Here is a 114,593-nt window from a genome sequence, read left to right as displayed (position 1 = left end):
TGCCGGTACGGACGCGGAGCGCATCGTCGAGACGGCCCAGCGCCAGATCGACGCCGAGCGTCACCAGGCCGTCATCTCGCTGCGTACCGAGGTCGGCTCGCTCGCGACCGAGCTCGCGTCGCGCATCGTGGGCGAGTCGCTCGCCGACGACGCCCGTCAGCAGCGCGTGATCGACAGCTTCCTCGACGACCTCGAGTCGACGGTCAAGGCGGAGGGCTAAGCGCATGCGTGGAACGAGCCAGGCGTCGCGGGACGCGGTGCTCCAGCAGCTCGCCCCCGTGATGGCGGCGAACCGCAAGGACGGCATCGTCATCGCGGAGCAGCTGTTCGCGGCGGTGGACGCGCTCGACGGGTCGGGCTCGCTCCGGCGTGCGCTCACGGACCCCGCTCGCTCGTCCGAGTCGAAGGGCGAGCTGGTCCGCCAGCTGTTCGCCTCGTTCGACCCTCGCGTGGTGGACGCCCTCGCGGCGTTCGCCGGCGCGCGGTGGTCCGACGAGGACGACCTCGCCGACGCGATCGACGATGCGGGGGAGCGTGCGATCTTCGCGTACGCCCTCGAGGCGGGCACCCTCGACGACGTCGAGGAGCAGCTGTTCCGCGTCGAGCGGGCGGTCTCGGGCGACCGCGACCTGCTCACGGCGCTGGGCAACCGCTCCGCGACCAAGGAGGCGCGTCTCGCGCTGCTCGAGGGCGTGCTCGGCGGCAAGCTGCTGCCGACCACGGACGCCCTGCTGCGTCGTGTGGTGGGCGTGCCCCGTGGGCACCGCCTGCTCCCGGCGCTCGAGCGGCTCCTCGAGGACGCAGCCGAGCACCGCGAGAAGGTCCTCGCCCACGTCACGGCGGCGGTCGAGCTGAGCGCGGCACAGCGCACGCGGCTCGTGTCCCTGCTGACGCAGGCGTACGGCCGCGAGGTCACGATCAACGTCGCCGTGGACCCCGAGGTCCTGGGCGGCATCCGAGTTCAGGTCGGGCATGAGGTCGTGGACGGCACCGTCCTGTCCCGGCTCGACGAAGCACGACGACGACTTGTCGGTTAAGCCCGACGCACCACCGGCCGCCACGGCGGTACTGACAGGAGAGATGGCATGGCAGAGTTGACGATCAGCCCCGACGAGATCCGGGCTGCACTCGACAGCTACGTGAAGTCCTACGAGCCCAAGGGCGCCGTGGTTGACGAGGTGGGTCGCGTGACGCTTGCGGCCGACGGCATCGCGCAGGTCGAGGGACTCCCGGGCTGCATGGCCAACGAGCTGCTGCGCTTCGAGGACGGCACGCTCGGCCTCGCGCTGAACCTCGACGTCCGCGAGATCGGCGTCGTGGTGCTCGGCGAGTTCACCGGCATCGAGGAGGGCCAGACGGTGCAGCGCACCGGCGAGGTGCTCTCGGTCGCCGTCGGTGACGGCTACCTGGGCCGCGTGGTCGACCCGCTCGGCAACCCGATCGACGGCCTCGGCGACATCGAGACCGAGGCGCGTCGTGCGCTCGAGCTCCAGGCGCCCGGCGTCATGGCGCGCAAGTCGGTCCACGAGCCCCTCCAGACGGGCCTCAAGGCCATCGACGCGATGATCCCGATCGGCCGCGGCCAGCGCCAGCTGATCATCGGCGACCGCCAAACCGGCAAGACCGCGATCGCGATCGACACGATCATCAACCAGAAGGCCAACTGGGACAGCGGCGACCCGTCGAAGCAGGTCCGCTGCATCTACGTCGCCATCGGTCAGAAGGGCTCGACCATCGCCTCGGTGCGTGGCGCCCTCGAGGAGGCCGGCGCGCTCGAGTACACGACCATCGTCGCGGCCCCCGCGTCCGACCCGGCCGGCTTCAAGTACCTCGCGCCCTACACCGGCTCGGCCATCGGCCAGCACTGGATGTACGACGGCAAGCACGTCCTCATCATCTTCGACGACCTGTCGAAGCAGGCCGAGGCCTACCGCGCCGTGTCCCTGCTCCTGCGCCGCCCGCCGGGCCGCGAGGCGTACCCCGGCGACGTGTTCTACCTGCACAGCCGTCTGCTCGAGCGTTGCGCGAAGCTGTCGGACGAGATGGGCGCGGGCTCGATGACGGGTCTCCCGGTCATCGAGACCAAGGCCAACGACGTCTCGGCGTACATCCCGACCAACGTCATCTCGATCACCGACGGCCAGATCTTCCTCCAGTCGGACCTGTTCAACGCGAACCAGCGCCCCGCCGTCGACGTCGGTATCTCCGTGTCGCGCGTCGGTGGCTCCGCGCAGGTCAAGGCCATGAAGAAGGTCTCCGGAACGCTCAAGCTCGAGCTCGCGCAGTACCGCTCGCTCGAGGCGTTCGCGATGTTCGCGTCCGACCTCGACGCGGCCTCGCGCCAGCAGCTGACCCGCGGCGCCCGCCTCATGGAGCTGCTCAAGCAGCCCCAGTACTCGCCGTTCCCGGTCGAGGAGCAGGTCGTGTCCGTGTGGGCCGGCACCAAGGGCAAGCTCGACAAGATCGCCGTGGGCGACGTGCTGCGCTTCGAGCGCGAGCTGCTCGACCACCTGCGTCGCAACACCTCGATCCTGTCCGACATCGCGACCACCGGTCAGCTGTCCGACGACAACGAGGCGGCGCTCCACACGCACGTCGACGACTTCGTCTCGACCTTCCTCGAGGGTGAGAGTGTGGCGCTGACCACGGACTCGACCGTCGACGACGGTGAGGGCGTCTCCGTCGAGCAGGAGCGCATCGTCGCGGAGAAGAAGTAACCGATGGCCGGACAGCAGCGCGTCTATCGGCAGAAGATCAGGGCGACCAGCTCGCTCAAGAAGATCTTCCGCGCGATGGAGCTCATCGCGGCCTCGCGTATCGGGAAGGCCAGGCTCCGTGTGGAGCAGGCCACCCCGTACACGCGGGCCATCACGCGCGCGATCAGCGCGGTGGCGGCGCACTCGAGCGTCGACCACCCGCTGACGACCGTGCGGACGGACACCGGTCGCGTGGCCGTGCTGGTCATCAGCGCGGACCGCGGCATGGCGGGCGCGTACTCCGCGAACGTCATCCGTGAGGCCGAGCGCCTGCGCGGTCGCCTCCAGGCGGACGGCAAGGAGGTCGTGCAGTTCGCGGCCGGACGTCGCGCGGTGTCGTACTACTCGTTCCGCCGACGCGAGCTCGCGGGCCAGTGGACCGGGGCCTCGGACGCCCCGGACCGCGAGACCGCCCGCGAGATGGCCAAGGCGCTGTTCGAGCGTTTCCAGGCGTCCAAGGAGGACGGCGGCGTCGACGAGATCTACATCGTCGGCACCCGGTTCGTCTCGATGGTGACGCAGCAGGCGATGGTCCTGCGTCTCCTGCCCCTCGAGATCGTCGAGGGCGTGGAGGAGACGGAGGAGGGCGAGATCGAGCCGTTGTACGACTTCGAGCCGTCGCCCGAGCTGGTGCTCGACGCGCTGCTGCCGCGCTACATCGAGTCGCGCATCTTCGCGAGCCTGCTCCACTGCGCGGCCTCCGAGCTCGCGAGCCGCCAGCGTGCGATGAACACCGCCACCTCGAACGCCGAGGACATCATCCGCAACTACACCCGACTCGCCAACCAGGCGCGTCAGGCCGAGATCACCCAGGAAATCAGCGAGATCGTCTCGGGCGCCGATGCGCTCGCGGCCTCGTGACAAGAAGCGAGAGATCATGACCACCACCGCAGAGACCACCCCGGCCAACGCCGCGGACGCGCCCGTCGTCGGTCGCGTCTCGCGAGTCGTCGGCCCGGTCGTCGACATCGAGTTCCCGGCCGACGCGATCCCCGACATCTACAACGCGCTCACGGTCGACATCGACCTGTCCTCGCAGGGCGAGGACGAGGGCGTGCTCCACATGACCCTCGAGGTCGCGCAGCACCTGGGCGACAACCTGGTGCGCGCCATCGCGCTGAAGCCCACGGACGGCCTCGTCCGCGGCGCTCAGGTGCTCGACACGGGGAAGCCGATCTCGGTTCCCGTCGGCGACATCACCAAGGGCCACGTGTTCAACGTGACCGGCGAGGTGCTGAACGCCAAGGAGGGCGAGAAGATCGAGGTCACCGAGACGTGGCCCATCCACCGCAAGGCGCCCGCGTTCGACCAGCTCGAGTCGAAGACCCAGATGTTCGAGACCGGCATCAAGGTCATCGACCTCCTCACCCCGTACGTCCAGGGTGGAAAGATCGGCCTCTTCGGTGGTGCGGGCGTCGGCAAGACCGTCCTCATCCAGGAGATGATCTACCGCGTCGCCAACAACCACAACGGTGTGTCGGTGTTCGCCGGTGTCGGCGAGCGCACGCGTGAGGGCAACGACCTCATCGAGGAGATGACCGAGTCCGGCGTCATCAAGCAGACCGCCCTGGTCTTCGGCCAGATGGACGAGCCGCCGGGCACGCGTCTGCGCGTCGCCCTGTCGGCGCTGACCATGGCGGAGTACTTCCGCGACGTCCAGAAGCAGGACGTGCTGCTGTTCATCGACAACATCTTCCGCTTCACGCAGGCGGGCTCCGAGGTGTCGACGCTGCTCGGCCGCATGCCCTCCGCCGTGGGCTACCAGCCCAACCTCGCGGACGAGATGGGCCAGCTCCAGGAGCGCATCACCTCGACCCGTGGCCACTCGATCACCTCGCTGCAGGCGATCTACGTGCCCGCGGACGACTACACCGACCCGGCGCCGGCCACCACGTTCGCGCACCTCGACGCGACCACGGAGCTGTCGCGTGAGATCGCGTCGCGCGGTCTGTACCCGGCGGTGGACCCGCTGACGTCGACCTCGCGCATCCTCGACCCGCGCTACGTGGGCCGCGACCACTACGAGACCGCGAACGCCGTGAAGTCGATCCTCCAGCGCAACAAGGAGCTGCAGGACATCATCGCGATCCTCGGTGTGGACGAGCTCTCGGAGGAGGACAAGATCATCGTCGCGCGTGCGCGCAAGATCCAGCAGTTCCTCTCGCAGAACACCTACATGGCCACCCAGTTCACGGGTGTCGAGGGTTCGACCGTGCCGCTGTCCGAGACCGTCGAGGCCTTCTCTGGCCTGGTCAACGGCAAGTACGACCACATCTCGGAGCAGGCGTTCTTCAACATCGGTGGTCTCGAGGACCTCGACAAGAACTGGGCGCGCATCCAGAAGGAGATCGGCTGATCATGGCCGGTCCTCTCACCGTCGACGTCGTCGCCCCCGACCGGGTCCTCTGGTCGGGGACGGCGGAGCGGCTCGTCGCGCCCACCGTGGAGGGCGAGATCGGCCTCCTGACCGGGCACGAGCCGGTGCTGTCCGTCCTGCGGGCCGGCACCGTGCGCGTGCGCGGCGGGGCCGACGGCGACGCCGAGTTCCCGATCTCCTCGGGCTTCGTGTCCTTCGACCGTGACGTGGTCACGGTCGTGGTCGAGCCCGTGGCCCCCGCCGAGGCGAAGGCTCCGGCCGCTCACTGATGCGGGTGGTGATCGCGCGCTGCGCGGCCCGGTACACCGGGCGGCTCTCAGCGCATCTTCCGCTCGCGACCCGAGCCATCATGGTCAAGGCCGACGGCTCGGTCCTGCTCCATTCGGATGGCGGCTCCTACAAGCCGCTCAACTGGATGAGCCCGCCGTGCACTCTGCGGTCCTCCTCCGTCACGGAGGAGGCCGCGGAGCGCGGCGTCACCGAGGTCTGGGTGGTTCAGCACGACAAGACCGACGACCGCCTCGAGATCGAGCTCCACGAGGTCCTGTCCGACACCGAGCACGAGCTCGGGGTGGACCCGGGCCTCATCAAGGACGGCGTCGAGGCGCACCTCCAGGAGCTCCTCGCGGCCCAGATCACGCTGCTCGGCGACGGCCACACGCTGGTGCGCCGCGAGTACATGACCGCGATCGGCCCGGTCGACATCCTCGCGCGCGACTCCGCGGGCGCCTCCGTCGCGATCGAGATCAAGCGTCGCGGCGAGATCGACGGCGTCGAGCAGCTCACGCGCTACCTCGAGCTCATGAACCGCGACCCGCTCCTCGCGCCCGTGCAAGGCGTGTTCGCCGCGCAGGAGATCAAGCCCCAGGCCCGCGTGCTCGCGGAGGACCGCGGCATCCGCTGCATCCTCCTCGACTACGAGGCCATGAAGGGCGACGTGGACCTGAGCGACCGGCTCTTCTGAGCATGGAACCGATGCGTCTTGGCGGCGGCTCCGGTGACAGCCTGGCGCTCAGGATCGACCGCTATCAGTTCCCAGCGATCGAGCCCTCGGTCGAGGACGACTGGGACGCGAACTGGCTCATGATCACCGGCCGCGTGGGGTACGGCGACATGTCGTGGACATTCCGCGAGCCATGCCTCACCGCGGGGGAGGCGGTCGGGCTTGGGGCCTGGCTGCGCCGCGTCGCGAGCGCCGCGCAGGTCGGGCGGCTCGAGTTCACCGAGCCGCTGCTCGTGTTCTCGATCGTCGCTCAGGACGATGCCGGCGTCACCGTGCGCGTGGTGCTGGCGGCGGAGTCGGTGCCGGAGGCCGTGGCCGCTCCGTTCGAGGAGATCGCGCTGGACCTGTGGATGTCCCGTGCGGAGCTCTCTGCCGCGGCGGCCGCGTGGGAGGCTGGGGCCGCGGAGTTCCCGCCGCGGGGTTGACCCGCCGCGCGGCACGCCGGTGCCGCGTCCGCATCGTGCCCCGATCCGCGGCCTGCCGCGCTGAGTTCCGCGCGCGCCGTCCTCGGGTGCGAGCACACTTCCGGCGGGCGGCTGGGTCGAATCGTTTCGGCTAGGCTCGCGGGCATGACCTTCCCCCAGGACTTCCTCTTCGGCGCGGCCACGGCCGCCTACCAGATCGAGGGCGCGGCCACCGAGGGCGGTCGCGGACCGTCCATCTGGGACACGTTCTCGCACACGCCCGGCGCGGTGGTCGAGGGCGACACCGGTGACGTCGCGTGCGACCACTACCACCGGTGGGAGCGCGACATCGACATGATGGTCGACCTGGGCCTCCAGGCGTACCGCTTCTCCATCGCGTGGCCCCGTGTGCAGCCCACCGGCACGGGCGAGTTCAACCCCGAGGGCATCGCGTTCTACAAGGGCCTCGTGACGCGCCTGCGCGAGAAGGGCATCGTGCCCCTCGCCACGCTCTACCACTGGGACCTCCCGCAGCCTCTCGAGGACAAGGGCGGCTGGCTCAGCCGCGACACCGTCGACGCCTTCGTCGCCTACGCGACCCGCATGGCGGAGGAGCTGGGCGCCGACGTCGAGACGTGGGCCACCTTCAACGAGCCGTGGGTGAGCTCGTTCGTGGGCTACGGCTCCGGCGCGCACGCCCCCGGGCACGCGGACGATGTCGAGGGCCTTACCGCGGCGCACCACCTGCTGCTCTCGCATGCGCGCGCCTATCGTGCCATGAAGGCCGTGCGGCCCGCGCTGCGCATCGGCATCGTCAACAACTCGCACACGCCGCGCCCCTGGGATCCCTCGAACCCGCTCGACCTCGCGGCGAGCGCGCACATCGACGCGCTCGCCAACGGCATGTTCCACCAGCCGTTCGTCGACGGGACGTACCCGGCGATCCTGCGGCCCAACACGGCCCACCTCACCGACTGGTCGTTCGTGCACCCGGGCGACCTCGAGGAGATGCAGGGCGCCGTGGACTGGTTCGGCGTGAACTACTACGCCTCCCACGTGGTGCGCCACAACGCCCACAAGGCCAAGGCCGCGTCCGACGTCGCGACGCTCGCGGACGGTCACAAGGCCGGCGCGAACTCGCCCTGGCCGGGCGACGAGGAGATCGAGTTCATGACCTCGCCCGGGAAGATGACCGCGATGGGCTGGAACACCGACCCCGGCGCTCTCCACGCGCACCTCATGAAGATCCACCGGGAGACGGGGAAGCCGCTCTACGTCACCGAGAACGGCGGCGCGTGGGACGACGTCCTCGACGAGGACGGCCGCATCCGCGACACGGACCGCGTGAGCTACCTCCACGACCACATCGGGGCCGTGCGCACGGCGATCGAGGAGGGCGCCGACGTGCGGGGCTACATGGCGTGGAGCCTCATGGACAACTTCGAGTGGGCGCAGGGCTACGCCAAGCGCTTCGGCGTCGTCCGCGTGGACTACGCGACCCAGGAGCGCCGCTGGAAGGACGCGGCGTACTGGTACCGCGCGACGATCGCGCGACGCGAGCCGCTGCCGCTCGCGGAGCTCGACGCGGCGGTCGAGACGCCCGCGCGCACGTACTAGGACCCACGGGACGATGCGCCGGGCGGGGGAGCGGCGCATCGTCCGCCCGTAGACTGGACCGCATGCCTTCCGGTCGCCGCTCCTCCAAGCGCCCGTACGGTAGGCCCCACGAGGAGCTCGACGTCGATCGCGTGTGGGGCAACCGCGCGCGCATCGAGCGCGGCCCCCGGGGCGAGGACTTCTACGTCGCGATCCCGCGGCCCACCGACCGCACGTTCGTCTGCCCGGGCTGCCAGGGCGAGATCTCCGGCGAGGTGCAGCACGTGGTGGCCTGGCCGGTCGAGAGCATCATGGGCGCCGAGGCGGCCGCCGATGCGCGCCGGCACTGGCACACCGGATGCTGGCAGGGCTTCGGGCGCGCCCGCTGAGGCGCCGAGAGAGGACACGATGACCGAGGACACCGACAACCTGGTCGAGCTGCGCTCGATGACCGTGCTCCCCGCGGACCGCGAGGAGATCGTGCTGCGCACCGAGGACGGGCTCATGCTGGTGGGAGAGCTCGCGCTCCCTGCGCACGGCCCCGTCACGGGCACGCTCATCACGCTCCACCCCCTGCCTACGCACGGCGGATTCATGGACTCGCACGTGTACCGCAAGGCCGCGTGGCGGCTCCCCGCGCTCGCGGGGCTCGCGGTGCTGCGCTTCAACACGCGCGGGACGTCCTCGCCGCGGGGCACGAGCGAGGGCGAGTTCGGCGAGGGGATCACGGAAGCGGCCGATGTGCGCGCCGCCGTGGACTTCGCGGTGAGCCGCGGCCTCCCGAACCGGTGGCTCGTCGGCTGGAGCTTCGGCACGGAGCTCACGCTGATGCACGGCGCCGGCCTGGACGTCGAGGGGGCGATCCTGCTGTCCCCGCCCCTGCATCGTGCCACCGAGGACGACATGCGCCGCTGGGCCGCCACCGGCAAGCCGGTCACGGCGCTGGTCCCGGAGCATGACGACTTCCTTCAGCCCGACGAGGCGCGGGAGCGCTTCGCGCCGCTCACGCAGCTCGAGCTCGTGGCCGTGCCCGAGGCGAAGCACCTGTGGGTGGGGGAGCGGTATGTGAGGCTGGTCCACCAGGCGATCGTCGAGCGCGTGGTTCCCGACCGCGCGCCGCTGCCCGACACGGTGCCCGCGTCCATGGTGGAATGAGGTCAGGCCCGACCTCAAGGAGTCTCCCGTGAGCCTCGTACCCGACGGCACGCCCCTGGTCCTGCTCAACGCCTTCCCCGTCGACAGGTCCCAATGGGACCCGCTGCTGGAGGCGCTGCCCGAGCTCCCCGGCGACATCATCACGTTCGACGTGCCTGGCATCGGCGACATGCCGCTCCCGGACGAGGAGCCGTCGCTCGAGCTCATCGCCGATGCGGCGGTGCTCGCGATGCGCGAGGTCACGGGTCACGACACGGCGGTCTGGATCGGCTGCTCGATGGGCGGCTACATCGCCATGGCCGTCGCGGAGCGCCACGGCGGGGCCGTCGCGGGCATCGGCCTGCTCGGCACCAAGGCGGAGGCGGACACCGAGGAGGCCCGTGACGCCCGCCTCGCGCTCGCGGAGCAGGTCGACGGCGCGGCCGGCCACCCGGACCCGCGCGGCGCCGCCGAGGGCCTGGTGGGCACGCAGGGCGAGGCGCGCGAGGCGCTCGTGGAGAGGGTCGCGGCGAACATCGCGCGCCACGGCGGCGACGGCATCGCGTGGGGGCAACGGGCGATGGCCGCGCGCCCCGATCGTACCGAGGTGCTCGCGGCGCTCGACGTGCCCGCCTTCGTGGCGGTGGGGGAGCACGATGCGATCGCCGGGCAGCCCGCCGCGCGCGCCATGGCGGCCGCGCTGGGCGTCGAGCCGGTGGTGCTGGAGGGCGTCGGGCACCTGTGCGCCGTCGAGGCGCCGGAGCGCGTCGCGGCGCTCGTCGCGGACCTGATCGCGCGCGCCGAGACCGCATCCTGAGACGATCAGGCCCCCCGCGTTACCGATATGTGAAATTTGCGCCGAAGGTCTGGTGCGCTCCGTTGGCCCGTGTCACCATGCTGGTGCGGGGGCACCTCACCACGAGGGGGGCGTGAGGTGCCCCCTCCATTCATGTCCGGGAAAGCGGATCGTCCAGGCGCGACGCGGCGCCCGAGGGGGGCCTCAGCCCCAGGAGTCGCCGCCCGCGAGGCGCTTGTCGAGCGCCTCCTGCAGCGGCAGCGACTCGCCGTCGCGCGCGCCGCGGCCCAGCTCGAGCGGGGGATCGGCCGGCGCGAGCGTCGCCCCCCGGAGCCGTTCCATGAGCCCGCCCGGGGTCGACAGCACGTAGAAGCACCCGTCGGTCCCGACCCCGACCGACCGGTCGCGCTTGAGGTACCAGCCGGTCACGTGCGTGCGCACGCGGGAGCGGCCGTCGTAGGTGCGCGCCGTCAGCGTCTCCGGGGTGAGCCCCGCCGCCTCCGCCTCGCGGACGAACGCCGCGATGAGGCCCGCCGCGGCGCGCGACTCCGCCTCCCGGCGCCGCTCGAGGGCAGCCGCCATCTCGAGGCGGTCGTCGCGCGCGTCCACGTCAGGCCTCGGAGCGCTCGGCCTCGGCGTCGTGCTCGGCCTGGAGCCGGGTCGCGCGCGCGAGGTTGCCCACCGGGTCGGACGAGAGCAGCCCGCGGAGGTCGTCCAGGTAGGTGGTGATGGACTCGCGCTGACGGTTGAGCTCGTCGACCTCGCGCGCGGCCATGGTGCGCTCGCGCTCGGCGTCGCTCACCGCCTCCGAGATGATGGCCTCGGCGTGCTCGCGCGCCTCCGACACGATCTCGTCGGCGTTGTTGCGCGCGTTGGTGAGCAGCGTCTGCGAGTGGACCTCCGCCTCGCGGCGCACGGCCTCGGCGCGCTCGAGCGTCGCGCTGAGGCGGTCCTCCGCCTCAGCGGTGCGGCGCTTCGCGTCCTCGACCATCGCCGCGGTCTCGGCCGTGGCCTCCTCGTGGCGCTGCGTGAGCTCGCGCTCGGCCTGCTCGCGCTTGGTCGCGACGTCGAGCTCGAGGTCCTCGCGCGTGCGGCGCGCCTCCTCCTGCGCGGCCTCGGCCTCGGCCTGGGCCTCGTCGCGCAGACGGGCCGACTCGACGGTCGCGACCTGGACCAGGCGCTGCGCCTCGGCGGCGGCATTGGCGACGGCGTCCTTCGCCTCGCGCTCGGACGAGGCGCGCAGGTCGGACGCCTGCTGCTGGGCCTTCCCCAGCGCGGACTCGGCCTCGCGGGTGAGGCGCGTCGCATCGGCGTCGGCGGCGGAGCGCAGCTCGGCGAGCTCCGCGTTGACGGTCGCGCGCAGGTCCGCGGTCTCGGACTCGGCCGCCTGGCGCAGCTGGAGGGTCTCGGTGGCGGCGACGGCGCGCAGGGCCGCGGTCTCCTCGTCCGCGGCGCGGCGGGTGTCGGCGGCCTGACGGCGCGCGTCCTTGAGCTGGGCCTCGGCCTCGGCGCGGAGCTCCTCGACCTCGGTCGCGGCGCCCTGGCGGAGCTCGGCGAGCTCGGCGGCGACGGCGTCGCGCAGCTCCGCGACCTCCTCGTCCGCGGCCTCGCGCACCTTGGTCGCGTAGGCATCCGCGTCGCGGCGCTGCTGCGCGGCGTAGGCGTCGGCCTCGCGACGCTGCTGCGCGGCGTAGGCGTCCGCGGCGCGGTGCTGCTCGGCGGCGTACGCCTCGGCGCCCTGGCGCTCCTTGGTCGCGTACGCGTCGGCGGCGCGGCGGGTCTCGCCCGCGTACGCATCGGCCTCGCGGCGCAGGTCCGCGTCGTAGGCCTCGGTCTCCTGGCGCTGCGCCGCGACCCAGGTCTCGAGCGCGAGGCGCTCGGCCGCGAGCTCGTCGACCGTGGCCTGACGCAGGTCCACGTCCCAGGTCTCGGTCTCGTGGCGCAGGTCCGCGGCCCAGGCCTCGGTGGCCTGACGCAGGTCCATATCCCAGGCCTCGGTCTCCTTGCGCTGCGCCGCGACCTCGGCGGCGGCCTCCGCGCGCCATGCCGCGACCTCGGCGGCGGCCACGTCGCGCAGCGAGGCGACCTCGTCGCCGACCTCCTCGCGCAGGGCGGCGGCCCATGCGTCGGTGTCCTTGCGCAGCCCGGTCGCGTACACCTCGGCGTCGCGGCGCTCGGCGGCGGCCCACGCGTCGGTGTCCTTGCGCAGCGCGGTCGCGTACGCCTCCGCGTCGCGGCGCTCCGCGGTGGTGGCGGCCTCGGTCTCCTGACGCAGGTGCGCGACCCACGCCTCGGTCTCCTGACGCAGCTCGGCCGCGTACGCCTCCGAGCTGTCGCGCAGCTCGGTCGCCTCGGTCTGGGCGGCGGTGCGGGCCTCGGCGGCCTCGCGGGCCGCGACCGCGCGCAGCTCGGCGGTCTCCTGCTCGGCGAGGTGGCGGAGCTGGGCGACGTCCTCGGCGGCGGCGTGGCGCACCTCGGCGACGTAGGCGTCCGCCTCGCGGCGCTGGTGCCCGGTCTCGCGCTCGGCCAGCGCGCGCAGCTGCGCCGCCTCCTCGCTCGCCACGCGGCGCAGCTCGGTCGCGGCCGCCTCGGCGGCGTCGCGCGTCTCCTGCGCCTCCTCGGCGGCCTGCGCCAGCGCAGCCTGGGCGTCGTTGCGCATCGTGGACGCGTCGCTCTCCGCGGAGATGCGCGTGTCGGAGGCCTCCGCCTCCGCGACGGCACGGAGGTTCGCGGCCTCGCGCTCCGCCTCGGCGATCGAGTGGCCGGCGGCGGCCTCCGCCGCCTTGCGCGTGGCAGCGGCCTCGTCGCGCGCCTCGGCGACGATGCGCGTGGCGTCGGCCTTGAGACGCTCGGTCTCGACCCGGGTGGCCTCGGTGAGCTCGTCGACCTCCGTGTGCGCGGCGGCGAGGAAGGCCGCGGCGTCGTCGCGGAGACGGCTCGACTCCTGGTGCGCGTGCGCGAGCTTCTGCTCCGCCTCGGTCCGCGCGGCGTCGACCAGGTCGGCCGCCTCGCGCTGGCTGGTGACGCGCAGCTCGGTGGCCTCGCGCTCGACGGTGGCGCGGACGGTGTGAGCCTCGCGCTCGCCCGTCGCGCGCACCTCGGCGGCCTCGGCCTCCGCGGCCGAGCGGATCCGCTCCGCCTCGCGCTGGGCGCGCTCGACGGACTCGCCGGCCTGGCGCTCCGCGGCCTCGCGGACGCCCCCGGCGAGATGCTCCGCCTGCGTCTTGATCTCATCGGCCTCGCGACGGCTCTGCGCGAGGATCTCCGCGACCTCGTTGTCGGCGCGCGCCCGCAGCTGCTGGGCGGCGACGTTCGCACGGGCGACCGTGTCCTGCGCGTGCGTGTTGGCGCGGGCGATGACGTCGGAGGACTGCTCCTCGGCCGACCGCAGCAGCTGCTCGACGCGCGCGCCGAGCCCCTTGTACGTGGGCTGCTCGGACTCGCGCAGCGCCTTCTGGGCCTCATCGAGGGAGCCGCGGGCCTGCTGGGCCTCGCGTCGGGCCTGCTCCGCGGCGTTCGCCTGCTCGCGCGCGGCATCCTCGAGCCGCGCGATGTGGGCGGCGACAGCCTCCCGGTCGTAGCCGCGCATCGCAAGCGGGAACGGCAGGTTCTCTTCGGCCATGACTCTCCTCGATCGCGCGGAGGGGGCCGCGCAGGTCTCGCATTCGCCCCTCAGGGTAGTGCCCGTGCAGGGCCCGGAACAAAGTCGCTCCCGACAGCGTTGGCCGCAAGTCTCGTAGAGTGAACAGCGAGACGAACGGAGACACACGTGACTTTGCGCACCACCGCGCTGATCGCGGGCGCGCTCGGGCTGCTCCTCCTCATCGGCGGGCTGATCGCCGATGCGATGCGCCCGGCCGCCTTCGGCACCCCATCTGCCTCGCTCGACACCCCGGTCCTGCTGCTCGGGCCCGAGATGGTCGCGATGGCCCCCGGGGGGACCATCACCGTCGAGGGCACGGGCGAGATCACCGCCTACTCGGGCCGCGTCGAGGACGCCGAGGCGTGGGCCGCGTCCCGATCGTCGACGGTCCTCACGGGCGTGCCGACGTGGGAGGAGCTCGCGACCGAGCCCTTCGCGGAGGCGTCGCCCGAACCGTCCGCCTCCGCGACGGCGGACGCGTCCGCCTCCGCCACGGCCGAGCCGAGCGCGTCGCCGGAGGCGTCGGCGTCGGCGTCTGCTTCGGCGTCGCCCTCGGCCGAGCCGAGCGCCTCCGCGGCGCCGGTCGAGATCGCCGACATCTGGCGCGACTCGTGGACGGGCGAGGACGGCACGCTCGTGCTCGACACCGACACGCTGCCGGTGGGCCTCGAGATCGTGGTCGAGTCCAAGGACGGCGCGCCGCTGTCGTCGGTCTCGATGCGCATCGACCGCGTCGTCAACGACAGCTGGGTCAAGCCGCTCAAGCTGTGGGGCGGCTTCCTCGCGGTCGTGGGCCTCGTCGCGCTCGTGTTCCTGTTCATCGACCACCGTCACGCAGGGTCGAAGGTCGAGACCGCGGTCGCGAGCCGCAAGCCGGCGTCGCCGGCGGCTCCCGGCGGGCGCCGCGAGCGTCGCGAGGCGCTCACCGCCTCGGGAGGCATCCCGCTCGTGACGGCGGCGGAGGACCCGACCACCGGCGAGCACCCGCTCGTGGAAGGCATGGAGCACGATGCGCCCGCGGACGGGCATGACGATGAGGAGGACCGCGCATGAGGCGGCAGGCGGCGATCGCGGGAGCGGTCGCGATCGGGCTGGCGACCCTCGCGGGGTGCACCCCTGACGTCCCGCCCGCGGTGGCGGCCCCCGAAGCGCAGGAGACGTCCGCGATCACGCAGACCCAGATCGACCGCATCGTCCCCGAGACCTTCGAGGAGCTCGCGGCGGCCGACGAGAAGCGCAACGCGTCGCTGCTCGGCGATCGCGTCGGCGGCATGGTGCCCACCGTCCGCGCGGCGCAGTACGCGATGGTCAAGGCGGGGGACGAGGCCGCTCTCGAGGAGATCCCGTCGACGATGCAGGCGGTCTACGTGTCCGCCGAGGGCGAGTTCCCGCGCATGATGATCGGCGTGTCCGAGGCCCCCGAGGACAGCACGCCCGTGGTGCTCCTGTGGCTCCAGAAGGACATCGACTCCGAGTACGTGCTCCAGGACTGGGCGCACATGGTGCCGGGCGCGACGCTGCCCGCGATGCCCGGCACGGCGGTCGGCTCGAGCCAGCTCGCGCTCGACGATGCCTCGGTGACCCCGTCGCCCCAGCAGGTGGTCGAGGACTACGTCACGCTGCTGCGCGAGGGCGCCGGCAGCGAGCTTGCGGACGAGTTCGCCCCGGACACGTTCCGCGACCGCCTGTTCGCCGCGCGCAAGGTGCTCAACACCGCGGCGAAGAAGGGCGACGGCAAGTACGTCGACACCATCGAGACGCGCGAGGCCGACACCTACGCGATCGCGACGGCCGACGGCGGCGCGCTCGTGTTCGCGCCGCTCGTCGTGAGGTCCTCGCTGCGGGTCAAGGGCGGCGCGACCGTGTCGATCTCCGACTCGGACAAGGCGCTCGTCGGCGGCAAGCTCAAGGACCGTGTCACGCACAAGTACCGCGACATGCTCGTCATCCACATCCCGCCGGCCTCGGACACGGAGGCTCAGCCCGCCGTCGTCGCCGCAGACCACCATCTTATCAGCGTCGTGGCGAAGTAGCCCGACCGGAACGACCGAGGAGACTCATGACCGACATCCCCGGCGCCATGCGCGGCGCCGTCGACCTGGCAGCGCTCGCGGCGCGTTCGCGACGCGCCGACTCGGGGCTCGCGACGATCGACGAGGCAGCGTTCCAGGAGCTCGCGCAGCAGTCGCTCCAGCGCCCCGTGGTGATCGCCTTCGTCTCGTCGGCGTCACCGCAGAGCGAGGAGATCGCGCGCGAGATCGAGGCCGCCGCCGCGGCAGTAGGCGTCACCGCCGCCGCGTGCGACGTCGACGCGCAGCCGGCGATCGCGCAGGCCTTCCAGATCCGCGCCGTGCCGGCCGCGGTCGCGCTGGTCGGCGGCCGCCCCGCGCCTCTGTTCCAGGGCGCCGCGACGCGCGAGCAGATCGACGAGCTGCTGGGCCAGGTGGTCGCGGCCGCGCGCCAGATGGGGGCGGCCGAGGGGCTAGGCGAGCCGGCGGGCGCGCCTCAGGCCGAGCCGGAGCCGCCGCTGCCGCCTCTGCACCAGGAGGCGTACGACGCGATCGAGCGCGGCGACATGGACGCGGCCGAGGCGGCGTACGACAAGGCGCTGCGGGAGAACCCCAAGGATGCCGACGCGCGCGCGGGCCGGTCGCAGGTGCGCCTCATGGCGCGCTCGCGCCTCGCCGACCCCCAGGCGGTGCGGGCGGCTGCCGCCGCGGGCCCGGACGATGTCGACGCGCAGCTCGCGGTCGCCGATCTCGACGTGCTCGGGGGCATGCTCGACGACGCCTTCGGCCGCCTGGTCGACCTGGTGCGCGTCACGGCGGGCGACGACCGCGAGCGCGTGCGCGCGCGCCTGCTCGAACTGTTCGCCGTGGTCGACCCCGCCGATGCGCGCGTCCTGCGCGCCAGGCAGGCGCTCGCCTCGGCGCTCTACTGACCCGCCCTGCGGCTCCGCCACACGAGCGCGAGCTTCAGAGGCGCGGCCCGCGCGTGCGCGCCGCGACTCGCCGACGACTCGCCGGAGCCCGTGTGGCGGAGCCGTGGAACTGTGTGGCGGAGCCGCAGGTGACGGGGGTCAGCGTGACGGGCGCAGGATCACCGCGCCGAGCGGCGGCACACGGATCTCCGCGACCGCGGGGAAGCCGTGCATCTGGCGCTCGCGGGCCTCGACGTGGCCCAGGTTCCCCACCCCGGAGCCGCCATAGGCCTCGGCGTCGGTGTTGAACACCTCGTCCCAGCCGCCCGCGCGGGGCAGCGGCAGCGCGTAGGACTCGTGCGGGACGCCCGCGAAGTTGACGACCACCGCCACGGGGTTGCCCGCATCGTCCATGCGCAGGTAGGCCAGGGTGTTGCGGCGCGAGTCGTCGGCGTCGATCCACCGGAAGCCGCTCGCGTCCGAGTCGCGCTCGAACAGCTCGGGCAGGTCCTTGTAGAGGTGGTTCAGGTCCGCGACCATGCGGCGCACGCCCTCGTGCAGGTGGTCCTCGAGGTGCCACCAGTCGAGCGAGCGGCCCTCGGACCACTCGGCGTACTGGCCGAACTCGCACCCCATGAACAGCAGCTGCTTGCCGGGGTGCGTCCACTGGTAGGCGAGCAGCGCGCGCAGGCCCGCCATCCGCTGCCAGTGGTCCCCGGGGAAGCGGTCCACGAGCGAGCCCTTCCCGTGCACCACCTCGTCGTGCGAGAGCGGCAGCATGAAGTGCTCGGAGAAGGCGTACATGAGCGAGAACGTCACCGTGTGGTGGTGGTACGAGCGGTGCACGGGCTCCTCGCTCACGTACCGCAGCGTGTCGTTCATCCAGCCCATGTTCCACTTGAGCCCGAAGCCGAGGCCTCCCTGGCTGGTCGGCGCGGTGACGCCGGGCCACGCGGTCGACTCCTCGGCGATCATGACGATGCCCGGGGCCGTCCGGTACGCGGTCGCGTTGGCCTCCTGGAGGAACGCGATCGCGTCGAGGTTCTCGCGGCCGCCGTGGACGTTGGGGCGCCACTGGCCGGCCTCGCGCGAGTAGTCGAGGTAGAGCATCGAGGCGACGGCGTCGACGCGCAGGCCGTCGGCGTGGAACTCGTGCAGCCAGTAGACCGCGTTCGCGACCAGGAAGTTGCGCACCTCCGCGCGTCCGAAGTCGAAGATGAAGGTGCCCCAGTCGGGCTGCTCGCCGCGCAGCGGGTCCGGGTGCTCGTAGAGGGGCGTGCCGTCGAAGCGGCCGAGCGCCCACTCGTCCTTGGGGAAGTGGCCCGGCACCCAGTCGAGGATCACGCCGATCCCCGCCTGGTGGAGCGTGTCGATGAGGTGGCGGAGCTCGTCGGGAGAGCCGAAGCGCGCGGTCGGGGAGTAGTACCCGGAGACCTGGTACCCCCACGAGCCTCCGAACGGATGCTCCATGACCGGCATGAACTCGACGTGGGTGAAGCCCATCTCGCTGACGTACGCCGTGAGCTGCTCCGCGAGCTCGACGTAGCCGAGCCCCTGGCGCCAGGACCCGAGGTGGACCTCGTAGACGCTCATGGCCGAGCGGTGCGGCTGGGACGATGCGCGGTGCGCGAGCCAGTCCTGGTCGCCCCACGCGTACGTGGACTCCTCGACTACGGAGGCGGTCGCGGGCGGGTTCTCCGTGCGCCGCGCCATCGGGTCGGCCTTCTGACGCCAATGGCCGTTCTTGTCGAGGATCTCGAACTTGTACTTGGTGCCCGCGGCGACCCCGGGGATGAACAGCTCCCAGATGCCCGACGCGCCCAGCGTCCGCATGGCGTGCGTCGCGCCCTGCCAGCTGTTGAACTCGCCCACGACCCTGACTGCGCGAGCATTCGGCGCCCACACCGCGAAGTCGGTGCCCTCGACGTCGCCGAGCACGGACTCGAGCCTCCGGACGTTGGCGCCCAGCGCCTCCCACAGGCGCTCGTGCCGCCCCTCGCGGATGAGGTGGAGGTCGAGCTCCCCGAGCAGCGGAAGGAAGCGGTAGGGGTCGTCGCCGACCGACGTGGTGTCGCCGTACGTCGCGTGCACGCGGTAGTCGGGGACGCTCTCGCCGGGCACCAGCACCACCCAGATGCCGTGGTGCTCGTGCTCGGCCGGGAACCGCCCCGCGAGCGTCTCGATCTCGACGGCGTCGGCCAGCGGCCGCAGCACCCGGATCACCGCGCCGTCCGCGACCGGATGCGGTCCCAGGACGGCGTGAGGGTCGTGGTGCGTGCCGCGAGCGATGTCGGCGAGCACGGCAGGGTCCAGGCGTCGAGGCATCAGCACCGTCCAGTCGGGAGGCAGGGAAGGGTCACGGTCGCACCGCCGCCACATGGACGAGCGAGACCGCGGGGTCGAGCCGTACGTAGAAGTCGCGGCTCCACGTGTAGGTGGCGCCGCCGACCAGGTCGTCGACCACCAGCCGCGCGTCGTCCGCGAGGCCGAGCGCGGCCATGTCGAGGGTCACCACGCCGGACTGCACGTGATGGGGGTCGAAGCTCGCGACCACCACCACGGTGTCGGCCTTCCCCGTGGGGGACTCGGCCGCGGGGACGTGGCGCGAGAAGCACAGGATCTCGGGGTTGGTGGTCGGGTGCACGCGCAACCCGCGGAGGCGCCGCAGCGCGGGGTGCTTGCGGCGCGCGGCGTTGAGCTGGGTGAGGAGCGACGCGATCCCGTAGCGGTCGGCGTCGGACCAGTCGCGCGGCTTGAACTCGTACTTCTCGTTGTCGATCTGCTCCTCGACGCCGGGACGCGGGACGTTCTCGACGAACTCGTAGCCGGTGTAGATGCCGTAGGAGGGCGACCCCGTCGCGGCGAGGGCGGCGCGCATGCGCCACAGCGCCGGCCCGCCGTGCTGCATGTCCGGCGTCAGGATGTCGTGTGTGGTGGGCCAGAAGTTGGGGCGCATGTAGAACGACGACTCGCCCGAGACCTCCTCGAGGTACTCGCCCATCTCCTCGGCGCTCTGGCGCCACGTGAAGTAGGTGTAGCTCTGGTGGAAGCCGATCTTCGCGAGCGTGTGCATCATCGCGGGCCGGGTGAACGCCTCCGCGAGGAAGATGACGTCGGGGTGCTCCGCGGCGATCTCCCCGAGCAGGCGCTCCCAGAACGTGAGCGGCTTGGTGTGGGGGTTGTCGACGCGGAACAGGGTGACGCCCGCGTCGATCCACACCCCGAGCATGTCCTTGATCGCGTGGTAGATGCCCTCGGGATCGTTGTCGAAGTTGAGCGGGTAGATGTCCTGGTACTTCTTGGGCGGGTTCTCGGCATACGCGATGGTCCCGTCGAGGCGCTGCGTGAACCACTCCGGGTGCTCCTTGACCCACGGGTGGTCGGGCGAGCACTGGAGCGCGACATCGAGCGCGACCTCGAGCCCCACGCTCTTCGCGGCCTTCACGAAGGCGCGGAAGCCCCGCATCGTCCCCAGGTCCGGATGGACGGCGTCGTGGCCGCCCTCCTCGCCGCCGATCGCGTAGGGGCTGCCCGGGTCGCCCGGCTCGGCCTTGAGCGAGTTGTTGCGCCCCTTGCGGTGCGTGACGCCGATGGGGTGGATGGGCGTGAGGTAGACGACGTCGAAGCCCATGTCCGCGATCGCGGGGAGTCGCTTCGCCGCCGTGGTGAAGGTGCCCGAGTGCCACTGGCCCGTGCGCTTGTTGAGCCGCGCACCCTCAGAGCGCGGGAAGATCTCGTACCAGGCGGACACGAGCGCGCGCTCGCGCTGGACCACGAGCGGGTACTCGGGCGACGTGGACACGTCGTCGCGCAGCGGGGCGGCCGTCATGGCGGCGCGCATCTCGGGGGACGATGCGGGGGCCAGGCGGGTCTCGGGGTCGAGCGAGCCGTCCTGGAGCGACGCGATGGCCGTCTCGAGCAGCGCCTTGCGCGCGGGGGTGTGACGGACCTGGTGCAGCGCGCGGGAGAGCACCAGTACGCCCTCGTCGAGCATGAGCTGGACGTCCACGCCGGCGTGGATCTTCACCTCGGCAGCGTGGAGCCAGGTGGAGAACGGGTCGGACCATGCCTCGACGCGGAAGGTGTGAGGTCCCTCATGCTTGGGGACGAACGCGGCCCGGTAGCGGCTGTTGCCCCAGTCGTCGAGCGGCATCGGCAGGCGCTCGTGGCGGCCGTCGGGCTTGGTGACCACCACGGTGGCGCCCTCGGAGTCGTGCCCCTCGCGGAAGATCGTCGCGGTGATCGGCACGGCCTCGCCCACGACGGCGCGGGCGGGCCATCGTCCCTCCTCGAGCGAGGGCTGCACGCCGACGATGGGGATGCGACCGACAGACGTCTCAGGAGTGCGGGCCATGCCCCGAACCTACTCGTAAAGAGGCGTGAAGGGTACCGCGACGGGCGGGGCGGCGCCGGGTCCGCCCCGTGCGTGGCGGTGCGTCGGGGGACCGCGGGGGACCGCACGGACTTGCGCCCCCGCGAGAAGGATGTAGGGTGTGGCCCACGGTGAATGTAACCGCTTGCATCCAAGGGTGGTTGTGTGCGGTCACAGTTCGATAACGACGGATACCGAATGCATCACAGGCGGGTGTCCGGAGTTGCGCCGCAACCGCCTGTGGATATAGAACTGTGAACGGTCCCAGTCGGGGCGGCCAAGGTCGGCCGCCGAGGTATGAGGCTCCTCCGGGGGCCGCGAGGAGTGTCATGACGGCAGCAGCAAGCTGGCCCAGCGTCGAGGGTCTCGCCTATGGAGGCGACTACAACCCCGAGCAGTGGCCGCGCGAGACGTGGGACGAGGACGTGCGTCTCATGCGCGAGGCGGGCGTCAACCTCGTCTCCGTCGGCATCTTCTCGTGGGCGATGCTCGAGCCCAAGGAGGGCCTCTACGACTTCGCGTGGATGGACGAGCTGCTCGACCTGCTCCACGCCAACGGCATCGCGGCGGACCTCGGCACGCCGAGCGTCTCCCCGCCGGCATGGTTCTTCCACCAGTACCCGCAGGCGCGCGTGACGGACAAGAACGGCACCGTCATGGGCTTCGGCTCGCGCGGCATGGCCTCGCACGCCTCGCCCGAGTACCGCGAGGCGATCGCGCGCATGGCGGGCGAGCTCGCGAAGCGCTACGCCGACCACCCGGCGGTGGTCCTGTGGCACGTGCACAACGAGTACGGCGTGCCCGTGGGCGAGGACTTCGGCCCCCGCGCCGTGGAGTCCTGGCGCCGCTGGCTGCAGGAGCGCTACAGCACCCTCGAGGGTCTCAACGCCGCGTGGGGCACCGCCTTCTGGGGTCAGCGCTACGGCGACTGGGAGCACGTGGTGGCCCCGGCGGCCACCCCGACCATCGCGAACCCCGCCATGAAGCTCGACTGGGCCCGCTTCACCGACGACCAGCTCCGCGAGTGCTTCCGCATCGAGCGCGACGCGATCCGCGCGCACGCGACGCAGCCGGTCACCACCAACTTCATGGCGCACCAGTCGTGGAACACCGACCTGTGGAAGTGGGCGCAGGAGGTCGACGTGGTCTCGGACGACCACTACCTGTGGTCGCCGGACCCCGACGCGCACGTCGGCCTCGCGCTGTCCGCGGACCTCACGCGCTCGGTCGCGGGCGGCAAGCCGTGGATGCTCATGGAGCACTCGACGTCCGCCGTCAACTGGCAGGGCCGCAACATCGCGAAGCGTCCCGGCGAGATGCGGCGCAACGCGGTCACCCACCTGGGCCGCGGCGCCGACGCGATCATGTTCTTCCAGTGGCGCGCCTCCCGCTCCGGCGCGGAGAAGTTCCACTCGGCGATGCTTCCCCACGCGGGCGCCTCGTCGCGCGTGTTCCGGGAGGTCGTCGAGCTCGGCGGCCACCTCAAGGACGCCGCCGCGGTGCAGGGCGCCGAGGTCCAGGCCGACGTCGCGGTGCTCTACGACTGGGAGTCGCTGTGGGCGCAGGACCTCGAGTGGCGCCCGTCGGACGACGTCCAGTTCCGCGAGCGGATGCGGACGTTCTACGAGCGCCTCTGGCGCGACAACGTCACCGTCGACTTCGCGCACCCGTCTCACGACCTGTCGCGCTACAAGCTCGCGGTGGCGCCCGCGTCCTACCTGCTCACCGCATCGTCCGCCGCGAACCTCACGCGCTACGTCGAGGGCGGCGGGACGCTCCTGGTGAACTTCTTCTCGGCCATCGTCGATGAGAACGATGCGGTCCACGAGGGCGGCTTCGTCGCGCCGCTGCGCGACGCCCTGGGCCTCACGGTCGAGGAGTTCCTGCCGCTGCGCGAGGGCGACGCGGCGACCGTGCGATGGACGCGCGGCGCCGAGGTCGAGCTCCCCTCGGACGTGTGGCAGGACGACATCGCGCTCGCGGGCGCCGAGGTGGTCGCGGAGCACGCCTCCGGGCCCGGCGCGGGCAGGCCCGCGATCACACGCAACACCCACGGGCAGGGAACCGGCTGGTACGTCGGCACCCGCCTGTCCGTGGGCGCGCTGAGGACCGTGTTCGACGCGGTCTACGCCGATGCCGGCATCGAGACCTCGGGGCTGCCCGAGACGCTCGAGGTCGTCACGCGTCGCGGCGCAGCTGAGGACTTCGTCATCGCCGTCAACCACGGCGATGACGCAGCTCGTGTCCCGGTGGCAGGCATCGACCTGCTGACGGGAACCGAGACCGATGGCGAGCTCGAGGTTCCGGGCGGCGGCGTCGCCGTGGTCCGTGCCTCGCGCATGTCCGGAGGTGGGGCGGACTGACACCAGGGGAGAGGCCGGGCTGCGCCGGACTCGAACCAAGACCGCTCGAACCCAACTGAAGACCTGGTATCCCCGGCCGGGGGCACCGCATCGGAAGTAACCTGTCGCAGAGACGCGATCTCACCAGAGGCGCGCAATGTGGCTCCACTCTGGAAGGAAGTAAACATGCGTAAGACCATCGGAAAGGCCGCCGTCCTGGTGACGTCGGTCGCGCTGCTCGCGGCGTGCTCCACGTCGGGGGACGAGGAGGGCACCGACGAGTCGATGTCGCCCGAGCCCACCACCTCGGCGTCGGAGACCTCGGACGCCATCGACGCGACGGGCCAGACCCTCACCATCTGGACGGACGCGAACCGCAAGCCCGCGATCGAGGCCGCCGCGGCCACGTTCGAGGCGGAGACCGGCGCGACCGTCGAGCTCGTCGAGAAGAACTTCGAGGACATCCGTGCGGACTTCCTCGCCCAGGTCCCCACCGGCGAGGGCCCGGACATCACCATCGGCGCGCACGACTGGCTGGGCGCGCTCGTCACCGACGGCGTGGTCAACACCGTCGACCTCGGCGCGAACGCGTCGAGCTTCTCGCAGGTCGCGGTCGACGCGATGACCTACGACGGCCAGGTCTACGGCATGCCGTACTCGACCGAGGCCGTCGCGCTCATCCAGAACACCGACCTCGTCGGCACCGAGGCCCCGGCCACGTGGGACGACATGATCGCGGCGGGCGAGGAGTCCGGCGCGAAGTACCCGTTCTGCATCAACGTCAACGGCGAGACCGGCGACGGCTACACCATGTACCCGTTCCAGACCTCGTTCGGCGCCCCGGTGTTCGTCCAGGAGGGCGGCTCCTACACCAACGAGGTCGGCATGGGCGGCGACGCCGGCGAGGCCTTCGCGACCTGGCTGTCGGAGAACGGCGAGAAGGGTGCCGGCCACCTGTCGACCACCATCGACTACGCGATCAACAACGAGCTCTTCAACTCGGGCGACTGCGCGTACACCGTGGCGGGCCCGTGGGCGCTCGGCGACTTCGCCGACGTCAACTTCACCGTCAACGCGGTGCCGTCGGCCGGTGGCGAGACCGCCGCTCCGTTCGTGGGCGTCCAGGGCTTCTACGTGTCGTCGCAGTCGGCGAACGCGCTGCTCGCGAACCAGTTCCTCACCAACTACATCGCGACCCCGGAGGCCATGCAGGCGCTCTACGACGCCGACCCGCGCCTCCCCGCGTTCGAGGGCGTCGACACCGCGTCGGCTCCGTTCCCGGACGCGATCGCGGGCTTCCAGGCCTCGGCCGAGCAGGGCGTCCCGATGCCCTCGATCCCCGAGATGGGCTCGGTGTGGGACTTCTGGAACGCCGCTGAGGCGAAGATCATCAAGGGTGCCGACCCGGTCGACACCTGGAACAAGATGATCACGGACCTGACCGCGGCCCTCGCGGGCTAAGGGGTCCACCCACCTCGGTGGGGTGGGGCGCGCGGCGCCCCACCCCACCCCGGCGGATCCCCGCCGGAGCACCACCACCCAGACGGGAGCAGGAGAACTGATGTCGACGGAGACCACCGCGCCGGCGCCGAGCACGGGCAAGCGCGCGGACTCGCACTCACGGCGCTGGACAGGGCTGGGATGGGGCTTCGTCGCGAAGCTCCTGATCATGATGATCGTCAACGCCTTCGGCGTGAGCGCGATCATGTCGGCCTGGAACGCCCAGGCCTGGGTCATCCTCGGCGCCTCCATCGTCCTGCTCGTCGTGGCCGACTGGGTCTACTTCTCGCGGCGCATGCTGCCGCTCAAGTACATCTACCCCGGTCTCGTGTTCCTCCTGGTGTTCCAGGTCTTCACGATGATCTACACGGCGTATGTGGCGACCACCAACTACGGCGCGGGCCACAACGTCAGCAAGTCTCAGGCCATCGACGCCGCGCTGATCCAGGCCGAGCGCGAGGTCGAGGGCTCGCCCTCCTACCCGCTCGCCGTGGTGCGCGACGGCGACACCATCGGCTTCGCGATCAGCGAGGACGGCGTGGTCGAGGTCGGCACCGCCGAGGAGCCCCTCGCCGAGGTCGACGGCGCCATCGACGACTCGGGCCGTCCGACCGAGGTCGACGGCTGGGAGATCGTCAAGGTCAACGAGCTGCTGTCCGACCAGGCGCTCGCGCAGGAGGTCACCGACCTCCGCGTGCCCGTGTCCGACGAGGCCGACGACGGCTCGCTGCGCACGCGCGAGGGCTCGACGGCCAAGGTCTACCGCTCGTCGCTCGTGTGGGACGAGGACGCCGACACCCTCACCGACGTGGACTCCGGCGTGGTCTACACGCCGAACGACCGCGGCACGTTCGTGGGCGACGACGGCTCGACGCTCCCGGCCGGCTGGTACGTCAACGTCGGCTTCGAGAACTTCACCAAGGCCGTCACGGACCCCGAGTACTCCAAGCCGCTGCTCAAGGTCACGGCGTGGACGTTCGCGTTCGCGATCCTCACCGTCGCGAGCAGCTTCCTGCTCGGCCTGTTCTTCGCGCTCGTGTTCAACGACGACCGCATCCGCGGCAAGAAGACGCTGCGCACGCTGTTCATCCTCCCGTACGCCTTCCCGGCGTTCCTCACGGCGCTGCTGTGGCGAGGCATGCTCAACCCCGAGTTCGGCATCATCAACAAGTGGTTCTTCTTCGGGGCCGACATCAACTGGCTGGGCGACCCCTGGCTCGCGCGGTTCTCGATCCTCTTCGTCAACCTGTGGCTGAGCTACCCGTACTGGTTCCTCGTCTGCACGGGCGCCCTCCAGTCGCTGCCGTCGGAGACCACCGAGGCCGCGAAGATCGACGGCGCCGGCCGCTGGCGCCAGTTCCGGTCGATCACGTTCCCGCTGCTGATGGTCTCGACCGCGCCGCTCGCGATCGCGTCGTTCGCCTTCAACTTCAACAACTTCACGATCATCTACATGCTCACCAACGGCGGGCCGAGATTCGAGGATACGAGCGTGCCATTGGGCTCGACGGACATCCTCATCTCCGCGATCTACCAGATCTCCGGCGTCGCCGGCGGTCGCGCCGACTACGGCCTCGCGGCCGCGCTGTCGATCGTCGTGTTCGTCGTGGTGGGCCTCGTCTCCGCGCTCGCCTTCCGCCAGACCAAGAAGCTCGAGGAGTTCTGATGGCCACCACCGCTCCCACGACGGGCACGTCGCACCGGTTCCAGCACACGCGCCGCTCGCGCTGGTGGCTCGAGGTCGGGTGGAAGTACCCGCTCGCCGCGCTCATCATCTTCTACGCGGCGTTCCCGCTCGTCTTCGTGCTGTCCGCCTCGCTCGACGAGCGCGGCAGCCTCGCGGGCACGCAGCGGCTCTTCAGCTCGATCAGCTTCGAGAACTACCAGAACCTCAACGACACGCTGTTCTGGACCTGGGTGGGCAACACGCTGTTCATCGGGCTCTCCGCCGCGATCGGCGCGGTGCTCATGGGCGCGGCCGCCGCGTACGCGTTCTCGCGCTTCCGCTTCCAGGGTCGCCGCACGTCGCTGACGGGCCTCCTCATCCTCCAGATGTTCCCGCAGACCGTCGCGTTCGTCGCGGTGTTCCTGCTGCTCATCTCGCTGGGCGAGGTGATCCCCGCGCTCGGGATCAACTCCAAGATCGCGCTCATCTGCGTGTACCTGGGCACCGCGCTCGGCTCGAACACGTTCCTCATGTACGGCTTCTTCAACTCGATCCCGATGGAGATGGACGAGGCCGCGAAGATCGACGGCGCGAGCCACTCGCAGATCTTCTGGGGCATGATCATGCCGCTCGTGCGTCCCGTGCTCGCCGTGGTGGGCCTGCTGGCCTTCGTCTCGGCGTTCGGCGACTTCATCCTCGCCAGGATCATCCTGGTGTCCAACGAGAACTGGACGCTCGCGGTCGGCATGTACCAGTGGGTGTCCGACCAGCTGACCGCGCGCTGGGGCATCTTCTCCGCCGGCACCGTGATCGCGGCGCTGCCGGTCCTGGTGCTGTTCCTCGCGCTCCAGCGCTACATCGTGGGAGGCCTGACGGCCGGCTCCGTCAAGGGCTGACCGGCCTCCTTCCAGAGAGGAGCCCGGGGCGGGAGACCGCCCCGGGCTTCTCTGCGTCCCCCGAGCAGCGGCTCCGCCACACGGATCCGCGGTTCCGCCACACGCGGACCGGCGCGTCGTCGGCGTGTCGCCTCCAGGGGTCGGGGACCGGCGCGGTCAGCGGCCCGCCCGTGTGGCGGAGCCGTGGTGCGGGGAGGGTGGGCTGGGACCGGTAACGGAACGGTCACGATCCCGATCACCCCTGGTGCGGCACCTATGGTGACGATAACATTGGGACCGCTCACAGCGCCCCGGGGGGCGCCGCGACGCCGCGGCGCCCAGCATCGTGAGCACCCGGGCGAGGCTGCCCGGGCGGGTCGGCATCGTCCGGCCCCGATCATCGTCGATCACAGGGAAGGAAGCATGAGGCTCAATCTCAGGTTCACGGCCGCCGTCGCGGCGGTCGCGCTCGCAGGCACGGTGGCAGGCTCGTCCATGGCCACGGCCGCATCCGGCGACCCGGTCGAGGCAGGCATCCACGTCGCGAAGGTCGAGGGGCTCGCCGAGGGCTTCATCGACGGCGTCGACGTGTCCTCGCTCGTCGCGCTCGAGGACAGCGGCGTGACCTTCCACGACTTCGACGGCGACGAGGCGGACCTCTTCGACGTGCTCGCGGAGGCGGACATCGACTACGTGCGCGTGCGCGTGTGGAACGACCCGTACGACGCCACGGGCAACGGCTACGGCGGAGGCACGGTCGACGTCGAGCGGGCGACCGAGATCGGCCAGCGTGCCACCGCGGCCGGGATGCGAGTGCTCGTGGACTTCCACTACTCCGACTTCTGGGCCGACCCGTCGAAGCAGAAGGCGCCCAAGGCCTGGGCGGCCCTCAGCACCGCGGAGAAGGCGGACGAGGTCGAGGCGTTCACCGCCGAGACGCTCGAGGCGATGCGCGTCGCCGGCGTGGATGTCGGCATGGTCCAGGTGGGCAACGAGACGAACAACGCCGTCGCGGGCGTGACCGGCTGGGACGGCATGGCGCAGATCTTCTCCGCGGGGTCCGCCGCGGTGCGCGACGTGTTCCCCGATGCGCTGGTCGCGCTGCACTTCACCAACCCTGAGACCGCGGGCCGCTACGCGGGCTACGCCGCGGCGCTCGATGCGCGGGGCGTCGACTACGACGTGTTCGCCAGCTCGTACTACCCGTACTGGCACGGGACCGCGGCCAACCTCACGTCGGTGCTGTCCGACGTGGCGGACACGTACGGCAAGCAGGTCATGGTCGCCGAGACGTCCTGGGCCTACACGCTCGAGGACGGCGACGGCCACACGAACGTCATCAAGGCCGAGAGCGACCTCGCGGGCCTCTACCCCGCGAGCGTGCAGGGGCAGGCGACCGCGGTGCGCGACGTCATCGCGGCCGTGAGCGCGATCGGCGAGGCCGGCATCGGCGTCTTCTACTGGGAGCCCGCGTGGCTCCCCGTCGGCACGCCCGCCGAGCTCGAGTCGAACAAGGTCTTGTGGGAGCGCGACGGCTCGGGCTGGGCGTCGAGCTACGCGGGGGAGTACGACCCGGACGATGCGGGGGTCTGGTACGGCGGCTCCGCGTGGGACAACCAGGCGCTGTTCGACGCCGACGGCTACCCGCTCGAGTCGCTGCGGGTGTTCCAGTACGCCCGGACGGGCGCGTCCGCGCCGCTCGAGGTGGTGAGCGTGGAGAGCCCGACGGTGACCGTCCAGGACGGCGACGCCGTGGTGATGCCGGCGACGGTCGACGTCACGTACAACGACTCGTCGGTCGAGGCGCAGGCCGTCACGTGGGGCGACGCGGTGGATCTCATCTCCGGCCCCGGCACCTACACGGTGTCGGGCGTGACGTCGGGCGGCCTCGCGGCCACCGCGACCGTGGTGGTCAAGGCCGTCAACCTCATTGTCAACGGCGACTTCGAGAACGGCGACGCCTCGGTGGCGCCGTGGGTCTTCGAGGCCGACCCGTGGCCGTCCACGTTCTGGACCAAGAGCGAGGCCGCGAACGTCCATGGCTCGTGGGCCGTCAACCTCTACGACGGCTCCGCCTACGAGTTCGAGATGAAGCAGGACGTCACGGGCCTTGCGCCGGGCACCTACACGCTGAGCGCCCAGGCGCACGGCGCCCCCGAGCTGGATCTGATGCTGTACGGCTGGAACGACACGGACTCCGCCGACGCCTCCTTCGGGCTCACAGGGTGGGCCGCGTGGAAGACGCCCTCGGTGGACATCGAGGTCGACGCCGACGGCGTGCTGCACGTCGGCATCTGGGGCGCGGGCGAGGCCGGCGCGTGGGGCTGGATCGACGACGTCACGCTCGTGAAGAAGGAGACCTCGACGGTCGACACGTCCACGCTGCGCGCGCAGGTCGAGCAGGCCGAGGCGATCGACCGCGACTACTACACCGAGGACTCGCTCGCGGCGCTCGACGCCGTCCTCGAGCGTGCCCACGTGGTGCTCGCCTCGTCGCGACCCGCGCAGGACACCGTGGACGCGGTGAGCGCCCAGCTCTCCGCGGCCATGTCGGCGCTCGAGCTCACGGGCGACGCGCCGGCGCCGACGGTCACACCCGTCTCGGTGACCGTGACCGAGGGCGACGCGATCGTGCTCCCGGGCACCGTGTCGGTGGTGACGTTCGACGGCTTCACGTCGTCGGAGACCGTCACCTGGAACGACTCGCTCGCGTGGATCGACGGCGCGGGCGTCTACACGGTCACGGGCGTCACGGAGAACGGCTGGACCGCGACCGCGACCGTGACGGTCACGGCCCGCAACTGGATCGTCAACCCCGGCTTCGAGACGGGTGACGACACCGGGTGGACGTTCGCGGCCGACCCGTGGCCGTCGACCTTCTGGGTCTACGCCGACGCGTGGAGCGCGCGGGACTCGTACGCGGTCAACGCATACGACTCGACGGCGTTCGCGTTCTCCGTCACGCAGCAGGTGACGGGGCTGCCGGCAGGCGACTACGCGCTCAGCGCGGGCGCCCACGGCTCGGACGAGGGCGCCGCGGGCCTGTCGCTCGACCTCGTGGCGACGGATGCGACGGGCGCGCTGTCGACGCCGTTCGCGCTGACCGGCTGGGGAGCGTGGGACGACCCGACGCTCACGGTGACGGTCGACGCGACCGGCACGCTCACGGTGGGCGCCACCGGTGCGGGCGGCGCCGAGGACTACGTCTGGCTCGACGACTTCTCGCTCCTGCGGGTCGCGAGCGAGGACGTCGACACCTCGGCGCTCGCGGAGGCGATCGCCGAGGCCCGCGCGCTCGACCGTGCCCTCTACACCGCGGACTCGCTCGCGGTGCTCGACCTCGCGGTGGAGAAGGGCGAGATCGTGCTCGCGGCGGCGCTGCCGACCCAGGCACGCGTCGACGAGGCGACCGCGCTGGTCACCGACGCGATCGCGGCCCTGGTCGCGGTGGCGGAGGAGCCCACCGAGGAGCCCACGACCGAGCCCACCGAGGAGCCCACGACCGAGCCGACCCCCGGCTCGACCGAGGAGCCCGCGTCCGAGGAGGACGGCTCGGTGACGATCGCGCTGTCGGCATCGGAGGTGCGCGCGGGCGGCACCGTCACCGTGACCGTCGAGGGGCTCGGCGACGAGCACGGCGACAGGATCGAGATCGGCGTCGCGAGCACGTACCGCAAGCTGGCCGACGCCGCGGTGGTCGACGGCGCGGCGACGGCGACCGTCACGATCCCCTCCGACCTCGTCGCGGGCACGCACCACGTGCGCGTGCTCGACGCGGACGGGGCGCTGCTCGCCGAGGTCGAGATCGAGGTGCTCGCCGCGGAGGCGGTCGACGGTGTCCTCTCGAGCACCGGCGCCGAGCTGCTCCCGCTCGTGGGTGGCGCGTTGGCGCTCCTCGCGCTCGGCGGGGCGCTCGCGCTCGCCGGGAGGCGCGAGGTCGCCTGACCCGCGCCGCACGGGCCCGGCCCGGGGACCCCCGCCCCGGACCGGGCCCGTCGCGTGCGTCCAGGGGGTCGTTCACCTCAGGGGATGCGGATTCGTCCCTTCTGTGCCACTCTGAGAGCGGTCACAGGAACGCGGGGCCTCCCGCGCGGTCAAGGACGATCGAAGGGACTGACCATGCTGCGCACCTTCCGCACCGGAGCCACCGCGGTCGCCATCGCCGCGCTCGCGCTCCTCATCGCGGCGCCCGCCGGGGCGAAGCCGCGTCACACCGAGCCCGCGGGGCCCGTCGACGCGGGGATCTTCGTCGACAAGGTGGAGAACCTTCCCGACGGCTTCATGAAGGGCGTCGACGTGTCCTCGGTCATCGCGCTCGAGGACTCGGGGGTGGTGTTCCGCGACGCCAAGGGCAAGCCGCGCGACCTCTTCCGGGTCCTCGCGGACGCGGGGGTCACCGATGTGAGGATCCGCGTGTGGAACGACCCGTTCGACGCCGAGGGCAACGGCTACGGCGGCGGCACGGTCGATGCGGAGCGCGCCGTGGAGATCGGCAAGCGCGCCACCAAGGCGGGCCTGGGCGTGACGGTCGACTTCCACTACTCGGACTTCTGGGCGGACCCCGGCAAGCAGCACACGCCCAAGGCGTGGGAGGGCTACACGGTCGAGCAGACGGCCGCCGCGGTGGGGGAGTACACCGAGACGACGCTGACGGCGATGCGCAAGGCCAAGGTGGACGTCCGCATGGTCCAGGTGGGCAACGAGACGAACAACGCCGTCGCGGGCGTGAGCGGCTGGGACGGCATGGCGCAGGTCTTCTCGGCGGGCTCCGCCGCGGTGCGCGACGTGTTCCCCGATGCGCTGGTCGCGCTGCACTTCACCAACCCCGAGACCGCGGGCCGCTACGCGGGCTACGCAGCGGCGCTGGACGCGCGGGGAGTCGACTACGACGTGTTCGCCAGCTCGTACTACCCCTTCTGGCACGGCAGCCTCGACAACCTCACGTCGGTGCTGTCCGACGTCGCGGACACCTACGGCAAGCAGGTCGTGGTCGCCGAGACGTCGTGGGCGTACACGCTCGAGGACGGCGACGGCCACCCCAACGTCATCGACCTGCCCTCGGAGGCCACGGCCTACCCCGTGAGCGTGCAGGGGCAGGCGCGCGAGGTCGCCGACGTGATCCAGGCGGTCGCGGACGTGGGCGAGGCCGGCATCGGCGTCTTCTACTGGGAGCCCGCGTGGCTGCCGGTGGGCACCCCTGCGCAGCTGACCCGCAACAAGGTCCTGTGGGAGCGTCACGGCTCGGGCTGGGCGTCGAGCTACGCGGGGGAGTACGACCCGGACGATGCGGGGGTCTGGTACGGCGGCTCCGCGTGGGACAACCAGGCGCTGTTCGACTTCGAGGGCAACCCGCTCGAGTCCCTCAACGTGTTCCGGTACGTCGACACCGGCGCCGTGACGGACCTCGCGATGGAGGCGGTCGAGAACCCGGTGCTGACGTTCGAGGACGGCGACCCCATCGTCATGCCCGAGACCGTCGCGGTGAGCTTCAACGACGGCTCCACGGTGGACGAGGCGGTGACGTGGTCCGGCTCCGAGGCCTTCATCTCGGGCCCCGGGGAGTACAGCGTCTCGGGCACCACCGCGAGCGGGTACGCCTCCGTCGCCTCGGTGACGGTGCTGGCCGAGAACCTGGTGGTCGACGGCGACTTCGAGCAGGGCGACGACATCACGCCGTGGGTGTTCGAGGCCGACCCGTGGCCGTCGACGTTCTGGGTCAAGCACGAGGTCGACTCGCAGAACCTGCGGGGCGAGTGGGCGGTCAACGTGTACGACGCCGCCGCCTACGAGTTCGAGATGAAGCAGGCCATCGGCGGCCTGGAGCCGGGCACGTACCACCTGTCGGCCGCTGCGCACGGCGTCTCGGCGCTGAGCCTCAACCTGTACGCGTGGGCCGGCGACTCCCCGGGCGGGGACGCCGACTTCGCCCTCACCGGCTGGGCCGCGTGGGACGAGCCCGGCTTCGACGTCGAGGTCGGCCCCTCCGGGATCCTCAACATCGGCATCTGGGGCTCGGGCGAGGCCGGGGCCTGGGGCTGGATCGACGACGTCACGCTCGTGCGCGCCGTGGCCTCCGACGTCGACACCGCGGAGCTCGCCGCGCTCGTGGCCCGGGCGGACGCGCTCGACCGCGACGTCTACACGCCCGAGTCGCTCGCGCTGCTCGACTCCGCGCTCGAGGCCGGGCGCAACGTGCTCGCGTCCTCGCGGCCCGACCAGGCGGATGTCGACGAGGTCACGCTCGCGCTCGAGGCCGCGCTCGGCTCCCTCACGCTGCGTGACGACGCGACGCCTCCCGACCCCGTCGTGCGAGCCGTCACCGTCGACGCCGTGCTGGGCGAGCCCATCCCGCTGCCCGCGGAGGTCACGGTGGTGGCCTACGACGGCAGCACCTCGCTCGAGGCGGTCACCTGGTCCGACGCCGTCTCCTGGATCACGTCGCCCGGGCAGTACGAGCTGAGCGGCACCACGGAGGGCGGCTGGGCCGCCGTCGCGACCGTGACGGTCACGGACGGCCCCTTGCTCGCGAACGCGGGGTTCGAGGCGGTGGACGATGCGGGCGCCCCCGACATCGCCCCGTGGGCGTTCGCGGCCGATCCATGGCCCACCACGTTCTGGGTGGTCGCCGACGAATGGAGCGCGGTGGAGGCGCAGGCGGTGAACGTCTGGGACTCGATCCCGTGGGCGTTCTCGGTCTCGCAGGAGGTCGCGCTCCCCGCAGGCACCTATCGGCTCAGCGCGGGCGCGCATGGCGAGGACACGGGCGACGCGGACCTCGCGGTCGACCTGGTCGCGAGAGTCGACGGCGTCGCGCAGTCCGCTCCGTTCACGCTCAGCGGCTGGGGCGCGTGGGACTACCCGGAGCTCACGCTCGAGGTCGCGGACGGTGCCGCGGTGACGGTGGGCGCGGAGGGCACGGGCGGGGTCTCCGACTACGTGTGGCTCGACGACTTCTCGATCACCCCGGTGGCGGTCGCCGTCGACACCACGGGCCTCGCCGCGCTCGTGTCCGAGGCCGAGGGGCTCGACCGCGATGCCTACGACGCCGAGGCGCTCGCCCCGGTGGACCAGGCGCTCGAGGTGGCGCGCATCGTGCTCGCGGCGTCGCGGCCCACGCAGGAGCAGGCCGACGAGGCGACGGCGCTGCTCGAGACCGCGCTCGCCGCCCTGGGCGAGATCCCCGCGGCGTGCACCGTCACCTACCGCACGTCGGCGACCACCGACGGGTTCCGCGCGACGCTGCAGATCCGCAACGCCACGGACACGACGATCCGCGGCTGGTGGCTCGTGTGGGACTTCGCGGGCGACGAGCAGCTGACCTCCGCGGTGCCCGGCGACTACCTCCAGGCGGGAGCGCGCGTGGTGCTCGTCGACTCGAGCCGCACCAACGAGCTCCGGCCCGGTCGCACGGTGACCATCCGGCTGGCGGGGGAGACCGCGACGGGGGCGCTCCCCGTCGACGCGTTCACGCTCAACGGCAAGGAGTGCGCCGTCGGGTCGGGAGGAGCCTTCAGCCCGCGGGGTCGGTGAGGTAGAGCCGCAGCGACAACGCCTCCATGCTCTGCGTCGCGCCCGGCTCGACCAGCCCGTCCGTGCGCTCGTCGAGCGAGTCCCACGCGCTGTCCCACGCGAGGCGCCATGGCGCGCCCTGGTCCTCGGGGATGGTCACGTCGACCGCGTGCGCGTTGCCGTTGATCACCACGAGCGCATCGGCCTGGGCCTCGTCGGACAGCGACCGCATGAACTGGACCACGCGGGTCTCCGGGTCCTCCCACCACTCCTCGTCCTCGTGCGCGCCGTCGTGGCGGAACCACGCCGAGTCGGCACGGAACAGCGCGTCCGTGGGGTTGTGGTCGACACCGTCGTAGAAGCGACCCGGGCGCAGCACCTTGTGCTCGCGCCGCAGCCGCAGGAGCTCGGAGACCGAGGCGCGGAGATCGACCTGCCACTGCTCGTGCTCCCAGTCGAACCACGAGATCTCGTTGTCCTGGCAGTACGCGTTGTTGTTGCCGCCCTGAGAGCGGCCGAACTCGTCGCCGCCCAGGATCATGGGCGTGCCCGCGGAGATCAGCAGGGTGCCCATCATGTTCCGCACCGAGCGGCGGCGCGCGTGCAGGATGTCCGGGTCGTCCGTCGGCCCCTCGACGCCGTGGTTGAACGAGCGGTTGTTGTCGGTGCCGTCGCGGTTGTCCTCGCCGTTCGCCTCGTTGTGCTTGTGGTTGTACGAGGAGAGGTCGATCGCCGTGAAGCCGTCATGCGCGGTGATGAAGTTGACCGACGCGATCGGGCCGCGCATCCCGTAGGGCTCCGAGTGGCCGAAGAGGTCCGAGGACCCGGCGATCCGGGTCGCGAGCTCGGGGGCGGTGGGGTGGTGGCGCTGCCCGGACGATGCGGCGCCCCACTGGAGCCAGAAGGCGCGCGTGTAGTCGCGGAAGCGGTCGTTCCACTCGGACATCGGCTGCGGGAAGTTGCCCACCTGCCAGCCGCCCAGACCGACGTCCCAGGGCTCCGCGATGAGCTTGAGGCCGCCGAGCACGGGGTCCGTGATGAGCCCGACCAGGAACGGGTGGTCGCTCGAGAAGCCTTGCATCGTCCGCCCGAGCGTCGCCGCGAGGTCGAAGCGGAAGCCGTCCACGTGCATCTCGGTGGCCCAGTAGCGCAGCGAGTCGAGCGCCATCTTGGACACGAGCGGGTGGCCGAAGTCGAGCGTGTTGCCGGTGCCCGTGGTGTCGTCGTAGTGCTGCGGCGCATGGACCTGGCTGCGGTAGTAGACGCGGTTGTCGAGGCCCTTCCACGACAGCACGCGGTCCGAGCTCGACCCCTCGCACGTGTGGTTGTAGACCACGTCGAGGATCACCTCGAGCCCGCCCTGGTGCAGCAGGTCGACCATCCCGCAGAACTCGTCCTGCACGGCCTGCGCGCCCGCCGCGCGCGCCGCGTCGGTCGCGTAGCCCGCGTGGGGCGCGAAGAAGCCCAGCGTCGAGTAGCCCCAGTACGAGTCGAGCCCGCTGTGCTCGAGGTGCGGCTCGGGCGCGAACGCGTGCACGGGCAGCAGCTCGACGGCGGTGACGCCGAGCTCGTTGAGGTAGTCGATCGACGCAGGGTGGGCGAGGCCCGCGTAGGTGCCGCGCAGCTCCTCCGGGACGCCCGGCATGGTCTTGGTGAAGCCCTTGACGTGGGTCTCGTAGAGGACGGTCTCCGTCCACGGGACGCGCGGGTGGGGAGTCTGCCACGGGCCCGACGGCTTCTTGGTGACCACCGAGCGCGGCATGAGCGGCGCCGAGTCGGTCGCGTCGCGCGAGCTCAGCAGCGCCCGCGCGCCCGGATCCGTCATCGGCGCCATGCGGCCCTCGATCCCGCGGCCGTAGGGATCGAGCAGCAGCTTCGCGGGGTTGTAGCGGTGCCCCTGCTTGGGGTTCCACGGTCCCGTCGCGCGGAACCCGTAGCGCTGACCCGCCTCGATCCCCGGCACCAGGCCGTGCCAGATGCCGTTGCGCGGGCCGTGCAGGGCGATGCGGGTCTCGGTGCGGTCGTCGTCCGAGAACAGGCACAGGTGCATCGCGGTCGCGTGGGCCGCGTACACCGCGACGGTCGCGCCTCCCTCGACCAGGTGCACGCCCAGGCGATGCGGGTTCGGGGACGGCTCGACTGTCGGGGATGTCATGCTCATATTGTTATCCGACAACTGTGAACGTTCGCAGGACATTCCGTGCGGGGGCCGATCACGCCCCCCGCACGGAACCTCCTCAGCGCAGGCCCGCGCGGTACAGCGCGGCGTAGGCGTACTTCGCCGGCCAGCTGTTCCACCCGCTCGTCCGGTACTTCCCGTGAGCGGAGAACCCGGTGCCCGAGATCTTGCTGCAGACCAGGTCCGCCGGGTTGCACACGGAGATGGTCTTGTTCGACGTGAGGATGCTGGGGGCCTTCACCGCGGAGGTGTAGAGGCCGCCGGTGACGTACTGCGCGGTCTTGTACGGGGTGAGCGCGGAAGCGCCGCTCGTCATGTACTGGAACATGGTCTTGCCGTCGTTCTTGGGGTCGGCGATGAGCCAGACGGCCTTGATCCGGCTCGTCTGCGAGGTCGCTCCCGCCTTCTCCAGCTCGAGCACGGCCTGGTGGACCACCTGGGCGCCCTGGGAGTACCCCATGAGGACGATCTTCGACGAGGGGCACTTGGACACGACCGTCTTGATCCGGCTCTTGAGGTTGGTGACGCCCTGCTTCACGGAGTTGCCGTAGATGGTCGACTTGAAGCCGACCCAGTTCCACCCGCTCGTCGCCGACTCCGCGGCGTAGATGACCGAGAGGTAGCGGACCTTGGCGGTCGGTGCCTCGGTCTTGATCCGCGCGCGGAGGTAGTCCGCGGCGAGCTTGACCTCCTTGCCCATGCCCGCGCCCGGCGTCGCGTAGCCGTCGGGGTCCTGGCCCGAGCCGCGCGCGCCGATGACGACCACGTCCGCGGCGCACGAGTCGATCACCTCCGGGTTCTTCTCGTAGTACACCAGGTTGCCGTCCGTCGTCGCCCCTGCCGGTCCCGCGATCGCCAGCGTGATCGCGACCGCGACCGCAGCGGCGGCCGCCCCCATCCTCGTCCTTCTCATCCTGCGCCTCCCTCAGCGTGCGGCGGGCGCCGCATCGTGGTGGATCCGACGATCGGAGTGGGCAACATCGCAGGAAAGGCCCCACTTATGGGGACAGAGCCGCGTCCCGCTACGCTGTCCCGTATGCGCATCCTGGTGACGGTGAAGTTCGTCCCCGACCTGCAGTCGCAGCGCTCCTTCACGGAAGGAGCGGTGACTCGCACGGGGGACGACGGGACCATGAACGAGCTCGACGAGAACGCGGTCGAGGCCGCCCTCCAGCTCAAGGAGGCCGCGGGCGAGGGTGAGGTCTACGCCCTCACCGTCGGCGGGGACGATGCGGTCGCGGCGGTCCGCAAGGCGCTCCAGCTGGGCGTCGACCACGCGATCCACGTCTCGGACGCAGCGATCGCGGGCTCCGACGTGTTCGGGACCGCGAAGGTGATCGCCGCCGCTGTCCGCAAGGTCCACGACGAGGCGCCGCTCGACCTGGTGGTCACCGGCATGGCGGCGCTCGACGGCCTCACCTCGATGCTCCCGACCGCGCTCGCGGCCGAGCTCGACTGGTCCCAGCTCACGCTCGCCTCGGGCCTCACGGTCGAGGACGGCACCGCGACCATCGTCCGCCACCTGCCCGACGCGCATGAGACGGTGGCCGCGCCGCTGCCGGCCGTGGTCTCCGTCACCGACGAGGCGAACAAGCCGCGCTACCCCAACTTCAAGCTCATCATGGCCGCGCGCAGCAAGCCCGTGACCACGTGGACGCTCGCGGACCTCGGCATCTCCCCGGAGGCCGTCGGCCTGGGCGCCGCGCGCACCGTGGTGGTGGACGCCTCGCCGCGGCCCCCGCGTGAAAACCGCGTCAAGGTGACCGATACCGGCGACGCGGGGACGCAGCTCGCCGACTTCCTGATCGAGAGGGGCCTCGCATGAGCACGGTCGCCGTCCTGGTCGAGACCCGCGGGGGAGAGGCCACCCAGCCGACCCACGAGGCCATCACGCTTGCCCGCACGCTCGGCACCCCCGTCGCCGTCTGGCTCGGCGCCGCGCCCGACCCGGCCCAGAACGCGCGGCTCGGGATCCACGGCGCCGCGGAGGTGCGCGTGGTGCCCGCCGCGGACGATGCGCGCCAGCCCGCGCGTGCCGCGGCGGCGCTCGCGGCGGCCACGGCCGACGCCGACATCGTGCTGATGATCTCGACGTTCGTGAACAAGGAGATCGCGACGCGCCTCGCGCTGCTCACCGGGGCCGGCGTGGTGGTCGACGCCGCCGGGGTGGAGCTGGTCGACGGGCGCGTCGAGACGCTCCAGACGGTGTTCGCGGCGACCTGGAACGTGCGCACCCGTATCGCGGCGGAGAAGGCGATCGTGGCGATCCGGCCCAACACGACGCTCGCGTCGCCCGCCGAGGAGACCGGCGCGGCCACCACCGTCGTGGTCGACGCGGACCTTCCGGAGGTCTCCGAGACGATCGTGGCGATCGAGCCGGTGCCGGCGCCCGAGGGCGTCCCGCTCGCCGAGGCGCCCGTGGTGGTCTCCGGCGGTCGCGGCACCAACGGCGACTACACGCTCGTGCGCGAGCTGGCCGACGTGCTCGGCGGCGCCGTCGGCGCGTCCCGCGACGCGACCGACGAGGGCTGGATCTCGCACGAGCACATGGTGGGCCAGACCGGCACCACCGTGACGCCGGCGCTGTACGTCGCGTGCGGCATCTCGGGAGCGGTGCACCACCGCGGCGGCATGCAGGCCTCGGGCACCATCGTCGCGGTCAACATCGACCCGGACGCCCCGATCTTCGAGATCGCGGACTTCGGCGTGGTGGGCGACCTGGGCGACGTGCTCCCGCAGGCGATCGCGCGCATCCACGAGCACCGCGCAGGCTGAGGCCGGGCGCGGCGTCGAGCCGGCCGGCTACGTCACCGCGTTGAGCAGGTAGCCGGCCGCGACGATGCCTAGCGCCACCACGGCGACGAACATCGCCAAGGTGCGCCGGTCCATCACCTTGCGCAGCATGAGCAGCTCCGGCGCAGACAGCCCTGCGACGGCCATGATCATGGCGATCAGCGTGCCGATCGGCACGCCGGCCGCGGCGAGCGGCGCGACGAGCGGCACCGCGGTCGCCGTGGCGGAGTACAGCGGGATGCCGATGAGGACGGCGGCGGGGACGCCCCACCAGTGCCCGCCGATCTCCGCGACGACGTCGGTCGGGACCCAGCCATGGACCGCGGCGCCGAGCCCGATCGCGAGCAGCACGAACGGCCACAGCTTCCGCAGGGTGGTGCGGGTCTCGGTGACGCCCGCGCGGAGCCGGTCGTCGAACGACGGGCGCCGCTCCGCGGTCGCCAGCGGGAGCATCGTCCTGACGGGGGCCGTCTCCCGTCCGCGGGTCGCCCCGACCAGCACTCCGGCGCCGATGGCGATGGCGAGGCCGAGCACCAGGTAGGCGACGGCGATGCCGATCCCGAGCATCGAGGCGAGCAGCGCGAGGGCGATCTCGTTGACGAGCGGGCTCGCCACCAGGAAGGTCATCCCGACGCCGGCCGGGACGCCCGCCCGCGTGAGCCCCACGTACAGCGGGACGGACGAGCACGAGCAGAACGGCGTGACGGCGCCGAGGCCCGCCGCCACCGCGTGGCCGGCCCCGCGACGACGTCCCGCGAGCATCCGCTGCACCCGGGCGGGCGTGAGCCACGTGCCCAGGAAGCCGACCGCGAACACGATCAAGGCGATGAGCGCGAGGATCTTTCCCGACTCGTACAACGCGAAGTGCACGGCGGTGCCCAGCGCGCTGTCGAGGTCGACGCCGAGCGCCGTGAGCACGCGCGTCCACGCGGGGCCCGCGGCGGAGATGAGGAGGATCGCCCCGAGCGCGCCGGCCGCGACCGCCGCTCGGAGCCTGCGTGGGTCGGAGGGCTCGTCCTGTCCCGCGTCGTCGTCGCAGCAGGACGATGCGGGTGCCGGTGCGGTGGAACAGCAGGTGCCCGTCGGGGTCGAGGGGGAGGGCGTCGCGGCCAGGGCGGCGGGCGGCGCCGGCGGCGGGCAGCACGCCTGGTCGGGTGAAGGGCTCATGAGGGGCTCCCGAGGAAGGTGAGGGGGAGGGCGCGGGCCAGACGCTCCGCGGCGCCGGGCGCGACGCTGTAGTGCACCCAGCGCCCGCGCTTGTCCGACACGAGCAGCCCGGCCTCGCGCAGGGTCTTGAGGTGGTAGCTGAGGAGGTTCATCTTCACGGGGAAGGCCGACTGCAGATCGCACACGCACTGCTCCCCGTTCGCGGCGAGGTAGCGGACGATGCCGTGGCGCAGCGGGTCGGCGACCGCCCCGAGCACCGCGGCGGACTCGGCGGACAGCTCGGGTGCCGCCTCGCGCGTCGTCATTTCGAGATCTATTGCATCAACCACATTCGAAATATAAGCCCGCGCGAAGCGCGACGCAAGGGGTGGCGCCCACCTCCCCCTGACAGCCGCAACGGATCTCGCCGGGACGATGCGGCGTGTCGGTCCGATCCGGGCGCGACACGCCGCGGACCCGGGACCAGGTCCGTTGCGACTGTCAGGCGGGGGAGGGGTCAGCCGAGCAGCGGCGCGCGATCGCCCACGTAGCCGGGACGGCCGACGGCCTCGACCTCGGTGCCCTTCGCCGCGTAGCGCTGCGCGAAGATCAGCGTCGACGGCTGCCCGCGCTCATGGGCGAGGACCATGACGGCGGTCTCGTCCCCCTCCTTGCTGGTGAGGCGGCCGTCCCACACGATCGCGAGGCGTTCGGCGGTGCTCGACTGCGCCTTGGCGCGCGCGGCCTTGACCGCGGCCTGCGCGCCCACGCCGGTGAAGGTGGTGATGGTGCGGTCGCCGGTGCCGCTCTCCTGGACGAGCGCGACCGCGAGGCCCTCGGGCGTGGTGAGGGAGCGCATGCCATGCTCCATCACGGCGAACACGAGCGCGTGGAGGGCGTCGCCCCCGGGGATTCCGGCCATCGGTCAGTCCTTCCTGTCGATGCTGAGGGAGAGATCCTCCCACCGATCCACCTCGGCGCCGAGCCGCGCGAGCTTCGCCCGGGTCTGGGTCACCGCGTGCTGGCCGCAGATGAGGTGCAACGGCGGCTCGGGCTCGTCCGCGAGGCGCAGCATCGCCTCGGCGGCGGCTGCCGGCGAGCCGGGCTGGTTGCCGGGAAGCGCATGGATGCGGTCCCAGAACGGGCGCATCACGTCCTCGTAGTCGGGCAGGATCTCCTCGTTCTTGGCGCCGCTCGGGATCCAGAGGGTGCGGATCGGGCCCGGCTCGAGGAGCGTGACGCGGATGCCCAGGTGCGCCACCTCCGCGCTGAGCGCCTCCATGAACCCGGAGATCGCGAACTTCGACGCGCAGTAGTAGCCGAGCCCCGCGGAGCCGCGCACGCCCGCGATCGACGAGACGGTGAAGATGTGGCCCGATCGCTGCTCGCGCAGGTGGGGCAGCAGCGCGGTGGTGACCTTGGCTGCGCCCCAGAAGTTGGCGTCCATCACCTCATGCGCGTCCTCGGCGCCCGACTCCTCGATGGTCGAGAAGAACCCGATGCCGGCGTTGTTGACCAGCACGTCGACGCGGCCGAAGCGGGCGAGGGCCGCGTCCACGGCGGCGTCCACGGCCGCATCGTCCCTCACCTCGAGGGGGAGGGCGAGGACCGTCTCGGGGAAGCGTGCCACCAGGTCGTCGAGCGTCGCGGGGCGCCGCGCGGTGGCGACCACCCGATGTCCCGCCTCCGCGGCCCTCTCCGCGGTCGCGCGGCCGATGCCGGTCGAGCAGCCGGTGACGAACCAGACGGCCATGGGGGCTCCTTCGCTGTCGGGGGACTCCTGCCACGCTAGCGCGGAAAGGTCCCGGGCCGCGGCTGGCGCCGGCCCGACCGTCCACCGAGCGTTCACTGCGCGGAAATACAGGATTAACCGCCCGGACGCACGATGTGAGGAATCTCTCACTAGCGTGATGCGGGTGACCATCACACCACGTAGAGGCGCATATCGCGCCAGTTCCGCAACCGTCCTGGGCGCCCTCGGCGTCTCCGTGCTCGCCGCGATGCCGGCAGCCGCCGCCGCGCCGACCGATCTGTTCTTCTCCGAGTACGTCGAGGGGTCGAGCAACAACAAGGCGATCGAGATCTACAACGGCACGGGAGCCGACGTCGACCTCGCGGCCTACTCGGTCGAGCTGTACTCGAACGGGCGCGTCGAGGGCGACGGGCCGACCTCGAGCCAGGCGCTCAGCGGCACGCTCGCCGCGGGCGACGTGCTCGTCATCACGCACGCGAGCGCGGGCACGGCCCTGGCCGCCTACTCCGACATGACCTCCGGCGTCGTGAACTTCAACGGCGACGATGCGCTGGTGCTCAAGCACAGCGGCACCGTCATCGACTCGTTCGGGCAGGTCGGCGTCGACCCCGGCACCGAGTGGCCCGGCGGCGGCCTCGACGACACGCTCACGCGCAACGCCGACGTCTGCGCGGGCGACGCGAGCCACCTCGACGCGTTCGACGCGGCCCTCGAGTGGACGGCGTCCGCGACCGACACCTTCAGCGGCCTCGGCGCGCACACCGCATCGTGCTCCGACGAGCCGCCGGCGGACGTCGCGCCGACCGTCGCGAGCGTGACCCCGGCGGACGGCGCCGTGGGCGTCGCGACGGACGTCGCCCCCGTGGTGACGTTCTCCGAGGACGTGGTCCTCAACGACGCGTTCTCGCTCATCTGCGGTGAGGACGACCTCGAGCTCGACGTCACCGGCGAGGGGTCCGTCTACACGATCACCCCGCTCACCGCGATCGACGAGGCCGTCGAGTGCGAGCTCACGGTCGCCGCGGGCCGCGTCGAGGACGTGGACGGCGATGCCGACGTGATGGAGGCCGACTTCGTCAGCACCTTCGCGACCGTCGGCCTCATCACCCCGATCTCCGCGGTCGAGGGCACCACCGACACGAGCCCGCTCGTGGGCCGCACCGTCACGGTCGAGGGCGTCGTCGTGGGCGACTACGAGGGCGCGAGCCCGACGCTGCGCGGCTTCTACGTCCAGTCGCGCGACGACGAGCAGGACGAGGACCCGGAGACGTCCGAGGCGGTCTTCGTCTACAACGGGTCGAACGACTCGGTCGCCGTGGGTGACGAGGTCCAGGTGACCGGCGTGGTCGCCGAGTACCAGGGCCAGACGCAGCTGGGCTCCGCCTCCATCGAGGTGCTGGGCTCCGGCGCCAGCGTGACGCCCACGCCGGTGTCGCTCCCGTTCCCGGACGCGGACCACGCCGAGCGCTACGAGGGCATGCTCGTCGAGTTCGCGCAGGAGCTCACGGTCACCGAGACCTACCTGCTCGGTCGCTTCAACGAGGTCATGGTCGCCGGCGACGGCAAGCTCGACCAGCCCAGCGCCGTGGTCGAGCCCGGCCCCGACGCGATCGCCCTGCAGGAGGCGAACAACCTCAACCGGATCAAGGTCGACGACTTCACCAACGCGCAGAACCTCGACCCGATGGGTCTGGGCGGCGGGCTGCTCGACGCGGGGAACCCGCTGCGCAGCGGCAGCACGGTGACCGGGCTGTCCGGCGTGTTCACCTACACGTGGGGAGGGGCCTCGGCCTCGGGCAACACGTGGCGCGTGCGCCCCGTGGACGCCTCGGCGCCGACCCCGGACTTCGTGAACGCCAACCCGCGTCCCACCGAGGCTCCCGAGGTGGGCGGCGACGTCAAGGTCGCGGCCTTCAACGTGCTCAACTTCTTCCTCACCACGGACGAGGGCGACAACGTGTGCGGCCCGGTGGGCTACGAGCAGGACTGCCGCGGCGCCGACTCCGAGGAGGAGCTCGAGCGTCAGACCGCCAAGCTCGTCTCCGCGCTCGTCGCGCTCGATGCCGACGTGATCGGCATGGCCGAGCTGGAGAACACCACCGGGGTCGAGCCGCTCGCGGTGCTCGCCGAGGAGATGAACGAGGCGACCGGAACCGCATCGTGGTCCTACGTCGACACGGGGATCGTCGGCACCGACACCATCCGCGTCGGCTTCCTCTACGACTCCGCCACGGTGTCCGAGGTGGGCGACTTCGCCGTCCTCGACAACTCGGTGGACGAGAGCTTCGACGACGACAACAACCGTCCCTCGGTGGCGCAGACCTTCGAGGACACTGACGGCGACACCTTCACGGTGGTCGCCAACCACTGGAAGTCGAAGGGCTCGTGCCCCTCAACCGGCGAGAACGCCGACCAGGGCGACGGCGCGAGCTGCTGGAACGGTGCGCGCACCGCGGCGGCGACCGCGCTGGTGAACTGGCTCGACACCTACCCGACCGGTGTCGAGGACGACGACTACATCATCATGGGCGACCTCAACTCGTACGGTCAGGAGGACCCGATCCAGGTCCTGCGCGAGGCCGGCTACGTCGAGCTCGCCGACGACTACTCGTACGTCTACGACGGCCAGTGGGGCTCGCTCGACTACGCGTTCGCCTCGGCGACGATGGCCGAGCAGGTCTCGGACGCGGCGCACCTCCACATCAACTCGGACGAGCCGACCATCCTCGACTACAACACCGACTACCAGTCGGAGGAGCAGATCGAGAACCTGTACGCCCCGGACATGTACCGGACGTCGGACCACGACCCGGTGCTCATCGGCCTCGACCTCGGCACCACCCGTGTCCAGGTGCTCGGGACCAACGATTTCCACGGTCGCATCCTCCCGACGCTCAGCAGCGGACAGGCCGGCGCAGCGGTCATGGCCGGTGCCGTCGCGCAGCTCGAGTCGGAGTACGCCAACTCGGTGTTCACCGCCGCGGGCGACCTCATCGGCGCCTCGACCTTCGAGAGCTTCGTCGCGAAGGACAAGCCGACCATCGACGCCCTCAACGCGATGGGCCTCGACGTCTCGGCCGTGGGCAACCACGAGTTCGACCAGGGCTACGAGGACCTGATCAACCGCGTCATGGGCGACTACGACGAGGAGACCAACCCGTACGGCGGTGCGACCTGGGAGTACCTGGGCGCGAACGTCCGCAACGAGGACGGCTCCCCGGCGCTCGACGAGACCTGGATGGTCTCGTTCGACAACGGCACCGACGCGACCGAGGACGATGTGAAGCTCGGCTTCGTGGGCGTCGTCACCGAGGAGACCCCGTCGCTCGTGTCGCCCGCCGGCATCGAGGGACTGGAGTTCGAGGACGAGGCCGTCGCGGCCAACCGCGCCGCCGAGGTCCTCGAGTCCGAGGGCGCCGACGCGATCATCCTGCTGGTGCACGAGGGTGCGCCGACCACGGCCTACGCGGACGCGGTCGACACCGGCAACAACTTCGGCAAGATGATCTCCGAGCTCGACGACAGCATCGACGCCGTGGTCTCGGGTCACACGCACCTCGCGTACGCCCACGAGGTCCCGGTCCAGGGCTGGATCGACGAGGGCCGTGCCGTCACGGAGCGCCCGGTGGTCTCCGCCGGCCAGTACGGCATGTACCTCGACCAGCTCATCCTCACGTTCGACAACGCGACGGACGAGCTGGTGGGCATCGACATCGACACGATCAACCTGACCGAGAAGGTCGACGCCGCGTGCACCAGCTCCTGCGAGCTCGTGTTCCCGGCCGACCCGGACGTGCAGGCGATCGTCGACGCCGCCGCCGCGAACGCCGCGGTGCTCGGCGCCCAGTCGATCGGCGAGCTCACCGAGCCGCTCTACCGCGCACGCACCGCGACCAACGGTGAGGCGCGCGGCGGGGAGTCGACCCTGGGCAACGCGGTCGCGACGGTCCAGCTGTGGGCCACCGAGCCCAACGGGGCGCAGATCGCGTTCATGAACCCGGGCGGCCTGCGGGCCGACCTGCTGGGTGACGCCGCCGGCACGGGCGAGTACCCGACCAGCGTGTCCTACAAGCAGGCGAACACGGTGCAGCCGTTCGGCAACACGCTCGCGACGCTCACGCTCACGGGTGCGGGCATCAAGGCGGTGCTCGAGCAGCAGTGGCAGCCCGACGGCTCGTCGCGTCCGTTCCTCAAGCTGGGCATCTCGGACGGGTTCGAGTACACCTACGACCCGACGGCCGCTCGCGGCGAGCGCATCCTCCAGATGTGGCTCGACGGCGAGGCGATCGACCTCGAGGCGGAGTACACCGTCGCGGCCAACGCGTTCCTCGCGGCGGGCGGCGACAACTTCACCGCCTTCCGGGACGGCACCGGCCTCAAGGACAGCGCGCGCGTCGACTTCGACGCGATGGTGGACTACCTCGCGGAGCTCGGCAGCCTCGGCACCGAGTACGACCAGCACGCGGTCGGCGTCACCGCCGAGTCGCTGCAGGCGACGGCCGGCGAGGAGATCTCGTTCGACCTCAGCTCGCTGATGTTCACCGGTCCGTCAGACCTCCACGACGAGAACGTGGTGGTCAGCCTGGGCGGTGACGTCCTCGGCACCTTCCCGGTGACCAACGAGATCGTCACCAGCTCCTACGACGACAACGGCACCGCGTCCGTGACCGTCACCATCCCCGAGGGTCTCGAGGGCGAGCAGCTCCTCGAGGTCGAGGGCGATGTCACCGCCACCTCGTTCGCGATCGCGATCGACGTGGCGGCGCCGGAGCCGCTCGAGTTCACCTCGGCACCGCAGCCCACCATCACGGGCACGCCGAAGGCCGGCTCCACCCTGCGGGTCGCCGCGGGCACCTGGACGCCGACCCCGTCGACCCTGACGTACCAGTGGTACAGCAACGGCGTGGCGATCAAGGGCGCGACCGGGATCACCTACAAGGTGGCCACCAAGGATCGCGGCAAGCGGCTGACCGTCGCGGTGACCGCGTCGCTCGACGGCTACGTCACCACCACGGAGACCTCGGCCGCCGTCAAGGTGCTCAAGGTCTGGACCACCGCACCGAAGCCGACGATCCTCGGCTCGGCCACGGCGGGCTCGACCCTCCGCGTCAAGCGCGGCGTGTGGAACCCCGGGACGCCCACCTACGCGTACCAGTGGTACAGCAACGGCGTGGCGATCAAGGGTGCCACCGGGGCGACCTACAAGGTCACCACCCAGGACCGTGGCAAGCGCCTGACGGTCGCGGTGACCGCGTCCCGCCCCGACTACGAGTCGAAGACCATGGTCTCGGCGCCGGTCGTGGTCAAGAAGGTCTTCGCCCAGCCGGCCCGCCCGCTCATCAAGGGCACGGTGACGGTGGGGACGAAGGTGGTCGCTCCGAAGGCCTACTGGTCGCCCAAGCCGGGCACGCTCAAGTACCAGTGGATGCTCGACGGCAAGCCCATCAAGGGGGCCACCTCGGCCACCTACACCGTGCGCAAGGGTGACTACGGCCACCTCCTCAAGGTGAAGATCACCGCCGTCAAGACCGGCTACGAGACGGCCTCGGTGTTCTCGATCCCGCGCAGGGTGCGCTAGCGGCGCGGGGCAGCGGTGCGCGTCGCCGCTGCCCCGAGCACCGACCTCCGACACGACGGGGCCGGACCGGCGACGGTCCGGCCCCGTCGTCGTGCCTCGGGCATGGGGCCCGGTTCCTAGACTGGGCGGCGTGACCTACCTCGACCACGCGGCGACCACGTCCCTGCGTCCCGCCGCGCGCGAGGCCTGGCTCGCGGCGGCCGAGGAGACCGGCAACGCCTCCTCGCTGCACACCGCGGGCCGGCGCGCGAGGGCCGTGGTCGAGGACGCGCGCGAGCGGATCGCCGCGGCGCTCGGCGCGGACGCGCCCGAGGTCATCCTCACGTCAGGCGGCACGGAGGCGGACAACCTTGCGATCAAGGGCCTGCATTGGGGGCGCGTCGCGGAGGACCAGGCGCGGCGGCGGCTCGTGGTGTCCGGGGTGGAGCACCACGCGGTGCTCGACCCGGCGCGGTGGCTCGCCGACCGAGGCGACGCGACGCTGGTCGAGCTGCCGGTGGACCCCGCCGGACGCATCGAGACGGCGGCGCTCGCGGACGCGATCACGGCCGAGACGTCGCTCGTGAGCGTCATGTGGGCGAACAACGAGGTCGGCACGGTGCAGCCGCTCGCGGACGTGGTCGCGGCGGCCTCGGCGCTCGGCGTGCCGGTCCATACGGACGCCGTGCAGGCCGTGTCGCACCTCGACGTCCATCTCCACCGCAGCGGGGTGGCCGCGATGACCGTCTCGGCTCACAAGGTGGGCGGCCCGGTGGGCGTGGGCGCGCTGCTCGCGCGGCGCGGGCTGCCGCTCGTGCCGCTCGCGCACGGGGGCGGTCAGCAGCGCTCGGTCCGCTCGGGCACGCTCGATGCGCCCGGCGCGGCGGCCTTCGCGGCGGCGCTCGAGGACACGGTCGAGGAGCGCTCCGGCGAGCGCGCCCGGCTCGAGGCGCTCCGCACGCGGCTCCTCGAGCGGATCCGGGCGGCGGTGCCCGAGGCGACCGTCACGGGGCCGCGCGACCCCGCGCATCGTCTCCCCGGCATCGTCCACCTGGTGATCCCCGGCGCCCGCGCCGAGTCGGTGCTGTTCCTGCTCGACGCCGCAGGGATCGCCGCCAGCTCCGGCTCCGCGTGCACCGCGGGCGTGGTGCAGTCGAGCCATGTCGCGATGGCGATGGGGTGGTCGGCGGACGATGCGGCGTGCACGCTTCGCCTGAGCCTGGGCCGCACCTCCACCGCGGCGGACGTCGACGCCGTGGTGGCTGCTCTGCCCGATGCGATCGCGCGCGCGAAGGCGGCCGCGAGCCGCTGAGGCGGTCAGCAGGGAAGGGTTCATCGACACGAGCCGCGTCCGTCACCGGCCGTTCACCGTCCGGCCATCCGATGTTCGCGTCGCGACCCTAGGTTCCCTGGAAGCACCCATCGCGGCCCCGGTCGCCACCGTCCGAAAGAGGTTCGTATGACCGCCGAGATCCTGTCCGCCCTCGCCAACGCGCGCGACGTCGCCACGGCGGCGCCCGGCCTCCGCGCGGGCGTGCTGTACCGCTCGGACGCCCCGATGCCGGGTGACGATGCGCCGGCCGGGATCGAGGCCTGGCCGCCTGCCACGGTGGTCGACCTGCGCGACTCGCGCGAGTCCCGCGGCGATCACCCGTTCGCCTCGGTCGCCACGGTGCACGCGATGCCGGTGCTCGCGGACGCGGCGCTCGACGCCTCGCACGCCGGGATGACCCTCGGCGACCTCTACCAGGGCATGATCGCCGGCGATCCCGGGCGTGCCATCGCCGGCGTCGCGAGCGCCGTCGCGACGGAGCCGGGCCCCGTGCTGGTGCACTGCTCGGCGGGCAAGGACCGCACCGGGGTGTCCGTCGCGCTGGTCCTGAGCCTGGTGGGCGTCGAGCGCGCGAGCATCGTCGCGGACTACGTCAGCACGAGCGCCAACATGCAGGGCGTCATCGCGCGCATGGCGGTCATCTGGGGAGATCAGCGGCCCGCGATGCCCGAGGGCGAGGAGATGGCCGCGATCGCGCGCGAGATGCTCACCGCGCCGGCGCACGCCATCGAGTCCGTGCTCGACGCCTGGGAGGCGTACGGCGGCGCCGAGGAGTGGTTCCTCGCGAACGGAGGGTCCGTGGCGGACGTCGACGCGCTCAAGGAGCGCCTGCTCGGCTGAGCGCCGGACGCGAGCCACCGGATCCGACCGGATGGCTCGCGTCCGTACGTCAGTCCCGGGGCGTCCACTCCCGCGTCTCGACCCCTCCGCGCCACACCCGGTCGACCAGCTGGACCCCGGGCCGGTACGCCAGGTGCACGGGATCCGGCGCGGACAGCATCACCAGGTCCGCGCATGCGCCGACCGCGATCCGCCCGACGTCCTCGCGGCGCAGCGCCTGCGCGCCGCCGAGGGTCGCGGCGCGCACGGCCTCGCCCGGACTCATGCCCATCTCGCGCACCGCGAGCGCGATGCAGAACGGCATCGACGTCGTGTAGCTCGACCCCGGGTTGCAGTCCGAGGCGATCGCCCAGGTCGCTCCGGCGTCGCGCAGCCGCTCGATGCGGGGGTACGGCTGGCGCGTCGAGAACTCGGCCCCCGGCACGAACGTCGCGACGGTGTCGGAGGAGGCGAGGGCCTCCACGTCCTCGTCGGACAGGAACGTGCAGTGGTCGATGCTCGCGGCGCCCATCTCGACGCCCAGCGCGGCCGCGCCGGACATCGTCAGCTGGTTCGCGTGAAGGCGCAGACCCAGGCCCGCCTCCCGCCCCGCGGCGAGGATGCGCCGCGTCTCGTCGACCTCGAACGCGCCCTCCTCGCAGAACACGTCGATCCAGCGCGCCAGGGGAGCCGCCTCGGTCAGCATCGCGCCCGCGACCAGGTCGACGTACTCCGCGCGGCGGTCCGCCAGCTCGGGGGCGACCACGTGCGCACCCAGGAACGTGACCTCGTCGGTGAAGCGCGAGGCGACCTCGAGGAGGCGCCGCTCGGTCTCGACGTCGAGTCCGTAGCCGCTCTTGACCTCGGCGGTGGTGGTGCCGGAGCGCAGCGCCTCGGTGAGCAGCCGGTGCGTCCTCGCCGCGAGCTCCTCGGTGGGGGTGGCCCGCGTCGCCGCGACCGTCGAGCGGATCCCGCCCGCGGTGTACGCGGCACCCGACATGCGGGCGTCGAACTCGGCGGTCCGGTCGCCGCCGAACACGGCATGGGTGTGCGAGTCGACGAAGCCGGGGATCACCGCCGCGCCGGCGGCGTCCGTCGCCCGGTCCGCGGCGGGGGCCGATCCCGACGGACCCACCCACGCGATGCGGCCGGCGTCGATCACGACGGCCGCATCGCGAAGGAGCCCCAGGGTCCCCTCGCCCTCGTGCATCGTCGCGAGCGCGCCGATGCCGGTGATCACCTCACTCGCCATGCGATGCCTCCTCGAACGCCTGCCATGCGCGCTCGCGCAGGGCCGATGACTCCTGGTACCTGCCGCGCACGACGCTCGCGACCACGTCATCGGCCGCGGCGACGCCCAGCAGCTCGTGGGGGCGGGCGCCCGCGAGGCGCGCGGACCGGGGCGCGAGGGCGACCAGGTCGAGCTCGTCGCCCGGGCGGATCCCCGTGGACGTGCCCGGTCGCAGCGACGCGTGGCCCGCCGTGGTCGCGGCATCCCACAGCACCGGCAGCGGGAGCACCCCGCGACGGCCCGAGGCGAGGCGGGCGCCTCCCTCGAGGCGGCGGACCTCGTCGAACGGGTCGATCACCACGTTCTGGTCCGATCCCACCGTGAGCCGCGCGCCCGCGGCGTGGAGCTCGGTGGCGTGCCCGAGCCCGTCGCCCAGGTCGGCCTCGGTGGTGGGGCACACCGACACCGAGACCCGCGCCGCCCCCAGCCGCGCGATGTCGGCATCCGTGAGATGCGTCGCGTGCACCACGGTGGTGCGGGCGGCGAGCGCTCCGGTGAGGTCGAGCAGCACCGTGGGGGTCATGCCCGTCGCGGTGACGCAGTCGGCGTTCTCGGCCGGCTGCTCGGACAGGTGGACGTGGAGCGGCGCGTCCGCGGGCAGCCCGCCCACCACGAGCCCCAGGTCCTCCGGGGCGACGGCGCGGACCGAGTGGATCGCGGCGCCCATCGTCACCTCCGGGTGCGCGGTCGCCATCGCGCCGCGCAACGCGTTCCAGCGGTCGAGCCAGCGCTCGGCGGTGCCGTCGGAGAAGCGCAGCTGCGGGTCCTCGAGCGGCTTCCCGAACCCGGCCCGCAAATAGACGGTGTCGAGCAGGGTGAGCCTGATCCCAGCCTCGGCGGCGGCCTCCGCGAGCGCCATCTCCATGGCGTGCTCCGCATACGGCAGCCCGCCGGGGCGGTGGTGGAGGTAGTGGAACTCGCCTACCGCGGAGTAGCCCGCCGCGACCATCTCGGAGTACACGGCGGTCGCGACCGCGCGCATGCGGTCCGGGTCCATCGCCCCCGCGACGCGGTACATCGTCTCGCGCCACTGCCAGAAGTCGCCCCCGCCGGCGTGCGTGCGCCCGCGCAGCAGCCGGTGGAACGCGTGGCTGTGGGTGTTCGCGAGGCCGGGGATCACGAGCCCGAGCCGGTGGTCGGCCCGGGCGTCGGGGAGATCACGCTCGACCGTGAGCACGCGCCCCGCGTCGTCGAGGTCGACGACCGCGTGGTCGATCACCTCGTCCCGCGTGACGAGCCGCTTGCAGGCGATCCTCACGTGAGGGCCCGCAACGCCGCGGCAAGCGCGTCGACGCCCGCCCGGACGTCCTCGTCGGCCGCGCCCTCGAGCGGCGAGTGCGACACGCCGTCGGGGTTGCGCACGAACAGCATCGCGCTCGGCAGGTGCGCCGAGAGGATGCCGGCGTCGTGGCCCGCACCGGTGGGGATACGAGGCGCGTCGCCGAACCTCGGCTCGAGCGCGGCGGCGATGCGGTCGGTGAGGTCGCCGTCGAACGCGACCCGGGTCGAGAACGACTCCTCGGCGACGGTCACCTCGCAGCCCTCGGCGCGTCCCGCCGCCTCGATGTCGCCGACGATGCGTGCGACCAGGTCGCGCACATCGGCGTCGTGCTCGGCGCGCGCGTCGAGCCAGAGCCGCACCTCGGAGGCGATCGCGTTCGAGCCGCCGGGCACCACCTGGAGCTTGCCCACCGTGGCGCGCGAGCGCGTGACGGGGTCCGACCCGACCGCGCGGGCGCGAGCAGACTGGACGGCCGCGGCCGCGACGAGCATCGGGTCGTGGCGCGAGCCCAGCTCGGTCGCGCCGGCGTGGTCGCCGCGGCCCGTGAGCGTGACCCTCCACCGGCCGTGCGCGAGGATGCTGGTCGCGAGCCCGACCGGATGCCCGAGCGGCGCCAGCTGGCAGCCCTGCTCGACGTGGAGCTCGAGGTAGAGCGCCATCGAGGAGAGCCGCGCCGCGTCGTGGCCGATCGCCGCCGCGTCGTGCCCCGCCGCCGCCATGGCCTCGGGATAGGTGACGCCCGCGGTGTCGACGAGCGCGCGCACGCGGTCGGTGTCGATGTCGCCCGCGAGCAGCTGCGACCCGAGGCAGGGGACGCCGAAGCGAGCGCCCTCCTCCTCGGCGAAGTTCGCGACCACGATCGGTCGCGACGGGGTGTGCCCCTCGGCCATCAGCCGCGACACCGCGACGAGCGCCGAGACCACGCCGAGCGGCCCGTCGAGCGGCCCGCCGCCGGGGACCGAGTCGAGATGGGAGCCGGTGGCGACGGCCGGGCCGGTCGCCCCGTGCGGCGCCCACGTCGCCCACTGGTTGGCGTTCGCGTCGGTCTCGACCGTCAGCTCGAGCGACTCGGCCGTGCGCACGAACCACGCGCGCATCGCGCGGTCGGCGTCGTCGAGCAGATGCCTGGACCAGCCGCCGCGCACCGGGTCCGCCCCGATGGGGGCGAGCTCGGCCAGCGCGGCGACGGCGTCGAGGACCGGGGGTGCCTGCACGTCCGCCATCACGCGTCCAGCATCGGGACGCGGAGGCCGCGCTCGCGCGCGACGTCCTTGGCGTGCTCGTAACCGGCGTCGACGTGGCGCATCACGCCGGTGCCCGGGTCGTTGACCAGGACGCGCGCGATCTTCTCCGCCGCGAGGTCGGTGCCGTCGGCGACGGTCACCTGGCCGGCGTGGATCGAGCGGCCGATGCCGACGCCGCCGCCGTGGTGCAGCGACACCCACGTCGCGCCCGAGGCGGTGTTGAGCAGCGCGTTGAGCAGCGGCCAGTCCGCGATCGCGTCCGAGCCGTCCTTCATCGCCTCGGTCTCGCGGTACGGCGAGGCGACCGAGCCCGAGTCGAGGTGGTCGCGGCCGATGACGATCGGCGCGGACAGCTCGCCGGACGCGACCATCTCGTTGAACTTGAGGCCCGCGAGGTGGCGCTCCTGGTAGCCGAGCCAGCAGATGCGCGCCGGCAGGCCCTCGTAGTGGACCTTCTCGCCCGCGGCCTTGAGCCAGCGGTGGAGCGACTCGTGCTCGGGGAACAGCTCCATGAGCGCGCGGTCCGTCTTCGCGATGTCCTCGGGGTCGCCCGAGAGCGCGGCCCAGCGGAACGGCCCACGGCCCTCCTCGAACTGCGGGCGGATGTACGCGGGCACGAAGCCAGGGAAGGCGAAGGCGCGGTCGTAGCCGCCGAGCTGAGCCTCGGCGCGGATCGAGTTGCCGTAGTCGAACACATCGGCGCCGGCGTCCATGAAGCCGACCATCGCCTCGACATGCGCGGCCATGGCCGCGCGGGCGTCGCGCGTGAAGCCCTCCGGGTCGGCCTCGGCGCGCGCGTGCCACTCCTCGACCGTGTAGCCGATGGGCAGGTAGCTCAGCGGGTCGTGGGCCGAGGTCTGGTCCGTGACCAGGTCGATCGGGACCCCGCGGCGCAGCAGCTCGGGGAAGACCTCGGCGGCGTTGCCCACGACGCCGACGGACAGCGCGCGGCCCTCGTCCTTCGCGGCGACCGCCTGGGCCACCGCATCGTCCAGGTCGGAGGCGACCACGTCGAGGTAGCCGTGCGCGACGCGGCGCTCGAGGCGGCTCGCGTCGACGTCGACGATGAGGCATGCGCCCTCGTTGAGCGTCACGGCGAGCGGCTGCGCGCCGCCCATGCCGCCGGCGCCGCCGGTGAGCGTGAGCGTGCCCTGGAGCGAGGCGGTGCGCGGGTCGCGGCCCTCGCGCTCGGCGCGCTGGCGTGCCGCGGCGGCGAACGTCTCGTACGTGCCCTGGAGGATGCCCTGCGTGCCGATGTAGATCCACGAGCCCGCGGTCATCTGGCCATACATCATGAGGCCCTGCGCCTCGAGGCGGCGGAACTCGGGCCAGGTCGCCCAGTCGCCCACCAGGTTCGAGTTCGCGATGAGCACGCGCGGCGCCCACTCGTGCGTGCGGAACACGCCCACGGGCTTGCCGGACTGGACCAGCAGGGTCTCGTCGGACTCGAGGTCCTTGAGCGTCGCGACGATCGCGTCGTACGCCTCCCACGAGCGGGCGGCGCGGCCGGTGCCGCCGTAGACCACCAGGTCCTCGGGACGCTCGGCGACCTCGGGGTCGAGGTTGTTCATGAGCATGCGCATCGGCGCCTCGGTCTGCCAGGACTTCGCGGTGATCTCGCTGCCGCGCGCGGCGCGGACGGTGCGGGCGGGTGCGGGGGTCTCGGTCATGGGGAGCTCCTTAGGCGTGGTCGAGACGGCCGATGCGGTCCTCGACGGCGCGCAGCACGGTGCCCGTGCGGACGGCGTCGACGGCCTCGTCGATGTCGGGGGAGAGGAAGCGGTCGGCGCCCGGCTTGGCGGCGTCGACGAGGCACGCGGCGGCGGCGCCGGTCGCGTCGGAGGGTGCGAGGGGGGCGCGCAGGGCGAGGGCCCGCGAGGCGGTCATGAGCTCGATGCCGAGCACGCGCGACAGGCCGTCGACGGCGGTGCGGAGCTTGCGCGCCGCGTGCCAGCCCATCGACACGTGGTCCTCCTGCATCGCCGAGGAGGGGATCGAGTCGACCGTGGCGGGAGCGGCGAGGCGCTTCATCTCGCTCACCACACCGGCGGCGGTGTACTGGGCGATCATGAGGCCCGAGTCGACGCCGACCTCGTGCGCGAGGAACGGCGGGAGGCCGTGGCTGCGCGCGGGGTCGAGCATGCGGTCGATGCGACGCTCGGACATGGACGCGAGGTCCGCGACGGCGATCGCGAGGAAGTCCAGCGCGTACGCGACCGGGGCGCCGTGGAAGGAGCCGTTGGACTCCACGCGGCCGTCGATCGTGATGACGGGGTTGTCGACCGCGGCGGCGAGCTCGCGCTCGGCGACGATGCGGGCGTGGGCGAGCGTGTCGCGCACCGCGCCGGCCACCTGAGGCGCGCACCGCAGCGAGTACGCGTCCTGGACGCGCGTGCACTCGGGTGTCTGGTGGCTCGCGACGATGGGCGAGCCCGCGAGCACGCGGCGCATGTTCGCGGCCGCCGCGGCGATCCCCGGGTGCGGGCGCAGCGACTGGAGGTCCGCCGCGAAGGGCGAGTCCGAGCCGAGCAGCGCCTCGACGCTCATCGCCGCGGTGATGTCCGCGGTGCTGACGAGCGTGTCGAGGTCGGCGAGGGCGAGGGCCAGCTGGCCGAGCATGCCATCCGTGCCGTTGATGAGGGCGAGGCCCTCCTTCTCCTCGAGGTGCAGCGGCGCGATGTCCGCCGCGGCGAGCGCGTGGCGCGCGTTCATCGGGGTCCCGGCGGCGTCGCGGACGGGACCCTCGCCGATCGCGGCGAGCGCGACGTGGCTCAGCGGTGCGAGATCACCGCTGCAGCCGAGCGAGCCGTACTCGTGCACGATGGGCGTGATCCCCGCGTTGAGCATCGCGGCGTAGGTCTCCGCCACGAGCGGGCGCGCGCCCGTGCGACCCGTGAGGAGCGTCGACAGGCGCAGGAGCGTGAGCGCCCGAACCACCTCGCGCTCGACCTCGGGACCCGAGCCGGCGGCGTGCGAGCGCACCAGGCTCAGCTGGAGCTGGGCGCGGCGGTCGCGATCGATGAACGTGGTGGCGAGCGCCCCGAAGCCGGTCGAGACGCCGTAGTGCGGCTCGGGGTCCGCCGCAAGCGCCTCGACCACGGCGCGGGACTCGGCCATGGCGGCGAGCGCGTCGGGGGCGATCTCGATGCGCGCATCGTGCCGCGCGACGGCGACCACGTCCGAGAGGGAGACGGCCCCGCGGCCGACGCGGACGGTCAGGGTGGTGTCGGTGAGGGTCATGTCTCCATGGAACTGCGCGCGCGGGCGCGGCGACGCGCGGGCGATGCTGATCGTGTCTCATATGTGAGACTGGACGCATGGCTGACACACGTGCGACGGGACGCCCGGCGGCTCCGGCGGTGGACCAGGCGCTCGCGCTGCTCACGTTCCTCGCGCGTCAGCGCGGTCCCGTGACGGCGGGCGCGCTCGCGGCGGCGCTCGCGATCCCGCGTGCCTCGCTGTACCGCCAGCTCGCGGCGATGGTCGACCACGGCTACGTGGTGCACCTGCCGGAGGAGGGGCGGTACGGGCTCGGCGTCGCGGCCTACGAGCTCAGCTCGGGCTTCTCGCGTCAGCAGCCGCTCGCGAGGCTCGGGGCTCCGGTGCTCGCCGCGCTCGTGGACCGGGTGGGGGAGTCGGCGCACCTCGCCGTCTTGAGCGGCCGCGACGTGGTCTACCTGGTGGAGGAGCGCGCCCCGCGGCGGCCGCCGCTCATCACGGACGTCGGGGTGCGCCTCCCCGCGCTCGCGACCGCCACGGGTCGCGCGCTGCTCGCCGCGCTCCCCGATGCGCAGCTGCGGGCGAACTACCCGGGCCGCGACGCGTTCGCCGGGGTCGCGCCGGGGCTGCCGTCGACGTACCGCGCGCTCAAGGAGCTCGTGCGCGAGACCCGGGCGCGCGGCCATGCGCAGGAGGACGGCGAGGTGACGCGGGGCCTCGCGTCCGTCGCGGTCCCGGTGCGCGACCATGCAGGGTGGCCGGTCGCGGCGATCGCGGTGACGTTCCCGGCGGATCGCGTCGACCCGGCTGGGCGCGAGGCGCTCGTGGCCGCCGTGGTGAGGGAGGCCGCCGAGCTCGAGCGCCGCATCGGCCGCCGCTGACGGCTCCGCCACACGGATCTGCGGCTCCGCCACACACGGCCCGGCGTGTCGTCGGCGTGTCCGGGCGCTGGGGCGCGGATGGAGCCCGTGCGGGCCCCCGCGGTGTGGCGGAGCCGCGCATGAGGCGGCTCGTACACTTGTGGGGTCCGTCCCGAGGAGGTCCCCCATGCGCGTGCTCGCCGCCCTGTCCGGCGGGGTCGACTCCGCCGTCGCGGCGGCGCGAGCGGTCGACGCGGGGCACGACGTGGTCGGTGTCCACATGGCGCTCTCGCGCAGCCGTGCCGAGCACCGCACGGGCTCGCGCGGGTGCTGCAGCATCGAGGACGCGAACGATGCGCGGCGCGCCGCCGACAAGCTCGGCATCCCGTACTACGTGTGGGACCTGAGCGACGAGTTCCACGACACGGTGGTCGCGGACTTCCTCAGCGAGTACGCCGCGGGCCGCACACCGAACCCGTGCGTCCGGTGCAACGAGCACATCAAGTTCGACACGCTGCTCGAGCGCGGCCTCGCGCTCGGCTTCGACGCGGTGTGCACGGGCCACTACGCGCGCATCGACGTGCGGGAGGACGGGGGGCGCGAGCTTCACCGCGCCGCGGACCTTGCCAAGGACCAGAGCTACGTGCTGGCCGTCATGGGCCCCGAGCGGCTCGCCCGGGCGATGTTCCCGCTCGGCACGGTGGCGTCGAAGGCCGAGGTGCGCGCCGAGGCGGTCGCGCGCGGGCTGGGGGTCTCGAACAAGCCGGACTCGTACGACATCTGCTTCGTCGCGGACGGCGACACCCAGGGCTTCCTCGCGCGCGAGCTGGGGGAGCGGCCGGGGGAGATCGTCGACGAGACCGGCGCCGTGGTCGGCGCCCACGCCGGCGCCTACGCGTACACCGTGGGCCAGCGCAAGGGGCTGCGGCTTCCGCGCCCCGCCGCCGACGGCGCGCCTCGGTACGTCACGGGCATCGACACCGCGCGCAACGTGGTGACCGTCGGGCCCGAGACGCTGCTGAGCGTCCGCGAGCTCGTCGGCGACGCCGTGGTGTGGCTCGCGCCCGACGTGCCGGCGACGGATCCGACGGCGTGCGAGGTGCAGGTGCGCGCGCACGGCACGCCCGTGGCGGCCACCGTGAAACGCGATCATGGGCGCGTGAACGTCTCTCTCACGGAGCCGATGCGCGGCGTCGCGGCGGGTCAGTCGCTCGTGATCTACCGCGGCTCGCGCGTCCTCGGGCAGGCGACCATCGCGCGCTGACCGCTCTCCCGGACGTCCATCCTCCATCGATGGAAAGACGGTTTTACCAGGGACGATGACGGTCCTCGGGCGACTCTCCGCCGATGTGACTGCGCCCCGGTCACGGCTTCGTAACGTTTCGGATACGAATGCGGAACCGCGGTCGAAACGGTTTGACAGCCGTCTCCCGGAGCAATACGTTGATGGCGATGCGAGAGAGCGCTCTCACAGCGAGAGCGCTCTCATGCTCACCACACAGCAGTACGGACACAAAGGAGTGAACGTGAGCCTCTCACGACGCAAGACCACCCTCGGGTTCGCCGCGGGAGCCGCGACCCTTGCCCTTGCTCTCGCAGGTTGCAGCGACAGCAGCGACCCGGAGAGCTCCAGCACCGCAGGCGGGACCGACGGCGGTTCCACCTCGGAGGAGCAGATCACCCTGACCCTCGCGACGTTCAACCAGTTCGGCTACTCGGCCGACTCCGAGGGCGGCGCGGACTACGCGTACGACCTCATCGCGGAGTACCAGGAGCTCAACCCCAACGTCACCATCGTCTACAACGTCGCCGACACGTCGAACACGGCCCGTGAGAACTTCTTCACGAAGCTGGGCCCCGGCGGCCTCGCCGACGTCGAGGCGATCGAGGTCGACTGGCTGCCCGAGGCCATGACGTACTCGGACCTGCTGGCGGACCTCACGGGCGGCTCGCCCGACGGCGACTGGCTGCAGTGGAAGATCGACGCGGCCACCGACGCCGACGGCCGTCTCATCGGCTACGGCACCGACATCGGCCCCGAGGCGATCTGCTACAACGTCGACGCGATCGAGGCTGCCGGCATGGACGCCTCGTCCGACGCGATGTCGGCCGCGATCGACGGCGACTGGGACAACTTCATGGCCCTCGGCAAGGAGTACACCGACGCCACCGGCAAGGGCTTCTACGAGGAGAACGCGGCCGTCCTGCAGGCCATGATCGGCCAGCTCGAGGCGCCGTACGAGGACCCGGAGACCGACGAGATCATCGCGCTCGACAACCCCGAGGTGAAGGAGGTCTACGACACCCTCACCGCCGCGTCGGCCGAGGGCATCTCCGCCGGCCTCCAGCAGTGGGGCGACGACTGGGCGGCCGGCATGGCCAACGGCGACTTCGCCGCGATGCCCTGCCCGTCGTGGATGCTCGGTGTCATCGAGGGCAACGCCCCCGACGGCAACTGGGACATCGCGAACGCGTTCCCGAACGGTGGCGGCAACTGGGGCGGCTCGTACCTGACCGTCCCCGCCGCCGGCGCGAACGTCGAGGCGGCCACCGCGTTCGCCGCGTGGCTCACCGCTCCCGAGCAGCAGGCCAAGGCGTTCGCGAACGTCGGCGCCTTCCCGAGCTCCGAGAGCGCGGCGGCGTCCGAGGACGTCACCACCTACACCCGCGCCTACTTCAACGACGCGCCCGCCGGTGAGATCTTCGCCGAGCGCGCCGCGGCGGTCGCGGTGGCGCCCTACAAGGGACCCCACTACTTCGAGGTCAATGACGCCATGGTCAACGCGCTCCGTCGCGTGGACGAGGGCGTCATGACCGCGGACGAGTCGTGGGCGCAGTTCGAGGCCGACGTCACGGCGATCGGCTGACACGCTGAACCGGTGCGGGCCGTCTCCCACGGGAGGCGGCCCGCACCTGTCGCCCGCATCGTCACCAGCAGCAGGGAACCCACCTCATGACCACCACCACCCCCCAGGCGCAGGCCACGCCGCCGCAGGGGCCGGAGCGCCAGCGCATGCCGCTCACCTGGCGCCAGCGGCTCGGCAGGCTCGACGTCAAGCTCTCGCCGTACCTCTACATCGCGCCGTTCTGGATCGTCTTCGCGGTCGTCGGGCTCTTCCCGATCGTCTACACCGCCTTCATCGCGTTCCAGGACTGGGACCTCGTGCGCAACACGGGCACGTACACCGGCTTCGAGAACTTCCAGTTCGTGCTGCAGGACCGTGAGTTCTGGCTCTCCCTGCGCAACACCTTCTCGATCTTCCTGCTGTCCTCGGTGCCGCAGGTGATCATCGCCACCTTCATCGCCGCGATGCTCGACAAGAACATCCGTGCCAAGACCTTCTGGCGCATGGGCGTGCTGCTGCCCTACGTGGTGGCCCCCGTCGCGGTGGCGCTGATCTTCTCCAACATGTTCGGCGACCGCTACGGCCTCATCAACTCGCTGCTCAACGACATCGGGATCGACAGCATCCGCTGGCACGTCGACGTGATCCCCAGCCACTTCGCGATCGCGACGATGGTCAACTTCCGCTGGACCGGCTACAACGCCCTGATCCTGCTGGCCGCGATGCAGGCCATCCCGCGCGACCTCTACGAGGCCGCCGCGATCGACGGCGCCGGCACGCTGCGCCGCTTCTTCTCCGTCACGCTCCCGCAGATCCGCCCGACGATGATCTTCGTCATCATCACCTCGACCATCGGCGGCCTGCAGATCTTCGACGAGCCGCGCATGTACGACACGAACGGTCAGGGCGGCTCCAACCATCAGTGGGAGACCATCACGCTGTACCTCTACAACACGGGCTGGGGGCAGTTCAACTTCGGTCGCGCCGCAGCGGTCGCGTGGATCCTGTTCCTCATCATCGTCGCCTTCGGGCTGCTCAACTTCCTCGTGACGCAGCGGTTCATCGCGAGCGACGCCGGCACAGCGCCGAAGAAGCCGAAGAAGGTGACCAAGTGACCACCATCACCAACCCCCTCAAGCGCACCAAGCAGGGTGCGGCCGCCGTCTCGACGATGCGCCCCGGCTGGTTCGTCTACGCGTCGCTGGCCGTCTTCCTCATCGCGTCGGTGTTCCCGTTCTACTGGTCGTTCCTCATCGCCTCGGGCGACCGCTTCACCATCAACGACCCCAACATGTCGTGGTGGCCCGGCGGCAACTTCCTCGAGAACGCCTCCACGGTGATCAACAACCCGGCGGTCAACTTCTGGAAGGCGCTGAGCAACTCGATCATCGTCTCCACGACGATGGCGGTGTCGACCGTGGTGCTCTCCACGCTCGCCGGCTACGCCTTCGCGAAGCTCCGGTTCAAGGGCTCGGGCCCGCTGCTGGTCGCGGTGGTCGCGACGATGGCGGTGCCCGTCCAGCTCGGCATCGTGCCGCTGTACATCCTCATGCAGAAGTTCGGCTGGACCGGCTCGATCGGCGCGGTGATCATCCCCGGGCTCGTGACGGCGTTCGGCGTGTTCTGGATGACGCAGTACATCTCCCAGTCGCTCCCGACCGAGCTCATCGAGGCGGCGCGCGTGGACGGCTGCTCGATGATCCGGACCTTCTGGCACGTGGGCCTTCCCGCGGCGCGGCCGGCCGCCGCGATGCTGTTCCTCTTCACGTTCGTCACGAGCTGGAACAACTTCATGTGGCCGTACATCGTGCTCGACTCGACCAACCCGACGCTGCCGGTCTCGCTGTCGATCCTCCAGGCCAACTACTTCGTCGACTACTCGCTCGTGCTCGCGGGCGTCCTGCTGGCAACGGTGCCGCTGCTCCTCCTGTTCATGTTCGCCGGGCGCCAGCTCGTCTCCGGCATCATGGCGGGGGCGGTGAAGGGCTAGGCGCGACATGTCTCGCGCCTGCGGCGGGCATGGTGCGGCATCCGCAAGGATGTCCCCATGCCCGCCGACAAGGAGCCGACCGTGAGCGCCCCGGGGCGTACCCCGCCGCCCACGCTCGAGCTGGTCGCCGCCCGTGCCGGCGTCTCGCGTGCGACGGTCTCGCGCGTGGTCAACGGCTCGACCTCGGTCTCGCCGCCCATCGCGGAGGCCGTCCGCAAGGCGGTGCAGGAGCTGGGCTACGTGCCCAACCGGGCCGCACGCTCGCTCGCGAGCCAGCAGTCGCAGGCCATCGCGCTGGTCGCGCCCGAGGACGTCAACAGGTTCTTCGGCGACCTCTTCTTCGCGGAGATCGTCGCGGGCATCGACGCCCGCCTCGAGGACTCCGACTACGTCCTCAACCTCATGATCGCCAACCACGACCCGAGCGGGAAGACGATGCGCTACCTCGGTGGCGGCGCCGTCGACGGGGCGATCGTGGTCTCGCACCACACGAGCGACCGGTTCCTCCGGCGCCTCACCGAGTCGCTCCCCGTGGTCTACGGCGGACGCTCCGCGATCGCGGGCTCGGACACCTACGTGGTCGACGTCGACAACGTCGCCGGTGGCGCGATCGCCACGCAGCGCCTGATCGACCGCGGCTGCCGCCGCATCGCGACCATCGCGGGTCCGCTCACGATGCAGAGCTCGCTCGACCGCCTCGCGGGGTGGCGGCGCGCGCTCGATGCGGCGGGCGTGGCCGCCGGTCCCGTGGTCGACGGCGACTTCACGATGTTCGGCGGCGCGAACGCGATGCGCGAGATCCTCGACTGGCGCGAGCCGGTCGACGGCGTGTTCATCGCGTCCGACCTCATGGCCTCGGGGGCGATCCCGGTGCTGCTCGACCGCGGCATCCGCATCCCGGAGGACATGGCGATCGTGGGCTTCGACGACAGCGCGGCGGCGGTGTCCACCAAGGTGGGCCTCACCACCGTGCGGCAGCCGTCGCGCCAGATGGGCTGGCACATGGCGGACACGCTCATCGAGGTGCTGCGGGGCAACGAGAGCGTGCCGCGCGAGCTGATCATGCCGCTCGAGCTGGTGGTGCGCGACTCCGCGTAGAGGGCGCCGCTGGGAGCCGGCTACGCCGGCCCGAGCCCCCGCATGAGCAGGGCCCATGCCTGCTCGACGCGCCTGTGGCGTTCGGCCGCCGGGAGCCCGGCGATCAGCGAGGACAGCATGCCGATGGCGAGCATGAGGTCCTCGACGGTGGTGCTCTGCGCGAGGACCCCCTCGACCTTGGCCGCGTCCACCTTGGCCGCGATGGCGCGCGCGGTCCTGCGCTCGAGCGCGCGCATCTCCGGTCCCTCGTCGCGCGACGCGAAGGCGATGACGGCGGCGCTGCCCTCGATCTGATGCGTGATGAGGTCCGTCACGTCGCGGAGCGTCGCCGCGGGGTCCGCCGCGAGCCTCTCGATCGCGTCGAGGTTCTCGTCGAACACCGCATACGCGAGCGACTCGCGCGTGGGGAAGTGGCGGTACAGGCTCGCCTGGCCCACCCCCGCGCGGCGCGCGACGGTCGAGATGGGGCCGTCGACCCCCTGCTCAGCGAAAACGTCGCGCGCGGCGGCGACGAGCGCCGCGCGGTTCTCCGCCGCCGCGCTCGGCCCGCGGTTCGCCTTGGTCACCATGGCTCGAATGTATAGGGTGGTGCTACCGGACAAGGATGTCCGGTAGCAGAGGGAGCGTCATGATCGGCCGATGCCTGTCCCACGCAGGGGGCGTGCGCGAGACGCGCCGCACCCCGGGCACGGGCATGTCGACCGGCGTCCCTTCGGCTTTCCCCGGAGCCGTCCGCGCATCGCACGCCGCGCGCGCCGTGCGCAGTCTCTCCAGCCCCCACTGAGAGGAAGTCATGCCCACCACCCTTCCCACCGGAGACACCAAGGTCGCCGACTGGCTCGCCCACCCCGTCGCGGGCGAGGTGATGCGTGAGATGCTCGCCGAGGCCGGCCAGTCCGAGCGAACCCTCGCGCCCGTCAAGCGCTTCTCCATGAACAAGCTCGTCAAGATCTCGGGAGGCCGCTTCAGCCAGGAGCTGCTCGACGGCCTCATCGCGGAGACCGCGCGCCGCGCCGCGGACCCCGCCGCATCGTCCATCCCCGCCGCGCCGTCCATCCCCGCCGCCCCCGCATCGTCCGTCGAGGCGGAGGAGCCCGTCGAGGCTCCCGAGTGGCAGGAGCGCATCACCGAGGGCCGCTTCACCGGCAAGACCGTGGTGGTCACCGGCGCGGGCTCGGGCATCGGGCGCGCCACCGCGGCTCGCGTGGCCCGCGAGGGCGGCCGGGTGATCGCGCTCGACATCTCCCAGGAGCGGCTCGAGGGCCTCGCCTCGGAGCTCGACGGTCTCGACATCGCCACGGTCACTGCCGACGTCACCCGGGAGGAGGACATCGCGCGCGTGCTCGAGGCTGCGGGCGGGCGCATCGACGCGCTCGCGAACGTCGCGGGGATCATGGACAACATGACCGGTCTCCACGAGGTGTCCGACGAGGTCTGGTCGCGCGTGTTCGCGGTCAACGTCGAGGGCGTGATGAGGCTCTCGCGCGCCGTGCTGCCGCTCATGCTCGAGGCGGGCGCGGGGTCGATCGTCAACGTGGCGTCGGAGGCAGGGCTGCGCGGCTCGGCCGCGGGCGTGGCGTACACCGCGTCCAAGCACGCGGTGGTCGGCATGACCAAGAGCACCGCGTTCCTCTACGGACCGTCGGGGATCCGCGTCAACGCGGTCGCCCCCGGCCCGGTCATCACCAACATCGAGGCGCGCTTCGACTCGGAGCTCGCGCAGGAGCGCATCACCACGGCGATGGCGGTGCTGCCCACGCCTGTGGCCGCGGACCAGCTCGCCGCGTCGATCACGTTCCTGCTGTCGGATGACGGTGTCAACCTCAACGGCGCCATCCTTCCCTCGGACGGCGGCTGGTCCGCCGCCTGATGGGTGGGGTGCGGCACGTCCCTCCGGGCCGGGCCGCGCTGAGGGGGCGCAGGGGTCCGGGGCGGCAGTCCCGGGCCCCTGTTGCGTGTCGAAGCAGGTATCTACGATGGTCGGCATGATCGTCAGACACCTCGGCAGGACGCCCGTCATCGACCCGACCGCGACCGTGGCCCCCACGGCGGTGGTCTCGGGGGACGTCACCCTCGGCCCCGGGGTGCGCATCCTCCACGGGGCGGTGCTCACCGCGGAGAACGGCCGCATCGTGGTCGGCTCCGATGTGGTGGTGATGGAGAACGCGGTGGTGAAGGCGCGCGCCGGGCACGACGTCGAGATCGGCGACGCCGTGGTGATCGGGCCGCACGTGCATCTCAACGGCGCACGCGTCGGGGACGAGTGCTTCCTCGCCACCGGCGCCGCGATCTTCCCTGGCGCGGTGATCGAGGCCGGCTGCGAGGTGCGCATCCGCGGCGTGGTGCAGGTCAACACGACGCTCGCCGCCGGCACGGTGGTGCCGATCGGCTGGATCGCGGTCGGCACCCCGGCGACCACGCTGCCCCCGGACCGCCACGAGGAGGTCTGGGCGATCCAGCAGGGCCTCGACTTCCCGGGCACGGTGTACGGCGTCGATCGCGGCGCGACGATGCGCGAGATCGTCCGGGGCCAGAGCGACTTCTACGCGGCGCACGCCGAGGACGAGATCGTCGGTTGACGTCCTACTCGATGTAGGAGTCGACCGCGCGGCCGGACAGGGGCGAGAGCACATCGTCGACGGCGTCGCCGAGCGCTCCCTCGACCATGCCGCCGAGCGGCGACAGGTCGTCGACCGCCGGGTCCATCGCGGGCGCCGCGGACGCCACGGCGCCGATACCGGCCGCGAGGAGCACGGCCGCGAGCAGCACGAGCCCCGCGACGGCGAGCGCGCGCGTGACGCGGGCGAACGTCTCGGCCGTGGCCTCGCCGAGGATCCGGATCGCGTCCGCCCCTACCACGGGGCCAGGGGCCGAGGTTAGGGTGCTGGGGACGGTGGGTGTGCGGGTGGTGTCGGGTGCCTTCATGATCTCCTCCTTCGGGACGGTGGTGCCTCGAGCCTCCGCGGGGGGAGTCGACGCATGGTCGAGACGCGGTCAACGCCGGAGGCGCAGGACGGCGCCGCCGTCGCGGTGCGCGCGTTCGGCGAGGTCGCGATCGTGCGAGGCGGCGTCCCGACGCCGGTTCCCGGGGCGGGTCGCCGCGCCCTGCTCGCGCTGCTCGCCTCGCATGTGGGCCGGCCCGTGCCGGTCGATGCGATCACCGAGGCGATGTGGCCCGGGGGTCCGCCGCGCAGCTCCGCGAAGGTGATCCAGACCTATGTGTCGCAGCTGAGGCCGCTGCTGGGCGACGGGGTCCTGCGGACCGTCCCCGCCGGCTACGTCCTCGACCTCCCCCGCGCGCACGTGGACGTCGGCCTCTTCGAGGACGCCGCGGCCGCCTGCCTGGCCGCCTGCCCTGCGACTCTCGAGCAGCTCGAGGCGGCCTCGGCGCTTCGCGTGGGTGCGCCGTATCCCGACGTCGCGCTCCCGTTCGCCGAGGCGGAGGCGGCGCGGCTCGACGGGCTCCACCAGGCCGTGCGGGTCGCTCGGCTCGAACGGCAGGTCGCGGAAGGCGCCGCGGCCGCGGCGGTGCCCGAGCTCGAGGAGCGAGCGTCGCGCGAGCCCTCGGATGAACGCGTCGGGGCGATCCTCATGGAGGCTCTCGCGGCGGTCGGGCGGCGCGGCGATGCGCTGCGCGCGCACGAGCGGCTCCGCGCGGCGCTCGCCGACGAGCTGGGCGTCGAACCCGATCCCTCCATCGAGCGGCGGTACCTCGAGCTGCTGCGTGCGCACGAGGACGGCCGCGTCGCCGACCCCACGCCGGTGCGGGCCGCCGCGCCTCGTCGCGCGGGCACCGCGGGAGCCGCGTGGCTCCCCGCGGAGCGCGGCACGCTCATCGGTCGCGAGGACGAGCTCGGGCGGGTGTCCGACCTCCTCGCGACCGAACGGTGCGTCACGATCGTCGGCGCGGGAGGCTCGGGGAAGACGCGCCTCGCGCTGCGCGTCGCTCACCTCGCATCGTCCGCGCGCGAGGTGCGGTGGGTGTCCCTCGCCGGCCTCGCGGACGGCTCGCGGGTGGTGCAGCACACGATGCGCGCGGTCGGCCTCCCCGAGCAGATCGCGCGGACGCCGCTGCCGGTGCTGCTCGAGCGGCTCGCGCCCACCGACACGCTCCTCGTGCTCGACAACTGCGAGCACGTCGCGGACGGCGTCGCGCGGCTCATCGACGCGCTGCTCGGCGCGTGCCCGGGCGTCGCGGTGCTCACCACCAGCCGCACGCCCCTCCACGCGGTGGGGGAGCAGCGATGGCGGATCCCCACGCTCGGGGTCCCGACGGCGGACACCCCCGATGCGGTGATGGCGTGCGCGTCCGGGCGACTCTTCGTCGAGCGGGCCCGCCGCGCCGACCCGGACCTCGAGCTCACGGCCGCGGCCGCGGTCCACGTCGCGGCGATCTGCCGCCGCCTCGACGGGGTGCCGCTCGCGCTCGAGCTCGCCGCGGCACGCATCGGCGGCATCGCGCTCGCCGAGCTGGACGAGCGCCTCGGGGCGAGCCTGGTGCTGCTCACGTCCGGCGGCGCGGCGGTGCCGCGCCATCGGACGCTGCGGGCCGCGATCGCGTGGAGCCATGAGCTGCTGACCGATGCGCAGCGCTCCCTGCTCGCGCGCCTGTCGGTGTTCGCGGCCCCGTTCTCCGCGGATGCGGTGGTGACGGTCTGCGCGGAGCCGGGGACCGAGGCCGCCTCGCTGATCGCGACGCTGGGCGACCTGGTCGACGCGTCCGTCGTGGAGCGCTCCTCCGGCGGACGCTTCCGGCTGCTCGAGACCGTGCGTCAGTTCGCGGCGGAGCGGCTCGGCGACGATGCACCCGGGGTCGAGAAGCGCCACGGCGAGTGGGTGGCGGCGAGCATGAGCGAAGTGGGCGCGCGCCTCATGTTCGAGACGACCCGCTGGTACCGCCGCCTCGACGATCTGATCCTCGACGCCGAGCTCGCGTTCGATCGCGCGCTCGCGAGGGGGGACTGGGCCTGCGCCGCACGGATCGGCACGGGTGCGGGATGGTCGCTCATCAACACCGGCCGCTACGGCGTGCAAAGCGAGTGGGGCGAGCGGCTAGCCTCGTCGGGTGCGCTGGAGGCCCTCGAGCCCGCGGCGGCCGGACCCGCGCTCCAGCTCTCCGGCGCGATCGCGAACATCGACGGGCGGCACGACGTCGCCCTGAGCAGGCTCGCGGCCGCCGCCCGCGCGTATGCGGAGACCGAGGACGCCGCGGGTCGCCTCTGGGTCGACTACTGGCGGGCCTCGGCGCTCGCGGATCAGGGGCTCTACGCGGAGTCTCACGAGCTGGGGCGCGAGGCCTGCGCACGCGCGGGTGGGCATCCCGAGGCCGAGGCGGGGCTGCTCGCGGGCCTCGCCGAGGCGCTGGCCGCCGCGCACGTCGACGCGTCCGCGGGGCCCCGTGCGTGGCTCGACGAGGCGGCGGAGGCCGACGCGCGGGCGCGCGACCTGTGCGTCCGCCACGGCTTCGAGGAGATGCATGCGCGGGTCGACATGACCGACGCGCTGCTGCTCGCGCACCGCGGCGACCCCGAGGCCGCGCTGGCGCGATGCGTCGGCGAGCTCGAGCGCTGGCGCGGGCTGGGACGGGGCAACAGGCTCGCCGTGGCGCTCATCGCGGGCTCGCGCGTCGCCTGGGAGGCGCGTCGCCCCGAGCGGGCGAGGGAGCTCGTCTCCGAGGGGCTCGAGATGCTGGACGAGGCGGGCTGGGCGCTGCCGCTCGGCGACGCCGTCGAGGTCGCTGCCGGCGTGGTCGAGGACCCTGCGGAGCGTGCGCGCCTGCTAGGCGCCTCGTCCGTCTGCATGCGCACGTTCCGCTGGCACGTCGCGTGCGACGTGACGAGCGCGCGACGCGAGGCCGAGGACGCCCTGGGTCGCGAGGGGTTCACGCGACTGGCGGGGGAGGGCGCAGCGCTCTCGTTCGACCGGGTCATCGCCGGCGCCCGTGCCGCGACGGGCTGAGGCCCGGGAGCGTACCCCCCGGGCCTCGGCGAGGGTCAGTCGGTGCTGACCTGGATCCGGCGCGGCTTCGCGGCCTCGGACTTGGCGACCGTGACCGTGAGCAGGCCGTCCTTGTAGGTCGCGGCGACCTGGTCGGGGTCGACGCGGTCGGGCAGGCGGACGGCGCGGTGGAAGCTGCCGAAGCGGCGCTCGACCCGTCGGAAGCCCTCGACGTCCTTCTCGTCGTAGAAGTCGCGCTTGCCGGACACGGTGAGCACGTTCTCCTCGAGCGAGACGTCGACCTCCTCGGGCTTCACGCCCGGCAGCTCGATGTGCATCGTGAAGCCGTCCTCGCTCTCCTCGACGTCGAGGGCGGGGGAGAAGGCTCCCGCGAGCGCCGTGTCGGTGTCGCCGAAGAACTGCTGGACGATGCGCTGGAAATCGTCCGGCCACGGGCTGGCGGCAGCGGCCGGAACCGAACGACGAAGAACCTCTCGTGCCATGATCTGACCTCCTTCAAGGATGGGTGGCCCGGAAGGGTTGGCGCCCTCACGGGCGAGCGCTCGATGGCGCTCCAAGGCCAGGATAGGACTTGAGCGACAAGGACTCAAGTCCTCGTGTTCTCCCTGATAGAGGGACGCTTCTCAGTCCTGGTCGTAGGGAAGGCGGGCGAGCCGGCTCGGGTGCGTCACGTGCCCGAGCCACGCCACCACGAGCGTGAGGACCGCAGACAGCGCCATCCCGAGCCCGATGTGCGCCTTGAGCAGCAGCGCCCCCGTGAGCGCGCCGGCGCCGATGAGCACGATCGCCCCCGCGCGCCGCTTCCACGGCTGCCCGCCGCCGGAGCCGAGGACCGAGTCCGAGGCCAGCCCGGTGATCGTCGAGGTCACCACCACGGTCGTGACGTCCTTGACCGCGACGTGGCGCGCGGCCGCGGCCTGGCAGCCCATCGCGAGACCCAGCGCGGCCGTGATGGCGTACTGCAGCGCCGTCTCCTCGGGCTCGAGCAGCGAGGCAGGCACCGCGGCCGCCGCGATCGCGAGCCCGACGGCGCCGAACAGCACGGTGTGGCGCGCCGTCCAGGCGGCCTCCGCGCCGCGCAACGCCCGGCCTCCGACCGCGGCGCCGCCCATGAAGGCCGCGAGCGCGATGAGGGGGCCCACGATCGGCAGCCCGGTATCGCCCGCGAGACCCATGCCGAGGATGACCACGTTGCCCGTCATGTTGCCCGTGAACACGCGGTCGAGCCCCAGGTAGCCGACGGCGTCGATGATGCCGGTCGAGAACGTGAGCGCGAGCATGAGGCCCAGGTGGGCGCTCGCGGGGTTGCGGCGCATGCGGTCGAGCACGGGACCTCCGATGGGGACGGCCGCGATCGGGATCCGAGGATGCGACGCGGGGCGGCTGTAGTCTCGGCCCAAGACTAGGGCACGGCCCGGAACGGCCACCGAGGGGACACCGCATGGGGGACTACCAGGGGACACTGCAGCCGGGTCGCGGCGTGGACGGGGTCCCGTACCTCGCCGCGGATCCCGCTCAGGTGCACTGGGGAAGGCTTCCGGCGCGTGGCGACGTGCCCGTCCTCGCGGTGGACCCCGGTGCCGAGCTGGTGATCGACACCGTGAGCCATGAGGGTCTCCTGCCGGACCAGGGCTCCGACCCGCTCGCGTTCTTCGCGCGCCACGGCGTCGCGCCCGAGGACGTCCTCGAGGACGCGATCGCGATCGCCGCGACCCGCACTCGCGCCGAGGGGGACGGGCCGCACGTGGTCACGGGGCCCATCGAGGTCCGCGGCGCCCGGCCGGGCGACCTGCTCGCGATCACGCTGCTCGACGCGACGCCGCGCGTGCCCTACGGCGTGATCTCGAACCGGCACGGCCGCGGCGCCCTTCCCGGCGAGATGCCCGCGGGGCCGGACGACGTCTCGGTCTTTACGCCCATCTCGCCGGATCCGGACGGGACCTGGCGCGGACGTCTGCCGCTCAGCGACGGCGGCGAGCGGTCCGTGAGCTTCCCGCTCGCGCCGTTCCTGGGGATCATGGGCGTCGCGACCGATACCGACGAGCGGGCGCACTCGGTGCCCCCGGGGCCCCACGGCGGCAACATCGACATCCGCCATCTCACGGCCGGCGCGACGCTCCACATCCCGGTCCAGGTCGAAGGCGCGCTCGCATACGTGGGCGATCCGCACTTCGCCCAGGGGAACGGCGAGGTGGCGCTCACGGCGCTCGAGGCGTCACTCCGCGTGCGCGTGCGTCTCGACGTGGTCGACGCGGCCGAGGCGGCGCGCGAGTTCGGCGCCCTGGCCTCGCCGCTCGCGGCCGATGCGACGCACCTCATGCCCACCGGGATGGACGCGGACCTGGACGAGGCGATGCGGGCGTGCGTCCGCCAGGCGATCGCGCTGCTGGGCGCCCGCTACGGGATGGAGCCGCACCTCGCGTACGCGTACCTGTCCGCCGCGACGGACTTCGAGATCTCGCAGGTGGTGGACCTGGTCACAGGGGTCCACGCCCGCATCCGCCGTGCCGACTTCGAGGAGGTCCGATGAGGGTTCATGTCGAGGGGGGCGCCGAGCCGCCCGAGGGCCTGGTCGAGGCGGTGCGCGCCTACGAGGCGGCGCTCGTCGCCGACGACCTGGAGGCGCTCGCGGAGGCGTTCGAGCGCGGGCCCGACACCTTGCGCGTGGACAGGTCGGGCCTCCTGTCCGGCCACGATCGCATCACGGGGTTCCGGGCGCGACGCGGCGGCGCGGGCGCGCGGGAGGTGCTCGAGCTGCGCATCCACCTCGCGGGTGCGGATGCCGCGCACGTGGTCTCCGTCAACAAGCCGACGTCCGGGGGGCGCGGCGTGGTGACCCAGCTGTGGCGGCGGTCATCGGACGGGGTGTGGCGCATCGCCGCCGCGCTCGTGGCCGCGCCGGCCCCGGTGCTCGACCCTCGCATCTGGAGGGTCGCCGGCAACCCGCTGGTCGCGGGCGCCTCCCAGGGGGCGCTCGCCGGCGAGACCGTCGCCGTGAAGGACCTCTTCGCGATCGCGGGCCAGCGGATCGGGGTCGGGGTGAAGACCTACCTCGCGGAGGCTCCGGTGGAGACCGTGACCGCGCCGGCGGTCCAGGCGCTGCTCGACGCGGGCGCGAGCGTGACCGGGATCGCGCAGACGGATCAGTTCGCGTACTCGATCGCGGGGCTCAACCCGGACTACGGCACCCCGCCCAACCCTGCCGTGCCGGGGGCGATCCCCGGCGGCTCGAGCTCGGGGCCGGCGAGCGCCGTGGCGCTGGGCCACGCGAGCATCGGCCTCGGCACCGACACGGCCGGCTCGATCCGGATCCCCGCCTCGTATCAGGGGCTGTGGGGGCTGCGTCCCACGCATGGCGCGGTGAGCCTCGACGGGGTCGCGCCCTTGGCGCCCCGCTACGACACCGTCGGCTGGCTCACGCGTGACGGCGAGACCATGCGCAGGGTCGCCAAGGTGGGCCTCGCCGGCGAGCCGCAGGTGCGCGCCGACTCGTCCCTGCTCGCGGCCCCGGCCGTGATGATGGCGTGCACCGCCGGGGTGCGTGCCTCCTTCGACGCGGTGCTCGCGAGGCTCGCCGTCGCGCAGATGCGGGTGGCGCCGGTGGACGTGCCGCCGCTCGACCAGCTCTTCACGGCGTTCCGCGTCACGCAGTCGGCGCAGGCATGGGCCTCCGACGGCGAGTGGGTCGAGTCGCATCCCGGTGCCCTCGCTCCCGACATCCAGGCGCGCTTCGACTTCGCGCGCTCCGTCACGGCGAGCCAGGAGGAGGATGCGCTCGCCGACGCGGGGATCCTCGCCGCGGAGCTGGACCTCGCGCTCGGCAACGCCGTCCTGGTCATCCCCTCGGCGTCGTCGTCGGCGCCGTCGCTCGGGGCGCACGAGTCCGAGCTGGAGGAGCGCCGTCGGGCCACGCTCTCGATCACCGCGATCGCGGGCCTCACGGGCCGTCCCGCCCTCTCGGTGCCGCTCCTGGACACCTTCGCCGGTCCGGTCGGCGTGTGCCTGGTCGGGCCGCGCGGCTCCGACCTCGACCTGATCGAGAAGGGGCTCGCGCTCGAGGCGGTCCTGCGCAATCCAGGTGAAACATCGCTCGGGCACACTGTGTAAGTCACATCAACATTTCGCGGAGGCCCCATGTCCCTGCCAGGCCCGATCGACCCGCCCGCGCGCCTGCTCATGGGCCCCGGTCCCATCACGGCCGACCCGCGCGTGCTGCGAGCGATGTCGGCGCAGCTGGTGGGGCAGTACGACCCGTACATGACCGCGGCCATGAACGAGGTCATGGACCTGTACCGCGGAGTCTTCGAGACCGAGAACCAGCAGACGCTGCTGGTGGACACCACGTCCCGCGGCGCGATCGAGGCGGCGCTCGTGTCGCTGCTCGAGCCCGGCGATCGGGTGCTGGTCCCGGTGATGGGGCGCTTCGGGCACCTCCTGGTGGAGATCGCGGAGCGATGCGGTGCGGAGGTGAGCACCGTGGACGCGCCCTGGGGCACCGTGGTCCCGCTCGAGGACATCGCGGCGGCGATGGAGCGTGTCCGCCCCAAGGTCCTCGCCATGGTCCACGGGGACACCTCGACCACGATGATGCAGCCGTTCGACGGCCTGCGGGAGCTGTGCGACCGCTTCGAGTGCCTGCTCTACGCGGACGTCACCGCGACGCTCGGCGGCAACCCGTTCCCCACGGACGCGTGGGGCGTGGACGCCGCGACCGCGGGGCTGCAGAAGTGCCTGGGCGGGCCCTCGGGCTCCGCGCCCGCGACGTTCTCCCCGCGCGCGGTCGAGGTGATCGAGGCGCGGCGGTCCATCGAGGCCGGGATCCGCGACGCGGGGGACCCCGTGACGGCGCACCCGATCCGTTCGAACTACCTCGACCTCGCGATGATCTTCGACTACTGGTCCCCGCGCCGGCTCAACCACCACACCGAAGCGACCACGATGCTCTACGGCGCGCGCGAGTGCGCGCGGATCATCCTCGAGGCAGGGCTTCCCGCCTATCAGGAGCGTCACCTGCTTCACGGGCGCGCGATGCTCGCCGGCGTCGAGGGCCTCGGGCTCGAGGTGTATGGCGACCGCGAGCACAAGATGGCCAACGTGGTCGGGGTGGTGATCCCGGACGGCGTCGACGGCGAGGCCGTGCGCGGCTCCTTGCTGCGCGACTTCGGCATCGAGATCGGCACGTCCTTCGGGCCGCTCGCGGGGCGCGTGTGGCGCATCGGCACCATGGGCTACAACGCGAGGACGGATGCGGTGCTCACGACGCTCGCGTCCCTCGAGGCGGTGCTCCGGCGTCAGGGCCACCCCGTGCCCGCGGGCGGAGGCGTCGACGCGGCGCTGGACCTGTACGGAGGCGTCGCATGAGGCGCGCCAGGCGTGCGGCGGCGAGCGCCGGCGCGTCGCTCGAGGACGCGCGCGAGGCGCTGCGACGGTGCGACGTGCTCGCGGGGATCTCCTCGATGGAGGGCGGGATCGAGCGCGTGTACCTGTCGCGTGAGCACGCCGCCGCGAACGCCCAGGTGTCCGAGTGGATCGAGGCGGCGGGCATGCGCGCGTGGCAGGACCAGGCCGGCAACGCGCGCGGCTCGTACGCCGGCGCGACGCCCGATGCGCCCGTGCTGATGCTCGGATCGCACCTCGACACCGTGCCCGACGCGGGTCGCTACGACGGCATCCTCGGCGTGATGATCGCGATCGCGGTGGTGCGACGCCTCCACGATCACGGAGTCGCGCTCCCGTTCGCGATCGAGGTGCTGGGCTTCGCGGACGAGGAGGGGGTGCGCTTCGGGCGCACCCTGCTCGGGTCGTGCGCCGTCGCCGGGACCTGGGATCCGGAGTGGCTGGACCTTGCGGACGGCGACGGGGTGACGATGCGCGAGGCGCTCGCGGACTTCGGGCTCGACCCCGAGGCGGTCGCGGACGCGGCGCTCGACCCGGCGGCCGTGGTGGGCTACCTCGAGGCGCACATCGAGCAGGGTCCGCTGCTGCTCGATGCGGGCCGTCCGCTCGGCGTGGTGTCGGGGATCATGGGCGCCAAGCGCTTCGACCTCGCGATGGAGGGCGAGGCCGGCCACGCGGGCGGGGTGCCGATGCGCCACCGGCGCGATGCGCTCCTCGGCGCCGCGGAGACCGCGATCGCGGTCGAGCAGGTCGCGCTCGAGCACGGCGTGGTCGGGACGGTGGGTCAGATGGCGGTGCTCCCCGGCGCGGCGAACGTCATCCCGGGCCGCGCCGACTTCTCGCTCGACGTCCGCGCGGCCACGGACGCCGACCGCGACAAGGCGTGGGAGGAGATCCGCACGCGCGCCGTCGCCGCGGCCGGCGAGCGTCGGCTCACCTTCACCGAGACGCTTCGGCACGAGGCGCGCGCGACCTCGACCGAGCGGCGCCTGAGCGAGGCGATCGAGCACGGCGTGACCGTCGCGACGGGCGAGCGGGAGCCGATGGAGCTGCTGTCCAAGGCGGGTCACGACGCGATGGCGATCGCCGCGCTCGCGCCGTATGCGATGCTGTTCGTCCGCAACGGCAACGGCGGGGTGAGCCACCATCCGGACGAGTCGGTCACGGTCGAGGACGTGGCGCTCGCGATCGACGCCTTCGAGGCGGCGGTGCTCGCGGTCGCGCATCGCATGACGGACGGTGCGCCGGGCTGATCCCGGCACGGCCCCGCCGCGTGGTGCCATGCGCGCCGTGCGCGGACCTGTACCCGCGCATCGTCCCTGCCTACGGTGGGCGCATGACCGCTCTTCACTTCCGCCAGGTCGACGTCTTCGGCGACCGTCCGTACTCCGGCAACCCCGTCGCGGTGATCCTGGGCGCCGACGGGCTCACGGACGCGCAGATGGCCGCCATCTCGGTGTGGACCAACCTGTCCGAGTGCACGTTCGTGCTCGAGCCGACCGTCCCGGAGGCCGACTACCGCGTGCGCATCTTCACGCTGAGCGCGGAGCTGCCCTTCGCCGGTCACCCCACGCTCGGCACCGCCCGCGCGTGGCTCGACGCGGGAGGCGTGCCGCGCGATGCCCGGCGCATCGTCCAGGAGTGCGGGATCGGCCTGGTCGAGATCTGGGACGACGACGTGCGGCTCGCCTTCGCCGCACCCGAGCCGCTGCGCACCGGCGACGTCGCGGAGGAGGACCTCGAGGGCTTCTGCGCGGTGCTGGGCATCGGCCGTGACCGCGTGGTCGCCTCGCACTGGGTCGACAACGGCCCGGGCTGGGTGGGCATCGAGCTCGCCTCCGCGGAGGAGGTGCTCGCGCTCGCGCCCGACGCGGCCGGCCATCCGGGCGACTGGTTCATCGGCGTGGTGGGGCCGCACCCCGAGGGCGCGGAGGCCGCGGTCGAGGTGCGGGCCTTCTTCACCTCCGACGGCTCCGGGCTGCGCGAGGACCCCGTCACCGGGTCCCTCAACGCGTCGCTGGGGCAGTGGCTCGTCTCGACGGGCCGCGTCGAGGCCCCCTACGTGGCGGCCCAGGGCACCGCGATGGGTCGCCGCGGGCGTGTGCACGTCACCCCCGCCGATGAGGAGCTGTGGATCGGCGGCGCGACCGAGGTGTGCGTGCGCGGCACCATCGAGGTGTGAGTCAGCGCGAGTCCACGTCCGCGGCCACGCCGAGGCCCGTGCAGTCGATGCCCTCGGCGCGATGCGCCTCGAGGTAGTGGGACGCCCCGCGGCCCCCGCCCACCGTCGCGAGGAGCGGTCGCAGGTGGGCGGCCCCGATCAGCACGGGGTGGCCCGGGGTGTCGCCGTCGACGGCGCGCGCGAGGACCGTCTGGTCGCCGGTCCAGCGTTCGACCACGCGCGCGACCGCCTCGGCGGCGAGGTTCGGCAGGTCGACGAGCGTCACGAGGACCGCGCCCGCGTGCACCGATTGCGCGACCTCGAGCGCCGCGTGGAGGCTCGCGCCGATGCCCTCGGACCAGCGTGCGACGACGACGCCGTGGGCCCCGCGGGGGAGCAGATGGCGGGCCTCGTCGGCCTCGGCGCCCAGGATCGCGAGGACCGGCTCGCAGCCCGCCGCGCTGAGAAGGTCGCACGCGCGCGGGAGCCAGGCCCCCGCATCGTCGCGTGCCAGGGCCTTGGGGCCGCCGAATCGCGACCCCGCGCCCGCGGCGAGCACCACTCCGACGAGTCCGTTGGCCATACTGGACATCGTAAGGAGGGACGATGATCGAACCCACCCGTGAGGACCTTCTCACGTGCCTGCGCGTGTCCCGATGGGCCGACGAGCTCGCCTCGCGCGCCTATCCGTCGCTGCTGTCGCTCGAGCGGGCCGCGGTGTCCGCCGCGACGCCGCTGTCATCCGCCGAGGTGGATGAGGCGCTCGCCGCGCACCCGCGCATCGGCGAGCGGCGCGGCGGTGCGGATGCCGAGGCCAGGTTCTCCGCGGCCGAGCAGGCCGCGTCCGCCTCGGACGATGCGGCGCTCGCCTCGCGGCTCGCCGAGGGCAACCGCGCGTACGAGGCCCGGTTCGATCGCGTGTTCCTCATCAGGGCCGCGGGGCGCTCGCGCGAGGAGATCGTCACGGAGCTCGAGCGGCGGCTGCTGAACGACGACGTGGTCGAGCTCGCCGAGGTGGCCGACCAGCTGCGCGGGATCGCCCTGCTGCGCTTGCGCGCGACCTATGGGGAGGTGGCTGCATGAGCCACGTGACCACGCATGTGCTCGACTCGGTGCACGGGCGGCCCGCCGCGGGGCTGCACGTGCGGCTGCTGCACGGCATGGAGGAGCTCGGGACGGGCGTGACGGACGCGGACGGACGCGTCGCCTCGCTCGGACCGGAATCGCTGCACCCCGGGACCTACCAGCTGGTGTTCGCGACGGGGGACTGGTTCGCGGACCACGGAGTCGCGACGTTCTACCCCGAGGTGCGGATCGCGTTCGGCATCGCGGGCGACGAGCACTACCACGTGCCGTTGCTGCTCAGCCCGTTCGGGTACTCGACGTACCGGGGTTCCTGACCCCGGGGAATCTTTCCGGCACGTTTTGCGATAATTCATGCGTGAGCATCAATATCGACATCTGGTCCGACATCGCCTGCCCGTGGTGCTACCTGGGCAAGCGCCGTCTCGAGGAGGCCGTCGCGGCTTCCGGTGACGACGTGACCATCCGCTACCGCAGCTTCCAGCTGGACCCGAGCATCCCCGCCGGGCAGGCGACCCCGCACGCCGAGGCCCTTGCGAAGAAGTTCAACACCACGCCTGAGCGCGTGCGCGAGATGAACCAGCGGCTCGTCGAGCTGGGCGCCGAGGCCGGAATCGCGTACGACTTCGACGCCTACATGTCGGCCAACACGCGCGATGCGCATCGTCTGCTGCACCTCGCTCACGCCCGCGGGCTCGGCGTCGAGACGAAGGAGCGCCTCATGAGGGCGCAGATGGTCGAGGGCGCCGTGGTCGCGGACCACGAGACGCTGGTCGCGCTCGCGGGCGAGGTCGGTCTCGACGCCGACGAGGTGCGCGAGGCGCTCGCCTCGGGAGCGTACGGCGACGCGGTCGACGCGGACATCGCGCAGGCGGCCGCCTACGGCGCCACGGGCGTGCCGTTCTTCGTGTTCGACGGCGCGTTCGCGGTCTCGGGGGCGCAGCCTGTCGAGACCTTCGCGCTCGCGCTGTCGAAGGCGCGCGAGGCGCGCGCAGCGTCCGCCGCGGAGTCCTGACGCCTCACATCGATTGACAATCGATAGGGATCTCGCGATTATCGAGACATGAGATCTGCTGTCATCCTGTGGCTCCGCTTCCTGCTCGTCGGCATCCTCGCCGGGTCGTTGCTGGGCCAGGTCCTGGTGGTGCTCATCGCCCAGGCGAACGGCCGTGAGATGCCGGAGGTGGAGCACCTGGTGGTGCCGTACGCGATCGCCGGCATCGCGGCGATCGTGTGCTTCCAGGTCGCCGTCGGCTGCATCTGGGCGCTGCTCGCGATGGTCGAGTCCGGGCGGATCTACTCGACCCGCGCGCTGCGGTGGGTCGAGGCGATCATCTGGTGCGGGGGGACCGCCGCCGGCATCGTGGTGGCGACCGCGGGGCATCTGCTCTTCCTCGAGCGGCTCGGCGGTCCCGGGGTGCCGCTCGGGATCATGGTGGCGCTGGTGACGGGAAGCGCGTTCGTCCTGCTGATGGTCGTGATGCGGGGCCTGCTCGCCACCGCCATCGCGGACCGGGCCGAGCTCGCGGAGGTGATCTGATGGCCATCGTCGTCGACCTCGACGTGATGCTCGCGCGGCAGAAGATGCCCGTGGGCGCGTTCGCGAGCGCGGTGGGGATCTCACCCGCCAACGTCGCCGTCCTCAAGAACGGCCGTGCGAAGGCGATCCGCTTCACCACGCTCGAACGGATCTGCGAGGTGCTCGACTGTCAGCCGGGCGACATCCTGAGGTGGGAGCCGGAGGGATGACCGCGACGGTCACTCGACGGTGATGGAGCTCTGCTCCGGGATCGCGATCGCGGGTCCCTCGAGGTCACAGCTGGACAGGTAGTAGGCGATCCGATCGTAGGGCGTGCCGTCGATGGACAGCATCGGCTCGTCGGGCGCGGAGTCCTCGATGACCGACGCGGTGAAGGTGTCGCCGTCGGTGGCGTGCGCGCGCAGGGCGGTGCCGTCGTCGAGCGTGACGATGTAGGTGGTGGGATCGTCCTCGTCCTGCTCGATGGTCGTGCCCTCGGGCCAGAACGTGAGGCGCGCGGTGCCGTCGACCACCGACGTCACACAGCCGTTCGGCATGGCGGTGAGCGTCGCGGTGATGGAGACCGGCTGGCCGTCGAAGTGGCCGTCGATGAGCTCGACGTCGCGCATCGTGTGGTTCTGGTCTCCCACCTCTCCATCGTCGGCGAGGGTGACGGCGAACCAGATCAGCCCTGCGGTGATGGCGGCGACGGCCACGAGGGGCCAGGCAAGTCGTCCTCGACTCTTCATGGAGGGAACGTATGGCCTGGTGAGAGGGCTGTCCATCCCCTATTTCGGGGGGCATGCCCGGGCGATGACGAAGGGGGCCGGCCCCGGCGGGCCGACCCCCTTCGCTACGTCCGGCTCAGGCCCGGTTGGCCCGGTAGTACGCGATGAGCGCCTGGGTGGACGCGTCCTGAGCGGACAGCGCCGCGTCGTCGCCCTCGATCGCCGGCGCGATCTCGAGCGCGAGCTTCTTGCCCAGCTCGACGCCCCACTGGTCGAACGCGTTGATGCCCCACACCACGGACTGCGTGAAGGTGATGTGCTCGTACAGCGCGATGAGCTGGCCCACCACGGACGGCGTCAGCGACGGCGCGAAGATCGACGTGGTCGGCTTGTTGCCCGCGAACGTGCGCGCGGCGACCAGGGCGCCGGTGGTGCCCTCGGCCTCGACCTCCTCGGCCGTCTTGCCGAACGCGAGCGCCTTGGTCTGCGCGAGGAAGTTCGCGAGGAACAGCGCGTGGACGTCCTGGCCGCCGTCCTCGAGGGGGTACGCCGGGTTCACCACGGCGATGAAGTCCGCGGGGATGAGGCGCGTGCCCTGGTGGATGAGCTGGTAGAACGCGTGCTGGCCGTTGGTACCGGGCTCGCCCCAGAAGATCTCGCCGGTGTCCGTGGTGACGGGCGAGCCGTCCCACATCACCGACTTGCCGTTGGACTCCATCGTGAGCTGCTGGAGGTACGCCGGGAAGCGGTGGAGCTGCTGCGCATACGGCAGCACGGCGTGCGACTGGGAGCCCAGGAAGTTGCAGTACCAGACGTTGAGGAGCCCCATGAGGACGGGCACGTTCTTCTCGAGCGGGGTCTCGGCGACGTGCGTGTCGACGGCGTGGAAGCCGGCGAGCAGCTCGCGGAACACGTCCGGGCCGAGCGAGATCGCGAGCGACAGGCCGATCGCCGAGTCGACGGAGTAGCGGCCGCCCACCCAGTCCCAGAAGCCGAAGGCGTTCGTCGGGTCGATGCCGAAGGCCGCGACCTTGTCGAGCGCGGTCGAGACGGCGACGAAGTGGTGCGCGACCGCATCGTCCTTCTCCGCGTCGGTGCCGACGGGGACCCCGGCGGCCTCGAGCGAGGACCACAGCCAATCGCGCGCGAGGCGGGCGTTCGTCAGCGTCTCGAGGGTGGTGAAGGTCTTCGACGCGACGATGAAGAGCGTGGTCTCGGGGTCGAGGCCCTTGACCTTCTGGCCCATGTCGGTGGGGTCGATGTTGGACACGAAGCGCGCCTCGATGCCCGCGGTCGCGTACGGCTCGAGGGCCTCGTAGACCATGACGGGGCCCAGGTCGGAGCCGCCGATGCCGATGTTGACGATGTGCGTCACGGTCTTGCCGGTGACGCCCTTCCACTCGCCCGAGCGGACTCGCTCCGCGAAGGCGTCGATCGCGCTCAGGACCGACTGGACGTCGCCGTCCACGTCCTGACCGTCGACGGACAGCGCGGGGGAGGAGCCGGCGGGGCGGCGCAGCGCGGTGTGGAGCACCGCGCGGTCCTCGGTGGTGTTGATGTGCTCGCCCGCGAGCATCGCCTGGTAGCGCGCGGCGACGCCGGTCTCCTCGGCGAGCTTCACCAGGCTGCTCAGGATCTCGTCGGTCACGAGGTTCTTCGACAGGTCGACGTGAAGGTCGGCCAGCGGGAGCGAGTAGCGCTCGACGCGCGTGGCGTCGGCGGCGAACCACGCGCGGAGGTCCGGCGTGAAGGAGTCCTTGAAGGCGGCCAGCTCGGCCCAGGCGGAGGTGGCGGTGGGATCGATAGGTGCAGTCACGGTTGCCAGGCTAGTCGGGTTGGGGACGATGCGCGTGGGACCTCCTGGACGGTGCGCATCGTCCGAGGTGGACCCGTGTTCGACGGGCGCCCCCTCAACATGGGGCCCGGCCCGCCGATGGGAAGGGCCGAGCACGGATCGCTCACCCCCTCGCGCCACGGACCGGCCGCCCACGACCGATGCCGGAGGTGCACCATGACCTCGATCGCCGCCGTGTCCTCGATCCAGGCACGCATCGCGGAGATCCGCTCGATGATCCAGCCGCAGCCGACGGTGGTGACCGTCGACGAGGCGCTGGGCTCGTCCGCCGTCGCCACCACCCAGGCGTCCGCCGGCTCCGACTTCGCGAGCGCCTACGAGAACGCGCTCACGTCGCTGGACGCCGGCACGGTCTCCGCCGCGCCGATCGCCACGCACCTGTCCGACGTGGTCGCGACCTCGACCGCCTCGAGCGGGCTGTCGACGCTCGCGACGCAGGCCGTGACCGCGGTGGGCGACGCGACCTCCGCATCGTCCGGGCCGACCGGCCAGGACCTGGTCGAGGCCGCGCGCCAGTACCTGGGCACGCCGTACGTGTGGGGCGGCGAGTCGCTGTCCGAGGGCGGGCTGGACTGCTCGGGCCTCGTGCAGCTCGCTTTCAAGGACATCGGCGTCACGGACATCCCGCGCGTCGCGAAGGATCAGGGCCGGATCGGCACCGAGGTCGCGTCGCTCGACGAGGCCAAGGTCGGCGACCTGCTCATCTTCGACAACGGCTCGCACATCGGCATCTACCTCGGCGACGGGAAGATGATCGATGCGCCGTACCGCGGCAGCTACGTGCAGGAGCGGAAGGTGTACGAGACCCCCACGAGCATCCGTCGGGTGCTGTAGGCCGACGGCGGCCGTCAGCCGAGGCCGAGCGCCTCGTCCAGGCGCGCGTCCCAGTCCGCTCCCGCGAGGTCGGTGCGGACAAGAAGGTCGCGCCAGTCGTCTCGGGCCTGCTCGAGCGCGTCCTCGAACAGCGTGAGGTTGCCGCGCGCCGCGATGAGCACGGCCGCCTGGAGCCGGTCGCGGTCGAGGCTCGCGCTCACCGTCAACCGCTCGAGCGCGCTCACGATGCGCGGCGCCGAGCGCCCGAAGTCCTCCGCCGCACGCTCCGCGATCCTGTCGCTCACCACTGCCATGGCGGGGATCCTCTCACGCCGCGAGGTGCGGCCGGGCACGACGAAGGCGGGGACCGGAGGGATCCCCGCCTTCGTGGAAGAGGTGCTTAGGCCGGAACGGCGCTGAAGGCCTCGACGGCCTTGCGGGCCTCGTTGCCGTAGACGGCCGAGGGGCCGCCGCCCATGAGGATCGCGACGCCGATGGTCTCGTAGACCTGCTCGGGGGTCGCGCCGGCGGTGAGGGCGTCCTTGACATGGCAGGTGATGCAGCCGCCGCAGCGGACCGAGATCGCGATCGCGAGGGCGAGGAGCTCCTTCGTCGACTTCGGGAGCGCGCCATCCGCGAGGGCAGCGTGGTGCAGCGAGAAGAAGCTCTTGATGGTGCCGGGGATGTGGTCGCCGAGGGCGCCGATGCCGCACATGACGTCGTCGTAGTGCTCCTGGTGGTTCTGCATGACCTGGTTCCTTTCGGTGGGGATCCCGGCGACGGTGCCGGTCGGTGGTTCCACGGTAAGCAACAGGTGTCAACCATCCTAGGGACGATGGTCCCCGTGCCTGGCAGGTCGCCCTAGAGCTCGGGAGCGACCGCCCTGCGACCCGCGACGTAGACCCCCGCGATCGCCGGCTGACGCAGCCCGACCAGGAGCGTGAAGAGCTCCTCGAGCGTCGCCTGCTCCTCGTCGTCGGAGCGGATGCCCATGCTGAGCATGCCCTCGAGCGGCTCCCAGCGGCCCGTCTCGATCAGGAGGAAGTCCGCATCCTTGCCCACGTCGAGGTTGCCGAACGCGTGCTCCATGTCGAGCGCTCGCGCGCCCGCCAGCGTCGCGGCGAACAGCAGCTCCGCCGGGTGCAGGGCGGTGCCCGCCTCGCCCTCCTCCGAGATGTGCACCTTGTAGCAGTCGCCCGCGACGCGCGAGATCAGCCACTCGTCGCCCGCGCCGATGTCCGAGCCCAGCGCGATGTTGACTCCCGCCGCGACGGTCGCCCGCCACGGCATCGTGCCCGAGCCGAGGAACAGCTGCGAGGTGGGGCAGTGCGCGATCGACGTGCCGGTCTCCGCCATGCGCGCGAGCTCGCGCGGCTGCGAGTGCACGGCGTGCGCGAGCGAGGAGCGGCGGCCCAGGAGCGAGTGGCCTCCCGACTTGGAGCCGGGCAGGAAGCGGCCGTCGTAGGTGTCGAGGTAGGCCTCGACGCCGTAGGAGCCGAGCACGGCGGCGATCTCGCCGTCGCCCTTGCGGTTGTTCTCGTTGAGGTGGCTGTGGAAGTAGACGCCGGTCATGCGGGCCTCGTCGTACAGCTCGCCCAGCGCGTGGAGCGTGCGCGGCGTCACCGACAACGAGAAGCGCGGCACCACGGCCACCTGGACGTGCGCGGTGCGCGGGTCGCCGGTGTCGACGGCATGCCAGCGGTCGATCTCGTCGGCGACCAGGGTGATCGCGTCCTCCTCGGACGTGAGGAGGGCCGATGCGGCGTCCGGGCCCACGGTCTGGATCCCGCGCCCCGAGACCACGCGCAGCCCCGCCTCGAGCGTCGCGCGGTAGAGCGCGTCCTGCGCCACCGGGAACGCGCTGCCGAAGACCATCGCGGCGGTGGTGCCGGCGGCGATGCGGCGGCGCGTGAAGTACCGCGCGGCGCGGTCGGCGAACTCGAGGTCGGCGAACTGCGCCTCGGTGGGGAAGATGCAGTGGTCGAGCCACTCGAGCAGCTGACCGCCGCCGTGCGCGGCGGTCGCGTAGGACTGCGGGAAGTGCACGTGCGCGTCGACGAGGCCCGGGATGAGGTAGTCGGCGCGCGTCACCGGCGCGTCGGCGTAGGCCGCGGGGAGGGAGGGCCAGGGGCCCAGCCAGACGATGCGGCCCTCGCCGTCGACGACGAGCCCGCCGTCGGGGAGGGAGACCAGGTGCTCGGCCACGCGGGTCTGGTCGGGAGCGCCCGCGATGTGGAACACATGGGCGCGGTAGACGTGGACGCCGCTCGTCGTCGAGGCGTCTGTCGGGCTTGTCATGGTCTGTCCCCCCTGCGCCCGGGGAGGCGCGCATCGTCACCGTAGACGGGGTGGGTTTCGGGTGCGTTTCGAGTATCCCCAGGCCGCCCCGGCGTGTCGCCGGGCGTGTTGCGCGTGTCGCCCACAGCTATCCCCAGGCGTCACCCGAGGCTGTGTGTAAATTGTGTGTAAATCTGTGGACGAAACACACCATCTAGTGGTGGCATCCGGCCGCAGGCCCCATATATAGTGGCGTCTACTCAGCCCGCTCTCGCGTCTCGAAAGGACGTCCCCATGACGATCTCGGTCTACTCGAAGCCCTCCTGCGTGCAGTGCACCGCCACCAAGAAGGCGCTCGAGCGCGCCGAGCTCGAGTTCCAGATCTTCGACGTCACCGAGGACCAGGACGCGTACGACACGGTCATGAAGCTGGGCTACCTCCAGGCTCCCGTAGTCATCGCGGGCGACGAGCACTGGTCGGGCTTCCAGCCCGACCGCATCGCGGCGCTGGCGCAGCGGGTCGCGTCCTAAGCGAGCCGCCCTATGGCCTCCTTGGTGTACTTCAGCTCGGCCTCGGGCAACACCCACCGCTTCGTGCAGAAGCTGGGTGTCCCGGCGGACCGGATCCCGCTGTACCCCACCGAGGAGCCCCTCAAGGTCGACGAGCCCTACGTGCTGGTGCTCCCGACCTACGGCGGCGGCAACGACCGCGGCGCCGTCCCCAAGCAGGTCATCAAGTTCCTGAACGACGAGCACAACCGCTCGTACATCAGGGGAGTGATCAGCGCGGGCAACACCAACTTCGGTACGGCCTACTGCATCGCCGGCGACATCGTCGCCAGCAAGTGCAAGGTCCCGCACCTGTACAAGTTCGAGCTTTTCGGAACGCAGGACGACGTCACCGCCGTCCGCGATGGATTGGAAGACCTGTGGAAGCAACTGTGATCGACACGCCCCGCACGGGCATGGACTACCACTCGCTCAACGCGATGCTCAACCTCTACGACCTCGACGGCAAGATCCAGTTCGACAAGGATCGCGAGGCGGCGCGGGAGTACTTCCTCCAGCACGTCAACCAGAACACCGTCTTCTTCCACTCGCTCAAGGAGCGCCTCGACTACCTGGTCGAGAAGAAGTACTACGAGCCCGAGGTGCTCGAGCAGTACGACTTCTCCTTCATCCAGGAGCTGACCGAGCGCGCGTACGGCAAGAAGTTCCGCTTCCCGACGTTCCTGGGCGCGTTCAAGTACTACACGAGCTACACGCTCAAGACCTTCGACGGCAAGCGCTACCTCGAGCGCTACGAGGACCGCGTCGTCATGGTCGCCCTGACGCTCGCCGCGGGCGACACCGACCTTGCGACCAAGCTGGTGGACGAGATCGTCTCGGGCCGCTTCCAGCCCGCGACCCCCACGTTCCTCAACGCCGGCAAGGCGCAGCGCGGCGAGTTCGTCTCGTGCTTCCTGCTGCGCATCGAGGACAACATGGAGTCGATCGGCCGCTCGATCAACTCGGCGCTGCAGCTATCGAAGCGCGGCGGCGGCGTCGCGCTGTCGCTGTCGAACATCCGTGAGGCCGGCGCGCCCATCAAGCACATCGAGAACCAGTCCTCGGGCATCATCCCCGTGATGAAGCTCCTCGAGGACTCCTTCACGTACGCGAACCAGCTGGGCGCGCGTCAGGGTGCCGGTGCCGTCTACCTCTCGGCGCACCACCCCGACATCATGAAGTTCCTCGACACCAAGCGCGAGAACGCGGACGAGAAGATCCGCATCAAGACCCTCTCGCTCGGTGTGGTCGTGCCGGACATCACGTTCGAGCTCGCCCGCAAGAACGAGGAGATGTACCTCTTCAGCCCGTACGACGTCGAGCGCGTCTACGGCGTGCCGTTCGGCGACATCTCCATCTCGGAGAAGTACCACGAGATGGTGGACGACGCCCGGATCCGCAAGACCAAGATCTCGGCCCGCCAGTTCTTCCAGACGGTCGCGGAGCTCCAGTTCGAGTCCGGCTACCCGTACATCGTGTTCGAGGACACGGTGAACAACGCGAACCCGGTCGCGGGCCGCATCAACATGTCGAACCTCTGCTCCGAGATCCTCCAGGTCAACACCCCGTCGACCTTCAACGAGGACCTCACCTACGCGGAGACCGGCAAGGACATCTCCTGCAACCTCGGCTCGATGAACATCGCGACCGCGATGGACGGCGGCAACCTCGCGCAGACCGTCGAGATCGCGGTGCGCGGCCTCACCGCGGTGTCGACGCAGTCGGCCATCGACGCGGTGCCGTCGATCCGCTACGGCAACGACCGCGCCCACGCGATCGGCCTGGGCCAGATGAACCTCCACGGCTACCTGGGCCGCGAGCGGATCCACTACGGGTCCGAGGAGGGCGTCGACTTCACCAACATCTACTTCTACACGGTGCTGTTCCACGCGATCGCGGCCTCGAACACGATCGCCAAGGAGCAGGGGACCGCGTTCGAGGGCTTCGAGAACTCGAAGTACGCCTCGGGCGAGTTCTTCGACAAGTACACCGAGCAGGAGTGGGTGCCCGTGACGGCTCGCGTGGCCGCGCTGTTCGCCGATGCCGGCATCGAGATCCCGACGCAGGAGGACTGGAAGGCCCTGAAGGCGTCCGTGCAGGAGCACGGCATCTTCAACCAGAACCTCCAGGCCGTGCCTCCCACCGGCTCGATCTCCTACATCAACAACTCGACGTCCTCGATCCACCCGATCGCGTCGCGCATCGAGATCCGCAAGGAGGGCAAGCTGGGTCGCGTCTACTACCCGGCTCCCTTCATGGACAACGACAACCTGGAGTACTTCCAGGACGCGTACGAGATCGGCCCCGAGAAGATCATCGACACCTACGCCGCGGCGACGCAGCACGTCGACCAGGGCCTCTCGCTCACCCTGTTCTTCCCGGACACCGCGACCACGCGCGACATCAACAAGGCGCAGATCTACGCGTGGCGCAAGGGCATCAAGACCATCTACTACATCCGCATCCGCCAGATGGCGCTCGAGGGCACCGAGGTCGAGGGCTGCGTCAGCTGCATGCTGTAGCGTCCCGCGCATCGTCCTCTCGACACACGTAAGAAGGAACTCACATGACCGAGAAGCTGACCCTCGTCAGCCACGTCGACGCCATCAACTGGAACCGCATCCAGGATGACAAGGACGTCGAGGTGTGGAACCGCCTCACGGCCAACTTCTGGCTGCCGGAGAAGGTGCCGCTGTCGGGCGACGTCCAGTCGTGGGCGACGCTCACGCCGCTGGAGCAGGAGCTCACGATGCGCGTGTTCACGGGCCTCACGCTTCTGGACACCATCCAGGGCACCGTGGGCGCCGTGTCGCTCATCCCCGACGCGCTGACCCCGCACGAGGAGGCCGTCTACACGAACATCGCGTTCATGGAGTCGGTGCACGCCAAGAGCTACTCGTCGATCTTCTCGACGCTGTGCTCGACGCCCGAGATCGACGCCGCGTTCCGCTGGTCCACCGAGAACCAGAACCTGCAGCGCAAGGCGCAGATCGTCCTCGACTACTACCACGGCGAGGACCCGCTCAAGCGGAAGGTCGCCTCGACGCTGCTCGAGAGCTTCCTCTTCTACTCGGGCTTCTACCTGCCCATGTACTGGTCCTCGCGGGCGAAGCTCACGAACACGGCCGACCTCATCCGCCTCATCATCCGCGACGAGGCCGTGCACGGCTACTACATCGGCTACAAGTACCAGAAGGGGCTCGAGGCCGAGACCGAGGCCCGTCGCGAGGAGCTCAAGGACTACACGTTCTCGCTCCTGTACGACCTCTACGAGAACGAGGTCCAGTACACGCACGACCTCTACGACGGTCTGGGCATGGCCGAGGACGTCAAGAAGTTCCTGCACTACAACGCCAACAAGGCCCTCATGAACCTGGGCTACGAGGCGCTGTTCCCGGCGAACGTCTGCGACGTGTCGCCCGCGATCCTGTCGGCGCTGTCGCCCAACGCGGACGAGAACCACGACTTCTTCTCGGGGTCGGGCTCGTCGTACGTCATCGGCAAGCACGAGGAGACCACGGACGACGACTGGGACTTCTGAGCCCCGACGCGTCCACAGCAGAGGCCCCGCACCGGATGGTGCGGGGCCTCTGCGCGTCCGGGTGGACGATGCGCGGGCCGGGTGCCCCTAGACGAGCCCGGAGTACCCCTGCCACGCCGGGCCGGCGGCCGGCGCATCGTCGCGGGTGACGCTCGCCTGGATGAGGCCGTACGGGCGGTCGTCGGCGTGGAACACCTCGTTGCTGTTCTCGATGCCGAAGGGGGCCAGGTTGTACGTGAAGTGGTGCTTGTTCGGAGCGGAGAGGCGCACCTCGACCAGCTCGGGCACCGCCTCGAGGGCCGCCTTGCCCATCTCGTACAGCGTCTGCTGCAGCGCGAGCGAGTGGAAGCCCGCGAAGGTCTCGACCAGGGCCGCCTTGATCTCGGCGTAGGCCTCGTCGAAGTCGAAGGTCTCGACGTCGAGGTCCCCGAAGCGCCACTTCGCGACCAGCGAGGTGGCCATGATGCGGTCGGACGTGGGCTCGAGGACGGTGTACTCGTCCTTGAGGAAGCCGTGGAACTCCGAGCCGGAGGACTTCAGCACCACTAGGTCCTTGAGCCCGCCGGTGATCCAGGTCCCCTCGGCGTCGTACGTGACGGACACGGTGCGCACCTCCTGGCCCTTCCTCACCCAGCTGAAGTCATGCTCGGTGCCGCCCACGGACACGCGCTCCCACGCGAACTCCTCGAGCTCGACGCGCGCCTGGTCGACGGGCTCGACATCGTTCACGAAGTGGGTCGCGAGGGCATAGGCGTAGCGCTCGAGCGAGGCCAGGCCGACGGTCTTCGCGAACGCGTACGACGTCTGCTTCTGCGTGTCCGTCGGGAGGACGGCGCCCTGGTCCCCGGTGAGGTGGGCATCGTCGAAGCGTCCGCGCAGGCAGCTCGACACGTTGACGTCGCGGATCTCGTGACGAGGCGCGTCGCGCACGATGCGCACGATGCGGTTCTCGGCCTTGCCGTACTGGTGATCGCCCAGGATGATGCCCACGATTACCTCCGTTGATGGGTCCTGAACGCACGCTAGGACATGTTGATTACATCGACATTTCAGCGTTCTGTCGGCTGCGACGGTTACAGTCGCGTCATGCACGAGGCTTCGGGGGGCGGTGCGGGCGGTCGGACGTCCGGGAGCGGGGCGTGGAGCAAGGCCGCGCTCGGCGTCGTCGTGGCCGTGGCGGTCCTCGCGGTGCTCGTGGTGGCGGTGGCCTATGCCGCGGTCGCGTACGAGCAGCGGTCCAGGGACAACGATGCGGAGGGCGCGGCCATGCGGTCGGCGGCGACCGCCTTCGAGGCCGTCGCCGCGTGCACCGCGCTCGCGACGAGCGAGCTGCCGGACGGCGCCGTCGGGGACGATGCGCGGGCAGCGGCGCGCGCGTGCGCGGAGGGCGAGGTCGGCAGGGGCACCACGTCCGTCCTGGGGACGGAGGTCGACGGCGCCGTCGCGCGCCTGACGATGCTCACCGCGGCATCGACCGAGACCGGGGGAGGCGCGGACTGGTTCGCGGGCCACGGCAGCGCCGGCGGGTGCTGGACGATGACCATCGACGCGTCGACCCGGACCATGACCGACCTCGCGGATGTGCCCTGCGGCGACGTGGCGGTCGACGCCATTGGGGCGGTCGACGAGACGGGCCTCATGGCCCTTCAGGGAGAGCACTCCGGCACCCCCGCCACGGTCGCGCCCGGCGTCTCCGGCGAGCTCACGAGCCTCCTCGTGACCACGGGCGACCGCGTCTGGATGGGCGACATCGTCGCCGAGGTCGACGGCCGGCCGATCATCGCCTACTCCGGCCCCGCGCCCTTCGACGACGCGGAGGCGTGGGACGACGATCCGCGCATCCCGCACTCGTGGACCGCGACACATGCGAAGCAGGCGCTGCTCACGGCGCTGGGCTACGACACGGGCGGCGTCGACGGCGTCCACGGCTGGGCCACGGACCAGGCCGTCAAGCGGTACAACGCGGACCATGGGATCGCCGGCGACGAGCTCGACGAGCGTTACCTCGTGTGGATCGGCGACGTCGACCGGTCCGAGGAGCGCGAGACCGACGGGCCGGTCGTGACGGCGGTCCTCGCGGCGCCGGGCGACGCGCTCGACGGCGACGCCCTCGTCGCGCTCGGCCGCGCCGAGTAGGCGGGCGCGGGGCGCCCGCGGCGCGTCACCGCAGGTCAGGGCCGCGCGATCATCACCCCGTCGGCCTCCTCGGAGCCGCCGATCCAGACCCGACGCACGCGCCCGGCGAGCGCGTGCCCGTCATAGGCGCTGACGGGGTTCTTGTGAGCGAGCTCGCCCGCGTGCACCTCCCACGGCTCCTCGGCGGCGAACGCGACCAGGTCCGCATCGTGCCCGGCCGCGATGGCGCCCTTGGTGCCCAGCCCGGCCCAGAGGGCGGGCCGCGCGGACATCCACCCCATGACCTCCGTGAGCGAGTAGCCGCGCACCCGGGCACCGGTCCACACCGCGGCGAGCGACGTCTGGAGCCCCGCGATGCCGCCCCAGGCGACCCCGAAGTCGCCGTCGCCCGCGAGCTTGAGGTCCGCCGTGGCGGGGGAGTGGTCCGAGGCGACGAAGTCGATGGTGCCGTCGGCCAGCGCCTCCCACAGGCGCTCGCGGTTCTCCTCGGAGCGGATGGGCGGGCAGCACTTGTACTGCGTTGCGCCGTCGGGGACGTGCTCCGCGTCGAAGGTCAGGTAGTGGGGGCAGGTCTCCACCGTGAGCGGCAGCCCCTCGGCCTTGGCCTCGGCGATCAACGGCAGCGCGGCGGCCGCCGAGAGGTGCAGGATGTGCGCCCGCGCGCCCGTCTCCCGCATCGCGGCGATGACGGTCTCGATCGCGCTCGTCTCCGCGGCCTGCGGTCGCGTGGCCACGAACGCTCCGAAGTCGCGCCCGGGCGCCGTGTCGTAGGCGTCCAGCACCTCAGGGTCCTCGGCATGCACGATGAGCAGCCCGCCGAAGCCCGCGATCTCCTCCATCGCCCGGACCAGCTGGCCGCCGCTGAGATGCTCGAACTCGTCGACGCCGCTCGGCGCGAGGAAGCACTTGAAGCCGAAGACCCCCTCGCCCCACAGCTCGCGCAGCGAGCCCAGGTTGGACGGCACGGCGCCGCCCCAGAAGCCCACGTTGACGTGCGTCTTGCCGGCCGCGGCGGCCTTCTTCGCCTCGAGCGCCGCGGGGGACACCGTCGGCGGGATCGAGTTGAGCGGCATGTCGATCAGCGTGGTGACGCCGCCGGCCCGCGCCGCGCGGGTGGCCGAGTCGAAGCCCTCCCACGCGGTGCGGCCCGGCTCGTTGACGTGCACGTGGGTGTCCACGGCGCCGGGGATGAGCACCTCGTCCGGCGCGAGCACCACCTCGGGGACGTCGGGCGCGGGCGCGTCGACCGGTCCCACGGCGGCGATGCGGCCGTCGCGCACGAAGATCGCGGCCGGCACCTCCCCCGTGGGCAGGACGGCGCGGCGTGCGCGGATGACGAGGTCGTGGCTCATCTGGTTCCTCCGGGTGGGGTGACAGACTGGCGGGCGTGTTCGAGATCGCGCGCGAGGCGCTGGGGGTGCTCCATGAGGGCGGCGCGCTCGGCGTCGTGGTCGTGACCGCGGTGCACGGCTCGACGCCCCGCGCGCCCGGCTCGGCGATGGCGGTCGCCGCGGACGGCCGTGCGATCGGCGCGATCTCCGGCGGCTGCATCGAGTCCGAGGCGTACGAGCTCGCGCTCGCGCGGCTCTCGGATCCGGCGCCCGTGACCGAGACGCTCGGCGGCGAGGGAGACCTGCTGCGTCCCGGCCTCGCGTGCGGGGGCGCGGTCGACGTGGTCGCGTTCCGCGTCGCTCCCGGCGACGCGAGCATCGTGCACCCGCTCGAGGCCTCGCTCGACGACGGCGAGGTGACGATGCTCCTCCCGGGCGGCCACCGCATCGTCCGTCCGCGCGCCCCGCGGCTGGTGATCGTCGGCGCCGTGGACTTCAGCCCCGCGCTCGCGGCGGCGGGGCGCGCGCTCGGGTACCGCGTGATCGTGGTCGACCCGCGCCCCGTGTTCGCGACCGCGGAGCGCATCCCCGCGGCCCACGAGGTCCATGTCGCGTGGCCGGACGCGTTCCTGTGCTCGTTCGAGATCGAGGAGTCGACCGTGATCTGCGTCCTCACGCACGACGACCGCGTCGACGTGCCCGCGCTCCAGGCCGCCCTCGCATCGTCCGCCGGCTACGTGGGCGCGATGGGCTCGAGGGTCACGCACGAGCGCCGGCTCGAGCGGCTGCGCGAGGCGGGCGTGGGGGACGATGCCGTGGCGCGGCTGCGCTCGCCGATCGGCCTGGACCTGGGAGGGTCCTCGCCCGCCGAGACGGCGATCGCGATCCTCGCCGAGGTGATCGCGGACCGTCACGCGGCCAGCGGGCGCCCCCTCCGGGAGCTGGGCGGCGTCATTCATCGGAGGTCCGAGGACTGAGCGTCCCGGCCGCGAGCCGAGGCGGCGAGGCGCCACACGCGGTCGCGCGTCATCGGCACCTCCATCGGGCGCACCCCGATCGCCCGGCGGATCGCGTTCGCCAGGGCTGGCGCGACCGGGTTGTACGGCGACTCGGACATCGACTTCGCGCCCAGGGGGCCGAGCGAGTCCGAGGTCTCCGCGAAGTACACCTCGGTCTCGGGGACGTCCGCGATCTGCGGCACGCGGTAGACGCGGAAGGCCGGGTTGGTGGGCGAGCCCTGGTCGCCGACGAGGACCTCCTCGTACAGCGCGGAGCCGATGCCCTGCGCGACGCCGCCCTCGATCTGGCCCCGGCACTGCGCGGGGTTGAGGACCACGCCCGCGTCCGCGGCCTGGACCGACTGGAGGATCCGCACGCGGCCCGTCTCGACATCGACGGCCACCCGCGCGGCGTGGACGTTGAACGCGAGCGAGCGGATCTTGCCATCGGTCTCGCCATGCGCGGTGAGCCCCTCCTCGGGGATCTCCGCGCCGTCGTCGAGCAGCTCGCGCAGCGCGACGGCCGCGGCGTGCACCGCCTTGCCCGCCACCGTGATGCCGGTGGAGCCCCACGCGCCCGTGTCGTGGGTGGTGGCGTCCGTGTCCGACGTACGCAGCCGCACCGCCGCGGGCGAGCGGCCCAGCACCTCCGCCGCCAGCTGTGCGAGCACGGTGTGCGTCCCGTTGCCGAACTCGACGGTGCCGGCCGCGACCTCGACCGTGCCGTCGGGGAACGCGGTGACCGCGGCGGTCGCGGGGTGCCCGCGCGGCGGGATGGTCGCGATCATGCTGAGCGCCATGCCCTCGCCCACGGCCCAACCCTCCGGAGCCTCGACGCCGTTGCCGCGCACCAGCGCCGCCTGGGCGAGGTCGAGGCACTGGTCCAGGCCGTACGAGCCGAAGATGAGGTCCTCGTGGTGGCGCCGCTCGGTCACGCCGAGCTTGTCGCCGTCGCGCACCGCGTTGATGCGGCGCAGCTCGAACGGGTCGATCCCCAGCTGCAGGGCGAGCTCGTCGAGAGCGGACTCGACCGCGAAGATCACCTGCCCCAGCCCGTAGCCGCGGAAGGCGCCGGCGGGGGTGGTGTTCGTGTAGACCACCTCGGCATGCAGGCGCTTGGCGGGTGAGCGGTACGCCTCGAGCGACTCGGCGCACCCGTGGAACATCACGCCGATCGCGTGGTTGCCGTACGCGCCGGTGTTGGACAGCACCTCGATGTCCATGGCGGTGAGCCGGCCGTCGGAGTCGGCCCCGAGCGTCGCGGTGACCCGGAAGGGGTGGCGCGTCGCGGTGCGCACGAACTCCTCCTCGCGCGTCATCTCGTACGCCACCGGACGGCCGGTCCGCAGCACGGCCAGCGCCACGATGTCCTCGGTGAAGATCTCCTGCTTGCCGCCGAAGCCGCCGCCGACGCGCGCGGCGAACACGCGCACCGTGGTGGGGTCGAGGTCGAGCACCACCGCGAGCTCGTCGCGGGTCAGGAACGGCACCTGGCTGCTGGTGCGCAAGGTGAGGCGGCCGTCGTCGGCGATCCAGCCGATCGAGCCGTGCGTCTCGAGCTGCGCGTGGCTGACGCGTGCGTTCGACCAGGTGCCGGTCGCGACGACGGTGGACCGTGCGAGGCCTCGTCCGACGTTGCCGTAGGCGCCCCGCCAGGACGCGACGACGTTGCGTGACGCGTCCTCGACCCCGTCCTCCGGGGTCAGGCCCGGGTGCACCAGGGGTGCGCCGGGCGAGCGGGCCTCCTCTGGATCGAGCACGGCGGGTAGGACCTCGTAATCGACGCGCAGCGCGGCGCAGCCCGCCTCCGCGAGGGCGGGCGTGTCCGCGACCACGGCCGCGACGCGCTGGCCGCGGAAGCGCACCGTGGAGTCGAGGATGCGGGTGTCGCGAGGGTCGTCGAGCCGGTTCGCGTGGCGCGCGGTCGAGTAGCGGGTCACGGGCGCGTCCTCGTGGGTGAGGACCGCGTGGACGCCCGGGATCGCGAGCGCCTCCGTCGCGTCGATGGAGACGATGCGCGCGTGAGCGTGGGGCGATCCGAGCACCTTCAGGTGGGTGAGGCCGGGCACGTCGACGTCGAACGTGTACGGCTCTCGCCCCTGCACCACGCGGTCCGCCGCGGGCGGCCGCGCGTTTGTGCCCGCCGGCGCCGGCGCATCGTCCGTCCCGCCCGGGCACCCCACGCACTCCCCGCCGCAGCCGCGGACCGCGTGCTCCACGGCCTCGCGGATGGGCCGGTAGCCCGTGCAGCGGCACAGGTTGCCCTTGAGGCGGCGGTCGAGGTCGTCGAGGTCGTCCTCGGTGAGCGTCGAGGCGGTGACGGTCATGCCGGGCGTGCAGAAGCCGCACTGGAAGGCGAAGTGGCGTGCGAACGATTCCTGGACCGCGTGCGCCACGTCGCCAGGCGCGAGGCCTCCGGCGGTGGTCACGTCCCTGCCTTCGGCACGGACCGCGGGGTAGAGGCACGAATGCACCGGGCGGCCGTCGACCAGCACGGTGCACGCGCCGCAGTCGCCCGCGTCGCAGCCCTTCTTCACCTCGAAGCGGCCCTGGTCGCGCAGGTACGTGCGCAGGCACTGGCCCGGCGCGGGCTCGCCCTCGACGGGCGCGCCGTCGACGTCCATCCTCATGCGAGCCCCTCCGCGACCTCGGCCGCGAGCACGCCCGCGACGTGCCGGCGCCAGTCCGCGGCGCCCAGGGCGTCGGTGTAGTAGCCGTCGGCCGCGCGCGCATCGTCCCGCACCCGGTCGGGTGCGGGCGGGGCCTCGTACCTCAGCACGGTGGGGGTGAGCGTGGCTGCGGTGATGACGATGACGGTGCGTCCGTCGTCGTGAGCGCGGCCGGTCACGACGGCGCCCGAACGACCCAGCTCCGCCAGCGCAAGCTTGCGAAGGGCGGTGCGCGCGCGGAGGGCATCGGTGCCGATGCGCACCTCGCGCACCAGGTCGCCATGCGCGAGCGTGGTGGTGCCGTTCCCGGTGGGCAGCGAGGCGACGGGGACGATGCGCTCCTCGCCGGCGGCGGTCCAGATCACGGCGTCGGCGTCGAGGGTGACGCACGCGGCGAGCATCGCGGCGGCGGAGAAGCCGCGACAGATGTTGCCGACCACGGTCGCCTCGTTCCAGATCTTGAAGCTTGCGAGCAGCGCGTTCGCGGCGTCGGCGAACAGGGGCTGCGCGGTCCAGCCCACGTGCGGGGGCAGGGCGAGCAGGTCCGCGATGGTGCAGGTCGCGCCGATGGTGAGGCCGTCTTGGCTCACCTCGAGGCCCGGCCACCCCATGCCCGCCAGGTCCACGAGGCCCGTGACGTCGCGGTTCGGCTCGGAGAACAGCCACGTGCCTCCCGCGAGGAAGCGCTCGCCGGGGGCCAGTGCAAGGTCTTCGCGGGTGGTGGCGCGGCGGTAGCTCGCGACCGCTGTCAGATCCATCACGCCTCCTTCCGACCGGACTTTTCCGGCGAGTCTGCCACGCCCGAAAGTCACGCTTGTGTCACGGAACCCGGAATTTACGAGGGCGAAACACAAACACGCATGTTCATGAAATCTACATTCCATAACGTCATCGGCGACGTGCCGGACGTATGTGTCCGGCTGCCGCGGGAGGCTGCCCCACCACCCTGCGCTCGCGGCGGACCACGCGTCCATTCCACGAGGGAGACACCATGCGTTTCATCACCGGCAAGGCGGGCCGCACGGCCGCCGTCGCCACCGCGGCAGTCGCGGCGCTCGCGCTCGCGGGCTGCTCGTCGAGCGAGGCGGAGCCCGAGGGCTCGCCCACCGGTGCCGCGGGCACCACCGAGGAGACCACCGCGGCGGTCGAGCCCGGCACCTACGGCGACTTCGCCGTCCAGCTGTCGTGGATCAAGAACGAGGAGTTCTCGGGCGAGTTCTTCGCCGACGCGAACGGCTACTACACCGACGCGGGCTTCGCCTCGGTCTCCCTGACCCCCGGCCCGTCGACCGGTGCGGCCGAGCTGCTCTCGGGCACCGCGGACGTCGCGCTCTCGGACGCCGTCTCGATCGGCTCGGCGGTCGCCGCCGAGGAGGCGCCGCTCAAGATCATCGGCACCACCTACCAGAAGAACCCCTTCACGGTCCTGTCGCTCGCTGACGGCGGCAACATCGCGACGGTCGATGACATGGTCGGCAAGAAGATCGGCGTCCAGGCGTCCAACACCTCGCTGTTCGAGGCGCTCCTCGCCGCCAACGGCCTGACCGCCGACGACGTCACCATCGTCCCCGTCGAGTACGACCCGGCGCCGCTCACCAACGGCGAGGTCGACGGCTTCATCGCCTACCTCACCAACGAGTCCATCACCGTCGAGGCCGCCGGCTACGACACGGTGAACCTGCCCTTCGCGGACAACGGCCTGCCGTTCGTCGCGGAGACCATCACGGTCACCGACCAGTCGATCGCGGAGAACCGCGACGCGCTCAAGGCGTTCCTGTACGCCGAGATCCTCGGCTGGACCGACGCGGTCAACGACCCGGCCGAGGGTGCGCGTCTCGCGTACGAGGTCTACGGCGCGGACCTGGGCCTCGACCCCGCCAACTCCGAGGCGGGCGCGATCGCGCAGGCCGAGGACCTGGTCGTCTCGGAGGAGACGGTCGCGAACGGCCTCTTCACCATCTCGGACGAGCTCCAGGCCTCGACCCTCGCGTCGCTCGCCGGCGCGGGCATCGAGCTCGAGGCCTCGGACCTCTTCGACCTCAGCCTGCTGGCCGAGGTCTACGAGGAGCACCCCGAGCTCATCGCCTACGCGGGCTGATCTGCGAGCATCACAGTGACCGACGTCACCGAGTCCGGTGCCCGGGGCGAGACCGCCCCGGGCACCGGCCTGCAGATCTCCGGCCTCACCAAGGTCTTCACCTCCGGGAAGAAGACCGTCACCGCGCTCCAGGACGCCAACCTCCACACCGAGCGCGGATCGTTCCTCGCGCTGCTCGGCCCGTCGGGCTGCGGCAAGTCGACCATCCTGCGCATCCTCGCGGGGCTCGAGGAGCCCACGAGCGGCACCACGCGCGTCGACGGACGGTCCCCGAAGGACCTGCGCGCCTACAACGAGCTCGGCATCGCGTTCCAAGACAGCGCGCTGCTGCCGTGGCGTTCGGTCTACAACAACATCAAGCTTCCGTTCGAGGTCGCCGGCAAGGACGTCGACCACGACTACATCGAGGAGCTCATCGCGCTCGTGGGCCTCACGGGCTTCGAGAAGGCCAAGCCCTCGCAGCTCTCGGGCGGCATGCGCCAGCGCGTGTCCATCGCGCGTGCGCTGGTGCTCAAGCCCTCGGTGCTCCTGCTCGACGAGCCGTTCGGCGCGCTCGACGACATGACGCGGCAGCGCCTCAACCTCGAGCTCATGCGCATCCTCGCGGCCAAGCCCGCGACCACGCTGCTGGTGACGCACGGCATCACCGAGGCGATCTTCCTCGCGGACCAGGTCGCGGTCATGAGCCCCAGGCCCGGCCGGGTCAAGGAGGTCATGGAGATCGACCTGCCGCGCCCTCGCACACCCGACATCCAGCGCAGCCCCGAGTTCCACGCCTACGTGGACCAGGCGTCGGAGCTGCTCTTCGGCGCCGGCGGCGCGGCCACCGAGGACGACTGATGGATCGCCGGCTCCCGTCGTGGGCCATCGTCCTGCTCAGCACCACCGGCCTCGTCGCGTTCTGGTGGATCTCCTCGGTGACGATCTTCGCGAACGTCGGCTCGGGCGACACCAAGGCGATCCCGACGCCGTGGCAGGTGATCCAGGAGTACGGCACCATCGGCTGGGAGTTCTACGTCACGCACTTCTCGGTGACGCTCAACGAGGCGCTCCAGGGCTACCTGTGGGGCAACGGCGTGGCCCTTGTGCTCGCCGCGATGGTGATGGTGCTTCCCAAGCTCGAGGGCGCGGTCATGCAGCTCGCGGTCATCTCGTACTGCATCCCGATCGTCGCGATCGGGCCGCTGCTGGTGCTGATCTTCGAGGTGCCCAAGAAGGGAGAGCCCTCGGGCACCGCGATCTTCATCGCGGCGCTGAGCGTGTTCTTCACCACGGTCGTGGGATCGCTGCTGGGTCTGCACGCGGCGGACAAGTCGAGCCTCGACGTCGTCCACGTCTACGGCGGCAACGCCTTCACCCAGCTGCGCAAGGTGCGCGTGATCTCCGCGATGCCCGCGGTGCTCACCGCGCTTCAGATCGCGGTGCCCGCGGCCTTCCTGGGTGCGGTGCTCGGCGAGTACTTCGGCAAGGTCGAGACGGGGGTCGCCACGGCGATGATCATCGCGCAGCAGCAGCTGAACTCGCCGCGGGTGTGGGGCATCGCCCTCGCCTCGGGCGCGATCGCCCTCACGCTGTACCTCCTGGTCGGGCTGCTCACGCGGCTCGCGACCCCCTGGGCGAAGGGAGCCGAGGCATGACGGATGTCACCTCGACCACGCTGCCGGCCAACCCGCAGGTCACCGAGCTCGCCGACAAGGTGCGCCGCCAGGCGCGCCAGGCGACGCTCAAGTCGCTCGGCTCGTCGCTGCTCACGTTCGTCCTCACGCTCGTGGCGGTGGTCGCGATGTGGCAGATCGTGCTGTGGGTCTCCGACCTCTCGCCCTATGTGGCGAAGGGGCCCGTGGACGTGTGGAACTTCTTCTTCGTGGAGGAGGACGCGGCCGAGAACCGGGCGGAGATCGCGTCGAACCTCGCGATCACGATGCGCGACGCGACGGTCGGCTTCGTCGCCGGCCTTCTGCTGGCGCTCCTCGGCGCCATCGGTTTCCGTCTCTCCAAGGGGTTCGAGCACGCGGCGATGCCGCTCGCGCTGCTGCTGCGCTCGGTGCCCCTCATCGCGTTCGCCCCGGTGATCATCATGATCTTCGGGCGCGAGTTCATGACGGTGGCGGTCATGGGCGGCATCGTGGTGCTGTTCCCGGCGCTGGTGAACATCGCCTTCGGCCTCAAGCAGGCCTCCACCCAGGCGCTCGAGGTGGTCGAGGTCTACGGCGGCAGCCCCATGAAGCAGCTCACCACGGTGGCCCTGCCCGCGTCCCTCCCGGCCTTCTTCGCCGCGGTGCGCGTCTCGGTTCCGGGCGCCATCACGGGTGCGCTGCTCGCCGAGTGGCTCGCCACCGGTGGCGGCATCGGCGGCGTCATCTACGGCTACGCTACCGGGGCGAAGTTCGACGAGCTGTGGGCGTCCGTGGTCGTGGTGACCGGCGTCTCGCTCGTCCTCTACAACCTCGTGGCGATCGTCGAGAACACGGTGCTCGCCCGCATGGGGATGCATCCGGAGAAGAGGGTCTAGGCGTGAGCGCAGTCGGCGGCGAACCGGACGAGTCCGCCGCGCGGCTCGGAGCACGGCTGCGCGAGCTCCGTCGCTCCCGTGGGCTCACGCTGGTCCAGCTCGCGGACGCGACCGAGCTGTCGCACCCGTTCCTGTCGCAGGTGGAGCGCGGCCTGGCCAACCTCTCGCTGCAGTCGCTCCGGCGCATCGCGGTCGCGCTCGAGACGAGCCCGGTCGAGCTGGTCGCGGCGGCCGAGGCGGAGGACGGTTCCGCGCCGCGACGCATCGAGGTGGTGCGCGCGGGATCGCGCCGCCCCACACCCGAGGGCTTCGCGCGCGGCACCGCGGTGTCGCTCGCGCGGGGCGCGAGGCCCTTCACGCCGATCATGGTCGACTCGGATGCCTCGGAGCCGGGCGAGGTGTTCACGCACGCGGAGGACGAGTTCGTGCTGGTGCTCGAGGGGGCCGTCGTGGCCGAGCTCGACGGGCGAGCGCACGCCCTGGCCGAGGGCGACTCGGTGTACTACGCGGGCGGGGTCACGCACCGGTGGTGGTCCGAGCAGACGTACCGGCTGCTCGTGGTGAAGCAGCAGGCGCGATAGCGCGGCGCGGCGCGTCGTCGCGGCGCGTTGTGGTGTGTGGTGAGGTCCTCGCACCTTTCCTGCACGAAGGTTCTGACCGCAGCCCGGACCCAGGCTGCGCCGTGCGCCGTGCGCCGTGCGCCGTGCGCCGTGCGCCGAGCAACCGTGCCCGCGGCTGGTCTTGCGCCGGTGATCTGTGCGCCGGTGATCTGTGCGCCGGTCGTCCCCTCGTGCAGGAAAGGCGCGAGGACGTCGCATGAAGCCTGTCGCCGGCGCGCCGACACGCCCGCACGCGGGCACGGCGTGCACAGCGCCCAGAACCCGCCGGGCGCTCTCAGCCGCGCAGCAGCCCTGCGGCCTCCGTCACGCGCCCGGCGATCTCCCGGGAGTCGGCGCGGACCAGCTCGCCGTCCACCACCACGGCGTCGCCCTGCACCAGCATCCGTCGTACGCGCGGCAGCGAGCCGAGCCCGAGCGCCGCCACGGGATCCGCGATCCCGGCATGCTCGACCTCGCCCAGCTCCCACAGCACGATGTCCGCGAGCTTGCCCACCTCGAGCGAGCCGATCTCCCGCTCCCGCCCGAGCACCCGAGCGCCGCCCATGGTCGCGAGGCGGAGCGCATCGCGCACGGGCATCGCACCCGCACCGTCGCGCAGGCGCGCGAGCAGCGCGGCCTGACGGATCTCCGAGCCCAGGCGGCCGTGCTCGTTCGAGGCGGCGCCGTCCACGCCCAGGCCCACGGGGGCACCCGCATCCACCAGGGAGCGCACCGGCGCGATGCCTGCCGCGAGCCGCGCATTCGACGACGGGCAGTGCGCGACCCCGGTGCCGGTGGCCGCGAAGCGAGCGACATCGTCGGGCGACAGATGGACGCAGTGGGCCATCCATACGTCCGATCCCAGCCACCCGAGCGACTCGAGGTAGTCGGTGGGTCCCATCCCGAACCGCTCGTGGCAGAACGCCTCCTCCTCGACGGTCTCCGCGCCGTGCGTGTGAAGGCGCACCCCGAGCGACCGGGCGAGGCCGGCCGACTCGCGCAGCAGGTCCGCCGTCACCGAGAACGGGGAGCAGGGCGCGATCGCGACGCGCACCATCGAGTCGAACGATGCGTCGTGGTACCGGGTGACGGCCTCCGCTGAGGCGGCGAGAGCATCGTCCGTCGTCTCGACGGCGAAGTCCGGCGGGAGGCCGCCCTGAGATTCGCCCAGGTCCATCGAGCCGCGCGTCGCGTGGAGGCGCAGCCCGAGCCCGGCGGACTCGTGGACGATCGCGCCGACGATGTCGCCCGAGCCGTGGGGGAAGATGTAGTGGTGGTCGCCCACGGTGGAGCAGCCCGAGCGCGCGAGCACCGCCATCGCGCCGGCGGCCGCGGCCCCCGCGGTGCGCTCGTCGATGCGCGACCACGTGGGGTACAGCGCGACGAGCCAGTCGAAGAGGATCGAGTCCTGCGCCCACCCGCGCGTGAGCCACTGGTAGAGGTGGTGGTGCGTGTTGACCAGGCCGGGCGTGACGAGCGCGCCGCGCGCGTCGACGCGATCGGGGAAGGCGTCGCGCACATCGGACGGGGCGGATCCCTCGCCGAGGCCCAAGATGCGTCCTCCGCGCACCGCGATCCATCCGCGCGACAGCTCGGTGCCTGCCGCGTCCATCGTCGCGATGTGCCCGCCCTCGATCAGGGTCGGTCCGGCCATGGCGTCTCCTCGGGGCTCGTGTGCGTCAGGCCAGGGTAATGGGCGGATCAGCCGCCCTGGGCGGAGAAGTGCATCCAGTCGTCGAGCTTGTCCCACGTGCCGCCCCAGGTCCAGCCGAGCTCCTCGAAGTCGTCGATGATCTGCTGCTGGCTCTCGATCATGCCGGGGCGCAGCCAGTCGCGGTCGAGGTACGCACGCGCGAGCTCGGGGAACACCGCCCCGTCGCGCTGCCACGGGTTGTGGAACGGGTTGATGTCGATCGCGAGGCCCTTGGCATGCTCGGACCAGACGTCGAAGCCCCCGGTGACCTTGCGGCACTCGAAGCTGATGGTGACGTTCTGGTCGCCGGTGTGGGCGCCGTTGACCTCCTCCCACGTGGTGACGCGCATCTCCTCGATGGGGAAGCGACGCTCGTACATGCCCTCGAACGCCGTGACCACGTCGTCGGCGTACTGCGCGGAGGTGATCATCTCGCCCGTGTGGGGCTGCCCGTCGAAGCCCCAGAACGGCATGACGATGTAGGCGAGGTCGCTGGCCGGCACCGGGCACTGCTCGCGCCAGCTCGAGCGGGCCAGGACATCGGCGGGGACCTCGGAGACGGTGGCGAACCACGCATCGTCCTCGGGGTCGGGGTAGGCGCCCTCGCGGGGCTCGAGACGGCGGTCGCGGAGCTCCTCGGGCGTGGCGCCGGGCTTGCCCAGGCCGTTGTCCTGCTTCTTCAGCACGGTCTGGCCCAGCCAGTCGGGCCGCGCGAACTCGGAGACGGGCGCGGCGGTCGCGCTGGGCTCCGGGGTCACGGAGGGCTCGGCGGTGGGCGTGGGGGTCGCTGAGGGGGAGGGGACGATGCTCGGCTCGGGTGTCGCGGAGGCGGTCGCCGACGTCTCGGGGCTCGTGGTGACAGCGCCCGTCTGCTGCGCCGTCGAGCCGTTCGACGAGGCCGAGCACGAGGCGACGGCCACGGCCAGGCCCAGGCCGCCGGCGAGCACCGTGAGGATCGCACGGGTACGGGTCGAGGCGAGGGCGTGGCGGGGAGACATGCGGTCAAGGCTAGTGGGGGCGCGTGGGTGTCGGTAGGTCGTGGTGGGATAGTGCCGTGACCGACCCCCGCGCCCGCCACCAGCAGCTCGTCCAGGAGATCGAGGCTCACCGCCACGCGTACTACGAGCTCGATGCGCCCACCGTCTCCGACTCCGCGTACGACTCGCTCGAGCGCGAGCTGCGCGAGCTCGAGGCGCAGTGGCCCGAGCTCGCCACGCCCGAGAGCCCCACGCAGACCGTGGGAGGCGCGGTCGCGCAGGGCTTCGCCTCCGTCAAGCATCGCGAGCGCATGATGAGCCTCGACAACGCGTTCTCGCTCGAGGACGTGGAGGCGTGGCTCGCGCGCGTGGAGAAGGACGCCGGCGAGCAGAGCGTGGTGTGCGAGCCCAAGATCGACGGGCTGTCGATCTCGCTCACCTACGAGGACGGCGTGCTGGTCCGCGGCGTGACGCGCGGCGACGGCACCACCGGCGAGGACGTCACGGCGAACGTGCTCACCATCGCGGGCCTGCCTCGCGTGCTCGCCGGCGACCGGGTGCCCGCGGTCGTGGAGGTGCGCGGCGAGGTCTACCTGCCGGTCGCGGCCTTCGAGGAGCTCAACGCGCGCCTGCTGGAGGACGGCAAGGCCCCCTACGCCAACCCGCGGAACACCGCGGCGGGATCGCTGCGCCAGAAGGACGCGGCGGTGACCGCGACGCGGCCGCTCGCGGTGACCACCTACGCGCTCGGTGCGCTCGAGTGGGGCGCGACCGAGCCGCATCCGGCGATCGGCTCCCAGCACGGGGTCTACGAGGTCCTCGCGTCGTGGGGCCTGCCGGTGAGCGAGCACGCGCGCGTGGTCCGCGGCGTCGAGGAGGTCGCGGGCTACCTGCGCGAGCTCGAGGACAAGCGGCACTCGTTGATCCACGAGATCGACGGGGCGGTGCTCAAGGTCGACGACCGCGGGGTGCAGGGCGCGCTCGGGTCGACGTCGCGCGCGCCGCGCTGGGCGATCGCCTACAAGTTCCCCCCGGAGGAGGTGCACACCACGCTCGAGGACATCCGCGTCGATGTCGGGCGCACCGGGCGCGTCACCCCCTATGGAGTCATGACGCCGGTGCTGGTGGCGGGCTCGACCGTGACGTTCGCGACGCTGCACAACGCGCACGAGGTCAAGCGCAAGGGCGTGCTCATCGGCGACACGGTGGTGCTACGCAAGGCGGGCGACGTGATCCCCGAGATCGTCGGCCCCGTGGTCGCCGCGCGCACCGGCGCGGAGCGGGAGTGGACGATGCCCGCGGAGTGCCCGTCGTGCGGCACCCGCCTCGCGGAGCAGAAGGAGGGCGACAAGGACCTCCGCTGCCCCAACTCGGAGGGCTGCCCCGCGCAGATCGTGGACCGCATCGCGTTCATCGGCTCCCGTGGCGCCTTCGACGTCGAGGTGCTCGGGGAGAAGGCGGCGGCGGCGCTCGTGGAGTCGGGGGTGCTCGCGAACGAGGCCGGCCTGTTCTCGCTGACGGAGGCGGACCTCACGAGGGTCCCGCTGTTCACGTACGAGGTGGACGAGAAGCTGACCAGGAAGCAGGTCGAGGCTGGGATTGAGGGGCGCAAGGCCGGCGACCTCTCCGCCAACGGCCAGAAGCTGCTCGACAACCTCGCAGGCGCGCGCTCGCAGCCGCTGTGGCGCGTGCTGGTGTCCCTGTCGATCCGGCACGTCGGGCCCACCGCGAGCCGTGCGCTCGCGGCCGCCTTCGGCTCGATGGACGCGATCCGCTCGGCCTCGGAGGATCAGCTCGCGGCCGTCGAGGGCGTGGGCCCGGTGATCGCGGAGTCGGTGCTCCAGTGGTTCACGGTGCCGTGGCACGTCGAGATCGTTGAGCGATGGGCCGAGGCCGGGGTGCGCATGGAGGACGAGCGTGACGAGTCGATCGCGCGCACCCTCGAGGGCCTCACCATCGTCGCGACGGGCTCGCTCGAGGGCTTCACCCGCGACTCCGTGAAGGAGGCGATCATCTCGCGCGGCGGCAAGGCGGCGGGGTCGGTCTCGAAGAACTCCGACTACGTGGTGATCGGCGCCAACGCGGGGTCGAAGGCAGCGAAGGCCGAGTCGCTCGGCGTACCCATGCTCTCCGAGGCGCAGTTCGTGCGCCTGCTCGCGGAGGGCCCCGCGGGTCTCGACTGACCCCTGACGCACGTCGGCGGCCGTGGGTAGGCTGGCGAGCAAGGGGGAGGGAGGAACGTATCGTGATGAACTCCGCACTCGTCATCGGCGTCGTCGCCGGCGTCGTGGTCCTGGCGGTCCTCGTGACGGTGCTCGTCGTCTCGGTCGCTCGTCGTGGCCCGCAGCCCCCGCGCTCGCACCCGCAGCCGCATCCCGGCGAGGACGCCGCTCGCGGTCCGACGGGCCAGCACCCCGACCCGGTCCAGGGGACGCCGTCGGAGACGTCTGTCCCCCACTGGGACCGCCGCATCGACCCGAATGAGGGCCCACAGTGAGATCTGCCGTCCGCGTCATCAAGCCCGACGAGAAGTCCCGCCTCCAGGAGATCGGCGAGCTCACCGCGCTCGCCTACCTCGCGGACGGCCTCGTGGACCACGCCCACCCGTACCTCCCTCAGCTGCGCGATGCGCAGGCGCGCGCCGAGGGCGCGGAGCTGCTCGCCATGATGGACGGGGAGAAGGGCGAGGGGGCGATCGTCGGCACCATCACGCTCGTGCCGCCCGGCAGCCCCTTCATCGAGCTCGCGCAGAACGGCGAGTACGAGCTGAGGATGCTCGCGGTCTCGCCCATCGAGCGCGGTCGGGGCATCGGGCGCGACCTGGCGCGCGCCGCCATGGAGCGGGCAGTCGAGGAGGGCGCGCCCCGCATCGTCCTGTCGACCATGGAGACGATGCACGTGGCCCACCGCCTCTACGAGCGGATGGGGTTCACGCGGCGCGAGGAGCTCGACTGGCTCGTGGTCGACAACGAGGACGGCTCGGTGACCCGGGTGCCGCTCGAGGGCGGCCGGGCCCCCGAGGGCGCCATCCGGCTGCTCGGCTACTCGTGGGAGCCGTGAGCCGCGCGACCGCCGTGCGGTGACGGCGCCGTGAGCGGGACCGCGCGCCACTAGACTCGACGCCATGTCTTCCCTTGAGCGATCCGATGTGGCGCGCCTCGCGGCGCTCGCCCGCATCGACATGACCGACGCGGACCTCGACCGCCTCTCGGGCCAGCTCGCCGTGATCGTCGACGCCGTCGCCAAGGTGGCCGAGGTCGCCGGCGAGGACGTCCCGGCGACGAGCCACCCGATCCCGATGGCCAACATCCACCGCGAGGACGTGGTCCGCCCGTCCTTCGCGCAGGACGATGCGCTGGCCGCCGCCCCCGAGGCGGAGGACGGACGCTTCCGCGTGCCGCAGATCCTGGGGGAGGAGGCGTGACCATGACGGATTGGACTCGCAAGACGGCCGCCCAGATGGCCGACGCCCTCGCCGCAGGCGAGGTCACCTCGGTCGAGCTGGTGCAGGCGCACCTCGACCGCATCGCCGCCGTGGACGGCACCGTGGAGTCGAACAGCGTCCACGCGTTCCTCCACATCGACGCCGAGGGTGCGCTCGAGGCCGCCCGCGCGGTCGACGCCGATCGCGCCGCGGGCGTCGAGCTGCCCCGACTGGCCGGCGTGCCGATCGGCATCAAGGACGTCCTGGTCACCAAGGGCCTGCCCACGACGGCCGGCTCACGCATCCTCGAGGGCTGGATCCCGCCGTACGACGCGACGGTGACCCGCCGCGTCCGCGAGGCGCGCATGCCGATCCTCGGCAAGACCAACATGGACGAGTTCGCGATGGGCTCCTCCACGGAGCACTCGGGCTACGGCCCGACGCGCAACCCGTGGGACCTCGACCGCATCCCCGGCGGCTCGGGCGGCGGCTCGGCCGCAGCGCTCGCGGCCTTCGAGGCGCCCCTCACCATCGGCTCCGACACGGGCGGCTCCATCCGTCAGCCCGCGTCCGTGACCGCGACCGTGGGCGTGAAGCCCACCTACGGCGGCGTGAGCCGCTTCGGCGCGATCGCGCTCGCCTCGTCGCTCGACCAGCTGGGCCCGTGCGGCCGCACGGTGCTCGACACGGCGCTGCTGCACGAGGTCATGGGCGGGCACGACGAGATGGACGCCACCTCGCTGAACGAGCCCGTCCCGGCCGTGGTCGAGGCCGCGCTCGAGGGCGCGCAGATGGACCTCACGGGCGTCAAGGTCGGCGTGGTGCGCGAGCTCAGCGGCGCGGACGGCGGCTACCAGGCCGGCGTGACGCAGCGCTTCGAGGAGTCGCTCGACAAGCTCCGCGCGATGGGCGCCGAGGTCGTCGAGGTCTCCTGCCCGTCCTTCGAGTACGCGCTGGCCGCCTACTACGTGATCCTTCCGTCGGAGGCGTCGTCCAACCTCGCGAAGTTCGACTCGGTGCGCTTCGGCAAGCGCGTCGAGAAGGCGACGGTCGAGAAGACGATGCTCGCGACCCGCGCCGAGGGCTTCGGCGACGAGGTCAAGCGCCGCATCATCCTCGGCACGTACGCGCTGTCGGCGGGCTACTACGACGCCTACTACGGCTCGGCACAGAAGGTCCGCACGCTGGTGCAGCGCGACTTCGACGCCGCGTTCGAGCAGTGCGATGTGCTCGTGTCGCCCACCACGCCGACCACGCCGTTCAAGATCGGCGAGCGTATCGACGACCCCTTGGCGATGTACCTCAACGACATCGCGACCATCCCCGCGAACCTCGCGGGCATCCCCGGCATGTCGCTGCCGTCGGGCCTCGCGCCCGAGGACGGCCTGCCGGTCGGCTTCCAGATCCTGGCGCCGGCCCACGAGGACGCCCGTCTGTACCGGATCGGCGCCGCCCTCGAGGCGTCGCTGACCGCCGAGTGGGGCGGCCCGCTGTCCGCGCAGGCTCCCGAGCTGGAGGTGGCCGAGTGACCACGATGACGTACGAGCAGGCGATGGAGGAGTTCGACCCGGTCTTCGGCATCGAGGTCCACGTCGAGCTCAACACCAAGACCAAGATGTTCTGCGGCTGCGCCAACGAGTTCGGCGCCGAGCCCAACACCCAGGTCTGCCCGGTCTGCCTCGGCCTCCCGGGCGCGATGCCGGTGACCAACCAGAAGGCCGTCGAGTCGGCGATCCGGCTGGGCCTGGCCCTCGGCTGCTCGATCCGTGAGTCCTCGCGCTTCGCCCGGAAGAACTACTTCTACCCGGACCTGTCGAAGGACTACCAGATCTCGCAGTACGACGAGCCGACCTGCTACGAGGGCTCGCTCGACGTGGTCCTCGACGACGGCACCGTGGTGACGGTGGCGATCGAGCGTGCGCACATGGAGGAGGACGCCGGCAAGAACACCCACGTGGGTGGCTCGGGCGGCATCCAGGGCGCCGACTACTCGCTGGTCGACTACAACCGCGGCGGCGTGCCGCTCGTGGAGATCGTCACCAAGCCCGTCACGGGCATGGGCGACCGTACCGCCGAGGTCGCGCGCGCCTATGTGGCGACCATCCGCGACATCGTGCGGGCGCTGGGCATCTCGGACGGCCGCATGGAGCAGGGCTCGGTGCGTGCCGACGTCAACCTGTCCCTGCGTCCCAAGGCGGTCGCGGGCGAGTCGCAGGACGACGTCCCGTTCGGCAAGCGTTCCGAGACCAAGAACGTCAACTCGCTGCGCGCGATCGAGCGTGCGGTGCACTTCGAGGCGGCCCGCCAGGCATCGCTGCTGCTCGCGGGCCAGCCCGTGGTGCAGGAGACCCGTCACTGGCACGAGGACACCTCGTCGACCACGCCGGGCCGCTCCAAGGAGGAGGCGGAGGACTACCGGTACTTCCCGGAGCCGGACCTGCTGCCGGTCCAGCCGTCGCGCGAGTGGGTCGAGGAGCTGCGGGGCACCATCCCCGAGCACCCCGCCAAGATGCGTGCGCGTCTGCGCGAGGAGTGGGGCTTCTCCGACCTGGAGATGCGCGACGTGGTCGCCGCCGATGCCCTGGTCCTCATCGCGGACACCGTCGCCGCGGGCGCCACGCCCCAGGCCGCGCGCAAGTGGTGGATGGGCGAGCTGTCCCGCGTCGCGAACGACCGCGAGGTCGCTCTCGCGGAGCTGCCGGTGACGCCCGGCGCGATCGCCGAGCTCCAGGGCCTGGTCGATGAGGGCAAGATCAACGACAAGCTCGCGCGCCAGGCGCTCGAGGGCGTCCTCGCGGGCGAGGGCTCGCCCGCCGAGGTGGTCGCGTCGCGCGGCCTCGAGGTCGTCTCCGACGACTCGGCGCTCGAGAAGGCGGTGGACGAGGCCCTGGCCGCCCAGCCCGACGTCCTCGCCAAGATCCAGGACGGCAAGGTCCAGGCCGCCGGCGCGATCGTCGGCGCGGTCATGAAGGCGACGCGCGGCCAGGCCGATGCGGGCCGCGTTCGGGAGATCATCCTGCAGCGCGCCGGCGTCGAGGGCTGACGCAGGAACCTCGAGCATGCTCAACGAGACCCCCGTTCGCCGCGTGGCGAGCGGGGGTCTCGCGCTCTCGGGGCCCGCGTGCGCGCTCACCTTCGACGACGGCCCCAACGGCCTCGACACGATGCGGCTGCTCGACTTCCTCAAGTCGAGGGGGATCCGCGCGGTGTTCGCGGTGATCGGCTCGGAGATCCTGCGTCCCGCGGGCGAAGGCGGCGACGGGACCCCGATCCCCTCGGGCGCCGAGGTGCTGCGCCGCATCGTCGCCGACGGGCATGTGCTGTGCAACCACTCCACCTCCTATGAGGCCATGGGGGAGTGGGACGCGCTCTCGGTGCGCGACGACATGCTCAGGAACCTCGCGATCATCGAGTCGGTGGTCGGCGACGAGGTCCCCGTGCCGTACTGGCGCGCACCCAACGGCGCGTGGGGCGTCACCGCTCCCGTCGCTGTGCGCCTCGGGATGCAGCCGCTCGACGTGGTCAACACGGTCGAGGACTGGGTCGAGCAGGATCCGGCCGTGCTCGCCTCGCGGCTGAGGCTCGCGATGGTCCCGGGCGAGCTGGTGCTCCTGCATGATGGCGGCGGCAACAGGTCGGGCACGGTCGACGCCGTGATCGAGGTCGTGTCGGAGCGGCTCGACGAGGGCTGGCGGTTCGTGCTTCCCGAGATGCCCTGACGCCTCTGGAACGCGTTGTGCGGCGGCGTGCACCGAGACGCGCGCGGGCATGCTCCGCCGCATCGGGGCCGCCACGTCCCGGGTCAGGCGGCGTCGGTTCTCGTGCTCGGGGACGCGCCCGGCGGCGGGATGGGCTGGGGCCGCCAGGCGCGTGGCGGCCCGAAGCGCGCGCGTCCGCCTTGGCGGGGCACGCGGTCGGGATCGACGGTGGCGGGTGGGATGAACCAGATCTCGGTGTCGGTGGCGCGGACGGTCCAGCCCTGGTCGTGGATGACGTGATGGCAGTGGGAGCACAGGAGCGCGCCGTTCGAGAGGTCGGTGCGGCCGCCTCGGGACCAGAACTGGAGGTGATGGGCCTCGCACCAGGCGGGAGGGACGCCGCAGAAGGCGCATCCGCCGTCGCGCTCGCCCAGTGCGATGCGCTGGGCGCGAGTGAAGGGGTAGGTGCGGCGGCCGAGGTCGAGGAGTTCGCTCTTGGAGCCCAGGACGGCGGGGACGACGAAGGCGGTGGCGGCCAGCCGGCGCGCGGTCGCGATGTCGACGGGTCGGCTGCATCCATCAACCTCGCCGAGGCCCACTCCGGCCCTGAGGTCGGTCTCGCTGACACGCACCACCACGGTGGTGGTGCCCAACAACGGAGTGGTGGATTCGCAGCCCAGCGCGTGTCGGGCGAGGTCGGCAAGGGAGTCGGCGCGCATCTGTTCGGTGGTGCGCTGGTCGATGCCGGGCTGGTCGCGGCTGGCGCGCATCGCCTCGCCGACCAGCGCATCGAGCGCCGCGCGCACGGGCGCGGCCGTCTCGGGATCCAGCTCGCCGTTGATCACCAGCATCCCGGCGCGGTTCTCCCACATGCGCAGGCTCCGGGCGCGGCGCATCCGGGCGACGTCGCGCTCATGCTGCTCGATGTCGAGCGCCGCCTTGAACCGGGCCACGATCCTGGCGAACCGGGTCGCGTCCAGCCCGACCGCCCGCTCCACCAGCTGCGCGGCCGCGCCCTGCCTGGCGTCGTCGGGCACGCCCTCGGCGAGCGAGTCGAGCATGGTGATGATCTGGGCGCCGCAGTCGGCCGAGATCCCGCCCCGATCCAGCGCTGCTGCGACGGCCGGGTACCGCGGTGCAGGCTTCGGCTTGAGAGGCGAAGGTGGCGGGGGAGGCGGCGGGTCCTGCTTCGCACCGTCCGCACCGTCCCCGGCCCCGACGTCGGGATCGTCCGGCCCGTCGTCGGGGTTGCCGCCCTCCATCTCCTCCAGCGTGCGTCCGACCTCGAGCAGGCGCCACGCTTCGGCGCGCGTGGTGCCCATCGCGGCCGCGACCAGGTCCGCGGCGCTGCGATACCCGTGATGCTTCGCGAGCCCGCCCCCGGGGACATCGGACCTGATCGCGATGTCGTGGGCGGTGCGGGCGAGCACCATATCGACCTCGCGAGCCAGCTGCGCCGCATCCCGCAGGCGCTTCACCACGTCCGCCGCTCCGCCAGAGGCCGCCAGCCCGCGCATCGTCCCTACTGCCGCGCGTGCGTCCAGGCAAGCGCGCCCGAACGCGCCGACCGCCGGGTCGGCGCCCGGGTCCGCATCGAACAGGTTCGGGATGTCCATGGCTCCATCCCACCACGAGGGTCTGACATCGCGCTCTGACCATCATCCCAGGTAGATGTGGAAATCGCGCGCGTGAAAGGGCCTGTGGACATCGCCCCGGGGGAGTGGGTGGGCGGGCGCCCGACGGCGCGGCCCCGCCGCCGTCGAGATTGCCGGCATGGGGTCTTGACCTTCCAGTCGGATGGAAGGAATAGCGTCCTGAGTTGTTGCCACTCCCAAGGAGGTCCCCATGGCGCACGACCACACGACGATGACTCACGGCGAGCACGCGCAGCACGACGGCCAGGCTCAGCGTGCCGACCACAGCCAGCAGTCGGATCACACCCACCACGGCACCGACCACAGCGGCCACGCGATGCTCTTCAAGCGGCTGTTCTGGTGGAACCTGCTCCTCGCTGTCCCGGTGATCGCGACCAGCGAGATGGTCGAGGGCTGGCTCGGCTACGACCTTCCGGGCAGCACGTGGATCCCGCCGCTCCTCGGCACCGCGATCTTCGCGTGGGGCGGCTGGCCGTTCCTCAGCATGGCCTGGCGCGACGAGATCACCGTCCGCAAGCCCGGCATGATGACGCTCATCAGCCTCGCGATCACGGTCGCCTTCGCTGCCTCTGCCTCCGCCACCCTGGGCATCGGCGACCTGAGCTTCTGGTGGGAGCTT

Annotated in this window: 96 protein-coding genes and 1 pseudogene (1 of these 97 running past the window's edge); 65 read left to right on the top strand and 32 right to left on the bottom strand. The window is 71.9% G+C overall.

From position 1 onward, the window contains the following. The 12 genes from AOM06_RS03010 to AOM06_RS02955 all read left to right on the top strand — a co-directional run. Positions 1–220, top strand: partial view of a F0F1 ATP synthase subunit B gene (locus AOM06_RS03010; RefSeq protein WP_062302899.1) — the 3' end only. Its footprint begins 347 nt before the window's first position; only the last 220 of its 567 coding nucleotides appear in the window; the start codon falls outside the window, past its left edge; the stop codon is at positions 218–220. A gap of 4 nt (positions 221–224) precedes the next feature. After that, a complete protein-coding gene (locus AOM06_RS03005) occupies positions 225–1,037 on the top strand; it encodes a F0F1 ATP synthase subunit delta (protein ID WP_062302547.1) in 813 nt (270 codons plus the stop codon). 48 nt (positions 1,038–1,085) lie between these two features. Then, positions 1,086–2,717, top strand: coding sequence for a F0F1 ATP synthase subunit alpha (atpA, locus tag AOM06_RS03000; RefSeq protein WP_062302543.1), 1,632 nt, complete (start codon positions 1,086–1,088; stop codon positions 2,715–2,717). 3 nt (positions 2,718–2,720) lie between these two features. Then, positions 2,721–3,617 (top strand): F0F1 ATP synthase subunit gamma, encoded by an 897-nt coding sequence (locus tag AOM06_RS02995; protein WP_062302539.1) that lies wholly within the window; start codon positions 2,721–2,723, stop codon positions 3,615–3,617. Positions 3,618–3,633: 16 nt separating this feature from the next. Further along, positions 3,634–5,112 carry a F0F1 ATP synthase subunit beta gene (gene atpD / locus AOM06_RS02990; protein WP_062302896.1) on the top strand — a complete coding sequence of 493 codons (1,479 nt, stop codon included), beginning with the start codon at positions 3,634–3,636 and terminating at the stop codon, positions 5,110–5,112. A 2-nt stretch (positions 5,113–5,114) separates the two neighbouring features. Further along, positions 5,115–5,402 (top strand): F0F1 ATP synthase subunit epsilon, encoded by a 288-nt coding sequence (locus AOM06_RS02985; protein WP_062302536.1) that lies wholly within the window; start codon positions 5,115–5,117, stop codon positions 5,400–5,402. After that, a complete protein-coding gene (gene nucS / locus AOM06_RS02980) occupies positions 5,402–6,097 on the top strand; it encodes an endonuclease NucS (protein WP_062302533.1) in 696 nt (231 codons plus the stop codon). Before AOM06_RS02985 ends, nucS begins: the two co-directional genes overlap by 1 nt. An 11-nt stretch (positions 6,098–6,108) precedes the next feature. Next, the gene (locus AOM06_RS02975; protein WP_062302529.1) at positions 6,109–6,561 is read left to right on the top strand and encodes a WapI family immunity protein; all 453 of its coding nucleotides are present in this window, start codon (positions 6,109–6,111) and stop codon (positions 6,559–6,561) included. Between the two features lie 144 nt (positions 6,562–6,705). After that, entirely contained in the window at positions 6,706–8,157 is a 1,452-nt protein-coding gene (locus AOM06_RS02970) for a GH1 family beta-glucosidase (protein ID WP_062302526.1), read from the top strand. 62 nt (positions 8,158–8,219) lie between these two features. Continuing rightward, positions 8,220–8,525: an Rv1322 family protein gene (locus AOM06_RS02965; RefSeq protein ID WP_062302523.1), complete on the top strand. Its 306-nt coding sequence runs from the start codon at positions 8,220–8,222 to the stop codon at positions 8,523–8,525. 19 nt (positions 8,526–8,544) lie between these two features. Continuing rightward, complete coding sequence (locus AOM06_RS02960; RefSeq protein ID WP_062302520.1) at positions 8,545–9,291, top strand: alpha/beta hydrolase; 747 nt, start codon at positions 8,545–8,547, stop codon at positions 9,289–9,291. A 28-nt stretch (positions 9,292–9,319) separates the two neighbouring features. Further along, positions 9,320–10,087 (top strand): alpha/beta fold hydrolase, encoded by a 768-nt coding sequence (locus tag AOM06_RS02955; protein WP_062302517.1) that lies wholly within the window; start codon positions 9,320–9,322, stop codon positions 10,085–10,087. Between the two features lie 183 nt (positions 10,088–10,270). Here the strand turns inward: AOM06_RS02955 and AOM06_RS02950 are convergent, their stop codons facing one another. Together AOM06_RS02950 and AOM06_RS02945 are read right to left on the bottom strand one after the other, a co-directional pair. Next, positions 10,271–10,675 carry a hypothetical protein gene (locus AOM06_RS02950; RefSeq protein WP_228372829.1) on the bottom strand — a complete coding sequence of 135 codons (405 nt, stop codon included), beginning with the start codon at positions 10,673–10,675 and terminating at the stop codon, positions 10,271–10,273. A gap of 1 nt (position 10,676) precedes the next feature. Then, positions 10,677–13,688 (bottom strand): hypothetical protein, encoded by a 3,012-nt coding sequence (locus AOM06_RS02945; protein ID WP_062302513.1) that lies wholly within the window; start codon positions 13,686–13,688, stop codon positions 10,677–10,679. 147 nt (positions 13,689–13,835) lie between these two features. Between AOM06_RS02945 and AOM06_RS02940 the strand changes: the two genes are divergently transcribed. From AOM06_RS02940 to AOM06_RS02930, 3 genes are read left to right on the top strand one after another with little or no spacing between them, the layout of a single operon-like run. Further along, positions 13,836–14,762 carry a hypothetical protein gene (locus AOM06_RS02940; RefSeq protein WP_156163553.1) on the top strand — a complete coding sequence of 309 codons (927 nt, stop codon included), beginning with the start codon at positions 13,836–13,838 and terminating at the stop codon, positions 14,760–14,762. Beyond that, a complete protein-coding gene (locus AOM06_RS02935; protein WP_062302507.1) occupies positions 14,759–15,742 on the top strand; it encodes a DUF8094 domain-containing protein in 984 nt (327 codons plus the stop codon). Before AOM06_RS02940 ends, AOM06_RS02935 begins: the two co-directional genes overlap by 4 nt. A 26-nt stretch (positions 15,743–15,768) precedes the next feature. After that, entirely contained in the window at positions 15,769–16,650 is an 882-nt protein-coding gene (locus AOM06_RS02930; RefSeq protein WP_062302503.1) for a co-chaperone YbbN, read from the top strand. Positions 16,651–16,788: 138 nt separating this feature from the next. Here the strand turns inward: AOM06_RS02930 and glgB are convergent, their stop codons facing one another. Both glgB and AOM06_RS02920 read right to left on the bottom strand, forming a co-directional pair. After that, entirely contained in the window at positions 16,789–18,954 is a 2,166-nt protein-coding gene (glgB, locus tag AOM06_RS02925) for a 1,4-alpha-glucan branching protein GlgB (RefSeq protein ID WP_062302500.1), read from the bottom strand. A 31-nt stretch (positions 18,955–18,985) separates the two neighbouring features. After that, positions 18,986–20,983 (bottom strand): alpha-1,4-glucan--maltose-1-phosphate maltosyltransferase, encoded by a 1,998-nt coding sequence (locus AOM06_RS02920; protein ID WP_062302497.1) that lies wholly within the window; start codon positions 20,981–20,983, stop codon positions 18,986–18,988. A gap of 347 nt (positions 20,984–21,330) precedes the next feature. On the opposite strand from AOM06_RS02920, the gene AOM06_RS02915 reads away from it, so the two are divergent. From AOM06_RS02915 to AOM06_RS15155, 6 genes are all read left to right on the top strand, one after another. Then, a complete protein-coding gene (locus tag AOM06_RS02915; RefSeq protein WP_062302493.1) occupies positions 21,331–23,364 on the top strand; it encodes a beta-galactosidase in 2,034 nt (677 codons plus the stop codon). Positions 23,365–23,529: 165 nt separating this feature from the next. Then, entirely contained in the window at positions 23,530–24,804 is a 1,275-nt protein-coding gene (locus AOM06_RS02910; protein ID WP_062302489.1) for a sugar ABC transporter substrate-binding protein, read from the top strand. 100 nt (positions 24,805–24,904) lie between these two features. Beyond that, a complete protein-coding gene (locus AOM06_RS02905) occupies positions 24,905–26,509 on the top strand; it encodes an ABC transporter permease subunit (RefSeq protein ID WP_062302485.1) in 1,605 nt (534 codons plus the stop codon). Then, complete coding sequence (locus tag AOM06_RS02900; protein WP_062302481.1) at positions 26,509–27,405, top strand: sugar ABC transporter permease; 897 nt, start codon at positions 26,509–26,511, stop codon at positions 27,403–27,405. Before AOM06_RS02905 ends, AOM06_RS02900 begins: the two co-directional genes overlap by 1 nt. A 402-nt stretch (positions 27,406–27,807) precedes the next feature. Then, positions 27,808–31,329: a glycosyl hydrolase 53 family protein gene (locus AOM06_RS15160; RefSeq protein ID WP_082105257.1), complete on the top strand. Its 3,522-nt coding sequence runs from the start codon at positions 27,808–27,810 to the stop codon at positions 31,327–31,329. A 174-nt stretch (positions 31,330–31,503) separates the two neighbouring features. After that, positions 31,504–34,914: a glycosyl hydrolase 53 family protein gene (locus AOM06_RS15155; RefSeq protein WP_062302478.1), complete on the top strand. Its 3,411-nt coding sequence runs from the start codon at positions 31,504–31,506 to the stop codon at positions 34,912–34,914. Here AOM06_RS15155 and glgX read toward each other — a convergent pair. Further along, complete coding sequence (gene glgX / locus AOM06_RS02885; protein WP_062302474.1) at positions 34,895–37,048, bottom strand: glycogen debranching protein GlgX; 2,154 nt, start codon at positions 37,046–37,048, stop codon at positions 34,895–34,897. The two genes, AOM06_RS15155 and glgX, sit on opposite strands and share 20 nt — an antisense overlap. Before the next feature lie 82 nt (positions 37,049–37,130). Further along, on the bottom strand, positions 37,131–37,985 hold the full coding sequence (locus AOM06_RS02880) for a cutinase family protein (protein WP_082105256.1): 855 nt from the start codon (positions 37,983–37,985) through the stop codon (positions 37,131–37,133). Between the two features lie 123 nt (positions 37,986–38,108). On the opposite strand from AOM06_RS02880, the gene AOM06_RS02875 reads away from it, so the two are divergent. After that, positions 38,109–38,897, top strand: a complete 789-nt coding sequence (locus AOM06_RS02875; RefSeq protein WP_062302469.1) for an electron transfer flavoprotein subunit beta/FixA family protein — start codon at positions 38,109–38,111, stop codon at positions 38,895–38,897. Then, positions 38,894–39,847 carry an electron transfer flavoprotein subunit alpha/FixB family protein gene (locus AOM06_RS02870; RefSeq protein ID WP_062302466.1) on the top strand — a complete coding sequence of 318 codons (954 nt, stop codon included), beginning with the start codon at positions 38,894–38,896 and terminating at the stop codon, positions 39,845–39,847. The genes AOM06_RS02875 and AOM06_RS02870 overlap by 4 nt, the downstream gene beginning before the upstream one ends. 27 nt (positions 39,848–39,874) lie before the next feature. On the opposite strand, the gene AOM06_RS02865 is transcribed toward AOM06_RS02870, so the two are convergent. The 4 genes from AOM06_RS02865 to AOM06_RS02850 form a co-directional block, all read right to left on the bottom strand. Continuing rightward, complete coding sequence (locus AOM06_RS02865; RefSeq protein ID WP_062302463.1) at positions 39,875–41,032, bottom strand: permease; 1,158 nt, start codon at positions 41,030–41,032, stop codon at positions 39,875–39,877. Then, entirely contained in the window at positions 41,029–41,337 is a 309-nt protein-coding gene (locus AOM06_RS02860; RefSeq protein WP_062302459.1) for an ArsR/SmtB family transcription factor, read from the bottom strand. Before AOM06_RS02860 ends, AOM06_RS02865 begins: the two co-directional genes overlap by 4 nt. 191 nt (positions 41,338–41,528) lie before the next feature. Next, entirely contained in the window at positions 41,529–41,933 is a 405-nt protein-coding gene (locus AOM06_RS02855; protein ID WP_062302456.1) for a hypothetical protein, read from the bottom strand. 3 nt (positions 41,934–41,936) lie between these two features. Continuing rightward, the gene (locus AOM06_RS02850; protein WP_062302453.1) at positions 41,937–42,764 is read right to left on the bottom strand and encodes an oxidoreductase; all 828 of its coding nucleotides are present in this window, start codon (positions 42,762–42,764) and stop codon (positions 41,937–41,939) included. Between the two features lie 163 nt (positions 42,765–42,927). On the opposite strand from AOM06_RS02850, the gene AOM06_RS02845 reads away from it, so the two are divergent. From AOM06_RS02845 to AOM06_RS02835, 3 genes are all read left to right on the top strand, one after another. Continuing rightward, positions 42,928–48,342: an ExeM/NucH family extracellular endonuclease gene (locus AOM06_RS02845; protein ID WP_169747711.1), complete on the top strand. Its 5,415-nt coding sequence runs from the start codon at positions 42,928–42,930 to the stop codon at positions 48,340–48,342. Between the two features lie 130 nt (positions 48,343–48,472). Continuing rightward, on the top strand, positions 48,473–49,633 hold the full coding sequence (locus tag AOM06_RS02840) for a cysteine desulfurase family protein (protein WP_062302446.1): 1,161 nt from the start codon (positions 48,473–48,475) through the stop codon (positions 49,631–49,633). A 147-nt stretch (positions 49,634–49,780) separates the two neighbouring features. Next, positions 49,781–50,494, top strand: a complete 714-nt coding sequence (locus AOM06_RS02835; protein WP_062302442.1) for a tyrosine-protein phosphatase — start codon at positions 49,781–49,783, stop codon at positions 50,492–50,494. A 49-nt stretch (positions 50,495–50,543) separates the two neighbouring features. On the opposite strand, the gene hutI is transcribed toward AOM06_RS02835, so the two are convergent. Genes hutI through hutH form a run of 5 tightly spaced genes read right to left on the bottom strand, consistent with a single transcriptional unit; the run spans position 50,544 to position 57,530 of the window. After that, positions 50,544–51,725 (bottom strand): imidazolonepropionase, encoded by a 1,182-nt coding sequence (hutI, locus tag AOM06_RS02830; protein WP_062302439.1) that lies wholly within the window; start codon positions 51,723–51,725, stop codon positions 50,544–50,546. Continuing rightward, the gene (locus tag AOM06_RS02825; RefSeq protein WP_062302436.1) at positions 51,715–53,022 is read right to left on the bottom strand and encodes a formimidoylglutamate deiminase; all 1,308 of its coding nucleotides are present in this window, start codon (positions 53,020–53,022) and stop codon (positions 51,715–51,717) included. Before AOM06_RS02825 ends, hutI begins: the two co-directional genes overlap by 11 nt. Then, entirely contained in the window at positions 53,019–54,269 is a 1,251-nt protein-coding gene (locus AOM06_RS02820) for an allantoate amidohydrolase (RefSeq protein WP_062302431.1), read from the bottom strand. The genes AOM06_RS02825 and AOM06_RS02820 overlap by 4 nt, the downstream gene beginning before the upstream one ends. Next, positions 54,269–55,960, bottom strand: coding sequence for a urocanate hydratase (gene hutU / locus AOM06_RS02815; protein ID WP_062302428.1), 1,692 nt, complete (start codon positions 55,958–55,960; stop codon positions 54,269–54,271). Before hutU ends, AOM06_RS02820 begins: the two co-directional genes overlap by 1 nt. A 10-nt stretch (positions 55,961–55,970) precedes the next feature. Next, complete coding sequence (hutH, locus tag AOM06_RS02810; RefSeq protein ID WP_062302424.1) at positions 55,971–57,530, bottom strand: histidine ammonia-lyase; 1,560 nt, start codon at positions 57,528–57,530, stop codon at positions 55,971–55,973. Positions 57,531–57,607: 77 nt separating this feature from the next. Between hutH and AOM06_RS02805 the strand changes: the two genes are divergently transcribed. The 6 genes from AOM06_RS02805 to AOM06_RS02780 all read left to right on the top strand — a co-directional run bounded on the left by AOM06_RS02805 (position 57,608) and on the right by AOM06_RS02780 (position 64,303). After that, positions 57,608–58,390 carry an IclR family transcriptional regulator gene (locus tag AOM06_RS02805; protein ID WP_062302421.1) on the top strand — a complete coding sequence of 261 codons (783 nt, stop codon included), beginning with the start codon at positions 57,608–57,610 and terminating at the stop codon, positions 58,388–58,390. Between the two features lie 166 nt (positions 58,391–58,556). Then, entirely contained in the window at positions 58,557–59,633 is a 1,077-nt protein-coding gene (gene mnmA / locus AOM06_RS02800; protein ID WP_062302419.1) for a tRNA 2-thiouridine(34) synthase MnmA, read from the top strand. Between the two features lie 262 nt (positions 59,634–59,895). Then, positions 59,896–61,236 (top strand): ABC transporter substrate-binding protein, encoded by a 1,341-nt coding sequence (locus AOM06_RS02795; RefSeq protein WP_228372828.1) that lies wholly within the window; start codon positions 59,896–59,898, stop codon positions 61,234–61,236. A gap of 86 nt (positions 61,237–61,322) precedes the next feature. Next, a complete protein-coding gene (locus AOM06_RS02790; protein ID WP_062302413.1) occupies positions 61,323–62,330 on the top strand; it encodes a carbohydrate ABC transporter permease in 1,008 nt (335 codons plus the stop codon). 56 nt (positions 62,331–62,386) lie between these two features. Further along, entirely contained in the window at positions 62,387–63,205 is an 819-nt protein-coding gene (locus AOM06_RS02785; protein WP_082105273.1) for a carbohydrate ABC transporter permease, read from the top strand. 57 nt (positions 63,206–63,262) lie between these two features. Then, positions 63,263–64,303, top strand: coding sequence for a LacI family DNA-binding transcriptional regulator (locus AOM06_RS02780; protein ID WP_062302405.1), 1,041 nt, complete (start codon positions 63,263–63,265; stop codon positions 64,301–64,303). Between the two features lie 20 nt (positions 64,304–64,323). Here AOM06_RS02780 and AOM06_RS02775 read toward each other — a convergent pair whose 3' ends face one another. Further along, positions 64,324–64,872, bottom strand: coding sequence for a TetR/AcrR family transcriptional regulator (locus AOM06_RS02775; RefSeq protein WP_062302402.1), 549 nt, complete (start codon positions 64,870–64,872; stop codon positions 64,324–64,326). Between the two features lie 224 nt (positions 64,873–65,096). Here AOM06_RS02775 and AOM06_RS02770 point away from each other — a divergent pair, with 224 nt between their 5' ends. Together AOM06_RS02770 and AOM06_RS02765 are read left to right on the top strand one after the other, a co-directional pair. After that, positions 65,097–66,173: an SDR family NAD(P)-dependent oxidoreductase gene (locus AOM06_RS02770; RefSeq protein WP_062302399.1), complete on the top strand. Its 1,077-nt coding sequence runs from the start codon at positions 65,097–65,099 to the stop codon at positions 66,171–66,173. A gap of 115 nt (positions 66,174–66,288) precedes the next feature. Further along, the gene (locus tag AOM06_RS02765) at positions 66,289–66,882 is read left to right on the top strand and encodes a gamma carbonic anhydrase family protein (protein ID WP_062302888.1); all 594 of its coding nucleotides are present in this window, start codon (positions 66,289–66,291) and stop codon (positions 66,880–66,882) included. A gap of 4 nt (positions 66,883–66,886) precedes the next feature. On the opposite strand, the gene AOM06_RS02760 is transcribed toward AOM06_RS02765, so the two are convergent. Then, positions 66,887–67,228 carry a hypothetical protein gene (locus tag AOM06_RS02760; RefSeq protein ID WP_062302397.1) on the bottom strand — a complete coding sequence of 114 codons (342 nt, stop codon included), beginning with the start codon at positions 67,226–67,228 and terminating at the stop codon, positions 66,887–66,889. Between the two features lie 54 nt (positions 67,229–67,282). Here AOM06_RS02760 and AOM06_RS02755 point away from each other — a divergent pair, with 54 nt between their 5' ends. Then, positions 67,283–70,261, top strand: coding sequence for an AfsR/SARP family transcriptional regulator (locus AOM06_RS02755; protein ID WP_062302394.1), 2,979 nt, complete (start codon positions 67,283–67,285; stop codon positions 70,259–70,261). Between the two features lie 35 nt (positions 70,262–70,296). Here AOM06_RS02755 and AOM06_RS02750 read toward each other — a convergent pair whose 3' ends face one another. Next, positions 70,297–70,743 (bottom strand): Hsp20/alpha crystallin family protein, encoded by a 447-nt coding sequence (locus tag AOM06_RS02750; RefSeq protein WP_062302391.1) that lies wholly within the window; start codon positions 70,741–70,743, stop codon positions 70,297–70,299. A gap of 141 nt (positions 70,744–70,884) precedes the next feature. Continuing rightward, positions 70,885–71,589, bottom strand: a complete 705-nt coding sequence (locus AOM06_RS02745; RefSeq protein WP_228372827.1) for a YoaK family protein — start codon at positions 71,587–71,589, stop codon at positions 70,885–70,887. A gap of 113 nt (positions 71,590–71,702) precedes the next feature. Between AOM06_RS02745 and AOM06_RS02740 the strand changes: the two genes are divergently transcribed. The 5 genes from AOM06_RS02740 (at position 71,703) to AOM06_RS02720 (ending at position 77,840) form a co-directional block, all read left to right on the top strand. Then, positions 71,703–72,791, top strand: a complete 1,089-nt coding sequence (locus AOM06_RS02740) for an acetamidase/formamidase family protein (protein ID WP_062302388.1) — start codon at positions 71,703–71,705, stop codon at positions 72,789–72,791. Further along, positions 72,788–74,368, top strand: a complete 1,581-nt coding sequence (locus AOM06_RS02735) for an AtzH-like domain-containing protein (protein WP_062302385.1) — start codon at positions 72,788–72,790, stop codon at positions 74,366–74,368. The genes AOM06_RS02740 and AOM06_RS02735 overlap by 4 nt, the downstream gene beginning before the upstream one ends. 27 nt (positions 74,369–74,395) lie before the next feature. Further along, on the top strand, positions 74,396–75,622 hold the full coding sequence (locus AOM06_RS02730) for a pyridoxal-phosphate-dependent aminotransferase family protein (protein ID WP_062302383.1): 1,227 nt from the start codon (positions 74,396–74,398) through the stop codon (positions 75,620–75,622). Then, positions 75,619–76,911: an allantoate amidohydrolase gene (locus AOM06_RS02725; RefSeq protein ID WP_062302379.1), complete on the top strand. Its 1,293-nt coding sequence runs from the start codon at positions 75,619–75,621 to the stop codon at positions 76,909–76,911. The genes AOM06_RS02730 and AOM06_RS02725 overlap by 4 nt, the downstream gene beginning before the upstream one ends. Positions 76,912–76,994: 83 nt before the next feature. Beyond that, entirely contained in the window at positions 76,995–77,840 is an 846-nt protein-coding gene (locus AOM06_RS02720; protein ID WP_062302375.1) for a PhzF family phenazine biosynthesis protein, read from the top strand. Position 77,841: 1 nt separating this feature from the next. Here AOM06_RS02720 and AOM06_RS02715 read toward each other — a convergent pair whose 3' ends face one another. After that, positions 77,842–78,402, bottom strand: a complete 561-nt coding sequence (locus AOM06_RS02715; RefSeq protein WP_062302371.1) for a nucleotidyltransferase family protein — start codon at positions 78,400–78,402, stop codon at positions 77,842–77,844. A 23-nt stretch (positions 78,403–78,425) separates the two neighbouring features. On the opposite strand from AOM06_RS02715, the gene AOM06_RS02710 reads away from it, so the two are divergent. The 5 genes from AOM06_RS02710 to AOM06_RS02690 are packed head-to-tail and all read left to right on the top strand — an operon-like array spanning position 78,426 to position 80,651. Continuing rightward, complete coding sequence (locus tag AOM06_RS02710; protein WP_062302367.1) at positions 78,426–78,902, top strand: 2-oxo-4-hydroxy-4-carboxy-5-ureidoimidazoline decarboxylase; 477 nt, start codon at positions 78,426–78,428, stop codon at positions 78,900–78,902. Continuing rightward, complete coding sequence (gene uraH, locus AOM06_RS02705; protein WP_062302358.1) at positions 78,899–79,219, top strand: hydroxyisourate hydrolase; 321 nt, start codon at positions 78,899–78,901, stop codon at positions 79,217–79,219. Before AOM06_RS02710 ends, uraH begins: the two co-directional genes overlap by 4 nt. 41 nt (positions 79,220–79,260) lie before the next feature. After that, positions 79,261–79,917: a DsbA family oxidoreductase gene (locus AOM06_RS02700; protein WP_228372826.1), complete on the top strand. Its 657-nt coding sequence runs from the start codon at positions 79,261–79,263 to the stop codon at positions 79,915–79,917. A 48-nt stretch (positions 79,918–79,965) separates the two neighbouring features. Further along, the gene (locus AOM06_RS02695) at positions 79,966–80,442 is read left to right on the top strand and encodes a DUF2975 domain-containing protein (RefSeq protein WP_062302354.1); all 477 of its coding nucleotides are present in this window, start codon (positions 79,966–79,968) and stop codon (positions 80,440–80,442) included. Beyond that, positions 80,442–80,651, top strand: a complete 210-nt coding sequence (locus tag AOM06_RS02690) for a helix-turn-helix domain-containing protein (protein WP_062302350.1) — start codon at positions 80,442–80,444, stop codon at positions 80,649–80,651. The genes AOM06_RS02695 and AOM06_RS02690 overlap by 1 nt, the downstream gene beginning before the upstream one ends. Before the next feature lie 9 nt (positions 80,652–80,660). Here AOM06_RS02690 and AOM06_RS02685 read toward each other — a convergent pair whose 3' ends face one another. Further along, positions 80,661–81,170: a hypothetical protein gene (locus tag AOM06_RS02685; RefSeq protein ID WP_156163552.1), complete on the bottom strand. Its 510-nt coding sequence runs from the start codon at positions 81,168–81,170 to the stop codon at positions 80,661–80,663. 115 nt (positions 81,171–81,285) lie between these two features. Then, complete coding sequence (pgi, locus tag AOM06_RS02680) at positions 81,286–82,965, bottom strand: glucose-6-phosphate isomerase (protein ID WP_062302343.1); 1,680 nt, start codon at positions 82,963–82,965, stop codon at positions 81,286–81,288. Positions 82,966–83,160: 195 nt separating this feature from the next. On the opposite strand from pgi, the gene AOM06_RS02675 reads away from it, so the two are divergent. Continuing rightward, the gene (locus AOM06_RS02675; RefSeq protein ID WP_062302339.1) at positions 83,161–83,838 is read left to right on the top strand and encodes a C40 family peptidase; all 678 of its coding nucleotides are present in this window, start codon (positions 83,161–83,163) and stop codon (positions 83,836–83,838) included. 14 nt (positions 83,839–83,852) lie between these two features. On the opposite strand, the gene AOM06_RS02670 is transcribed toward AOM06_RS02675, so the two are convergent. The 3 genes from AOM06_RS02670 to AOM06_RS02660 form a co-directional block, all read right to left on the bottom strand. Then, positions 83,853–84,131, bottom strand: a complete 279-nt coding sequence (locus AOM06_RS02670) for a hypothetical protein (protein WP_062302335.1) — start codon at positions 84,129–84,131, stop codon at positions 83,853–83,855. An 86-nt stretch (positions 84,132–84,217) separates the two neighbouring features. Then, positions 84,218–84,565, bottom strand: a complete 348-nt coding sequence (locus AOM06_RS02665; protein WP_042214065.1) for a carboxymuconolactone decarboxylase family protein — start codon at positions 84,563–84,565, stop codon at positions 84,218–84,220. Positions 84,566–84,678: 113 nt separating this feature from the next. Further along, the gene (locus AOM06_RS02660) at positions 84,679–86,115 is read right to left on the bottom strand and encodes an amidohydrolase family protein (RefSeq protein ID WP_062302332.1); all 1,437 of its coding nucleotides are present in this window, start codon (positions 86,113–86,115) and stop codon (positions 84,679–84,681) included. Between the two features lie 273 nt (positions 86,116–86,388). On the opposite strand from AOM06_RS02660, the gene nrdH reads away from it, so the two are divergent. From nrdH to nrdF, 4 genes are read left to right on the top strand one after another with little or no spacing between them, the layout of a single operon-like run. Continuing rightward, on the top strand, positions 86,389–86,625 hold the full coding sequence (gene nrdH / locus AOM06_RS02655) for a glutaredoxin-like protein NrdH (RefSeq protein ID WP_062302327.1): 237 nt from the start codon (positions 86,389–86,391) through the stop codon (positions 86,623–86,625). 12 nt (positions 86,626–86,637) lie between these two features. After that, positions 86,638–87,039, top strand: a complete 402-nt coding sequence (gene nrdI, locus AOM06_RS02650; protein WP_062302323.1) for a class Ib ribonucleoside-diphosphate reductase assembly flavoprotein NrdI — start codon at positions 86,638–86,640, stop codon at positions 87,037–87,039. A 20-nt stretch (positions 87,040–87,059) separates the two neighbouring features. Next, complete coding sequence (gene nrdE / locus AOM06_RS02645; protein WP_062302880.1) at positions 87,060–89,165, top strand: class 1b ribonucleoside-diphosphate reductase subunit alpha; 2,106 nt, start codon at positions 87,060–87,062, stop codon at positions 89,163–89,165. A gap of 44 nt (positions 89,166–89,209) precedes the next feature. Continuing rightward, positions 89,210–90,184, top strand: coding sequence for a class 1b ribonucleoside-diphosphate reductase subunit beta (nrdF, locus tag AOM06_RS02640; RefSeq protein ID WP_062302320.1), 975 nt, complete (start codon positions 89,210–89,212; stop codon positions 90,182–90,184). An 87-nt stretch (positions 90,185–90,271) separates the two neighbouring features. Here nrdF and pucL read toward each other — a convergent pair whose 3' ends face one another. Beyond that, the gene (gene pucL, locus AOM06_RS02635) at positions 90,272–91,174 is read right to left on the bottom strand and encodes a factor-independent urate hydroxylase (RefSeq protein WP_062302316.1); all 903 of its coding nucleotides are present in this window, start codon (positions 91,172–91,174) and stop codon (positions 90,272–90,274) included. Between the two features lie 96 nt (positions 91,175–91,270). Here pucL and AOM06_RS02630 point away from each other — a divergent pair, with 96 nt between their 5' ends. Then, entirely contained in the window at positions 91,271–92,320 is a 1,050-nt protein-coding gene (locus tag AOM06_RS02630) for a peptidoglycan-binding protein (RefSeq protein WP_062302313.1), read from the top strand. 35 nt (positions 92,321–92,355) lie between these two features. On the opposite strand, the gene allB is transcribed toward AOM06_RS02630, so the two are convergent. Then, positions 92,356–93,672, bottom strand: a complete 1,317-nt coding sequence (allB, locus tag AOM06_RS02625) for an allantoinase AllB (RefSeq protein WP_062302310.1) — start codon at positions 93,670–93,672, stop codon at positions 92,356–92,358. A gap of 35 nt (positions 93,673–93,707) precedes the next feature. Between allB and AOM06_RS02620 the strand changes: the two genes are divergently transcribed. Continuing rightward, the gene (locus AOM06_RS02620; RefSeq protein ID WP_062302306.1) at positions 93,708–94,628 is read left to right on the top strand and encodes an XdhC family protein; all 921 of its coding nucleotides are present in this window, start codon (positions 93,708–93,710) and stop codon (positions 94,626–94,628) included. Here AOM06_RS02620 and AOM06_RS02615 read toward each other — a convergent pair. Both AOM06_RS02615 and AOM06_RS02610 read right to left on the bottom strand, forming a co-directional pair. Beyond that, positions 94,607–97,279, bottom strand: coding sequence for a molybdopterin-dependent oxidoreductase (locus tag AOM06_RS02615; protein ID WP_062302304.1), 2,673 nt, complete (start codon positions 97,277–97,279; stop codon positions 94,607–94,609). The two genes, AOM06_RS02620 and AOM06_RS02615, sit on opposite strands and share 22 nt — an antisense overlap. Continuing rightward, complete coding sequence (locus AOM06_RS02610) at positions 97,276–98,076, bottom strand: FAD binding domain-containing protein (RefSeq protein ID WP_062302301.1); 801 nt, start codon at positions 98,074–98,076, stop codon at positions 97,276–97,278. Before AOM06_RS02610 ends, AOM06_RS02615 begins: the two co-directional genes overlap by 4 nt. Before the next feature lie 233 nt (positions 98,077–98,309). On the opposite strand from AOM06_RS02610, the gene AOM06_RS02605 reads away from it, so the two are divergent. Genes AOM06_RS02605 through AOM06_RS02585 form a run of 5 tightly spaced genes read left to right on the top strand, consistent with a single transcriptional unit; the run spans position 98,310 to position 102,509 of the window. After that, positions 98,310–99,416, top strand: coding sequence for an ABC transporter substrate-binding protein (locus AOM06_RS02605; protein WP_062302298.1), 1,107 nt, complete (start codon positions 98,310–98,312; stop codon positions 99,414–99,416). Positions 99,417–99,431: 15 nt separating this feature from the next. Further along, positions 99,432–100,256: an ABC transporter ATP-binding protein gene (locus AOM06_RS02600; RefSeq protein ID WP_062302295.1), complete on the top strand. Its 825-nt coding sequence runs from the start codon at positions 99,432–99,434 to the stop codon at positions 100,254–100,256. Continuing rightward, positions 100,256–101,053 (top strand): ABC transporter permease, encoded by a 798-nt coding sequence (locus AOM06_RS02595; RefSeq protein ID WP_062302292.1) that lies wholly within the window; start codon positions 100,256–100,258, stop codon positions 101,051–101,053. Before AOM06_RS02600 ends, AOM06_RS02595 begins: the two co-directional genes overlap by 1 nt. After that, positions 101,050–101,928 (top strand): ABC transporter permease, encoded by an 879-nt coding sequence (locus AOM06_RS02590; protein WP_082105253.1) that lies wholly within the window; start codon positions 101,050–101,052, stop codon positions 101,926–101,928. Before AOM06_RS02595 ends, AOM06_RS02590 begins: the two co-directional genes overlap by 4 nt. Positions 101,929–101,930: 2 nt before the next feature. After that, positions 101,931–102,509, top strand: coding sequence for a helix-turn-helix domain-containing protein (locus AOM06_RS02585; protein ID WP_062302289.1), 579 nt, complete (start codon positions 101,931–101,933; stop codon positions 102,507–102,509). 313 nt (positions 102,510–102,822) lie between these two features. Here AOM06_RS02585 and AOM06_RS02580 read toward each other — a convergent pair whose 3' ends face one another. Next, positions 102,823–104,181 (bottom strand): 8-oxoguanine deaminase, encoded by a 1,359-nt coding sequence (locus AOM06_RS02580; protein ID WP_062302285.1) that lies wholly within the window; start codon positions 104,179–104,181, stop codon positions 102,823–102,825. 47 nt (positions 104,182–104,228) lie between these two features. Further along, positions 104,229–105,218, bottom strand: coding sequence for a M15 family metallopeptidase (locus tag AOM06_RS02575; protein WP_062302281.1), 990 nt, complete (start codon positions 105,216–105,218; stop codon positions 104,229–104,231). Positions 105,219–105,274: 56 nt separating this feature from the next. Here AOM06_RS02575 and ligA point away from each other — a divergent pair, with 56 nt between their 5' ends. From ligA to AOM06_RS02540, 7 genes are all read left to right on the top strand, one after another. After that, positions 105,275–107,380 carry an NAD-dependent DNA ligase LigA gene (gene ligA / locus AOM06_RS02570; RefSeq protein ID WP_062302278.1) on the top strand — a complete coding sequence of 702 codons (2,106 nt, stop codon included), beginning with the start codon at positions 105,275–105,277 and terminating at the stop codon, positions 107,378–107,380. 62 nt (positions 107,381–107,442) lie between these two features. Beyond that, positions 107,443–107,694: a hypothetical protein gene (locus AOM06_RS02565; protein WP_156163551.1), complete on the top strand. Its 252-nt coding sequence runs from the start codon at positions 107,443–107,445 to the stop codon at positions 107,692–107,694. Next, a complete protein-coding gene (locus AOM06_RS02560; protein WP_082105251.1) occupies positions 107,691–108,257 on the top strand; it encodes a GNAT family N-acetyltransferase in 567 nt (188 codons plus the stop codon). Before AOM06_RS02565 ends, AOM06_RS02560 begins: the two co-directional genes overlap by 4 nt. 64 nt (positions 108,258–108,321) lie before the next feature. Further along, entirely contained in the window at positions 108,322–108,621 is a 300-nt protein-coding gene (gene gatC / locus AOM06_RS02555; RefSeq protein WP_062302272.1) for an Asp-tRNA(Asn)/Glu-tRNA(Gln) amidotransferase subunit GatC, read from the top strand. A 2-nt stretch (positions 108,622–108,623) separates the two neighbouring features. Beyond that, the gene (gene gatA, locus AOM06_RS02550) at positions 108,624–110,150 is read left to right on the top strand and encodes an Asp-tRNA(Asn)/Glu-tRNA(Gln) amidotransferase subunit GatA (protein WP_062302270.1); all 1,527 of its coding nucleotides are present in this window, start codon (positions 108,624–108,626) and stop codon (positions 110,148–110,150) included. Positions 110,151–110,155: 5 nt separating this feature from the next. Continuing rightward, a complete protein-coding gene (gatB, locus tag AOM06_RS02545) occupies positions 110,156–111,664 on the top strand; it encodes an Asp-tRNA(Asn)/Glu-tRNA(Gln) amidotransferase subunit GatB (protein ID WP_062302873.1) in 1,509 nt (502 codons plus the stop codon). A 16-nt stretch (positions 111,665–111,680) separates the two neighbouring features. Continuing rightward, positions 111,681–112,340: a polysaccharide deacetylase family protein gene (locus AOM06_RS02540; RefSeq protein ID WP_062302266.1), complete on the top strand. Its 660-nt coding sequence runs from the start codon at positions 111,681–111,683 to the stop codon at positions 112,338–112,340. Positions 112,341–112,423: 83 nt separating this feature from the next. Here the strand turns inward: AOM06_RS02540 and AOM06_RS02535 are convergent, their stop codons facing one another. Further along, positions 112,424–113,935 carry an HNH endonuclease gene (locus tag AOM06_RS02535; RefSeq protein WP_062302263.1) on the bottom strand — a complete coding sequence of 504 codons (1,512 nt, stop codon included), beginning with the start codon at positions 113,933–113,935 and terminating at the stop codon, positions 112,424–112,426. A gap of 229 nt (positions 113,936–114,164) precedes the next feature. Between AOM06_RS02535 and AOM06_RS02530 the strand changes: the two are divergent. Further along, positions 114,165–114,593, top strand: a pseudogene (locus AOM06_RS02530) (heavy metal translocating P-type ATPase); the annotation flags it as partial.

The organism is Demequina subtropica (genome assembly GCF_000971235.1).
GTDB lineage: Bacteria > Actinomycetota > Actinomycetes > Actinomycetales > Demequinaceae > Demequina > Demequina subtropica.
Note: the sequence above shows the minus strand (reverse complement) of the source record. Positions and strands in the feature narration are given on the sequence as shown.

What these genes read in the sequence shown, in the direction of transcription:
- atpA (WP_062302543.1), top strand. Translation starts at nt 1,086, where the DNA reads ATGGCAGAGTTGACGATCAGCCCCGACGAGATCCGGGCTGCACTCGAC.
- AOM06_RS02630 (WP_062302313.1), top strand. Translation starts at nt 91,271, where the DNA reads ATGCACGAGGCTTCGGGGGGCGGTGCGGGCGGTCGGACGTCCGGGAGC.
- AOM06_RS02945 (WP_062302513.1), bottom strand. Translation starts at nt 13,688, where the DNA reads ATGGCCGAAGAGAACCTGCCGTTCCCGCTTGCGATGCGCGGCTACGAC.
- atpD (WP_062302896.1), top strand. Translation starts at nt 3,634, where the DNA reads ATGACCACCACCGCAGAGACCACCCCGGCCAACGCCGCGGACGCGCCC.
- AOM06_RS02875 (WP_062302469.1), top strand. Translation starts at nt 38,109, where the DNA reads ATGCGCATCCTGGTGACGGTGAAGTTCGTCCCCGACCTGCAGTCGCAG.
- glgX (WP_062302474.1), bottom strand. Translation starts at nt 37,048, where the DNA reads ATGACATCCCCGACAGTCGAGCCGTCCCCGAACCCGCATCGCCTGGGC.
- AOM06_RS02605 (WP_062302298.1), top strand. Translation starts at nt 98,310, where the DNA reads ATGCGTTTCATCACCGGCAAGGCGGGCCGCACGGCCGCCGTCGCCACC.
- nrdE (WP_062302880.1), top strand. Translation starts at nt 87,060, where the DNA reads ATGGACTACCACTCGCTCAACGCGATGCTCAACCTCTACGACCTCGAC.
- AOM06_RS02785 (WP_082105273.1), top strand. Translation starts at nt 62,387, where the DNA reads ATGCGCCCCGGCTGGTTCGTCTACGCGTCGCTGGCCGTCTTCCTCATC.
- gatC (WP_062302272.1), top strand. Translation starts at nt 108,322, where the DNA reads ATGTCTTCCCTTGAGCGATCCGATGTGGCGCGCCTCGCGGCGCTCGCC.
- AOM06_RS02935 (WP_062302507.1), top strand. Translation starts at nt 14,759, where the DNA reads ATGAGGCGGCAGGCGGCGATCGCGGGAGCGGTCGCGATCGGGCTGGCG.
- AOM06_RS02540 (WP_062302266.1), top strand. Translation starts at nt 111,681, where the DNA reads ATGCTCAACGAGACCCCCGTTCGCCGCGTGGCGAGCGGGGGTCTCGCG.
- nucS (WP_062302533.1), top strand. Translation starts at nt 5,402, where the DNA reads ATGCGGGTGGTGATCGCGCGCTGCGCGGCCCGGTACACCGGGCGGCTC.
- AOM06_RS02765 (WP_062302888.1), top strand. Translation starts at nt 66,289, where the DNA reads ATGATCGTCAGACACCTCGGCAGGACGCCCGTCATCGACCCGACCGCG.
- AOM06_RS02615 (WP_062302304.1), bottom strand. Translation starts at nt 97,279, where the DNA reads ATGAGGATGGACGTCGACGGCGCGCCCGTCGAGGGCGAGCCCGCGCCG.
- AOM06_RS02535 (WP_062302263.1), bottom strand. Translation starts at nt 113,935, where the DNA reads ATGGACATCCCGAACCTGTTCGATGCGGACCCGGGCGCCGACCCGGCG.
- AOM06_RS02665 (WP_042214065.1), bottom strand. Translation starts at nt 84,565, where the DNA reads ATGCAGAACCACCAGGAGCACTACGACGACGTCATGTGCGGCATCGGC.
- AOM06_RS02915 (WP_062302493.1), top strand. Translation starts at nt 21,331, where the DNA reads ATGACGGCAGCAGCAAGCTGGCCCAGCGTCGAGGGTCTCGCCTATGGA.
- AOM06_RS02575 (WP_062302281.1), bottom strand. Translation starts at nt 105,218, where the DNA reads ATGTCTCCCCGCCACGCCCTCGCCTCGACCCGTACCCGTGCGATCCTC.
- AOM06_RS02730 (WP_062302383.1), top strand. Translation starts at nt 74,396, where the DNA reads ATGTCCCTGCCAGGCCCGATCGACCCGCCCGCGCGCCTGCTCATGGGC.
- hutI (WP_062302439.1), bottom strand. Translation starts at nt 51,725, where the DNA reads ATGGCGAGTGAGGTGATCACCGGCATCGGCGCGCTCGCGACGATGCAC.
- AOM06_RS02595 (WP_062302292.1), top strand. Translation starts at nt 100,256, where the DNA reads ATGGATCGCCGGCTCCCGTCGTGGGCCATCGTCCTGCTCAGCACCACC.
- AOM06_RS02995 (WP_062302539.1), top strand. Translation starts at nt 2,721, where the DNA reads ATGGCCGGACAGCAGCGCGTCTATCGGCAGAAGATCAGGGCGACCAGC.
- AOM06_RS02725 (WP_062302379.1), top strand. Translation starts at nt 75,619, where the DNA reads ATGAGGCGCGCCAGGCGTGCGGCGGCGAGCGCCGGCGCGTCGCTCGAG.
- AOM06_RS02790 (WP_062302413.1), top strand. Translation starts at nt 61,323, where the DNA reads ATGACCACCACCACCCCCCAGGCGCAGGCCACGCCGCCGCAGGGGCCG.
- AOM06_RS02910 (WP_062302489.1), top strand. Translation starts at nt 23,530, where the DNA reads ATGCGTAAGACCATCGGAAAGGCCGCCGTCCTGGTGACGTCGGTCGCG.
- AOM06_RS02690 (WP_062302350.1), top strand. Translation starts at nt 80,442, where the DNA reads ATGGCCATCGTCGTCGACCTCGACGTGATGCTCGCGCGGCAGAAGATG.
- AOM06_RS02855 (WP_062302456.1), bottom strand. Translation starts at nt 41,933, where the DNA reads ATGGCCGGAATCCCCGGGGGCGACGCCCTCCACGCGCTCGTGTTCGCC.
- AOM06_RS02905 (WP_062302485.1), top strand. Translation starts at nt 24,905, where the DNA reads ATGTCGACGGAGACCACCGCGCCGGCGCCGAGCACGGGCAAGCGCGCG.
- AOM06_RS02970 (WP_062302526.1), top strand. Translation starts at nt 6,706, where the DNA reads ATGACCTTCCCCCAGGACTTCCTCTTCGGCGCGGCCACGGCCGCCTAC.
- allB (WP_062302310.1), bottom strand. Translation starts at nt 93,672, where the DNA reads ATGAGCCACGACCTCGTCATCCGCGCACGCCGCGCCGTCCTGCCCACG.
- AOM06_RS02715 (WP_062302371.1), bottom strand. Translation starts at nt 78,402, where the DNA reads ATGGCCAACGGACTCGTCGGAGTGGTGCTCGCCGCGGGCGCGGGGTCG.
- AOM06_RS02675 (WP_062302339.1), top strand. Translation starts at nt 83,161, where the DNA reads ATGACCTCGATCGCCGCCGTGTCCTCGATCCAGGCACGCATCGCGGAG.
- AOM06_RS02835 (WP_062302442.1), top strand. Translation starts at nt 49,781, where the DNA reads ATGACCGCCGAGATCCTGTCCGCCCTCGCCAACGCGCGCGACGTCGCC.
- AOM06_RS02865 (WP_062302463.1), bottom strand. Translation starts at nt 41,032, where the DNA reads ATGAGCCCTTCACCCGACCAGGCGTGCTGCCCGCCGCCGGCGCCGCCC.
- AOM06_RS02805 (WP_062302421.1), top strand. Translation starts at nt 57,608, where the DNA reads ATGGCTGACACACGTGCGACGGGACGCCCGGCGGCTCCGGCGGTGGAC.
- nrdF (WP_062302320.1), top strand. Translation starts at nt 89,210, where the DNA reads ATGACCGAGAAGCTGACCCTCGTCAGCCACGTCGACGCCATCAACTGG.
- nrdI (WP_062302323.1), top strand. Translation starts at nt 86,638, where the DNA reads ATGGCCTCCTTGGTGTACTTCAGCTCGGCCTCGGGCAACACCCACCGC.
- AOM06_RS02820 (WP_062302431.1), bottom strand. Translation starts at nt 54,269, where the DNA reads ATGGCGGACGTGCAGGCACCCCCGGTCCTCGACGCCGTCGCCGCGCTG.
- AOM06_RS02685 (WP_156163552.1), bottom strand. Translation starts at nt 81,170, where the DNA reads ATGAAGAGTCGAGGACGACTTGCCTGGCCCCTCGTGGCCGTCGCCGCC.
- AOM06_RS02695 (WP_062302354.1), top strand. Translation starts at nt 79,966, where the DNA reads ATGAGATCTGCTGTCATCCTGTGGCTCCGCTTCCTGCTCGTCGGCATC.
- AOM06_RS02775 (WP_062302402.1), bottom strand. Translation starts at nt 64,872, where the DNA reads ATGGTGACCAAGGCGAACCGCGGGCCGAGCGCGGCGGCGGAGAACCGC.
- AOM06_RS02930 (WP_062302503.1), top strand. Translation starts at nt 15,769, where the DNA reads ATGACCGACATCCCCGGCGCCATGCGCGGCGCCGTCGACCTGGCAGCG.
- hutU (WP_062302428.1), bottom strand. Translation starts at nt 55,960, where the DNA reads ATGACCGAGACCCCCGCACCCGCCCGCACCGTCCGCGCCGCGCGCGGC.
- AOM06_RS02860 (WP_062302459.1), bottom strand. Translation starts at nt 41,337, where the DNA reads ATGACGACGCGCGAGGCGGCACCCGAGCTGTCCGCCGAGTCCGCCGCG.
- gatB (WP_062302873.1), top strand. Translation starts at nt 110,156, where the DNA reads ATGACGTACGAGCAGGCGATGGAGGAGTTCGACCCGGTCTTCGGCATC.
- AOM06_RS15160 (WP_082105257.1), top strand. Translation starts at nt 27,808, where the DNA reads ATGAGGCTCAATCTCAGGTTCACGGCCGCCGTCGCGGCGGTCGCGCTC.
- AOM06_RS02610 (WP_062302301.1), bottom strand. Translation starts at nt 98,076, where the DNA reads ATGGATCTGACAGCGGTCGCGAGCTACCGCCGCGCCACCACCCGCGAA.
- AOM06_RS02580 (WP_062302285.1), bottom strand. Translation starts at nt 104,181, where the DNA reads ATGGCCGGACCGACCCTGATCGAGGGCGGGCACATCGCGACGATGGAC.
- AOM06_RS02965 (WP_062302523.1), top strand. Translation starts at nt 8,220, where the DNA reads ATGCCTTCCGGTCGCCGCTCCTCCAAGCGCCCGTACGGTAGGCCCCAC.
- AOM06_RS02920 (WP_062302497.1), bottom strand. Translation starts at nt 20,983, where the DNA reads ATGGCCCGCACTCCTGAGACGTCTGTCGGTCGCATCCCCATCGTCGGC.
- AOM06_RS02720 (WP_062302375.1), top strand. Translation starts at nt 76,995, where the DNA reads ATGACCGCTCTTCACTTCCGCCAGGTCGACGTCTTCGGCGACCGTCCG.
- AOM06_RS02590 (WP_082105253.1), top strand. Translation starts at nt 101,050, where the DNA reads ATGACGGATGTCACCTCGACCACGCTGCCGGCCAACCCGCAGGTCACC.
- AOM06_RS02760 (WP_062302397.1), bottom strand. Translation starts at nt 67,228, where the DNA reads ATGAAGGCACCCGACACCACCCGCACACCCACCGTCCCCAGCACCCTA.
- AOM06_RS02900 (WP_062302481.1), top strand. Translation starts at nt 26,509, where the DNA reads ATGGCCACCACCGCTCCCACGACGGGCACGTCGCACCGGTTCCAGCAC.
- mnmA (WP_062302419.1), top strand. Translation starts at nt 58,557, where the DNA reads ATGCGCGTGCTCGCCGCCCTGTCCGGCGGGGTCGACTCCGCCGTCGCG.
- AOM06_RS02780 (WP_062302405.1), top strand. Translation starts at nt 63,263, where the DNA reads ATGCCCGCCGACAAGGAGCCGACCGTGAGCGCCCCGGGGCGTACCCCG.
- AOM06_RS02870 (WP_062302466.1), top strand. Translation starts at nt 38,894, where the DNA reads ATGAGCACGGTCGCCGTCCTGGTCGAGACCCGCGGGGGAGAGGCCACC.
- AOM06_RS02985 (WP_062302536.1), top strand. Translation starts at nt 5,115, where the DNA reads ATGGCCGGTCCTCTCACCGTCGACGTCGTCGCCCCCGACCGGGTCCTC.
- AOM06_RS02850 (WP_062302453.1), bottom strand. Translation starts at nt 42,764, where the DNA reads ATGGCCGTCTGGTTCGTCACCGGCTGCTCGACCGGCATCGGCCGCGCG.
- AOM06_RS02975 (WP_062302529.1), top strand. Translation starts at nt 6,109, where the DNA reads ATGCGTCTTGGCGGCGGCTCCGGTGACAGCCTGGCGCTCAGGATCGAC.
- AOM06_RS02660 (WP_062302332.1), bottom strand. Translation starts at nt 86,115, where the DNA reads ATGACAAGCCCGACAGACGCCTCGACGACGAGCGGCGTCCACGTCTAC.
- glgB (WP_062302500.1), bottom strand. Translation starts at nt 18,954, where the DNA reads ATGCCTCGACGCCTGGACCCTGCCGTGCTCGCCGACATCGCTCGCGGC.
- hutH (WP_062302424.1), bottom strand. Translation starts at nt 57,530, where the DNA reads ATGACCCTCACCGACACCACCCTGACCGTCCGCGTCGGCCGCGGGGCC.
- nrdH (WP_062302327.1), top strand. Translation starts at nt 86,389, where the DNA reads ATGACGATCTCGGTCTACTCGAAGCCCTCCTGCGTGCAGTGCACCGCC.
- AOM06_RS02770 (WP_062302399.1), top strand. Translation starts at nt 65,097, where the DNA reads ATGCCCACCACCCTTCCCACCGGAGACACCAAGGTCGCCGACTGGCTC.
- AOM06_RS02740 (WP_062302388.1), top strand. Translation starts at nt 71,703, where the DNA reads ATGGGGGACTACCAGGGGACACTGCAGCCGGGTCGCGGCGTGGACGGG.
- AOM06_RS02670 (WP_062302335.1), bottom strand. Translation starts at nt 84,131, where the DNA reads ATGGCAGTGGTGAGCGACAGGATCGCGGAGCGTGCGGCGGAGGACTTC.
- AOM06_RS03005 (WP_062302547.1), top strand. Translation starts at nt 225, where the DNA reads ATGCGTGGAACGAGCCAGGCGTCGCGGGACGCGGTGCTCCAGCAGCTC.
- AOM06_RS02710 (WP_062302367.1), top strand. Translation starts at nt 78,426, where the DNA reads ATGATCGAACCCACCCGTGAGGACCTTCTCACGTGCCTGCGCGTGTCC.
- AOM06_RS02750 (WP_062302391.1), bottom strand. Translation starts at nt 70,743, where the DNA reads ATGGCACGAGAGGTTCTTCGTCGTTCGGTTCCGGCCGCTGCCGCCAGC.
- gatA (WP_062302270.1), top strand. Translation starts at nt 108,624, where the DNA reads ATGACGGATTGGACTCGCAAGACGGCCGCCCAGATGGCCGACGCCCTC.
- AOM06_RS15155 (WP_062302478.1), top strand. Translation starts at nt 31,504, where the DNA reads ATGCTGCGCACCTTCCGCACCGGAGCCACCGCGGTCGCCATCGCCGCG.
- AOM06_RS02755 (WP_062302394.1), top strand. Translation starts at nt 67,283, where the DNA reads ATGGTCGAGACGCGGTCAACGCCGGAGGCGCAGGACGGCGCCGCCGTC.
- AOM06_RS02960 (WP_062302520.1), top strand. Translation starts at nt 8,545, where the DNA reads ATGACCGAGGACACCGACAACCTGGTCGAGCTGCGCTCGATGACCGTG.
- AOM06_RS02880 (WP_082105256.1), bottom strand. Translation starts at nt 37,985, where the DNA reads ATGAGAAGGACGAGGATGGGGGCGGCCGCCGCTGCGGTCGCGGTCGCG.
- uraH (WP_062302358.1), top strand. Translation starts at nt 78,899, where the DNA reads ATGAGCCACGTGACCACGCATGTGCTCGACTCGGTGCACGGGCGGCCC.
- AOM06_RS02735 (WP_062302385.1), top strand. Translation starts at nt 72,788, where the DNA reads ATGAGGGTTCATGTCGAGGGGGGCGCCGAGCCGCCCGAGGGCCTGGTC.